General features: G+C 72.5%; 106 protein-coding genes, 2 tRNA genes, 2 pseudogenes and 1 riboswitch (2 of these 111 running past the window's edge). Of the genes and pseudogenes, 72 read left to right on the forward strand and 38 right to left on the reverse strand.

What is annotated here, in order from left to right; all coding sequences use genetic code 11:
• Both AB0I60_RS27835 and AB0I60_RS27840 read left to right on the forward strand, forming a co-directional pair.
• Positions 1-617, forward strand: the 3' portion of a protein-coding gene (locus AB0I60_RS27835; RefSeq protein ID WP_360734695.1) for a methionine synthase. It extends 394 nt beyond the left edge of the window; only the last 617 of its 1011 coding nucleotides appear in the window; its start codon lies beyond the left edge, outside the window; its stop codon occupies positions 615-617.
• A 276-nt stretch (positions 618-893) separates the two neighbouring features.
• Positions 894-2753: a glycoside hydrolase family 9 protein gene (locus AB0I60_RS27840; RefSeq protein WP_360734697.1), complete on the forward strand. Its 1860-nt coding sequence runs from the start codon at positions 894-896 to the stop codon at positions 2751-2753.
• A gap of 92 nt (positions 2754-2845) precedes the next feature.
• Here AB0I60_RS27840 and AB0I60_RS27845 read toward each other — a convergent pair whose 3' ends face one another.
• Positions 2846-3352 (reverse strand): N-acetyltransferase, encoded by a 507-nt coding sequence (locus AB0I60_RS27845; protein WP_360734699.1) that lies wholly within the window; start codon positions 3350-3352, stop codon positions 2846-2848.
• 9 nt (positions 3353-3361) lie between these two features.
• Positions 3362-4267, reverse strand: a complete 906-nt coding sequence (locus AB0I60_RS27850) for a LysR substrate-binding domain-containing protein (RefSeq protein ID WP_360734701.1) — start codon at positions 4265-4267, stop codon at positions 3362-3364.
• 72 nt (positions 4268-4339) lie between these two features.
• On the opposite strand from AB0I60_RS27850, the gene AB0I60_RS27855 reads away from it, so the two are divergent.
• From AB0I60_RS27855 to AB0I60_RS27865, 3 genes are read left to right on the forward strand one after another with little or no spacing between them, the layout of a single operon-like run.
• Positions 4340-4969, forward strand: coding sequence for a succinate dehydrogenase cytochrome b subunit (locus AB0I60_RS27855; RefSeq protein WP_360734704.1), 630 nt, complete (start codon positions 4340-4342; stop codon positions 4967-4969).
• A gap of 1 nt (position 4970) precedes the next feature.
• Entirely contained in the window at positions 4971-6881 is a 1911-nt protein-coding gene (locus AB0I60_RS27860) for a fumarate reductase/succinate dehydrogenase flavoprotein subunit (protein ID WP_360734707.1), read from the forward strand.
• Positions 6878-7624 carry a succinate dehydrogenase/fumarate reductase iron-sulfur subunit gene (locus AB0I60_RS27865; protein ID WP_360734709.1) on the forward strand — a complete coding sequence of 249 codons (747 nt, stop codon included), beginning with the start codon at positions 6878-6880 and terminating at the stop codon, positions 7622-7624. The genes AB0I60_RS27860 and AB0I60_RS27865 overlap by 4 nt, the downstream gene beginning before the upstream one ends.
• On the opposite strand, the gene AB0I60_RS27870 is transcribed toward AB0I60_RS27865, so the two are convergent.
• Complete coding sequence (locus AB0I60_RS27870; RefSeq protein ID WP_360734712.1) at positions 7600-8388, reverse strand: putative sulfate exporter family transporter; 789 nt, start codon at positions 8386-8388, stop codon at positions 7600-7602. The two genes, AB0I60_RS27865 and AB0I60_RS27870, sit on opposite strands and share 25 nt — an antisense overlap.
• A gap of 70 nt (positions 8389-8458) precedes the next feature.
• On the opposite strand from AB0I60_RS27870, the gene AB0I60_RS27875 reads away from it, so the two are divergent.
• Positions 8459-9352 carry a LysR family transcriptional regulator gene (locus AB0I60_RS27875; protein ID WP_360734715.1) on the forward strand — a complete coding sequence of 298 codons (894 nt, stop codon included), beginning with the start codon at positions 8459-8461 and terminating at the stop codon, positions 9350-9352.
• Complete coding sequence (locus AB0I60_RS27880) at positions 9349-9990, forward strand: hypothetical protein (RefSeq protein ID WP_360734718.1); 642 nt, start codon at positions 9349-9351, stop codon at positions 9988-9990. The genes AB0I60_RS27875 and AB0I60_RS27880 overlap by 4 nt, the downstream gene beginning before the upstream one ends.
• 12 nt (positions 9991-10002) lie before the next feature.
• On the opposite strand, the gene AB0I60_RS27885 is transcribed toward AB0I60_RS27880, so the two are convergent.
• Positions 10003-10941, reverse strand: coding sequence for an AraC family transcriptional regulator (locus AB0I60_RS27885; RefSeq protein ID WP_360734721.1), 939 nt, complete (start codon positions 10939-10941; stop codon positions 10003-10005).
• Positions 10942-11055: 114 nt separating this feature from the next.
• On the opposite strand from AB0I60_RS27885, the gene AB0I60_RS27890 reads away from it, so the two are divergent.
• A complete protein-coding gene (locus AB0I60_RS27890; RefSeq protein WP_360734724.1) occupies positions 11056-11478 on the forward strand; it encodes a DUF4345 domain-containing protein in 423 nt (140 codons plus the stop codon).
• On the opposite strand, the pseudogene AB0I60_RS27895 reads toward AB0I60_RS27890, so the two are convergent.
• Positions 11438-11560 (reverse strand): annotated as a pseudogene (locus AB0I60_RS27895) (alpha/beta hydrolase); the annotation flags it as partial. The gene AB0I60_RS27890 and the pseudogene AB0I60_RS27895 overlap by 41 nt on opposite strands.
• 6 nt (positions 11561-11566) lie before the next feature.
• Between AB0I60_RS27895 and AB0I60_RS27900 the strand changes: the two are divergent.
• Positions 11567-11872 (forward strand): annotated as a pseudogene (locus AB0I60_RS27900) (GNAT family N-acetyltransferase); the annotation flags it as partial.
• Between the two features lie 182 nt (positions 11873-12054).
• The gene (locus tag AB0I60_RS27905) at positions 12055-12780 is read left to right on the forward strand and encodes a 3-keto-5-aminohexanoate cleavage protein (RefSeq protein ID WP_360734727.1); all 726 of its coding nucleotides are present in this window, start codon (positions 12055-12057) and stop codon (positions 12778-12780) included.
• A 49-nt stretch (positions 12781-12829) separates the two neighbouring features.
• Here AB0I60_RS27905 and AB0I60_RS27910 read toward each other — a convergent pair whose 3' ends face one another.
• A complete protein-coding gene (locus AB0I60_RS27910) occupies positions 12830-13483 on the reverse strand; it encodes an amino acid-binding protein (RefSeq protein WP_360734730.1) in 654 nt (217 codons plus the stop codon).
• 207 nt (positions 13484-13690) lie between these two features.
• Here AB0I60_RS27910 and gatC point away from each other — a divergent pair, with 207 nt between their 5' ends.
• The 6 genes from gatC (at position 13691) to AB0I60_RS27940 (ending at position 20888) form a co-directional block, all read left to right on the forward strand.
• Entirely contained in the window at positions 13691-13990 is a 300-nt protein-coding gene (gene gatC, locus AB0I60_RS27915) for an Asp-tRNA(Asn)/Glu-tRNA(Gln) amidotransferase subunit GatC (RefSeq protein WP_015104569.1), read from the forward strand.
• 112 nt (positions 13991-14102) lie between these two features.
• Positions 14103-15602 carry an Asp-tRNA(Asn)/Glu-tRNA(Gln) amidotransferase subunit GatA gene (gatA, locus tag AB0I60_RS27920; RefSeq protein ID WP_360734734.1) on the forward strand — a complete coding sequence of 500 codons (1500 nt, stop codon included), beginning with the start codon at positions 14103-14105 and terminating at the stop codon, positions 15600-15602.
• A complete protein-coding gene (locus AB0I60_RS27925) occupies positions 15599-15790 on the forward strand; it encodes a hypothetical protein (RefSeq protein WP_360734738.1) in 192 nt (63 codons plus the stop codon). The genes gatA and AB0I60_RS27925 overlap by 4 nt, the downstream gene beginning before the upstream one ends.
• Positions 15787-17289: an Asp-tRNA(Asn)/Glu-tRNA(Gln) amidotransferase subunit GatB gene (gene gatB, locus AB0I60_RS27930; RefSeq protein WP_360734741.1), complete on the forward strand. Its 1503-nt coding sequence runs from the start codon at positions 15787-15789 to the stop codon at positions 17287-17289. Before AB0I60_RS27925 ends, gatB begins: the two co-directional genes overlap by 4 nt.
• A 606-nt stretch (positions 17290-17895) precedes the next feature.
• A complete protein-coding gene (locus AB0I60_RS27935; RefSeq protein WP_360734744.1) occupies positions 17896-18207 on the forward strand; it encodes a hypothetical protein in 312 nt (103 codons plus the stop codon).
• Positions 18208-18269: 62 nt separating this feature from the next.
• On the forward strand, positions 18270-20888 hold the full coding sequence (locus AB0I60_RS27940; protein WP_360734746.1) for a CHAT domain-containing tetratricopeptide repeat protein: 2619 nt from the start codon (positions 18270-18272) through the stop codon (positions 20886-20888).
• Between the two features lie 910 nt (positions 20889-21798).
• On the opposite strand, the gene AB0I60_RS27945 is transcribed toward AB0I60_RS27940, so the two are convergent.
• Both AB0I60_RS27945 and AB0I60_RS27950 read right to left on the reverse strand, forming a co-directional pair.
• Positions 21799-22983: a PQQ-dependent sugar dehydrogenase gene (locus AB0I60_RS27945; protein WP_360734749.1), complete on the reverse strand. Its 1185-nt coding sequence runs from the start codon at positions 22981-22983 to the stop codon at positions 21799-21801.
• A 10-nt stretch (positions 22984-22993) separates the two neighbouring features.
• A complete protein-coding gene (locus tag AB0I60_RS27950; RefSeq protein ID WP_360734752.1) occupies positions 22994-23851 on the reverse strand; it encodes an alpha/beta hydrolase in 858 nt (285 codons plus the stop codon).
• Between the two features lie 29 nt (positions 23852-23880).
• Between AB0I60_RS27950 and AB0I60_RS27955 the strand changes: the two genes are divergently transcribed.
• Positions 23881-24795: a 2-hydroxyacid dehydrogenase gene (locus tag AB0I60_RS27955; protein WP_360734755.1), complete on the forward strand. Its 915-nt coding sequence runs from the start codon at positions 23881-23883 to the stop codon at positions 24793-24795.
• 305 nt (positions 24796-25100) lie between these two features.
• Positions 25101-25868, forward strand: coding sequence for a DoxX family protein (locus tag AB0I60_RS27960; RefSeq protein ID WP_360734758.1), 768 nt, complete (start codon positions 25101-25103; stop codon positions 25866-25868).
• Between the two features lie 641 nt (positions 25869-26509).
• Here the strand turns inward: AB0I60_RS27960 and ilvD are convergent.
• From ilvD to AB0I60_RS27975, 3 genes are all read right to left on the reverse strand, one after another.
• Positions 26510-28354: a dihydroxy-acid dehydratase gene (gene ilvD, locus AB0I60_RS27965; RefSeq protein WP_360734761.1), complete on the reverse strand. Its 1845-nt coding sequence runs from the start codon at positions 28352-28354 to the stop codon at positions 26510-26512.
• Between the two features lie 75 nt (positions 28355-28429).
• The gene (locus AB0I60_RS27970; protein ID WP_360734764.1) at positions 28430-28870 is read right to left on the reverse strand and encodes a vitamin K epoxide reductase family protein; all 441 of its coding nucleotides are present in this window, start codon (positions 28868-28870) and stop codon (positions 28430-28432) included.
• The gene (locus AB0I60_RS27975) at positions 28867-29262 is read right to left on the reverse strand and encodes a PH domain-containing protein (RefSeq protein ID WP_360734767.1); all 396 of its coding nucleotides are present in this window, start codon (positions 29260-29262) and stop codon (positions 28867-28869) included. The genes AB0I60_RS27970 and AB0I60_RS27975 overlap by 4 nt, the downstream gene beginning before the upstream one ends.
• A gap of 287 nt (positions 29263-29549) precedes the next feature.
• Between AB0I60_RS27975 and AB0I60_RS27980 the strand changes: the two genes are divergently transcribed.
• The 11 genes from AB0I60_RS27980 to cimA all read left to right on the forward strand — a co-directional run bounded on the left by AB0I60_RS27980 (position 29550) and on the right by cimA (position 45869).
• Positions 29550-31388, forward strand: coding sequence for an acetolactate synthase large subunit (locus AB0I60_RS27980; protein WP_360734770.1), 1839 nt, complete (start codon positions 29550-29552; stop codon positions 31386-31388).
• Between the two features lie 3 nt (positions 31389-31391).
• Entirely contained in the window at positions 31392-31898 is a 507-nt protein-coding gene (gene ilvN, locus AB0I60_RS27985; RefSeq protein ID WP_219438961.1) for an acetolactate synthase small subunit, read from the forward strand.
• 28 nt (positions 31899-31926) lie between these two features.
• Positions 31927-32940: a ketol-acid reductoisomerase gene (gene ilvC / locus AB0I60_RS27990; RefSeq protein ID WP_360734772.1), complete on the forward strand. Its 1014-nt coding sequence runs from the start codon at positions 31927-31929 to the stop codon at positions 32938-32940.
• 65 nt (positions 32941-33005) lie between these two features.
• Entirely contained in the window at positions 33006-33275 is a 270-nt protein-coding gene (locus tag AB0I60_RS27995) for a DUF397 domain-containing protein (RefSeq protein WP_015104552.1), read from the forward strand.
• Between the two features lie 634 nt (positions 33276-33909).
• On the forward strand, positions 33910-35499 hold the full coding sequence (serA, locus tag AB0I60_RS28000) for a phosphoglycerate dehydrogenase (protein ID WP_360734775.1): 1590 nt from the start codon (positions 33910-33912) through the stop codon (positions 35497-35499).
• Positions 35500-35920: 421 nt separating this feature from the next.
• Positions 35921-39253, forward strand: a complete 3333-nt coding sequence (locus AB0I60_RS28005; protein ID WP_360734777.1) for a S8 family serine peptidase — start codon at positions 35921-35923, stop codon at positions 39251-39253.
• A 228-nt stretch (positions 39254-39481) separates the two neighbouring features.
• Positions 39482-40522, forward strand: coding sequence for a 3-isopropylmalate dehydrogenase (locus tag AB0I60_RS28010; RefSeq protein WP_360734779.1), 1041 nt, complete (start codon positions 39482-39484; stop codon positions 40520-40522).
• A gap of 217 nt (positions 40523-40739) precedes the next feature.
• Positions 40740-40812, forward strand: a riboswitch (cobalamin riboswitch).
• A gap of 101 nt (positions 40813-40913) precedes the next feature.
• Positions 40914-41936 carry an iron ABC transporter permease gene (locus tag AB0I60_RS28015; protein WP_360734781.1) on the forward strand — a complete coding sequence of 341 codons (1023 nt, stop codon included), beginning with the start codon at positions 40914-40916 and terminating at the stop codon, positions 41934-41936.
• A gap of 15 nt (positions 41937-41951) precedes the next feature.
• Positions 41952-42713 (forward strand): ABC transporter ATP-binding protein, encoded by a 762-nt coding sequence (locus AB0I60_RS28020; protein WP_360734783.1) that lies wholly within the window; start codon positions 41952-41954, stop codon positions 42711-42713.
• A 55-nt stretch (positions 42714-42768) separates the two neighbouring features.
• Positions 42769-43752 (forward strand): ABC transporter substrate-binding protein, encoded by a 984-nt coding sequence (locus tag AB0I60_RS28025; RefSeq protein WP_360734785.1) that lies wholly within the window; start codon positions 42769-42771, stop codon positions 43750-43752.
• 530 nt (positions 43753-44282) lie between these two features.
• Entirely contained in the window at positions 44283-45869 is a 1587-nt protein-coding gene (cimA, locus tag AB0I60_RS28030; protein WP_360734787.1) for a citramalate synthase, read from the forward strand.
• A gap of 19 nt (positions 45870-45888) precedes the next feature.
• Here the strand turns inward: cimA and AB0I60_RS28035 are convergent, their stop codons facing one another.
• Positions 45889-46560 carry a S1 family peptidase gene (locus tag AB0I60_RS28035; protein ID WP_360734789.1) on the reverse strand — a complete coding sequence of 224 codons (672 nt, stop codon included), beginning with the start codon at positions 46558-46560 and terminating at the stop codon, positions 45889-45891.
• A gap of 56 nt (positions 46561-46616) precedes the next feature.
• On the opposite strand from AB0I60_RS28035, the gene AB0I60_RS28040 reads away from it, so the two are divergent.
• Positions 46617-47387 (forward strand): fumarylacetoacetate hydrolase family protein, encoded by a 771-nt coding sequence (locus tag AB0I60_RS28040; RefSeq protein ID WP_360734791.1) that lies wholly within the window; start codon positions 46617-46619, stop codon positions 47385-47387.
• Positions 47388-47438: 51 nt separating this feature from the next.
• On the opposite strand, the gene AB0I60_RS28045 is transcribed toward AB0I60_RS28040, so the two are convergent.
• The gene (locus tag AB0I60_RS28045) at positions 47439-48683 is read right to left on the reverse strand and encodes an FAD-dependent oxidoreductase (RefSeq protein ID WP_360734793.1); all 1245 of its coding nucleotides are present in this window, start codon (positions 48681-48683) and stop codon (positions 47439-47441) included.
• Between the two features lie 87 nt (positions 48684-48770).
• Here AB0I60_RS28045 and gltX point away from each other — a divergent pair, with 87 nt between their 5' ends.
• The 4 genes from gltX (at position 48771) to AB0I60_RS28065 (ending at position 51430) form a co-directional block, all read left to right on the forward strand.
• On the forward strand, positions 48771-50258 hold the full coding sequence (gltX, locus tag AB0I60_RS28050; RefSeq protein WP_360734795.1) for a glutamate--tRNA ligase: 1488 nt from the start codon (positions 48771-48773) through the stop codon (positions 50256-50258).
• Between the two features lie 104 nt (positions 50259-50362).
• On the forward strand, positions 50363-51100 hold the full coding sequence (locus AB0I60_RS28055) for an HAD family hydrolase (RefSeq protein ID WP_360734797.1): 738 nt from the start codon (positions 50363-50365) through the stop codon (positions 51098-51100).
• A gap of 102 nt (positions 51101-51202) precedes the next feature.
• A tRNA-Gln gene (locus AB0I60_RS28060) sits at positions 51203-51274 on the forward strand.
• A gap of 83 nt (positions 51275-51357) precedes the next feature.
• A tRNA-Glu gene (locus AB0I60_RS28065) sits at positions 51358-51430 on the forward strand.
• A 231-nt stretch (positions 51431-51661) separates the two neighbouring features.
• On the opposite strand, the gene AB0I60_RS28070 is transcribed toward AB0I60_RS28065, so the two are convergent.
• The gene (locus AB0I60_RS28070) at positions 51662-52363 is read right to left on the reverse strand and encodes an IclR family transcriptional regulator (RefSeq protein WP_360734799.1); all 702 of its coding nucleotides are present in this window, start codon (positions 52361-52363) and stop codon (positions 51662-51664) included.
• Between the two features lie 69 nt (positions 52364-52432).
• Here AB0I60_RS28070 and leuC point away from each other — a divergent pair, with 69 nt between their 5' ends.
• The 3 genes from leuC (at position 52433) to AB0I60_RS28085 (ending at position 55349) form a co-directional block, all read left to right on the forward strand.
• On the forward strand, positions 52433-53845 hold the full coding sequence (leuC, locus tag AB0I60_RS28075; RefSeq protein ID WP_360734801.1) for a 3-isopropylmalate dehydratase large subunit: 1413 nt from the start codon (positions 52433-52435) through the stop codon (positions 53843-53845).
• 4 nt (positions 53846-53849) lie between these two features.
• A complete protein-coding gene (leuD, locus tag AB0I60_RS28080) occupies positions 53850-54452 on the forward strand; it encodes a 3-isopropylmalate dehydratase small subunit (protein ID WP_360734803.1) in 603 nt (200 codons plus the stop codon).
• A 207-nt stretch (positions 54453-54659) separates the two neighbouring features.
• A complete protein-coding gene (locus tag AB0I60_RS28085) occupies positions 54660-55349 on the forward strand; it encodes an HU family DNA-binding protein (RefSeq protein ID WP_360734805.1) in 690 nt (229 codons plus the stop codon).
• A gap of 452 nt (positions 55350-55801) precedes the next feature.
• Here AB0I60_RS28085 and AB0I60_RS28090 read toward each other — a convergent pair whose 3' ends face one another.
• The 3 genes from AB0I60_RS28090 to AB0I60_RS28100 all read right to left on the reverse strand — a co-directional run bounded on the left by AB0I60_RS28090 (position 55802) and on the right by AB0I60_RS28100 (position 59326).
• A complete protein-coding gene (locus AB0I60_RS28090; RefSeq protein ID WP_360735029.1) occupies positions 55802-56716 on the reverse strand; it encodes an NUDIX hydrolase in 915 nt (304 codons plus the stop codon).
• Positions 56716-58995, reverse strand: a complete 2280-nt coding sequence (locus AB0I60_RS28095; RefSeq protein WP_360734807.1) for an RNA degradosome polyphosphate kinase — start codon at positions 58993-58995, stop codon at positions 56716-56718. The genes AB0I60_RS28090 and AB0I60_RS28095 overlap by 1 nt, the downstream gene beginning before the upstream one ends.
• 121 nt (positions 58996-59116) lie before the next feature.
• Positions 59117-59326, reverse strand: a complete 210-nt coding sequence (locus AB0I60_RS28100; protein ID WP_360734809.1) for a hypothetical protein — start codon at positions 59324-59326, stop codon at positions 59117-59119.
• A 92-nt stretch (positions 59327-59418) separates the two neighbouring features.
• Here AB0I60_RS28100 and AB0I60_RS28105 point away from each other — a divergent pair, with 92 nt between their 5' ends.
• A complete protein-coding gene (locus AB0I60_RS28105; protein WP_360734811.1) occupies positions 59419-60984 on the forward strand; it encodes a hypothetical protein in 1566 nt (521 codons plus the stop codon).
• Between the two features lie 21 nt (positions 60985-61005).
• Here AB0I60_RS28105 and cofC read toward each other — a convergent pair whose 3' ends face one another.
• Positions 61006-61611: a 2-phospho-L-lactate guanylyltransferase gene (cofC, locus tag AB0I60_RS28110; RefSeq protein WP_360734813.1), complete on the reverse strand. Its 606-nt coding sequence runs from the start codon at positions 61609-61611 to the stop codon at positions 61006-61008.
• 88 nt (positions 61612-61699) lie between these two features.
• On the opposite strand from cofC, the gene AB0I60_RS28115 reads away from it, so the two are divergent.
• From AB0I60_RS28115 to AB0I60_RS28130, 4 genes are all read left to right on the forward strand, one after another.
• Positions 61700-62404 carry a lysophospholipid acyltransferase family protein gene (locus AB0I60_RS28115; protein WP_360734816.1) on the forward strand — a complete coding sequence of 235 codons (705 nt, stop codon included), beginning with the start codon at positions 61700-61702 and terminating at the stop codon, positions 62402-62404.
• A 19-nt stretch (positions 62405-62423) separates the two neighbouring features.
• Positions 62424-63410: an NAD(P)H-dependent glycerol-3-phosphate dehydrogenase gene (locus AB0I60_RS28120; protein WP_360735031.1), complete on the forward strand. Its 987-nt coding sequence runs from the start codon at positions 62424-62426 to the stop codon at positions 63408-63410.
• Complete coding sequence (locus AB0I60_RS28125) at positions 63407-64483, forward strand: cystathionine gamma-lyase (RefSeq protein WP_360734818.1); 1077 nt, start codon at positions 63407-63409, stop codon at positions 64481-64483. The genes AB0I60_RS28120 and AB0I60_RS28125 overlap by 4 nt, the downstream gene beginning before the upstream one ends.
• Before the next feature lie 217 nt (positions 64484-64700).
• Positions 64701-65168 carry a cysteine dioxygenase family protein gene (locus tag AB0I60_RS28130; protein ID WP_360734820.1) on the forward strand — a complete coding sequence of 156 codons (468 nt, stop codon included), beginning with the start codon at positions 64701-64703 and terminating at the stop codon, positions 65166-65168.
• Here the strand turns inward: AB0I60_RS28130 and AB0I60_RS28135 are convergent.
• On the reverse strand, positions 65152-65799 hold the full coding sequence (locus AB0I60_RS28135) for a pyridoxamine 5'-phosphate oxidase family protein (protein ID WP_360734822.1): 648 nt from the start codon (positions 65797-65799) through the stop codon (positions 65152-65154). The two genes, AB0I60_RS28130 and AB0I60_RS28135, sit on opposite strands and share 17 nt — an antisense overlap.
• A gap of 67 nt (positions 65800-65866) precedes the next feature.
• Between AB0I60_RS28135 and AB0I60_RS28140 the strand changes: the two genes are divergently transcribed.
• Complete coding sequence (locus tag AB0I60_RS28140) at positions 65867-67264, forward strand: PLP-dependent aminotransferase family protein (protein ID WP_360734824.1); 1398 nt, start codon at positions 65867-65869, stop codon at positions 67262-67264.
• An 11-nt stretch (positions 67265-67275) separates the two neighbouring features.
• The gene (locus AB0I60_RS28145; RefSeq protein WP_360734827.1) at positions 67276-68346 is read left to right on the forward strand and encodes a D-alanine--D-alanine ligase family protein; all 1071 of its coding nucleotides are present in this window, start codon (positions 67276-67278) and stop codon (positions 68344-68346) included.
• Positions 68347-68400: 54 nt separating this feature from the next.
• On the opposite strand, the gene AB0I60_RS28150 is transcribed toward AB0I60_RS28145, so the two are convergent.
• From AB0I60_RS28150 to AB0I60_RS28165, 4 genes are read right to left on the reverse strand one after another with little or no spacing between them, the layout of a single operon-like run.
• Positions 68401-69051: a uracil-DNA glycosylase gene (locus AB0I60_RS28150; RefSeq protein WP_360735033.1), complete on the reverse strand. Its 651-nt coding sequence runs from the start codon at positions 69049-69051 to the stop codon at positions 68401-68403.
• A 40-nt stretch (positions 69052-69091) separates the two neighbouring features.
• A complete protein-coding gene (locus AB0I60_RS28155) occupies positions 69092-69613 on the reverse strand; it encodes a gamma carbonic anhydrase family protein (protein WP_360734829.1) in 522 nt (173 codons plus the stop codon).
• A 10-nt stretch (positions 69614-69623) separates the two neighbouring features.
• Complete coding sequence (locus AB0I60_RS28160) at positions 69624-70055, reverse strand: GNAT family N-acetyltransferase (RefSeq protein WP_360734831.1); 432 nt, start codon at positions 70053-70055, stop codon at positions 69624-69626.
• A gap of 53 nt (positions 70056-70108) precedes the next feature.
• On the reverse strand, positions 70109-71074 hold the full coding sequence (locus AB0I60_RS28165) for a thiamine-phosphate kinase (protein WP_360734833.1): 966 nt from the start codon (positions 71072-71074) through the stop codon (positions 70109-70111).
• A 97-nt stretch (positions 71075-71171) separates the two neighbouring features.
• Between AB0I60_RS28165 and AB0I60_RS28170 the strand changes: the two genes are divergently transcribed.
• Together AB0I60_RS28170 and AB0I60_RS28175 are read left to right on the forward strand one after the other, a co-directional pair.
• Positions 71172-71405 (forward strand): Lrp/AsnC ligand binding domain-containing protein, encoded by a 234-nt coding sequence (locus AB0I60_RS28170; RefSeq protein ID WP_360734835.1) that lies wholly within the window; start codon positions 71172-71174, stop codon positions 71403-71405.
• A gap of 20 nt (positions 71406-71425) precedes the next feature.
• A complete protein-coding gene (locus tag AB0I60_RS28175) occupies positions 71426-72004 on the forward strand; it encodes a DUF3515 domain-containing protein (protein WP_360734837.1) in 579 nt (192 codons plus the stop codon).
• A 152-nt stretch (positions 72005-72156) separates the two neighbouring features.
• Here the strand turns inward: AB0I60_RS28175 and rpmB are convergent, their stop codons facing one another.
• On the reverse strand, positions 72157-72348 hold the full coding sequence (gene rpmB / locus AB0I60_RS28180) for a 50S ribosomal protein L28 (protein WP_360734839.1): 192 nt from the start codon (positions 72346-72348) through the stop codon (positions 72157-72159).
• A gap of 146 nt (positions 72349-72494) precedes the next feature.
• Between rpmB and AB0I60_RS28185 the strand changes: the two genes are divergently transcribed.
• From AB0I60_RS28185 to AB0I60_RS28200, 4 genes are read left to right on the forward strand one after another with little or no spacing between them, the layout of a single operon-like run.
• Entirely contained in the window at positions 72495-74084 is a 1590-nt protein-coding gene (locus AB0I60_RS28185) for a DAK2 domain-containing protein (RefSeq protein WP_360734841.1), read from the forward strand.
• Positions 74085-74098: 14 nt separating this feature from the next.
• On the forward strand, positions 74099-76960 hold the full coding sequence (locus tag AB0I60_RS28190) for a helicase-related protein (RefSeq protein WP_360734843.1): 2862 nt from the start codon (positions 74099-74101) through the stop codon (positions 76958-76960).
• The gene (locus tag AB0I60_RS28195; protein ID WP_360734845.1) at positions 76961-77611 is read left to right on the forward strand and encodes a hypothetical protein; all 651 of its coding nucleotides are present in this window, start codon (positions 76961-76963) and stop codon (positions 77609-77611) included. It abuts the gene before it with no gap.
• Positions 77608-78555, forward strand: coding sequence for a hypothetical protein (locus tag AB0I60_RS28200; RefSeq protein WP_360734847.1), 948 nt, complete (start codon positions 77608-77610; stop codon positions 78553-78555). The genes AB0I60_RS28195 and AB0I60_RS28200 overlap by 4 nt, the downstream gene beginning before the upstream one ends.
• A gap of 163 nt (positions 78556-78718) precedes the next feature.
• Here AB0I60_RS28200 and AB0I60_RS28205 read toward each other — a convergent pair whose 3' ends face one another.
• Complete coding sequence (locus AB0I60_RS28205) at positions 78719-80080, reverse strand: hypothetical protein (RefSeq protein WP_360734849.1); 1362 nt, start codon at positions 80078-80080, stop codon at positions 78719-78721.
• Positions 80081-80880: 800 nt separating this feature from the next.
• Here AB0I60_RS28205 and AB0I60_RS28210 point away from each other — a divergent pair.
• The 13 genes from AB0I60_RS28210 (at position 80881) to mutM (ending at position 94808) form a co-directional block, all read left to right on the forward strand.
• Positions 80881-84258 (forward strand): pyruvate carboxylase, encoded by a 3378-nt coding sequence (locus AB0I60_RS28210; protein ID WP_360734851.1) that lies wholly within the window; start codon positions 80881-80883, stop codon positions 84256-84258.
• 277 nt (positions 84259-84535) lie between these two features.
• On the forward strand, positions 84536-85621 hold the full coding sequence (locus AB0I60_RS28215; protein ID WP_360734853.1) for an MBL fold metallo-hydrolase: 1086 nt from the start codon (positions 84536-84538) through the stop codon (positions 85619-85621).
• Entirely contained in the window at positions 85618-86310 is a 693-nt protein-coding gene (locus AB0I60_RS28220; protein ID WP_360734855.1) for an SDR family oxidoreductase, read from the forward strand. Before AB0I60_RS28215 ends, AB0I60_RS28220 begins: the two co-directional genes overlap by 4 nt.
• 241 nt (positions 86311-86551) lie before the next feature.
• A complete protein-coding gene (locus tag AB0I60_RS28225; RefSeq protein ID WP_360734857.1) occupies positions 86552-89461 on the forward strand; it encodes a hypothetical protein in 2910 nt (969 codons plus the stop codon).
• A 63-nt stretch (positions 89462-89524) separates the two neighbouring features.
• The gene (gene rsmD, locus AB0I60_RS28230; RefSeq protein ID WP_360734859.1) at positions 89525-90091 is read left to right on the forward strand and encodes a 16S rRNA (guanine(966)-N(2))-methyltransferase RsmD; all 567 of its coding nucleotides are present in this window, start codon (positions 89525-89527) and stop codon (positions 90089-90091) included.
• Positions 90092-90145: 54 nt separating this feature from the next.
• Entirely contained in the window at positions 90146-90628 is a 483-nt protein-coding gene (gene coaD / locus AB0I60_RS28235) for a pantetheine-phosphate adenylyltransferase (RefSeq protein WP_360734861.1), read from the forward strand.
• Positions 90629-90692: 64 nt separating this feature from the next.
• Positions 90693-91127: a ribonuclease domain-containing protein gene (locus AB0I60_RS28240; protein WP_360734863.1), complete on the forward strand. Its 435-nt coding sequence runs from the start codon at positions 90693-90695 to the stop codon at positions 91125-91127.
• 132 nt (positions 91128-91259) lie between these two features.
• Positions 91260-91988 carry a DivIVA domain-containing protein gene (locus tag AB0I60_RS28245; RefSeq protein ID WP_360734865.1) on the forward strand — a complete coding sequence of 243 codons (729 nt, stop codon included), beginning with the start codon at positions 91260-91262 and terminating at the stop codon, positions 91986-91988.
• Positions 91989-92107: 119 nt separating this feature from the next.
• On the forward strand, positions 92108-92695 hold the full coding sequence (locus AB0I60_RS28250) for a DUF177 domain-containing protein (RefSeq protein WP_360734867.1): 588 nt from the start codon (positions 92108-92110) through the stop codon (positions 92693-92695).
• 2 nt (positions 92696-92697) lie between these two features.
• Entirely contained in the window at positions 92698-92880 is a 183-nt protein-coding gene (gene rpmF / locus AB0I60_RS28255) for a 50S ribosomal protein L32 (protein WP_015104500.1), read from the forward strand.
• A 30-nt stretch (positions 92881-92910) separates the two neighbouring features.
• Positions 92911-93711 (forward strand): ribonuclease III, encoded by an 801-nt coding sequence (rnc, locus tag AB0I60_RS28260; RefSeq protein WP_360734870.1) that lies wholly within the window; start codon positions 92911-92913, stop codon positions 93709-93711.
• Positions 93712-93716: 5 nt separating this feature from the next.
• Positions 93717-93938, forward strand: coding sequence for a hypothetical protein (locus AB0I60_RS28265; RefSeq protein ID WP_360734872.1), 222 nt, complete (start codon positions 93717-93719; stop codon positions 93936-93938).
• Between the two features lie 9 nt (positions 93939-93947).
• Complete coding sequence (mutM, locus tag AB0I60_RS28270) at positions 93948-94808, forward strand: bifunctional DNA-formamidopyrimidine glycosylase/DNA-(apurinic or apyrimidinic site) lyase (protein WP_360734874.1); 861 nt, start codon at positions 93948-93950, stop codon at positions 94806-94808.
• 33 nt (positions 94809-94841) lie between these two features.
• Here the strand turns inward: mutM and AB0I60_RS28275 are convergent, their stop codons facing one another.
• Positions 94842-95279 carry a MarR family transcriptional regulator gene (locus AB0I60_RS28275; RefSeq protein ID WP_360734876.1) on the reverse strand — a complete coding sequence of 146 codons (438 nt, stop codon included), beginning with the start codon at positions 95277-95279 and terminating at the stop codon, positions 94842-94844.
• Positions 95280-95536: 257 nt separating this feature from the next.
• Here AB0I60_RS28275 and AB0I60_RS28280 point away from each other — a divergent pair, with 257 nt between their 5' ends.
• Positions 95537-96214, forward strand: coding sequence for a response regulator (locus tag AB0I60_RS28280; protein ID WP_360734878.1), 678 nt, complete (start codon positions 95537-95539; stop codon positions 96212-96214).
• Between the two features lie 11 nt (positions 96215-96225).
• Here AB0I60_RS28280 and AB0I60_RS28285 read toward each other — a convergent pair whose 3' ends face one another.
• Positions 96226-97329 carry an FAD-dependent oxidoreductase gene (locus AB0I60_RS28285; protein WP_360734881.1) on the reverse strand — a complete coding sequence of 368 codons (1104 nt, stop codon included), beginning with the start codon at positions 97327-97329 and terminating at the stop codon, positions 96226-96228.
• Positions 97330-97493: 164 nt separating this feature from the next.
• On the opposite strand from AB0I60_RS28285, the gene AB0I60_RS28290 reads away from it, so the two are divergent.
• Positions 97494-98027, forward strand: a complete 534-nt coding sequence (locus AB0I60_RS28290) for a GNAT family N-acetyltransferase (RefSeq protein WP_360734883.1) — start codon at positions 97494-97496, stop codon at positions 98025-98027.
• 5 nt (positions 98028-98032) lie between these two features.
• On the opposite strand, the gene AB0I60_RS28295 is transcribed toward AB0I60_RS28290, so the two are convergent.
• The 4 genes from AB0I60_RS28295 to AB0I60_RS28310 form a co-directional block, all read right to left on the reverse strand.
• Complete coding sequence (locus AB0I60_RS28295; protein ID WP_360734886.1) at positions 98033-98884, reverse strand: methyltransferase domain-containing protein; 852 nt, start codon at positions 98882-98884, stop codon at positions 98033-98035.
• 51 nt (positions 98885-98935) lie between these two features.
• Positions 98936-99403, reverse strand: a complete 468-nt coding sequence (locus tag AB0I60_RS28300) for a hypothetical protein (RefSeq protein WP_360734888.1) — start codon at positions 99401-99403, stop codon at positions 98936-98938.
• 158 nt (positions 99404-99561) lie between these two features.
• On the reverse strand, positions 99562-100047 hold the full coding sequence (locus AB0I60_RS28305; RefSeq protein ID WP_360734890.1) for a hypothetical protein: 486 nt from the start codon (positions 100045-100047) through the stop codon (positions 99562-99564).
• Positions 100048-100059: 12 nt separating this feature from the next.
• Positions 100060-100779 carry a CAP domain-containing protein gene (locus tag AB0I60_RS28310; protein ID WP_360734892.1) on the reverse strand — a complete coding sequence of 240 codons (720 nt, stop codon included), beginning with the start codon at positions 100777-100779 and terminating at the stop codon, positions 100060-100062.
• Between the two features lie 37 nt (positions 100780-100816).
• Here AB0I60_RS28310 and AB0I60_RS28315 point away from each other — a divergent pair, with 37 nt between their 5' ends.
• The 4 genes from AB0I60_RS28315 to smc all read left to right on the forward strand — a co-directional run bounded on the left by AB0I60_RS28315 (position 100817) and on the right by smc (position 106021).
• Complete coding sequence (locus AB0I60_RS28315) at positions 100817-101113, forward strand: acylphosphatase (RefSeq protein WP_360734894.1); 297 nt, start codon at positions 100817-100819, stop codon at positions 101111-101113.
• 33 nt (positions 101114-101146) lie between these two features.
• Entirely contained in the window at positions 101147-101641 is a 495-nt protein-coding gene (locus AB0I60_RS28320) for a sigma-70 family RNA polymerase sigma factor (protein WP_360734896.1), read from the forward strand.
• Positions 101638-102249 carry a zf-HC2 domain-containing protein gene (locus AB0I60_RS28325; protein ID WP_360734898.1) on the forward strand — a complete coding sequence of 204 codons (612 nt, stop codon included), beginning with the start codon at positions 101638-101640 and terminating at the stop codon, positions 102247-102249. The genes AB0I60_RS28320 and AB0I60_RS28325 overlap by 4 nt, the downstream gene beginning before the upstream one ends.
• An 88-nt stretch (positions 102250-102337) precedes the next feature.
• Positions 102338-106021 (forward strand): chromosome segregation protein SMC, encoded by a 3684-nt coding sequence (smc, locus tag AB0I60_RS28330; RefSeq protein ID WP_360734900.1) that lies wholly within the window; start codon positions 102338-102340, stop codon positions 106019-106021.
• Positions 106022-106028: 7 nt separating this feature from the next.
• On the opposite strand, the gene AB0I60_RS28335 is transcribed toward smc, so the two are convergent.
• The gene (locus AB0I60_RS28335; RefSeq protein ID WP_360734902.1) at positions 106029-106673 is read right to left on the reverse strand and encodes a response regulator transcription factor; all 645 of its coding nucleotides are present in this window, start codon (positions 106671-106673) and stop codon (positions 106029-106031) included.
• On the reverse strand, positions 106670-107725 hold the full coding sequence (locus AB0I60_RS28340) for a histidine kinase (RefSeq protein ID WP_360734904.1): 1056 nt from the start codon (positions 107723-107725) through the stop codon (positions 106670-106672). Before AB0I60_RS28340 ends, AB0I60_RS28335 begins: the two co-directional genes overlap by 4 nt.
• A gap of 179 nt (positions 107726-107904) precedes the next feature.
• Here AB0I60_RS28340 and AB0I60_RS28345 point away from each other — a divergent pair, with 179 nt between their 5' ends.
• Positions 107905-108591 carry a DUF2306 domain-containing protein gene (locus AB0I60_RS28345; protein WP_360734906.1) on the forward strand — a complete coding sequence of 229 codons (687 nt, stop codon included), beginning with the start codon at positions 107905-107907 and terminating at the stop codon, positions 108589-108591.
• A gap of 10 nt (positions 108592-108601) precedes the next feature.
• Here AB0I60_RS28345 and AB0I60_RS28350 read toward each other — a convergent pair whose 3' ends face one another.
• Genes AB0I60_RS28350 through AB0I60_RS28360 form a run of 3 tightly spaced genes read right to left on the reverse strand, consistent with a single transcriptional unit; the run spans position 108602 to position 110177 of the window.
• Positions 108602-109327: a lysophospholipid acyltransferase family protein gene (locus tag AB0I60_RS28350; protein ID WP_360734908.1), complete on the reverse strand. Its 726-nt coding sequence runs from the start codon at positions 109325-109327 to the stop codon at positions 108602-108604.
• A 15-nt stretch (positions 109328-109342) separates the two neighbouring features.
• Positions 109343-109678, reverse strand: a complete 336-nt coding sequence (locus tag AB0I60_RS28355; protein ID WP_360734910.1) for a hypothetical protein — start codon at positions 109676-109678, stop codon at positions 109343-109345.
• Between the two features lie 52 nt (positions 109679-109730).
• Positions 109731-110177, reverse strand: coding sequence for a helix-turn-helix domain-containing protein (locus AB0I60_RS28360; protein WP_360734912.1), 447 nt, complete (start codon positions 110175-110177; stop codon positions 109731-109733).
• Between the two features lie 78 nt (positions 110178-110255).
• Here AB0I60_RS28360 and AB0I60_RS28365 point away from each other — a divergent pair, with 78 nt between their 5' ends.
• Together AB0I60_RS28365 and AB0I60_RS28370 are read left to right on the forward strand one after the other, a co-directional pair.
• A complete protein-coding gene (locus tag AB0I60_RS28365; protein ID WP_360734914.1) occupies positions 110256-111437 on the forward strand; it encodes an MFS transporter in 1182 nt (393 codons plus the stop codon).
• Between the two features lie 11 nt (positions 111438-111448).
• Entirely contained in the window at positions 111449-112384 is a 936-nt protein-coding gene (locus AB0I60_RS28370; RefSeq protein WP_360734916.1) for a GNAT family N-acetyltransferase, read from the forward strand.
• 33 nt (positions 112385-112417) lie between these two features.
• Here AB0I60_RS28370 and AB0I60_RS28375 read toward each other — a convergent pair whose 3' ends face one another.
• Complete coding sequence (locus AB0I60_RS28375) at positions 112418-113956, reverse strand: sodium:solute symporter (protein WP_360734918.1); 1539 nt, start codon at positions 113954-113956, stop codon at positions 112418-112420.
• Positions 113943-114365: the end of an anhydro-N-acetylmuramic acid kinase gene (locus AB0I60_RS28380; RefSeq protein ID WP_360734920.1), read on the reverse strand. It continues 696 nt past the right edge of the window; only the last 423 of its 1119 coding nucleotides appear in the window; its start codon lies beyond the right edge, outside the window — the gene reads right to left on this strand; its stop codon occupies positions 113943-113945. The genes AB0I60_RS28375 and AB0I60_RS28380 overlap by 14 nt, the downstream gene beginning before the upstream one ends.

Below are 114365 nucleotides of genomic sequence, written 5' to 3' on the forward strand. Positions count from 1 at the left end.
ACAAGGGCGCGCTGCGCGAGTTCGCCGCGTCGCTGACCGAGGGCCTGTCCCGGCACGTGGCCGAGGTCGCCAAGCGGACCGGTGCGCGGGTGGTCGTGCAGCTCGACGAGCCGACGCTGCCGGCCGTGCTGCGCGGCCTGCTGCCCACGCCGTCGAAGCTGGGCACGGTGGCCGCCGTCCCCGAGCCGGAGGCGCGGGAGCTGCTGCACTCGGTGATCGAGGGCGTCGGCGTGGACGTCGTCGTGCACTGCTGCGCGGGCCGGCCGCCGATCTCGCTGCTGCGCGACGCGGGCGCGAAGGCGGTCGCGTTCGACCTGTCGGTGCTGGAGGCCGGGATGTGGGACGAGGTGGGTGAGGCGTGGGAGGACCGCGCGACCCTGCTGCTCGGCCTCATCCCGAGCCTGGACCCGGACCGCGCGCCGACCCTGCGCGAGGTGGCGAAGCCGGCGCTGGACCTGGTGGACCGGCTCGGGTTCCCCCGGTCGATCCTGGCCACGCACGCGCTGCCCACCCCGGCCTGCGGGCTGGCGGGCGCGGACGCCGGCTGGGTGCGCCGCGCGCTGGCGCTGACCCGCGACACCGGCAAGGCGTTCCTGGAGCCGCCCGAGGACTGGTGACGCGGCGGCCCGGCCCGGCCGTGCGATCCGGTCCTGCCGAGCGAGCCGGCCCGGCCGTGCGATCCGGCCTCGCCGGGCGATCCGGCCCTGTCGAGCGGCCGGACTTCGGCCGGGCGCGGCGGTGACGTGCCGCCCAAGCGCTGGTGAACGGTGTGGTCGACGGTGGGTAACGAACGGTCGCAGGGCTGGTGGGAGGCGCGGTCGGGGGCTACCCTTCCCTCCAATTAGGGAAGTCTCTTTACTAAGGCCACCGCCGCCGGCCGGAGCGGAGGTTCCATGAGGTTGCCACGTCGGGTGCTGGCGCTCGCCCTGATCGGCTCGGCGGTGGTGGTGACGCCCGCCCAGGCGGCCCCCGCCGCACAGGCGTCGGCGCCGCAGGTGCGGGTGGACCAGGTCGGGTACGGCACGGCCGAGGCCAAGCAGGCGTACCTGATGGTGCCCAAGGCGGTGTCCGGCAAGTTCACCGTGGTGGACGCGGGCGGCAAGACCGTGCTGTCCGGCACCGTCGGCAGGACGCTGGGCAAGTGGAGCTCGAAGTTCGGCGCGGTGCAGCCGATCGACTTCTCCGGCCTGACCAAGGCCGGCACCTACCGGGTCAAGGCGGGCGGCGCGACCTCGCCGTCGTTCAAGGTCGCCGACGGCCTGTTCGACCCGGTGGCCGACAACACCGTCGAGTTCTTCCAGGCGCAGCGCGACGGCGCGGACGTGATCCCGGGCCGGCTCGACCGCAAGGCCGCCCACCTGACCGACCGCAAGGCGACCGTCTACGAGACGCCGGTCTTCCGGGGCGACGGCGGCGACGAGCTGGCCTCGCCGCTGAAGGCCACCAACCAGACCGTGGACGTCGAGGGCGGCTGGTTCGACGCGGGCGACTTCGTCAAGTTCACCCACGCCTCCGCCTACGCGACCGCGTCGCTGCTGTTCGCCCAGCGCGACCGGGAGACCCCGGCGCTGGCCGCCGAGTCGAAGTTCGGCCTGCGCTGGCTGGACAAGGTGTGGGACGCCGACGCCAAGGTGCTCTACGCCCAGGTCGGCATCGGCACCGGCAGCGAGGAGCACGGCTTCGTCGGCGACCACGACGTGTGGCGGCTGCCCGAGGCGGACGACAAGCTCGACGTGCGCGTGGGCGATGAGAAGTACTTCATCAAGAACCGCCCGGTGTTCCGCGCCAACAAGCCGGGCGAGAAGATCAGCCCGAACCTGGTCGGCCGGGTGACCGCGTCGTTCGCGCTGGCCGCGCAGCTCGAAGCGCGCCGCGACCCGAGCCTGGCCCGCTCCTACCTGGAGCAGGCGGCGTCGCTGTTCGCGCTGGCCAAGACGACCGACGTGGGCGAGCTGGTCTCGGCGTTCCCGCACGCCTACTACCCGGAGAGCTCGTGGTCCGACGACCTGGAGTTCGGCGCGACGCAGCTCGCGCTGGCCGGCAAGGCGCTGGCCGACCCGCGCGCGCCCGGCTGGGCCAAGGCCGCCACGCACTGGGCCAAGGTGTACCTGACCAGCGGTGACACCGACACGCTCAACGTCTACAACACCAGCGCGCTCGGCCACTACGACCTGGTCGAGCTGCTGCGCGCGGGCATCCCGGGCGCCGAGGTGACCGAGGCCCAGGTGATCGGCGACCTGCGCCGCCAGCTCCAGTCCGGGGTGGACAGCGCGGCGCGGAGCCCGTTCCGCACGGCCGCCGACGTCGCCGCGTTCGACGCCGCCACCCGCAGCTTCGGGTTCGCCGCCACCGCGCGGCTGTTCCGCGACCTGACCGGCGACAAGTCGTTCGACGCGTTCGGCGCGCGGCAGCGCAACTTCACGCTGGGCGCGAACGCGTGGGGCACCACCCTGGTGGTCGGGGTCGGCAGCAGGTTCCCGCAGTGCCCGCACCACCAGGCCGCGAACCTGTCCGGCGACCCGAACGGCGGCAGCCGGGTGCTGGTCGGCGCGGTGATCAACGGGCCGAACGCGGCGGACCTGTTCGCCGACCTCGGCGAGATGCCCGCCGGCGCGATCGCGTGCGCCAAGCCGTACACGAAGGAGTTCGACTCGACGAAGTCGCGGTTCGTGGACGAGTTGACGTCGTGGCCCAGCTCGGAGCCGGCGATCGACTTCACCGCCACGGCGGCGATCGCCTTCACCCTGTCCTGACCGCCCGCAGGTCCGCTCGCAAGGGCTCCCGCCGCACCGGCCGGGAGCCCTTCGCGCGCCACCGGACCCGGGTGATCACCGCACCCGGGTGATCACAGCCGTTCGAACGGTTCCGCGTACCGGAACGCGCCGCGCTGGTTGGGCCGGTAGGCGTGCAGGGTCCGCACCTGGAAGTACGCGCCCCACTCGGCCACGGGCGGTTCGACGCCGAGGTCGGCGGCGGGCCGGAAGCCGAAGCGGGAGTAGTAGGCGGGGTCGCCGAGCAGCGCGACCAGGGGTGCGCCGAGCGCGTCCGCCGCGCCCAGCACGGCGTGCACGAGCGCCTTGCCGACGCCGCGCCGCTGGTGGTCCGGGTGCACGCTCAACGGTCCGAGCCCGAGCGCCGGCGCGTCGTTGAGGGTGGCCCGCGTGCACACCACGTGCCCGATCACCGCACCCTCCGGCGATTCGGCGACCAGGGACAGCTCCGGCACCCAGCCGGCGTCGGCGCGCAGTTCGCCGAGCAGCCACGCCTCGCCGCCGGGGCGGGCCGCGAAGGCCGCGTCGGTGACGTCCGTGATCGCCTGGACGTCGTCGGGGGTCTCGCGTCGGATGAGCATCCGCCGAGCCTACGGCCCCGCCAGGTGCACGCCCGCCGGCATTTTCGCCCCGCGCAGGAACCCGAGCAGCACGGTGCGGAACGCGCGCGCGGCCGTGGTCGGCGCGACGTCCGTGCGGTGCGCGAGGGCCACGGTCCGGGTGGTGCTGGGCGCGAGCGGCGTCCCGTGCAGCGACCGGGCGGCCAGCACGGTGCTGGGCACGATCGCCACCCCCAACCCGACCTCCACGAACCGCAGCACGGCGTCCATCTCGCCGCCCTCCACCGCGAACTGGGGCTCGAACCCGGCCTGCCGGCACGCGGCGAGCGTGGTCTCCCGCAGGTCGTAGCCGGGCCGGAACATCACCAGCGGGTGGTCGGCGAGGTCGCGCAGGCGCAGCCGGGGCACGCCGAGCGGTTCGGCGGACGCGACCACGAGCTCCTCGCGCAGCACGGGCCGCACGGTCAGCGCCCGGTGCGCGTCCGCCGGGGACTCGATGACCAGCGCCAGGTCCAGGTCGCCCGCCTCCAGCGCGGCCACCAGGTCCCGCGACCCGCCCTCGGTGACCGACACCCGGATGCCGGGGTAGGCGTCGTGGTAGCGCTTGATCACGTCGGCGAACAGGCTGCCGCACAGGCTGGGCGTCGCGCCGACCCGCACCCGGCCCCGGCGCAGCCCGACCAGTTCGGCGACCTCCAGCCGCGCGGTGTCCACGTCGGACACGATCCGGTTGGCGACCGGGAGCAGCGCCTCGCCGGCGGGGGTGAGCGCGACGTTGCCGCGCGCCCGGCTGAACAGCTCGGCGCCCAGCTCCTTCTCCAGCGCCCGGATCTGCTTGGACAGTGAGGGCTGCGCCACACGCACCTCCTCGGCGGCCTTGGTGAAGTGCCGCGTCCGGGCCACTGCCAGGAAGTACGCCAACTGCTGGAGCGTCATAGCCTCAGGCTATCGTCAAGCAGCTCACCATGTATTGGACGACTCGTCGCGCGGGTTCCTAGCGTCGGTTGCGTGGACACGATCCGGCTTTACCGCAGCACGATCGGCAAGAAGGCCGTCATGGCGGTCACCGGGGCCGCGTTGTTCCTCTACGTCGTCGCGCACATGGTCGGCAACCTGTCGATCTTCGCCGGGCCGGGCGCGCTCGACTCGTACGGCCGGTTCCTGCGCGACATCGGGGTGGTCTGGCCGGTGCGGGTCGGGCTGCTCGCCTGCGTCGCGCTGCACTTCATCGCCGCCTACCAGTTGACCGCGCGCGCCCGCAGAGCCCGTGGCCGCTACGAGCACCGCCGGGTCGTGCAGGGCTCCTACGCCGCGCGCACCATGCGGTGGGGCGGCGTGATCATCGCCCTGTTCGTGGTCTACCACCTGCTCGACCTCACGGTCGGGTGGCTCAACCCGAACGGCGTTCCCGGCGCCATCCACGCCAACGTCGTCGCCGACTTCCAGCACTGGTACGTGGTGCTGGCCTACGCGGTCGCCGTGCTCGCGCTCGGCTTCCACATCCGGCACGGGGTGTGGAGCGCGACCCGGACGCTGGGCGTCACCACCTCGCGGGTGGCGGGCCTGGTCGCGGCGGTCGTGATCTGCGCCGGGTTCCTGTCCGTCCCCTTCGCCGTCTTCACCGGATTGGTGAGCTGACATGCCCCTCTACACCGAAGGCCACCCGATCTCCGACCAGCGGGTGCCGGCCGGGCCGATCGAGACCCGCTGGGACCGCCGCCGGTTCTCCGCCCGCCTGGTCAACCCGGCCAACCGCCGCAACCGCAGCGTCATCGTCGTCGGCACCGGCCTGGCGGGTGGGTCCGCCGCCGCCACGCTCGGCGAACTCGGCTACCGGGTCACCTCGTTCTGCTACCAGGACAGCCCGCGCCGCGCGCACAGCATCGCCGCGCAGGGCGGCATCAACGCCGCCAAGAACTACCGCAACGACGGCGACAGCGTGCACCGCCTGTTCTACGACACGGTCAAGGGCGGCGACTTCCGCGCCCGCGAGTCGAACGTGCACCGGCTGGCGCAGGTCAGCGTCGAGATCATCGACCAGTGCGTTGCGCAGGGCGTGCCGTTCGCCCGCGAGTACGGCGGCCTGCTCGACACCAGGTCGTTCGGCGGGGCCCAGGTGTCGCGCACCTTCTACGCCCGGGGCCAGACCGGGCAGCAGCTCCTGCTCGGCGCGTACCAGGCGCTGGAGCGCCAGATCAACGCCGGCCGGGTCGAGGTGCACCCGCGCACCGAGATGCTCGACCTGCTCGTGGTCGACGGCCGGGCCCGGGGCGTCGTGGTGCGCGATTTGGTCACCGGCCGGGTGTCGACGCACTTCGCCGACGCCGTCGTGCTCGCCACCGGCGGCTACGGCAACGTCTTCCACCTGTCCACCAACGCCAAGGGCTGCAACACCACCGCGATCTGGCGGGCACACCGCCGGGGCGCGCTGTTCGCCAACCCCTGCTACACCCAGATCCACCCGACGTGCATCCCGATCAGCGGCGACCACCAGTCCAAGCTGACCCTGATGAGCGAGTCGCTGCGCAACGACGTCCGCGTCTGGGTGCCGAAGAACGCGCAGGACACGCGCCCGCCCAACGACATCCCCGACAGCGAACGCGACTACTTCCTCGAACGCATGTACCCGGCGTTCGGCAACCTCGTCCCGCGCGACATCGCCTCGCGCGCGGCCAAGAACATCTCCGACGAGAAGCGCGGCGTCTACCTCGACTTCGCCGACGCCATCGCCCGCCTGGGCGCGCACGCCGTCGAAGAGCGCTACGGCAACCTGTTCGAGATGTACCAGCGCATCACCGGCGACGACCCGTACCGGCAGCCGATGCGCATCTACCCGGCCGTGCACTACACGATGGGCGGCCTGTGGGTCGACTACGACCTGCGCTCGACCATCCCCGGCCTGTACGTCATCGGCGAAGCGAACTTCTCCGACCACGGCGCGAACCGGCTGGGCGCGAGCGCGCTCATGCAAGGGCTCGCCGACGGCTACTTCGTGCTCCCCGGTGTGATCGGCGACTACCTCGCCGACGCGCCCTTCGCCCCGCTCACCCCCGACCACCCGGCCGTCGCGGACACCCTGTCCGAGGTGCGCGGCCGGGTGAAGACCCTGCTCGCGGTCGACGGCGACCGCACGGTCGAGTCGTTCCACCGCGAGCTGGGGCGGCTGATGTGGGACGAGTGCGGCATGGAGCGCAACGAAGCCGGGCTGCGCAAGGCGCTCGACCGCATCCCGGAGCTGCGCGAGGAGTTCTGGCAGCGGGTCAAGGTCCCCGGCACCGGCGAGCACCTCAACCAGGAGCTGGAGAAGGCCGGGCGGGTCGCGGACTTCTTCGAGCTGGCCGAGCTGATGTGCGTGGACGCCCTGCACCGCGAGGAGTCCTGCGGCGGCCACTTCCGCACCGAGTCCCAGACCTCTGACGGCGAGGCCCGGCGCGACGACGCCCGGTTCTCCTACGTCGCCGCCTGGGAGTGGACCGGGGCCGAACCCGTGCTGCACAAGGAAGACCTCACGTTCGAGCACGTCCAGCCGAGCACCCGGAGCTACGCGTGAAACTCACCCTGCGGATCTGGCGGCAGAGCGGCGCGACCGGGCGGCTCGTCGAGTACCCGCTCGACGACCTCTCGCCCGACATGTCGTTCCTCGAAGCGCTCGACGTCCTCAACGAGCGCCTGGTGCTCGCCGGTGAAGACCCCGTCGCGTTCGACCACGACTGCCGCGAGGGCATCTGCGGCATGTGCGGCGTCATGATCAACGGCGTCGCGCACGGCCCGCAGAAGGCCACCACCGCGTGCCAACTGCACCTGCGCAGCTTCCAGGACGGCGACGTGCTGACCGTCGAACCGTGGCGGGCCGACCCGTTCCCGGTCGTGCGCGACCTGGTCGTGGACCGCAGCGCGTTCGACCGGATCGTCGCCGCCGGCGGGTACGTCAGCGTGCCCACCGGCAGCGCGCCCGACGCCCACGCCACACCCGTGCCCAAACCCGACGCCGACACCGCGTTCGAAGCGGCGGCGTGCATCGGGTGCGGCGCGTGCGTCGCCGCCTGCCCCAACGGGTCGGCGATGCTGTTCACCGCCGCCAAGGCCACCCACCTCGGCGTCCTGCCGCAAGGGCAGCCCGAGCGCTACTCGCGGGCCCGCGACATGGTCGCCGAGCACGACGCGCTCGGCTTCGGCGGCTGCACCAACGCCGGCGAGTGCACCCCGGCCTGCCCCAAGGGCATCCCGCTGACCACCATCGCCCGCCTGAACGGCGACCTGCTGCGCGCTCACACCACCCGCAGCGACAGGTAGGCCACCGAGCACACCAGCAGCGTCGCCAGCAACCCCAGCAGCAGCGCGCGCGGTCCGGTCGCCAGCAGGCCCCTCGGCCGGACCGCCGTGCCCAACCCGAACATCGCCACCGCGAACAACCCGGTCGTCGCCGCCTTCGCCACGTCCAGCACCCCGACCGGCAGCACGTCCACCGACCGCACCGCCACCATCGCCAGGAACCCCAGCAGGAACAGCGGCACCAGCGGACCCCGCCGCCGGTTCACCCCCGCCGCGACCGGCGCGAGCAGCGCCACCCGGCTCAGCTTCACCGCCATCGCCGTCGCCACCCCCGACGCCGGTGCCGCCGCCGCCACCTGCGCCACCTCGTGCACGCTCAGCCCGATCCACTCCGGCGACGCGCCCAGCAACGGCAACACCACCATCGTCACCGTCCCGAACAACGTCACCAGCGCCACCGCGGTCGCCACGTGCTCCTCGTCGCGCTCGGTCGACACCGCCGCGATCGCCGACGCCCCGCAGATCGAGAACCCGCTCGCCACCAGCACCACCAGGGCGCGCGGCAGGCCCAAGCGCCCGCCCAGCCACAGCGTGCCGAAGAACGTGACCCCGACCGTGACCACCGCCGCCACCAGGACACCCGGCCCCAGCCCCACCAGTTGCGGCAACGACAACTGCAACCCCAGCAGCACCACGCCCGCGCGCAGCAGCTTCCGGGTGAGCGGCGCCAGGTCCGGCAACCGGCCACCCACCAGGACACCCAGCACGAGCGCGGCGATCAGCACACCGCCACGTTCGGCGGAAAGGCCGCCCGCCGGTAGCCGGCAACCGGCCATGAACTCATACCCTGGGGCTATGACCGAGCCGCCCGACCTGGAATCGCTGCGCCTGCTCGTGCTGGTCGGGGAACTCGGCAGCCTCGGCCGCGCCGCCCACGAACTCGGCGTCGCCCAACCCTCCGCCAGCAAGCGGCTGTCCACCCTGGAACGCCGGCTCGGCCTCGCCCTGGTCGACCGGGGCCGGCGCGGCTCCACCCTCACCCCCGCCGGGGTCGTCGTCACCGAACGCGCCCGACGCGTCCTGGACGAGGTCACCGGCCTGCTCGCCGGAGCGGACGCGCTGCGCGCCCAGCGCGACGCCGGGCTCCGCGTCGCCGCCAGCATGACCGTCGCCGAGCACCTCGCGCCCGGCTGGCTCGGCGAACTCCGCCGCACCCACCCCGACCTGCACGTCGGCCTGCGCGTCACCAACTCCGAAACCGTCCTGCGGCTGCTGCGCGACGGTGCCGCCGACCTCGGCTTCGTCGAAGCGCCCGGCACCCTCACCGGCCTGTCCACCCGCAAGGTCGCCGTCGACCGGCTCGCCGTCGTCGTCCCTCCCGGCCACCGCTGGTCCCGCCGCCCCGTCACCGCCACCGAACTCGCCGGCACCCCGCTCGTGGTCCGCGAACGCGGTTCCGGCACCCGCGACACGTTCGACCGGGCCCTCCCCGACGCCGTCCCGCCCGCCCTCGAACTCGGCTCCACCACCGCCGTGCGCGGCGCGGTCGTCGCCGGCGTCGCCCCCGCCGTGCTGTCCGTGCTCGCCGTCGCCCACGACCTCGCCGACGGCCGGCTGGTCGAAGTCCCCGTCCCGGGCCTCGACCTGCACCGCGTGCTGCGCGCCGTGTGGCCGGGCGGCCGGCGGCTCGTGGGACCCGCCGCGGAACTGCTCGCCGTCGCCGCCCGGCGTAGTTCAATGAGGGCATGAGCTGGTTCCGCCGCCGCACCGAACCCGACACCCCGCCCGTCCACCTGCCCAACCCGGCCGAAGCGGCGGAAGCGTTCTGGCACCGCTGGCTGGGCCTGCTGCCCGAGATCAGCGCGGCCCTCGGCGACGGCGAACCCCACCGGGTCGAGCACCAGTTGTGCGACCTGGTCGCCGCCCTGCACCCCGACCTGCACTTCTCGCTGGAACGCGGGCACCGCGCCATCTACGCCCTGGTGATCAGCGGCCAGGAAGACCCGAGACTGCGCCCCCGCACCGACGCGTGGGCCGCCGCCGCCCCGCCCGAGGACATGATCTGGGAGTACCACGACTCGGTGCCCCCGGTCCCCGACCCGACCCTGGTGACGGTCAACCTGGGCCCGAAAGCCGTGCGCCTGGCCGACGTGCGGGTGGCCGTCCAGCACTCGGAGGGTCTGGTGGACGTGGCGGTCTACCACCCGCTGTTCGCCGACCTGGACGACGCCCAACGCCGCACCCTGACGTTCCTGCCGCTGGACGCCACCCTCGGCGAGCGCCTGGCCGCCGAACGCCTGGGCCGCGTGGAGACCGCGCTCACCGAACCCGAAGGCGCACTCACCCTCCTGGAACTCCGCACCCTCATCGATCCGCCCACCCCCTGACCTGGACTCCCCTCACCCCCTCCCGGCCCCCGGCGAGACCCCGAACGCCCGCTTGTAAGCCCGGCTGAACGCGGCCTCCGACCGGTACCCGAACCGGTGCGCGACCGCGCCCACCGTCTCCGCCGTGTGCCGGAGCCGGTCCTGCGCCTGCTGCATCCGCCACCGGGTCAGGTAGCGCATCACCGGCTCGCCCACCAGCTCCGTGAACCGCCCCGCGAACACCGACCGCGACAACCCCGCCTCCCGGGCCAGCGCCACCACCGTCCAGTCCCGCTCGGGGAACCGGTGCAGCGCCGTCAACGCCCGACCCACGTGCGGGTCGCGCAAGGCCGCCAACCACCCGACCCGGGCCTCGGGAGCGGTGTCCAGCCAGGCCCGGATCGCCTGCACGACGAGCACGTCGGCGAGCCGCGTGATCACCGTCTCGCCACCCGCCCGGGGCGCGGCGGCCTCCCGCGCGATCAGCCGCAGCGTGCTGTGCAGCCAGTCGTCGTCCCACGCGTCCACCCGGAGCACCAGGGGCAACTGCGCGACCAGCCGCTGGGCGGCGACGTGGTCGAACCGCACCACCCCGTAGGTGATCTGGGTGACCGCACCGCTCCCGCCGTGCCGCAACACCTCGTAGCGGTCCCCGATCTGCTCGACCGGCAACCCGAACAGGTCCCGCACCGCGACCCCGGCGGCGCTGCGGACGAGGTGGGGCGTGCCGTGCGGGACGAGCACGAGGGTGCCGGGCCCGAGCGTGAGCGGAGCGGCCCCGTCGACCTCCCAGAGGCAGGAGCCGGCGGTGACGATCCCGAACGTCATGAACCCGTCGAGGGGTGGGACGGAGATCCCCCAGGGAGCCCCCAACTCGGCCCGGCAGTACAGGGTCCCGGTGAGCCGCAACAGGTGCAGCGCCTCCCCGAGCTGGTCCGCCGAGTCGGGAAAGGGACGGCTCAACCCACTCATGCCGCCGATGCTCGCACCAGCCCGGACACGGGGTCCACGGTGGAGGACGATCGGCACAGAACCCAGGAGCCCCGGTCATGGCGGGGAGGGGGTCACGCGGCCGAAACTCACGTCATGCACAAGGCGATACTGCTCGTGGCAGGCGGAATCCTGGCGTTGATCGGCGCAGCGACCCTCCTTTTTCCCACGGCCTTCCACGGCTTGACGGGAACCGACGTGGAGGGCTCGGCGGCCCTGCTCAGCGAACTCCGAGCCCCCGGCGGCGCTCTGGTGGCCATCGGGGTCTTGGTGGTGGCAGGAGCGTTCCAGCCCCCATTGGCAGCGGCATCATCCCTGGTAGGAGCGCTGACCTACCTGTCGTACGCCGCATCCAGAGTCCTGAGCTCCGCCCTGGACGGCCTACCCCCGACGAAGCTGCTGATCGCAACAGCAGCAGAACTCGCCCTCGGCCTGGCCTGCCTCCACCAGCTCCGCCGCCCACTGGTGCCCGTGCGGCCTACAGGGTGCGACCGAGGAAGCCCCGCACGTAGCCGGTGATGGTGTCGAGCTGGTCCTCCAGCGCGAAGTGGCCGGCGTCGAGCAGGTGGATCTCCGCGTCGGGCAGGTCCCGGCGGAACGCGAGCCCGTCACCATCGCCCTGCCCGGCTCCCCGTACGCGGAGGTGAGCCGGTCGGGGGAGGTGGAGTTCCAGATGCTCGCGGTCAGCCCCGACGCTCGCGGCCGGGGCGTCGGCGAGGCGCTGGTCCGCGTGGTGATCACGCGGGCCCGCGAGGTCGGCGCGCGGCGCGTGGTGATGAGCAGCGCGGAAACCACGACCACCGCCCACCGGCTGTACGAGCGGCTCGGCTTCCGCCGGTTCCCGGAGCGCGACTGGAGTCCGGTGCCCGAGGTCCGGTTGATCGCCTTCGCGTTCCTCCTCGAACTGGCCTGACCCCGTTGCGGGCGTTCGACGGGGTCGGGCAATCGTGTGCCGGCACGCCGCGCCACCACGGTGACCACGCCCGACTTGCGCCCGGCTGACCGGCGCACATCCGGCGTTCGCCCGCCTGAACGGCACGCGCCTGAACGGGTCGGCGAGTCGCGGCCACCCTTGGCCCGTGCGAGGCTGGCCGCGTGCTCCAAGCCTGCTTGAACGGTGCCCGCGAGGCCGGCAGCCACCCGGCGCTGCCGGTCACGCCGCAGCAGTTGGCGGCCGACGTCGGCGCGCTCGCCGAACTCGGCATCTCACACTTCCACCTGCACCCGCGCGACGCGGTCGGACTTGAGGTGCTCGCCGGACCCGAGGTGGCGACCGCCGTCTCCGTGGCCCGGCTCGCCGCACCGCACGCCGAGATCGGGGTCACCACCGCCGCGTGGATCCAGCCGGACCCGGTGCGCCGCGCGGAACTCCTGCGCGGCTGGGCCGGGTTGGCCGCCGGCCGTCCGGACGTCGCGTCGGTGAACGTCCACGAGGACGGCTGGCTCGACGCCGCCCGCGCGCTGCTCGACGCCGGCGTCGGCATCGAGCTCGGCGTGTTCCACGAAGCCGCCGCCCACGCGCTGCGCCGCGCGGGCATCCCGGACGGCACGGTCCGCATCCTCGCCGAGGTGCAGCCCGACGGCACCACCGGCGACGCCGAAGCCCTGCTCCGCCTGCTCGAACCGCTCGGCCCGCCGATCCTGCTGCACGGCGAGGACGCGAGCGCGTGGCCCGTCCTCGACCGCGCCGCCCGCCTCGAACTCGACACCCGGGTCGGCCTGGAGGACACCCTCCTCAACCCGGACGGCACCCGCACCCGCGACAACGCCGAACTCGTCGGCTACGCGCAACGCACCATCCGGGCCAACGCCGTCCGCTAGCCGCCGACCGACCCGCCACCACCCACCGCGAGAGCCGGTCAGCCGGGCCCTAGTCCGGCAGCACGACGGACACGATGCCCGCCAGGTGCGCGAGTCGCGCCACCTCCGCCGCCCGGAACATCGGGCCACCCGGACGTCCCACCAGCAGCACCCGGTCGGGTTTGCCCAGCGGGGTCGCCGCGAGTTCGGTGCCCAGCTCGCGCCACGTCTCGGGCACCCAGTCCTCCTCGCCGTCCAGCACGGTCGCGCGCGCCAGCGGCATCCACGGCGGGTTCGTCATCCGGGTCTCCGGGGCCGCCGTCGACGCCGTCACCCGGTGCACGCCGGTGCTGTCCGACCGGACCACCACCGCCCACCCGGCGCGGATGATCTTCGGCACGCCCTCGGTGAACACCTCCAGGCCGCGTTTGGGCTCCTCCGCGACCTCTTCCACGAGTTCCAGCTCGCGGTGGGTGTCGAGCACGCCCGCGTACGGGCGCACCGCGTCCACCTCCACCCCGTCGACGGATTCCGCCGCCGTGATCAGCACGTCCGGCAGCCGGCCGGACGGCAGTTCCACCACCAGGTCGTCGATGGCGACGCCGGTGCTGCGCTCGACCACGTCCACGCTGAGGATGTCGGCCCCGATCTCACCCAGCGCGGAGGCGACCGCGCCCAGGGCTCCGGGGCGGTCCGGGAGCTGGACCCGGATCAGGAAGGACACGGTGCAACGCCTCCAAGGGGTTCGCCAGTTTCGGCCGATGATTCTCGCAGACGCAGCTTCGCTTTCCGACCCACCGGCCGCGTTGCGACGCGGTAAAATCCCGCACCCCCGCGCGCGGGCCGGACAACCCCGTCGGACTCGTCCCTGACCTGCCAATAGACTCGGCGGGTCCCAATCCGAGTAAACCGACCCACGGGGGTTGACGAGATGCCCAGCATCTCCCGCGACGAGGTCGCGCACCTGGCCCGCCTGGCGCGGCTCGCCGTCACCGACGACGAGCTCGACCTGTTCGCCGGCCAGTTGGACGTGATCCTGCAGTCGGTGGCCACGGTGGGCGACATCGCCACCGCGGACATCCCGCCCACCTCGCACGCCGTTCCGCTGACCAACGTGTTCCGCGAGGACGTGGTGCGTCCCAGCCTCGGTCAGCAGCAGGCGCTCGCGGGCGCCCCCGCCGCCGAGGACGGCCGCTTCCGCGTTCCGCGCATCCTGGGTGAGGAAGCATGACCGCCGACGTTCTCTTCTGCGCGGAGGCGGCGACGAGCGCTGCCGACGTTCTCTTCTGCGCGGAGGCGGCGACGAGCGCTGCCGACGTTCTCTTCTCTGCGGAGGCGGAATCATGAGCGACCTGATCCGCAACACCGCCGCCGAGCTGGCCGCGAAGGTGGCGAGCCGCGAGGTCTCCGCGACCGAGGTCGCCCAGGCCCACCTCGACCGGATCGGCGAGGTGGACGGCGCGGTGCACGCGTTCCTGCACGTCGACACCGAGGGCGCGCTCCAGGCCGCCAAGCGGGTGGACGACGACATCGCCGCCGGCAAGCCGGTCGGCCCGCTGGCCGGCGTCCCGCTGGCCCTCAAGGACGTGTTCACCACCGAGGGCGTGCCGACGACCTGCGGGTCGGCGATGCTGCGCGCGTGGAAGCCGCCTTACGACGCCACGGTCACCCGCCGCCTCAAGGAGGCCGGCATCGTGATCCTGGGCAAGACCAACATGGACGAGTTCGCCATGGGCTCCTCCACCGAGAACTCCGCGTTCGGCCCCACTCGCAACCCGTGGGACCTGGACCGGATCCCCGGCGGCTCGGGCGGCGGCTCGTCGGCGAGCCTCGCCGCGTTCGAGGCCCCGCTGGCGATCGGCACCGACACCGGCGGCTCGATCCGCCAGCCCGGCTCGGTCACCGGCACGGTCGGCGTGAAGCCCACCTACGGCGGCGTCTCCCGCTACGGCCTGGTGGCGTTCTCGTCGTCCCTGGACCAGGGCGGTCCGTGCGCGCGCACGGTGCTCGACGCGGCGCTGCTGCACGAGGTCATCGCCGGTCACGACCCGCTGGACTCGACGTCGATCGACGCCCCGGTCCCGCCGGTCGTCGCCGCCGCCCGCGAAGGCGCGCACGGCGACCTGACCGGCGTGCGGGTCGGCGTGGTCACCCAGTTCAGCGGCGAGGGCTACCAGCCGGGCGTGCTGCGCTCGTTCGAGGCGGCCGTCGCGCAGCTCAAGCAGCTCGGCGCGGAGGTGGTCGAGGTGTCGTGCCCGAGCTTCGACTACGCGCTGCCCGCGTACTACCTGATCGCGCCCAGCGAGGCGTCGTCCAACCTGGCCCGCTTCGACGCGATGCGCTACGGGGCCCGCTACGGCGACGACGACACGCGCAGCGCCGAGGAGGTCATGGCGATCACCCGCGACCAGTGCTTCGGCGCGGAGGTCAAGCGGCGCATCATGATCGGCACCTACGCGCTGTCGTCGGGCTACTACGACGCCTACTACGGCTCGGCGCAGAAGGTCCGCACGCTCATCACGCGCGACTTCGAGCAGGCGTTCGGGAAGGTCGACGTCCTGGTGTCGCCGACCACGCCGACCACGGCGTTCAAGATCGGCGAGCGGGCGGACGACCCGATCGCCATGTACAAGGCCGACCTCTGCACCATCCCGGCGAACCTGGCCGGCACGCCCGCGATGAGCGTCCCGAGCGGACTGTCCGATGAGGACGGCCTGCCGGTCGGCCTCCAGATCATGGCCCCGGCGCTGCAGGACCACCGGATGTACCGGGTGGCGGCAGCCTACGAGGCAGCCCGCGGCTCCGTGCTCGCGGACCTGCCGGAACTGGCGGTGGCGCGGTGAAGAAGGCACGAGGGATCTTCGCGCTGCTCGGCGCGGGCAGCGCGGCGGCGAGCGCGTTCTCCACCCTGAAGTCCGCGCGCGGCAAGAACGACAAGCTGGCTCTGGTCAACGCGGTCGCCAGCATCCTGGTGGCGATCACCGGCGCGGCCCTGGCCGTGCGGTCCCTGCGGAAGGACGGCAACGCATGACCGCGGTGCACGAGCTGATGGACTACGCCGAGGTCATCGAGCGGTTCGACCCCGTGCTGGGCCTCGAGGTGCACGTCGAGCTGCACACCCGCACCAAGATGTTCTGCGGCTGCGCCAACCTCTTCGGCGGCGAACCCAACACGCACACCTGCCCGACGTGCCTGGGAATGCCCGGCGCGCTGCCGGTCGTCAACGGCAAGGCCGTCGAGTCGGCGATCCGCATCGGCCTGGCGCTCAACTGCTCCATCGCCGAGTGGTGCCGATTCGCCCGGAAGAACTACTTCTACCCGGACATGCCGAAGAACTTCCAGACCTCCCAGTACGACGAGCCGATCGCGTTCGGCGGCTGGCTCGACGTCACCCTGGACGACGGCGAGGTGGTGCGCGTGGAGATCGAGCGCGCCCACATGGAAGAGGACACCGGCAAGTCCCTGCACGTCGGCGGCGCGACCGGCCGCATCCACGGCGCGGACCACTCGCTGCTGGACTACAACCGGGCGGGCGTCCCGCTGATCGAGATCGTCACCAAGCCGATCACCGGCACCGGTGAGCGCGCCCCCGAGGTCGCCCGCGCCTACGTGACCGCGTTGCGCGACCTGCTCAAGGCGCTCGACGTCTCCGACGTCCGGATGGACCAGGGCTCGCTGCGCTGCGACGCCAACGTGTCGCTGATGGCCAAGGACGCCACCGAGTTCGGCACCCGCACCGAGACCAAGAACGTCAACTCGCTGCGCAGCGTCGAACGCGCCGTGCGGTTCGAGATGACGCGGCAGGCGGCGGTGCTCGCGGCCGGCGGCACCATCCGCCAGGAGACCCGGCACTTCGACGAGTCGACCGGCGGCACCTCCTCCGGCCGCGCCAAGGAGACCGCCGAGGACTACCGGTACTTCCCGGAGCCCGACCTGGTGCCCGTCGCCCCGTCCCGCGAGTGGGTCGAGGAGCTGCGCGGCACCCTGCCGGAGCTGCCCTGGGAGCGCCGCAAGCGCGTCCAGCAGGAGTGGTCGCTCACCGACGCCGAGCTGCGCGACCTGGTCAACGCGGGCGCGGTCGACCTGGTCACCGCGACCGTCGAAGCGGGTGCGACGCCCGCCGAGGCCCGCTCGTGGTGGGTCGCCTACCTGACCAAGGAGGCCAACGCGCGCGGCGTCGAGCTCGGCGAGCTGGCCATCACACCCGCCCAGATCGCCCGGGTCGTCGCGCTGGTCAACGCCGGCGAGCTGACCAACAAGCTGGCCCGCGACGTGGTGACCGGCGTGCTGGAGGGCGAGGGCGAGCCGGAGGCCGTGATCGAGGCCCGGGGCCTCAAGGTCGTGTCCGACGACTCGGCGCTGGAGAAGGCCGTGGACGAGGCCCTGGCGGCCCAGCCCGACGTGGCCGCGAAGATCCGCGACGGCAAGGTCGCCGCCGCCGGGGCGATCGTCGGCGCGGTCATGAAGGCGACCAAGGGCCAGGCGGACGCGAAGAAGGTCCGCGACCTGATCATCGCCCGCTGCTCGTAGTCCCACCGCTCGCAGTCCCACCGCTCGCAGTCCCACCTCCCGCTGCGGGACAGGCTTCCGGCCTGTCCCGCAGCGGCGTTTCCGGGACCATTCGAAGGGTTGCCCCGACGCATTCTTCGCCGGCCCGCGCGGCAGTTCCACGACGACCCGCGCGGAAAAGCCGGTAAACACTTGGACATCTGTCGAAGTGATCATCCACACGGCACTGGACGTATCTGGTCCGCGCCCGCCCGCTCCTCCACCTCGAAGCACCTGGTTCCCCCGCCGGCGGCGGGGTGGCGAACAGTGACGGGAGGAGCGCCCACGGTGTCCATTCCACGCGACCGGGCGGTCGGATCGTCCCCTTATTGCGGACCCCGACACACCACCTCTGTGTTAACACGTTCGCCCAATCGAGTGGTACCGTCCGCCTCGAAAGGGCCTTCGCCCTGGTCAACGCAGCCCTCTGTGGGCCTGGCGATCGCTCTCGGTGAATTTCCCGCTCAAAGGTGCGTCCATCTGTGTCAGGCTTGAGCCGTTCGGCAGGGCCGGGGGGCCGCCGAATGATCAATCCCACCAGCCAAGCGTCCCGGCTGCGCCGGGATCCGTTGTAGGGGAGGACAACGCATGTCCGCTGAAACCGATCCGAAGCTCGTCGAGGAAATCGACGCGATCCCGACCGAAGCCGGCGTCGAGCACGAGGCCGAAGCCCTCGCGGCGCGCACGGGAATGATCAACGGCGGTGGGGGAACCGGCGGCGGAGCCGACCCCCAGGGCGGTCCGTACCAGACGCACTCCGAGCCCGGCGGCGGCGACTCGGACGACCCCAACGGGGGCCCGTACCAGCCGCACCAGCCCGACCCGCAGAAGACCGGCCCGGTCACCCCCACCGGGGGCCCGTACCAGACGCACTCCGAGCCGATCGCGGCGCAGAACTGACGAGCCGGACCGCACTGCCAGCCGGACGGGTGGCAGTGCGGTCCGCCGGCTTGTGCTCTCATATGAGAGTGCCTCTGGCGACCGCCGATCCCGTGGGGGATGCCCGTGAACTCCACCGCAAGGGCAAGGCATCCGCGTCCGCCAACCGCTACCTGACCGCCACCCGCATCCTCCGCCAGGGACTGGCCCTGCTCGACCAGGCCGACGCGGACCCGGTCGGCCGGCAGGAAGTCCGCATCCGGCTGCTCATGACGCTCTCCTTCTGCCTGGCCGAAACCCAAGGGCTCGAAGACGGGCTGCGCCAGCTCGCCGACGCCCGCGAGGAGACCGCCGGCCTGCCGGAAGGGGCGCTGCGCGACGAGCTGACCAGCCTCGTCAACGGCGTCCAAGGCGTCCTGCTGTTCCGCGTCGGGCGCATCGAGGACGGCATCGGCTACGTCGACCTCGACGTGGCCCACCACGAACGCCTCCTGCAGCGCACCAAGGACGAGGGCGGCGACCCCATCCCCGTCGTCCAGTCGCTGATCACCACGCTCACCAACCGGGGCAACGCCTACGGCGAGATCCACCGCATCGACAACGCCGTCCGCGACCTCAACCGCGCCGCCGAACTCGCCACCGAGCACGACATCCCGCTGCGCGCCGCCCTAGCCACCCACTCGCTCGGCAACGTGCTGCGCCTGGCCGGCGACATCCCCCAGGCCCTGCGCCGGTACCAGGAAGCCAACCGCGCCTTCCGCGAACTAGAACCGGGACTCCTGCTGCGCCTGGGCATCGACCAGGCCGAAGCCATGATCAGCGTCGGCCTCACCGACGAAGCCGGCCGCCTGCTCGACGAGGTCCTGCCCGAACTGCGCCGGCAGCGCATCGGCCAGGACGTCGCCGAAGCCGAGCTGTACCGGGGTGCCGCCGCACTAGCCGACGGCGACCTCGCCCTGGCCCGGCGCATGGCCCGCTCCGCCCAGCGCAGGCTCGTCCGCCGGGGCAGCCCCGCGTGGGCCGCCGTCGCCGGCCTCATCGAACTGCGCGTCGACGCGCTGCACGCCGTGGAATCCCGCCGCTCGTCCCCGTCCGTCCTGCGCCGCGCGCTCGAACTCGCCACGCGGCTGAGCGCGCTCAAGCTCCACGACCAGGCCAAGCTCGCCACCGTCCTGGCCGCGCGCATGGAAGCCCGGCACGGCAACGTCGACAGCGCCGCCGAACTCCTGCGCAGGGTGACCACCTCGCGGCGGTTCGCCCCCATCGACCACCGGATGCTGCTGCGCCTGTGCCGAGCCGAACTCGCGCTGGCCAGGGGCAACCGCCGAGCCGCCCTGGCCCAGGCCAAAGCGGGCCTCGCCGAACTGGGCCGGATGCGCGACCGGATGGGAGGCTTGGAACTGGTCTCCGGCACGGCGTTGCACGGCCGCGAACTCGGCGACCTGGCGGTGCGCCTGGTCCTGGAGAGCGGCGACTCGCCGACCGTCGCCAAGCGCCTGTTCACGTGGCTGGAGCGCACCAGGGCCCAGCTCTACCGCTACGACCCCGTCGAATCCACAGTGGACAGCGCGCTGAGCGAGCGGATCACCGAGGTGCGCCAACTCAGCCGAGCCCTGCTCAGGGCCAGGCTGGACGGCCTGCCCACCGCCGCGCTGGAAGAACGCCTCGCCGCCAGCCAACGGGACGCCATGCGCCTGGGCTGGAGCGAGAGCCCCTGGGGCAAACCCCGCCCCGTGGCGACGGCCGACGACATCATCCCGAGGCTCGGCAGCCGCGCCATGGTCAGCTTCGCCGTCTCCGGCGACACCCTGGTCGCAGTGGTGCTGGCCGGCGGCCGGGCCCGCATGAAGCGCCTGGGCTCCGCCGACGAAGCCACCGAACGCGCCCGCCGCCTGCACGCGGACCTCAACGCCCTGGCCCCCGACCACCTGCCGCCGCCCCTGATGCAGGTGATCTCCGCATCAGCCAGGCGCGAAGCAGAAAACCTCGACCGCCTCCTCCTTACCCCCCTGGCAGAAATGATCGGCGACCGGCCACTGGTGGTGGTCCCCACCGGAGCCCTGCACGTCGTCCCGTGGGGCGTGCTCCCCACCTGCGCAGGCCGCCCCACGGTAGCCGTCCCGTCCGCCACGTCGTGGCTGTTCACCACCCGCGCCGACCGAGCCGGAGCCGCCGGCGTCCTCCTCGTCCGAGGCCCCGGCCTCCAAGCAGCACAAGGCGAAATCGACCGCCTCGCCGGCTACCACCGAGACGCCAAACTCCTGGGCGTAGCCGACGCCCGGGTCAGCTCGGTCCTGGACGCACTGGACGGAGTGGAACTGGCCCACATAGCCGCCCACGGCGAACACGAACCAGAAAACGCCCTGTTCTCCCGCTTGGAGCTGGTGGACGGAGCACTCTTCGCCCACGAACTCGGCCGAGTCCGCCGCCCACCGCACCAGGTGGTGCTGGCAGCCTGCGAACTCGCCCTCAACCGAGTCCGCCCAGGCGACGAACCCCTGGGCTTCGCCGGAGCCCTGCTGGCCGGCGGCGCCCGCACCGTGATCGCCGCATCGAGCCGAGTGGGCGACGAGCAGTCAGCCGAAGCCATGGCCGACTTCCACCACAACCTCGCAGCAGGAGCTTCACCCGCCGTGGCCCTGGCAAACGCGATAGCCATAGACCCACTCCGCCGCCCCTTCGTCTGCCTGGGCTCTGGCTGACGACCGTTCGCCGACCGCTGCCGGGCTCCGCCTGACGATCGGTCGCCGACCGCTGCCCAGGCTCCGTCCGACGATCGGTCGCAGACTCCGGCGGCCGGGGCGGCGGGGTGTGACCGGCCTACTGGCGTCCGCTCGACATCCTCCCGGTGCCCAACCGACGCCCCGCTGGTTCCCGCCGCCGTCCTGCTGGGGTCCTGCTGTGCCGCCCTGTCGCCGTCCGCCGCTACCCGTCCGCCGTCCGCCGCTACCCGACCGCCGTCCCGCTGCCGCCGGCCGCTGTCCTGCTCCCGGCCGGCGGCCGCTCGGCCAACCACCTTTAGTATCCGGCCGCCGGCCGACATCCCTGCCGGCGCTCGACCGAAGCTCGCCGTGTGCCGCGCTCCATGATTACGGCAACGAAATCGGTATCTCAAAAGTGCCCAGATCCGCGCCGCATCTTCAAGGTTCGCTCGGAGGGGTGATCTCTGGTCGAAATCGGTTGCAGCAACGCCACTCCAATCTCAACGCGATCCCACTCTTTCGGTCCATCTGGCGAGACTTGTTCGCCGACTGAATGTTACATCGCCCCTGTGGCTATCGTGAGGTCACACGATAGGTGGAATGCGCGCGGCGGGCATGATCACCACTATGCCCCGAGGGTGCTGACTCGGCATACCAAGACCACAACCCGCGCCTTGAGGCGAAGTCGACACGCAGCCTGATAAGCCGGAAGTGGCAGAGGTCAGCATCTGCCCGGACGCGTGCGACAAACCTCGGCAGAGTCAAGAGGAGAGGTGTCGGTCGAGGCAGCGGCAGCGAGCCGGGTCCCGGCTCTTGCAGCAGTATGTGCCGCGGAGCGGCAAGGCGGTCAGGCCACGTAAGTCAGCCGAAGAGGAGCACCGCCGAACAGTTCCCGCAAACCGGCCGGCAATCAGTCCTTGCTGCCGCCGGCGCCGCCGTCCCTCACGACGATGACCACGCGGTCGTCGCTGGACACCGGTGTGCCGCCCGCGTTCTTGTTCACCGTGCCGATCAGCGCCGTGTTGTCGTCCACCGCCACCAGCGCGCCAACCCGGCCGAAACCGTTCTCCTTGTCCAGGAACGGTTCCGGTTTTCCGGTGAACGCGCCATCCGGCCCCATCGGCAGGATCAGCGTCCCCGGCGCACCCGCCGTGCCCACCCACACCGCGTTCGACAGCGACGCGCACCCGCTCACCCCGGGCCGGTCCGGCCACGTCCACGCCGGGTTGCCCAGCGCCTTGCCCGCCTCCACCCGGTACAGCAAATCGGCCGACGCGCCCGCGTCCGTCACCCAGGTCTTCGTGCCGTCCCCCGACACGCACACCCCGGAAGGCGACCGCAGCCCGGACGCCAGCACGCGCGACCCGGCCGTCGGGTTGCCGCGCGCCGGCTGGCCCGAGCCGTCGATCCGCAGCACCTTGCCCGCGAGCGACCCCGGGTCCGCCGCCGCCGTCGGGTTGCCGCCGTCGCCGGTCGCCACGAGCAGCGCGCCGGTCCGGTCGTAGCCGAGCGACCCGCGATTGCCCGAAGGGCCCTTCGGGATGCCGGTCAGCACCGGCTTGGGCACGTCGTTCGGCGCGAGGCGCAGCACCCGGTTGTCCGTCGCGGTCGTCACGTACACGTAGACCAGCTGGTCCTCCGCGTACGTCGGCGACAGCGTCACGCTCGTCAGGCCGCCGTCGCTCGACGCGTCCACGTCGAACGTTTGCAACACGACCGGGTCGACGTCCTTCGTCACCCGCACGAGCCGCCCGGTCGTCCGCTCGGTCGCCAACGCCGTCACGGCGCCGGTCGTCTGGTTCACGTCCGTCAGCGCCACACCCGACACCGGCGACAGGCACGTGCCCACGACAGCCGGGTTGAAGTCCTTGCAGCCCTGCGGCGGCGGCACCGGCGTCGCCTGCTGCCCCGGCTGCTGGCCCTGGCCGGGGCTGCTCGGCAGCTCGCCGGGCAGTTCGGGACGCGGCCCGGCCTGCGGGGTGAGCTGCGGCGCGGGGCTCCACCCGGCCGGTGCCGGCTGCTCCGGGAAGCTCGCGCAGCCGACGGCCAGCAGGCCGACAGCGGAGCCGATCAGCAACCCACGGAGTCGAGACACGCCGACCAGGCTAAGCGCGCGGCCGTGAACGTGAGGTGAGCAGGTCCTCCACCGCCTGCTCCACGGCGTGCGCGCGTCCGAGCAGCAAATCCAGCTCCTCGACGATGATCTGCGGGTTCTCCAGCGGCAGGTAGTGCGTGTTCGGCAGCACGCGGACCCGCGCCTGCGGCAGCCCCGCCACCGGGCCGACCATGCTGTCCGGCGACGTCAGCCAGTCGTACCGGCCGGCCAGCACCGTCGTGGGGCAGGTCAGGCCCGTCAGGTCCAGGCGCGGTGCCCGGCCCAGCGCCAGCGCCAACGTGAAGTACCAGCCCCAGTCGTGCTTCAGGAACCGCCGCAGCGACGCGACCGCCGGCGACGACACATCCGGCACCGGCACCCGGTGCAGCACCGAATCCAGCAGCGGGCCCGCGAGGCGCAGCACCGTCGCCGACGACACACCGATCAGCCGCCGCACGTCCTCGGGCAGGCCCGGCACGCCCAGCACACCGGCGAACGAATCACCCGGCGCACCCGCCACCAGCAACAAACCCGCCACCCGATCCGGGTGGCGCAGCGCCAACTCGGCCGCCACCGTCACACCCATCGACCAGCCCATCACCGCGCACCGCTCGACGCCGCCGTCGTCCAGCACCGCGAGCGCGTCCGCCACGTGATCACCCAGCGTGATGCGCGCCGGGTCGGACGGACGGTCCGAGCCCATCGTGCCCCGGTGGTACCAGCTGTGCACCCTGGCCGACGACAGCTCCGGCCACACCGACGGCGCCGCGCCCAGACCAGGGCACAGCAGCACGTCCGGGCCATCGGTGTCGGTGCGCCACAGCCTGATCCGCGTGCCGTCGGCGGAGACGACGTCATGCTCCCGCATGGTCCGACAGTGTGCCGTAGCGTGCGGGTGTGACGCTTACCGTGTTGGTTCCAGATGAACTGGGCATTCGCGCGCTGGCCGGCGTCGAGGGTGTTCGGCCGGTGCTCTACTCGGCGGGGGAGGACCTGCCGCCGGAGGCCGCCGACGCCGAGGTGCTGGTGCCGAAGTTCCTGCAGAGCACCGATCCGCGCGAGTTCTTCGAGCGGTTGCCGAGGCTGCGGCTCGTGCAGCTCTTGAGCGCGGGCGCGGAACGGTTCATCGGGACCGTGCCGGACGGGGTGATGCTGTCCACGTGCCGGGGCGCGCACGGCGGGAGCACCGCCGAGTGGGCGATCGGTGCGCTGCTGGCGATCTACCGCGACTTCCCGGCGTTCGAGCGGGCACGGGTGGAGCGGCGGTGGGACTACCACGCGACGGACACGTTGCAGGGCAAGGAAGTCCTCGTGGTCGGGGCGGGCGACCTGGGCGAGCAGTTCCGGCGGCGGCTGGAGCCGTTCGACGCCACCGCGACGCTCGTCGGGCGGACCGCGCGCGACGGCGTGCGCGGCATGGACGAACTGCCCGAGCTGCTCGGCTCCTACGACGTGGTGCTGGTCGTCGTGCCGTTGACGGCCGAGACGACCGGGATGGTCGACGCCAAGTTCCTGTCCCGGATGAAGGACGGGGCGATCCTGGTGAACGCGGCGCGCGGTGCCGTGGTGGACACCGACGCCCTGGTGGCGGAACTGGTCGACGGTCGGCTGCGCGCGGCCCTGGACGTGACCGAGCCCGAGCCGCTGCCCGAGGACCATCCACTGTGGAGCGCGCCGGGACTGTTCCTGACGCCGCACGTGGCGGGTTCGTGTCGGGGGCACGCGGAGCGGGCTTATGCCGTGGTGGCTTCGGAAGTGGCCCGGTTCGCGCGCGGTGGGGAACCGCAGAACCTGGTGCACGGGGACTACTGAGCGGGCCAGTCGATTTTCAGCCGGTGCGGACGCCCTCCATCCGCACGGCCGCCGGAGTCGCGCCGGACCACAACCACCAGGTGCCGGCGCGACCCACCCGCTCTCGCCCCTGGTTTCCGACCGTCCTGCCCACGCTCCGCTCCGGCCGACCCCCGGCGCTCCCCGCCTGTCCTGTGCCCGACCTGCTCTCAGCGCAGAACGCCAAATACCCCTCCGACAGGTGTCGAAATTAGACCATTTGGGTGAGGATTGGCTGCTTAACGGACGCTCGCGGAGGTCCTCCGAACCTCCTAACGTGCGGGTGCGTGGCTACTGACGATCGCTCGAAGAGCCCGAGCGGCTACTCCGACGACGGTTTCTACTCGACATCGACGAGCGGCGTGGGCGGAGGAGCACACCACTTCGACGACGGCACCCAGGCGTTCGGCAAGGACACCACCGCCTTCAACAAGGACACCAACAGCTTCGACACCTCCGGCTACACACCGGTGGACACCTTCGGGCAGAGCGCCGCCACCCACCTGGACGACGACGAGGACGAGCGCAGGCCGTTCGGCTGGACCGGTAGCGCCGACCTCGGCCTCCTGGTGCTGCGCGTCGCGCTCGGTGCGGTGTTCATCGGGCACGGGGCGCAGAAGGTGTTCGGCGCTTTCGGCGGCCCGGGAATCGACGGGTTCGCCCGCCAACTCGCAGACTTCGGCTACCGCGAGGAGAAGATCCTCGCGTGGGTCACCGGCATCACCGAACTGGCCGGCGGAGCTCTGCTCGTGCTGGGCCTGTTCACGCCCCTCGCTGCGGCGGGCATCCTGGGCGTGATGGCCAACGTCATCGCCCTCAAGTACGGCGGCAGCCTCTTCCCCTCGGACGGCTTCCGCCGCTTCCTCAACACGGATGGCGTCGAGCTGGAACTCGCGTACGCGGCCATGGCGTTCGCGCTCGTCTTCACGGGTCCGGGTCGGGCCGCGATCGACTACAACCGCAGCTGGTTCCGGCACCCGTTGCTGACGGGGTTCCTCTGCTTCCTCCTGGCAGCGGGTGCGACAGCCGCCACGCTCCTCGTCTTCCGCACCTGACCGCTCTCGACTCGACTCCCGGTGACCTGCCGTCCGGTGACCTATCAGTCAGTGATCTAGCGGTCAGTACCTCGGTGCGCAGGAGCAGCGCTCACTGCACCGCACACTCCGCTTCAGGTCTTGCCCTCCGCGCCGCTGCATACGATCGCTCGACCATCGGTCCACGCTCGCCCACCGCAACCGCCCACCGACTGCAACCACCCGCCGCCGCCTCCGCTCGCCCGCCGCGCCCAACCGCCCGCCGCAACCGCCGCCTGCGTCCGCTCGCCCGCCTGCCGCGTCCGCCCACCACACCGCCGCCTGCGCCCGCCCACCGCTCATCCGCATCACGCAGGCGCGTCATCCGCATCACGCAGGCGCGTCATCCGCATAACGCAGGCGCGTCATCCGCATCGCGCAGGCGCGCGAGTCGAACGCTGCGTCGGGCCGGGTCGGCGACGGGTCGCTGCCGTGTGCCGCGCTCCTTGTTTACGGCAACGAACAAAGCGGCGCGAAAGTGCCCGGAATCGGCCACTCCATTGAGTGGTTCCCGTTCCGCACGACAACCACCTTCCAGGGGACGTGTGACTTCACCCCCGGTAAGCGACTACCCGCCTGGGTGCCGTGTGGCGGATTCAGGCGGGTAGTCGGTTCACCTCAGCCTACCGGTTCACGTCTCGGACTGCTCCCTTTGACGCATCCGTCGTCAGGAGTGCGTACGCGCGCAGCGCCGCCGTCACCGGACGGATGCGGTCGGTGGGCTGCCACGGCCTCTCCGACGCTTCCATCTTCGCCCGGCGCTCGGCCAGGACCTCGTCGGGAACAAGCAGTTCCAGGCGGCGCTCGTGGATGTCGATGACGATCCGGTCGCCGTCTTCGACCAGGGCGATCGTGCCGCCGCCCGCGGCTTCGGGGGAGACGTGGCCGATGGACAGGCCCGACGTGCCGCCGGAGAAGCGGCCGTCGGTGATGAGGGCGCATTTCTTGCCCAGGCCCGCACCTTTCAGGAATGCCGTCGGGTGCAGCATTTCCTGCATTCCGGGGCCTCCGGCGGGGCCTTCGTAGCGCACCACCAACACATCACCGGCCTGGATTTCCTTGTTCAGGATCACCGACACCGCCTGTTCCTGGCTTTCGACGACCCGCGCCGGGCCTTCGAAGTGCCACAGGTCCTCGTCGATGCCGGCGGCCTTGATGACGGCTCCGTGCTCGGCCAGGTTCCCGTGCAGGACGGCCAGGCCGCCGTCCTTCGTGTACGCGTGCGGGACGTCGCGGATGCAGCCGCCCGCCGCGTCCGTGTCGAGCTTCGACCAGCGGTTCGCGGTGGAGAACGCCTGGGTGGTGCGGACGCCTCCGGGCGCGGCGTGGAAGAGTTCCACGGCCTTGGCCGACGGCGCCTCGGCGCGGACGTCCCAGGCCGACAGCCACGACGCCACGTCGGGCGAGTGGACGGTGCGGACGTCCTCGTTGAGCAGGCCCGCGCGCCACAGCTCGCCGAGCAGGGCGGGGATGCCGCCGGCCCGGTGGACGTCCTCCATGTGGTAGTCCGAGTTCGGCGACACCTTCGACAGGCACGGCACCCGCCGGCTGAGCGCGTCGATGTCGGCGAGGGTGAAGTCGATCTCGCCTTCCCGCGCGGCGGCGAGGATGTGCAGGACGGTGTTGGTGGAGCCGCCCATCGCCATGTCGAGCGCCATCGCGTTCTCGAACGCCGCGCGGGACGCGATGTTGCGCGGCAGCACCGAGTCGTCGTCCTCGCCGTACCACCGGCGGCACAGTTCGACGACCGTGCGGCCCGCTTCGGCGAACAGGTCGCGGCGGGCGGCGTGGGTGGCGAGGGTGGAGCCGTTGCCGGGCAGGGCCAGGCCGAGCGCCTCGGTCAGGCAGTTCATGGAGTTGGCGGTGAACATGCCGGAGCACGAGCCGCAGGTGGGGCACGCCGAGCGCTCGACGGCGGTGAGGCCCTCGTCGTCCACGTCGGGGGAGGCGGAGGCGGCGATGGCGGTGATGAGGTCGGTGGGTGCGACGGCGACGCCGTCGACCACGACGGCCTTGCCGGCTTCCATCGGCCCGCCGGAGACGAACACGACGGGGATGTTCAGGCGCATCGCGGCGTTGAGCATCCCGGGGGTGATCTTGTCGCAGTTGGAGATGCACACGATCGCGTCGGCCTGGTGCGCGTTGACCATGTACTCGACGGAGTCGGCGATGATCTCGCGCGAGGGCAGGGAGTAGAGCATCCCGCTGTGCCCCATGGCGATGCCGTCGTCGACGGCGATGGTGTGGAACTCGCGCGGCACGCCGCCCGCCTCGCGCACGGCCTCGGCCACGATGTCGCCGAGGTCCCGGAGGTGCACGTGACCGGGCACGAACTGCGTGTACGAGTTGGCGATGGCCACGATCGGCTTGCCGAAGTCGCTGTCGGTCATGCCGGTCGCGCGCCACAGCGCGCGGGCCCCGGCGGCGTTGCGGCCGTGGGTCGTGGTGCGGGAACGGAGCGGTGGCACGGCTCCTCCAGAATCTGCGTCTCAAGCGTGGTGCGAAGGGTGCCGGGTGGGCACCGTAAATCCGGGAGCGGTGCCTCAGAGGCTACTCCGTCGCAACGCCGCCGTGACCAGCACGGCGGCCAGCGCGAGTGTGATGACGTGCACGGCCGTGCACCACAGGCAGATCTTGCCGATGAGCACGAACTCGGCGGCGACGAGGTAGACGACGAACAGCACGCCGACGCCGACCGCGCCCAGGCGCACCCAGTGCAACCGTTCGTCGCGCCACGCGACGGGCAGGCTCAGCAGCGTGAGGAACGCGAAGAACGCGAGGCCGAGGACCGCGACCGGGATGCCCGCCAGTTCGGACTGCTCGCTGCTCGTGACGGTGCCGCAGTCGATGACCTCGCCCTCGGCGCACAGCAGCACGCCGGTCGAGTAGTGCGCGACGGTCAGGTAGATCGAGACCGCGAGTCCCGCGAGGGACAGCACGAGGCTGACCACGGGCACCCACCGGAGCTGAGTGTTCGACGTCACTCCGCCGACTCTACGGAGTCCGGTGTTGCGTTCGGGTCAGGCACGCGACCGCCGCTGACGTGCGCGAGGGCGGGCAGGTGGCCGGCGCGGACGGCGGGCAGCCGGACGAGCGAGCCGTCCTGGAGCACGGCGCTGAGCCACCCCTTGGGCACGACCTTGATGGCCTTCACGTCGTCCCAGGCCACGACCCGCTTGCCGAACGTCGAACGTGCGGTGAGCTGCGCGGGGTCGACCGTGGTCCGGTTGCGCAGCACCCACCAGGCGAAGCCGAGCGGCACCAGGTAGACGGCCTGGAGGCCGGGTGCCGCCCACGCGAACGGGGTCGCGCAGATGGTGATGGCGGCGGCGGCGATCAGGGCGGGCGCGGGGATCCGGAAGACGAGCTTGTCCACGTGCCGAGATGCTGCCAAACACCCGTCCGGGGGGTGACCCCGGCCCGGTTTCACCCGCTCGTGGTGTCCACCATGCGGGAGTGCCGTCCCGCACAGTTGACGCCCGTCGCGGTTGACGGTTAACGTCACCGCCATGCAGCGCACCCTCGTTCTCGTACTTCCCAGGCGCGTCGACGCCTAGGCAGGTACAGGCTGCGTCGACGCGCGACCCTCGTACGACCCGTTCGGGTTGGCGAGGGTTTTTTCGTGCCCGGACCGTGCATTCTCCACACCCACGAGGCAGACAGATGACCAGCGCAACTTCGCGTCCGGCTCCCGGTGAGTCGACGTCGCCCCGCCCCGGGCCGCGGCCGAAACCGGCCCCGCCGAGCGGCGCCCCCCTCCGCGTGACCGGCGCCCAGTCCCTCGTCCGCTCCCTCGAGTCGGTCGGCTGCGAAGTGGTGTTCGGGATTCCCGGCGGCACGATCCTGCCCGCGTACGACCCGCTGCTCGACTCCACGAAGGTGCGGCACGTGCTGGTGCGCCACGAGCAGGGCGCGGGTCACGCCGCGACCGGCTACGCGCAGGCCACCGGCCGGGTCGGGGTGTGCATGGCCACCTCCGGGCCGGGTGCGACGAACCTGGTCACGCCGCTGGCGGACGCGAACATGGACTCGGTCCCGGTGGTCGCCATCACCGGCCAGCAGTCCCGCCCGCTGATCGGCACGGACGCGTTCCAGGAAGCCGACATCTGCGGCATCACGATGCCGATCACCAAGCACAACTTCCTGGTCACGGACGCGGCGGACATCCCGCGCGCGATCGCCGAGGCGTTCCACCTGGCGTCCACGGGGCGTCCGGGCCCGGTCCTGGTGGACATCCCCAAGGACGTGCTCCAGGAGATGACCTCGTTCTCGTGGCCGCCGGAGCTGCGCCTGCCGGGCTACCGGCCGACGACGCGCCCGCACGGCAAGCAGGTGCGCGAGGCGGCGAAGCTGATCGCGGCGGCCCGGCGCCCGGTGCTGTACGTGGGCGGCGGCGTCATCAAGGCGGAGGCGTCGCCGGAGCTGCTGCGGCTGGCCGAGGAGACGAACATCCCGGTCGTCACGACGTTGATGGCGCGCGGCGCGTTCCCGGACTCGCACCGCCAGCACCTGGGGATGCCCGGGATGCACGGCACGGTGTCGGCGGTGGCCGCGATGCAGAAGGCGGACCTGCTGGTGGCGCTGGGCGCGCGGTTCGACGACCGGGTGACCGGCCAGCTGACGTCGTTCGCGCCGGACGCGCAGGTCGTGCACGCCGACATCGACCCGGCGGAGATCTCCAAGAACCGGCGCGCGGACGTGCCGATCGTGGGCGACTGCAAGGAGATCATCGCCGAGCTGATCGACGCGGTGCGCGCGGAGAAGGAGCACGCGAGCCGCGCGGTCGACCTGACGCCGTGGTGGGAGCAGCTGGACGCGCTGCGCTCCACGTTCCCGCTGGGCTACGACTGGCCCGAGGACGGCACGCTGTCGCCGCAGTACGTGATCGAGCGGATCGGCGCGCTGACCCCGCCGGACACCTTGTTCACGGCCGGTGTCGGGCAGCACCAGATGTGGGCGGCGCAGTTCGTGAAGTACGAGCGCCCGCGCACCTGGATCAACTCCGGCGGCCTGGGCACGATGGGGTTCGCGGTGCCGGCGGCGATGGGCGCGAAGGCGGGCGTGCCGGGCGTCCAGGTGTGGGCGATCGACGGCGACGGCTGCTTCCAGATGACCAACCAGGAGCTGGCGACCTGCGCGATCGAGGGCATCCCGATCAAGGTCGCGGTGATCAACAACGGCAACCTGGGCATGGTCCGCCAGTGGCAGACGCTGTTCTACGGCGAGCGCTACTCCAGCACCGACCTGGGCACGCACAAGCACCGCATCCCGGACTTCAAGCTGCTGGCCGAGGCGATGGGCTGCGCCGGGCTGCGCGCCGAGTCCCGCGCGGAGGTCGACACCGTCATCGAGCAGGCCATGGCGATCGACGACCGCCCGGTGGTCGTCGACTTCGTGGTCGGCAAGGACGCCCAGGTGTGGCCGATGGTCGCGGCGGGCACCGGCAACAGCGAGATCATGGCCGCGCGGGGCATCCGCCCGCTGTTCGACGAGGACGAGTGAGTGATGACTAGGCACACCCTGAGCGTTCTGGTCGAGGACAAGCCAGGTGTCCTCGCGCGGGTGGCGGGCCTGTTCTCCCGCCGGGGCTTCAACATCGAGTCGCTCGCCGTCGGCCGCACCGAACACCCCGACATCTCCCGGATGACGATCGTGGTCTCCGTGGAGGAACTGCCGCTGGAGCAGGTCACCAAGCAGCTCAACAAGCTGATCAACGTCATCAAGATCGTGGAGCTGGAGACGTCCGCGTCGGTGCAGCGCCAGCTGCTGCTGGTGAAGGTCCGCGCCGACGCGACCGTGCGCAGCCAGGTCCTCGAAACGGTGCAGCTGTTCCGCGCGAAGGTGGTCGACGTCTCCCCGGAGGCGGTGACCGTCGAGGCCACCGGGACCTCTGAGAAGCTCGACGCGCTGCTGCGGATGCTGGAGCCCTACGGGCTCCGCGAGATCGTCCAGTCCGGCATGGTCGCCATCGGCCGTGGCGCCCGCTCCATCACCGCGACCGCGGTGCGCTGAATCCGCACGGAGGAAGGAAGTACCACCAGTGAGCGTCGAGATCTTCTACGACGACGATGCCGACCTGAGCGTCATCCAGGGGCGCAAGGTCGCGGTCATCGGCTACGGCAGCCAGGGCCACGCCCACGCGCTGAGCCTGCGCGACTCCGGCGTCGACGTCCGGATCGGCCTCCCCGAGGGCTCGAAGTCCCGCGCCAAGGCGGAGGAGGAGGGCCTGCCGGTCGGCACGCCCGCCGAGGTCTCGGCCGAGGCCGACCTGATCATGATCCTGGCGCCGGACACCGCGCAGCGGCACATCTACGCGCAGGACATCGCGCCGAACCTGAAGGACGGCGACGCGGTCTTCTTCGGCCACGGCTTCAACATCCGCTACGGCCTGATCGAGGTGCCGTCCAACGTGGACGTCGCCATGGTCGCGCCGAAGGGGCCGGGCCACCTGGTGCGCCGCCAGTTCGTCGACGGCAAGGGCGTGCCGGCGCTGATCGCGGTCGAGCAGGACGCCACGGGCAACGCGCAGGCGCTGGCCCTGTCCTACGCCAAGGGCATCGGCGGCACCCGCGCGGGCGTCATCAAGACGACGTTCAAGGAGGAGACCGAGACCGACCTGTTCGGTGAGCAGGCGGTGCTCTGCGGCGGCGCGTCGGCGCTGGTGCAGGCCGGTTTCGAGGTGCTGACCGAGGCCGGCTACGCGCCCGAGGTGGCCTACTTCGAGTGCCTGCACGAGCTGAAGCTGATCGTCGACCTCATGTACGAGGGCGGCATCGCCCGGATGCGGTACTCCATCTCGGACACCGCCGAGTACGGCGACCTCACCCGGGGCCCGCGCGTGGTCACGCCCGCGGTCAAGGAGGAGATGCGCAAGATCCTCGGCGAGATCCAGGACGGCACGTTCGCCACCGAGTGGGTGAACGAGGACGACGCGGGCCGGGGCAACTACAAGAAGTTGCAGCAGGAAGGCGAGCAGCACCCGATCGAGGAGGTCGGCAAGAAGCTGCGCGGTCTCATGTCGTGGGTGGACCGACCCATCACCGAGACCGCCTGAGGCCCTTTCCCAGGACGGAGCCCGCGGTGTTCACCGACGCCGCGGGCTCCGGTATATCTAGGCCCATGAGCGACAGCGCGCCGATCTACGACGACAAGGCCCACGTGCGGGGCAACCTCGACCTCACCGGCGCAGCCTGGATCCGCAGCGACGAGGGCGCGGAGGAGGAAGAGGAGCACGTCGAGATCGCGTTCGTCGAGCACACCGACGGCGTGACCTACACGGCGATGCGGAACTCCGCGCACCCGGAAGGCCCCGTGCTGGTGTTCACGCCCGCCGAGTGGGAGGCGTTCATCCTCGGCGTCAAGGACGGGGAGTTCGACGAGCCCTGGTGACCGGTCAGCCCCGCCAGAACCGGCGGGCCTCGCCGACCGGGCAGTCGCACGACGACTCGGGGTGGCCGCACCACCAGCAGGTCTGCTCTGGGCGGGTCAGGGTGCGGGGCACCCCGGCTGGGCGGAACGGCGTGGCGGTCCCGCCGAATCGGTGCGGGCCGGTGGCCGGTGGCGTGGTCTCGGCGGGCGGTGCGCAATTCCGCCAGGTCACGGGTGCAGGCGCGCACCTCGGGCAGCGGCTGGGAGCGATCAGGGCGAGGCCCTCCCGGCGTTCCCGGTCGGTGGGGCGGAACGGGTTCTCGGTCACACCCCTCGGACGCCGGCCGGCCGCGCCCCGATACCCCGGACCGCGCACGGCCCGTCCCGCCGGGCGGCGCATCGCCGACTGCCCGCCGACGTCGTGACGGACCGGCGTCGGCCCGGTGCGCCGCCGTTCACCCGGACCGGGGATATAGGACACCCGTACGGGAAACCAGCAGGTGAGACAGGGCACCCGGGTGACCGGCGGGGGCCCGCCGCCGGCTATGCTCGTTCACAACCCGGACACATTGCCGTGGCCGGCCGCGCGGGTCTCGGCTCGCTGTGACGGCCCCGCGCTCCCCAACCCGCCTTGCACACCACCGGGAGCACGTCCGTGACCAAGCCCGTTGTCCTGATCGCCGAGAAGCTCGCCCCGTCCGTTCTCGACGTCTTCGGCGAGGGCATCGAGGTGCGCCACGTCGACGGCACCGACCGCCCCGCGCTCCTCGCCGCCGTGGCCGACGCGGACGCGCTGCTGGTCCGGTCCGCCACCAAGGTGGACCGGGAGGTCTTCCAGGCCACCACGAAGCTGAAGGTCGTGGCCCGCGCGGGCGTCGGCCTGGACAACGTGGAGGTGCCGGCGGCGACCGAGCGCGGCGTCATGGTGGTCAACGCGCCGACGTCGAACATCGTCAGCGCCGCCGAGCACGCCGTGGCGCTGCTGCTGGCCACCGCCCGGCAGATCCCCGCCGCGCACGCCACCCTCCAGAACAACGAGTGGAAGCGCAGCAAGTTCAACGGCGTCGAGATCAACGGCAAGACCGTCGGCGTGGTCGGCCTGGGCAAGATCGGCCAGCTGTTCGCGGCCCGGATCGCCGCGTTCGGCACCGAGGTGATCGCCTACGACCCGTACGTGAGCCAGCAGCGCGCGGCCCAGCTCGGCATCGAGCTGGTGAGCCTGGAGGAGCTGCTGGAGCGCGCGGACGCGATCTCCATCCACCTGCCCAAGACCCCCGAGACCAAGGGCCTGATCGGCGCGGAGCAGCTCGCCAAGGCCAAGCGCGGCGTGATCGTCGTCAACGCCGCGCGCGGCGGCCTGGTGGACGAGGAGGCGCTGGCCGAGGCGGTCAAGGAGGGCCAGGTCGGCGGCGCGGGCATCGACGTGTTCAGCACCGAGCCCACCACCGAGAGCCCGCTGTTCGGCGTGCCGAACGTGGTCGTCACGCCGCACCTGGGCGCGTCCACCACCGAGGCGCAGGACCGGGCGGGCACCGACGTGGCCAAGTCGGTGCTGCTCGCCCTGCAGGGCGACTTCGTGCCGGACGCGGTGAACGTGCAGGGCGGCGGCGTGGTCGGCGAGGAGGTCCGCCCCTACCTGCCGCTGGTGCAGAAGCTCGGCGCGGTCGTCGCGGCGCTGTCCGCGAAGGCCCCGACCAGCGTCACGGTCGAGGTGCGCGGCGAGCTGTCCACCGAGGACGTCGCGGTGCTGCCGCTGGCCGCGCTGCGCGGCGTGTTCTCCAGCGTGGTCGAGGAGCAGGTGACGTTCGTGAACGCGCCGAGCCTCGCCGCGTCGCTGGGCGTCTCGGTCGACGTGGTGAAGGAGCCGGAGAGCGCGAACCACCGCAGCCTGGTGACGGTGCGCGCGGTGCAGGCCGACGGCGCGGTGATCACCGTGTCGGGCACGCTCACCGGCCTCGACCAGGTGGAGAAGCTCGTGGGCGTGAACGGTCGCAGCTTCGACCTGCGCGCCGAGGGCAACGTGCTGCTGCTGGAGTACCCGGACCGGCCGGGCGTGATGGGCGCGGTCGGCACCCTGCTGGGCGAGGCGGGCGTGAACGTCGAGGCGGCGCAGATCAGCCAGACCAAGGACGGCGCGGACGCGTTCATGCTGCTGCGCGTGGACCGGCCGGTCGACACGGCGGTGCTGGACCCGATCGGTGCGGCCGTGGGCGCGCACACCGTGCGCGCGGTCGACTTCGGCTGAGGTCCGGATTCCCCGGGCGCTCCCGGGGTCGTTCCGGCGGTGGTTTTCGACCAGTGCCCTCCGGGGCGTGTGCCCTGGCCGGGCCGGGGGTCGCGTGCGGTGCGCCGGGTGGGGTCGTCCCACCCGGTTCCCGCAGGTCGGCGGCCTCCGGCCCGGTGCTGTGCGTGGCGAAGCGGCGAAAACGGTGTTCTGTGGATATCGCCGCAGGTCCCGGCCGTGTCACGAGTTGACTGTTGGTCCTCAAATCTGTGGTTGCCGTCACCCTTTCGGTCTAAATGATCGGCTCGGTGGAGCGATTAGGTTCCCCTCACGAGGTTGACCCGGTGCCGTAGAGGGCACGGCACCGCGCGGGCAGTTCCACCCCTACCGATTCGAGCGGTGCTGCCCGCCGGGTCGAATCAGACCTCGGTAGGGGCACGTTGTGAGCCGATCTCGCGTTGTCGCCAGATCAGCGGTACCGGTGTTGGCGGCGATCCTCGTCGCCGGTTCGACCGCCGGGACCGCGCTGGGCGCGGAGGATCAGCCGGCCGAGTCCGTCGCCGCGGCGCACGGACTCGACGCCGGCGCGTTGCAGTTGAAGGTGGGCAAGCGGCTGTCCGCCGCCCGGGGCCAGGTCACCGCGTTCGTGGAGTTGGAGGCCAAGCCGGCCGTCGACACCTACACCGAGAAGACCAGCCAGGGCGCGACCAAGCAGCAGGCCAAGGAGGCCGCGAAGGCCACGAGGAACGACACCGCCAAGGTGGTCGACTCCGTGGTGCGCGACCTCAAGGGCAAGGACGCCGCGACCAAGGAGGTCTACCGGACCGCCAACGGCGTGGTGGGCGTGGTCGTCACGGCCGACGCCGACAAGGTGCGGGAGATCGCGCAGCGCCCGGACGTGAAGTCCGTCCGCACCGTGGTCCCCAAGACCCCGCAGAACTCCTCGGCCGTCCAGCTCACCAACACCCTCAAGGTGTGGCAGCAGTACGGCAAGCTCGGTGACGACACCCGCATCGGCATCATCGACACCGGCATCGACTACACGCACGCCGACTTCGGCGGTCCGGGCACCATCCCGGCGTTCGAGGCGATCGACGAGACCAAGGTCGACCCGTCGTACTTCCCGACCGCCAAGGTCGTCGGCGGCTACGACTTCGTCGGCAACGGCTACGACGGCGCGAGCACCGACCCGGCCGTCAACACCCCGAAGCCGGACCCGAACCCGATCGACTGCAACGGCCACGGCTCGCACGTCGCCGGCACGTCGGCGGGCTTCGGCGTCAACGCGGACGGCTCGACGTTCAAGGGCGACTACACCAAGCTCGACGGCGAAGCGCTCAACGCGATGCGCATCGGCCCCGGCACCGCGCCCAAGGCCCAGCTGTTCGCGCTGAAGGTCTTCGGCTGCACCGGCTCGACCAACGTCACCGCGCAGGCCCTGGACTGGTCGCTCGACCCGGACGGCGACGGCGACTTCTCCGACCACCTCGACGTGGTCAACCTGTCCCTGGGCTCGGACTACGGCGCCCCGGACGACCCCGACTCGCTGTTCGTCCGCAAGCTCAACGCCTCCGGCGTCGTGACGGTGTTCTCGGCGGGCAACGGCGGCGACCTGTACGACATCGGCGGCTCGCCGGGCAGCACCCCCGAGTCGCTGACCGTGGCCAGCACCCGGGACGCCTACGTGCTGCGCGACGCCGCCGAGGCGACCGCGCCCGCCGGCTCGGCGGGCCTGAAGGCCGGCCAGTACAGCCAGAACTACAACTACGAGGGCAAGTCGGTCACCGCGCCCGTCCGCGCGCTGGGCGACGCCGGCAACAAGGACGGCTGCCTGCCGTTCTCGGCCGCCGACGCCGCCGCCGTCGCGGGCAAGATCGCGTGGCTGGAGTGGGACGACAACGACGCCAGCCGGCGCTGCGGCTCGGCGGTGCGGGCGAACAACGCGACCGCCGCCGGCGCGCTGGGTGCGATCTTCACCTCCACCCTGGAGAACTTCAGCGCGGGCATCGGCGGCAACGCGGCCATCCCGGTCATCCAGCTCACCGGCGGCGCGACCGCGTCGGTGCGGCCGGCGGTCGTCGCGGGCACGCTGACCGTCCGCCTCGCGGGCGACCTGCGCACCTCGCTGCCGACCTACGACCAGTCGATCACCGACACGCCCAGCTCGTTCACCTCGCGCGGCGTGCGCGGCCCGGTCGTGAAGCCGGACGTGGCCGCGCCCGGTGACACGATCTCCTCGGCGGCGGTCGGCTCCGGCAACAAGACCTCCGTGCTCAGCGGCACCTCCATGGCGGCCCCGCACACCACGGGCATCGCCGCGCTGGTCCGCCAGGCCCACCCGGACTGGACCCCGGAAGAGGTCAAGGCCGCGATCATGAACAGCGCGTCCGCCGACGTGAAGGCCGGTGGCAAGACCTACGCCCCCAACCGCGTGGGTGCCGGCCGGATCGACGGCAAGGCGGCGCTGGACAACCAGGTGCTCGCCTACGTGCAGGACGACCCGGGTGCGGTCAGCGCGTCCTTCGGCGTGGTCGAGGTGGCCAAGCCGGTCGCGCTGTCCAAGACCATCAAGGTGGTCAACAAGTCCACCAAGTGGGTCGACTACGCGGTGAACTACGAGGCGCTCACCACCATCCCGGGCGTCAAGTACGAGCTGTCGCAGAGCACCGTGCGGCTCAGCCCGCGCGGCATCGCCAAGGTCAAGGTCACGCTGAAGATCGACGACCCGAAGGCGCTGCGCAAGACCGTCGACCCGACCGTCGAGGCGAACCACCTCGACGTGCCGCGCCAGTTCCTGGCCGACGCGTCCGGCCGGGTCGTGCTCACGCCCAAGAGCGGCTCCACCGTCGCGCTGCGGGTGCCGGTGTACTCGGCCCCGAAGCCGGTGGCCGACATCTCCACCCCGGACAAGGTGACGTTCAAGGGCAACGCCAAGCAGTCGGTGCTCAACCTCGCCGGCCGGGGCGTCAACCAGGGCGCGTACAAGTCGCTGGTCAGCGTCCTGGAGTTGCAGCAGACCTCGCCGAAGCTGCGCGAGTGCCGCCGCAACGTGACGACGAACTGCACGCTCAACGACACCGCCAAGGGCGGTGACCTGCGGTACGTGGGTGCCGCGTCCACCGCGCCGCTGGCCAGGGCGCAGGGCGAGCCGGAGAACGCGCTGCTCGCGTTCGGCCTCGCGACCTGGGGCAACTGGTACAACCTGGGCAACAACACGGTGCCGTTCGTCGACATCGACACCACGGGTGACGGCGTCCCGGACTTCGAGGTCTACGCGAACAAGCTGACCGACACCGACCTGCTGGTGGCGGTCACGCAGGACCTGCGGACCGGCGCCACCGTCGACATCCAGGGCATCAACGGCCAGTTCGGCGACGTCGACACCAACGTGTTCGACACCAACGTCGTCGTCCTGCCGGTGCTGCTGTCGGCGCTGGGCATCGACGCCAACGCCGACACGTCGCGGATCTCCTACACCTCGGGCGTGGCCGGCTTCTACGTTGCGCCGGGCACGACGAACGGGCTGATCGACTCGATCGGCACGCCGTCGTCGTTCGACCCGCTCAAGCCGGGCCTGTGGGTGCAGGGCGGCGGCGACGCCGCGCTGTCCTACGTGGCCCGTCCGGGCACCGCGCTGGTGGTCAACCGCGACGCAGCCGCACTGGCCGCCGACGGGGCGGACAGCCTGCTCGTGCTCAACCACCACAACGCCACCGGTGACAAGGCCGACGTGGTGAAGGTGAAGGCCGCGAAGGGCAACCGCTCAGCGGACTGACCTGCGTGCGTCGCTCTGGCCGGTCGGGGGTTGCCCCGGCCGGCCAGAGCCGTTTAAGCACATCGGGTGACGGCCGAACGGGGGTACTGAACCGTTCGGGTGTCCCGCAGTACGGGAGACATGACCACTGAAGTGTGTTCCGAGTGCGGCGAACGGGTCTGCGACCGGTAGCCTTTCGCAAAGGAAACTAGTCCCGCGCAATGGGACTGATACCTGGGAGGTGTGTGGATGCGGCTCGCAGTGATCCCAGGAGACGGGATCGGGCCCGAGGTCGTCGCCGAGGCCCTGAAGGTGCTCGGTGAGGTCGTTCCAGCGGCTGAGATCACCCGCTACGACCTCGGCGCGGCGCGCTGGCACGCCACAGGTGAGCTCTTGCCGGAGTCGGTGCTGGGCGAACTGCGCCAGCACGACGCGATCCTGCTCGGCGCGGTCGGCGACCCGTCGGTGCCCAGCGGGATCCTGGAGCGCGGTCTGCTGCTCCGTCTCCGGTTCGAACTCGACCACCACGTGAACCTGCGCCCGGCCCGGCTGTACCCGGGGGTGCGCAGCCCGATCGCCGACCCGCCGGAGATCGACATGGTGGTCGTGCGGGAGGGCACCGAGGGCCTGTACGCGGGCAACGGCGGCCTGCTGCGCAAGGACACCCCGCACGAGATCGCCACCGAGGTGTCCATCAACACCTCGTTCGGCGTCGAGCGGGTCGTCCGCGACGCGTTCGCCCGCGCGGCGAACCGGCCCCGCAGGCACCTCACGCTGGTGCACAAGACCAACGTGCTCACGCACGCCGGGTCGCTGTGGTCGCGCGTGGTGGAGGAGGTGTCGTTGCAGCACCCCGACGTGACGGTGGCCTACCAGCACGTCGACGCGGCGACCATCCACCTGGTCACCGACCCGGCCCGGTACGACGTGATCGTCACGGACAACCTGTTCGGCGACATCCTCACCGACCTGGCGGCGGCGGTGACGGGCGGCATCGGACTGGCGGCCAGCGGCAACCTGGACGTGACGCGGCGCAACCCGAGCATGTTCGAGCCGGTGCACGGCAGCGCGCCGGACATCGCCGGGCAGGGCATCGCGGACCCGACGGCGGCGGTGCTGTCGGTGGCCCTGATGCTCGACCACCTCGGTGAGGGCGAGGCGGCGCGGCGGATCGAGGCGTCGGTGGCGTTCGACCTGGCCACCCGCGACCACGCCTCGCCGGGCGCGACCTACGCGGTGGGCGACCGGCTCGCCGCGCTGGTCAGCTCCAACGTCCGCACCGGGGCCTGACGGCCGCGAGTTGTTCCGGAGGCCGCTCCGACCCCGTGGGGTCGGAGCGGCCTCCGGCGTTTTCGCGGGGTTGGGTTCTGGGGTGGTGGTGGCGGCGGTGGCGTGTGGGTGGTGCTGACGGCGGCGGTGGCGTGTGGGTGGGGGTGGGGGCGTGAGCCAGGACACGGGAATCGCGGAGTGGCTGGTCCACGACGTAGGGTCGGCCCAGCCCCCGGCGGGGGAAGTCCGGTCGAAGTCCGGCGCTGACCCGCAGCGGTAGGCCCTCCGGTGGAGGGCGAGCCCGATCACCCGCAGGTGGCGGAAAGAGCTCCACCTCCTGCCGTGGTCTGCGGGACGGGTGCGACGGTCCTCGGGCTGCGTGCCGCACGGCCACCCGTCCGAAAGGCGACCGGTGACCAAACGGCTGTGCGCCGGGCTGATCGCGCTGCTGGCCCTGTCGATCGTGTGCGGCGTGGCGCTCGGACCGGTGAGCATCCCGTTCCCCGACGTGGTGCGGTTCCTCCGGGCGGCGTTCGCGGGCGGGGTGATCGACGCCTCGGAAGCCGGCGCGTACCGGATCGTCTGGGACATCCGGCTGCCCCGCGTGCTGCTCGCCGCCGTGGTCGGCGCGGGGTTGTCGGTGGTGGGCGTGGCGATTCAGGCGATGGTCCGCAACGCCCTGGCCGACCCGTACGTGCTGGGCATCTCGTCCGGCGCGAGCGTCGGCGCGACGGCCGTCGCCACGACCGGCCTGTTCGCCGCACTGGGGATCTACGCGCTGTCGACGGCGGCGTTCCTGTCGGCGCTGGCCGCGATGGCGCTGGTGTACCTCGCGGCCCGGCGCGGCGGCCTGACCCCGCTGCGGCTCGTGCTCACCGGGACGGCCATGGCCTACGGGTTCTCCGCGATCGCGATGCTGCTGGTGTTCCAGGCCCCGCGCGGGGAGGCGGCGCGGGCGGCGATGTTCTGGCTGCTGGGCAGCCTCGGCGGGGTGACCTGGATGTCGCTCCCGATCGCGGCCGTCGTGGTGCTGGGCGGCATCGCCTACCTGCGGTTGCAGGCCAAGAACCTGAACGCGATGTCGATGGGCGACGAGACCGCGACGACGCTCGGCGTGGACATCGCGCGCCTGCGCAAGGTGCTGTTCGTGGTGACGGCCGCCATGACCGGCGTGCTGGTGGCGGTCAGCGGGGCGATCGGGTTCGTCGGGCTGATGCTGCCGCACCTGGTGCGGCTGGTGGTGGGGGCGGACCACCGCAAGGTGCTGGCGATCGCACCGCTGGCGGGCGCGTGCTTCCTGATCTGGGTGGACGTGGCGGCCCGGCTGCTCGCCGCGCCGGAAGAGCTGCCGCTCGGGGTGATCACGGCGGCGCTGGGCGTGCCGTGCTTCGTGTTCCTGATGCGCAGCCGCGGCTACGTGTTCGGCGGCAAGTGATGCGGGAGGTGGCTGGTGGACGTTGAGGTCGACGCGGTCGCGGTGGCCGGGATCCTGCGCGGCGTCACGCTCGCGGTCGGTGCCGGCGAGGTGCACGGGATCGTCGGGCCCAACGGCAGCGGCAAGTCCACGACCCTGCGGTGCGTGTACCGGGTGCTGCACCCGAGCGCGGGGGTCGTCCGGCTGGGCGGGCGCGCGTTGGCGGAGTACACCTCGCGGGAGAGCGCGCGCGAGATGGCGGCGCTGACCCAGGACAGCCACGTGGAGTTCGACTTCACGGTGGCCGAGGTGGTCGCGATGGGACGGCTGCCGCACCAGTCCGGCTTCGACGGCGAGCGGGCGGGCGACCGGGAGGTCTGCGCCTCGGCGCTGTCCCGGGTGGACGCCGCGCACCTGCGCGACCGGAGCTTCCTGAGCCTGTCCGGCGGGGAGCGGCAGCGGGTGCTGATCGCGCGGGCGCTGGCGCAGGAGCCGAAGGTGCTCGTGCTGGACGAGCCCACCAACCACCTCGACATCAACCACCAGTTGGCGGTGCTCGGCCTGGTGCGCGGGCTCGGCATCACGGTGCTGACCGTGCTGCACGACCTGAACCTGGCGGCGGCGTACTGCGACCGCATCCACGTGATGGACGGCGGGCTGGTGGTGGCGTCCGGGAAACCCGCCGAGGTGCTGACGCCCGAGGTGCTGTCGGAGGTCTTCCGGGTGAAGGCCCACGTGGTGCCGCACCCGGTCAGCGGAGTCCCGCAGTTGTTGTTCGAACACCGGGTGGACGGGTGAGCCGGGTGAGCCGGGCGGACGAGTTGGTCGTGTGTCGGTCGTGAGAGGGAGTGCGGTGAAGAGGTTCGCTGTGGTGGCGGCTGTGCTGGGGTTGACGGCGGGGTGCGGGGCGACGGTTGCCGAGACGCCTTCCGACGGCGAGAAGGTGACGGTGCGGAACTGCGGGGTCGACGTCACGTATGACCGCGCGCCGAAGAAGGTGGTCACGAACGACACGGGCATCGCGGAGCTGATGTTCGCGCTCGACCTCGGCGACCGGATGGCGGGTTACGTGGTCGGTGAGAGCCAGAACGGCGACATCGACAGCTCGCCGTGGAAGGCCGACTTCGAGAAGGTCCCCAAGCTGGCGAGGGAGATCAACAAGGAGGTCGTGCAGGGCGCGGGGGCGGACCTGGTGTTCGCCGGGTGGAACTACGGCTTCTCGGAGAGCACCGGCTTCACGCCGGAAGCGCTGCGACAGTTGGGTGTGGCGACCTACCAACTGACGGAAGCGTGCCTGAACGGCGTCGGCAAGCAACGCGGCATCATGCCGCCGCTGGAGGCGCTGTACACGGACCTGCGCAACCTCGGCGCGATCTTCGGCGTGTCGGACCGGGCGGAGAAGCTGATCTCCGGCTACCAGAAGCAGGTGGCCGACGCGGAGAAGTTGTTGGCAGGACGGCCGAGGCCGAAGGTGTTCCTGTACGACAGCGGTCTGGACCAGCCTTTTACGGCCGGCAAGAACGCGGCCCCGCAGGACATCATCGGCAAGGCGGGCGGTGACAACATCTTCGGGGACCTGGACGACAGTTGGACCACGGTCGGGTGGGAGGCGGTGGTGTCCCGCGCGCCGGAAGTCATCCTGATCAACGACTACGCGGACGCGGACGCCAACACCCCGGAGAAGAAGCGGGCCTTCCTGGAGACGTACCCGGCGTTGCGGGAGGTGCCGGCGGTGCGGGACAAGCGGTTCTTCGTCCTGCCGTACGCGGCGTTGGTGGAGTCGCCTCGGAACCCTGCTGCGATCGAGTCCTTCGCGCGGTTCCTGGCGCAGGGCTGAGTCACTCGGGGATCGGGGTGCCTTGGCTGCGGTGGGGTGGTGGGGGTTCTAGGGAGTCCTCGCCGGACGGGCGAACCGCCGAGGATGACGGAAGTGCGGGTCGTCGTGTCATCCCCGTGTGGCCCGGTCGGGAGACAACCACCCTTGGCCAGGTCGTGCAAGCGAAGGGCGTGCTTGCATGACCTGGCCAAGCGCGGTTCGCTGGCGCGCGGGCCACACGGGGATGACACGACTCGGTGGGTGGAGTGTGCGCGAGACGCGAGACGGTGGGCGTGGGCGTGGGCGGTGGGGCGTGCGGGGTGGGGCGTGTGGGGTGGCGGGTGGGCGTTGAGGTGCTCACAGTGTGGGAACACCCGTCCGTGGCTTGGTAATCGTCGCTGGGCTGTGGCAGTATTCGGAACGTGGCTCTCTTCGCCGTGATCATTATTGCTGAGCGCGCCGGGTAAGTGCTTCCCAAGCACCCGGCGCGCTGACCTCTCGCATCCTGCGGGGGGTCTTTTTGTTTTCCGTGATCTTTCCAAGGAGACCCCGTGACCACGCTCGGCGATTCCTTCCACGTCTACGACACGACCTTGCGGGACGGTGCCCAGCGTGAGGGCATCTCCTACTCGGTCACCGACAAGCTCGCCGTCGCGCGGCTGTTGGACGGGCTGGGCGTCGGGTTCATCGAGGGTGGTTGGCCGGGGGCGCTGCCGAAGGACACGGAGTTCTTCGCACGGGCCGCCGGTGGCGATCTGACGCTGAAACACGCGCAGCTCGTCGCTTTCGGGGCCACGCGGAAAGCCGGTGTGAAGGTGCACGAGGACCAGCAGGTCCGCGCCCTGCTGGACTCGCAGGCGCCGGTGGTCACGCTGGTCGCCAAGTCCGATCGGCGGCACATCGAACGCGCGTTGCGGACCGACGTCGCGGAGAACTTCGCCATGGTGCGCGACACCGTCCGGTTCCTCGTGGACGAGGGGCGGCGGGTGTTCCTCGACGCGGAGCACTTCTTCGACGGCTTCGCGTTCGACCCCGACACGTCGCTGCGCACGCTGGAGTCCGCTGTGGAGGGTGGCGCCGACGTCGTCGTCCTCTGCGACACGAACGGCGGGCAGCTCCCGTTGGGGCTGGCCGAGACCGTGGCCGACGTGGTCGCCCGCACGGGCTTCCGGGTCGGCATCCACTGCCAGGACGACACGTCCTGCGCCGTGGCCAACACCATCGCGGCGGTGCAGGCGGGGGCGACCCACGTGCAGTGCACCGCCAACGGCTACGGCGAGCGAGCGGGCAACGCGGACCTGTTCGCCGTCGTCGGGAACCTCGTGACCAAACTCGGCCTGGACGTGCTACCGCGCGAGTCGCTGACCGAGCTCACCCGTGTCTCCCATGCCCTTGCCGAGATCGCCAACATCGCACCCGACTCCCACCAGGCTTACGTCGGGTCGTCGGCCTTCGCCCACAAGGCGGGTCTGCACGCGAGCGCGATCAAGGTCGACCCGGAGCTGTACAACCACATCGATCCGGGCACCGTCGGCAACGACATGCGGGTGCTGGTCACCGAGATGGCGGGTCGGGCCAGTCTCGAACTCAAGGGACGTGAGTTCGGGATCGACCTGACCCGCCGGCCTGACACGCTCACCACCGTGGTGCGCAAGGTCAAGGAGTTGGAGGCGGGCGGCTGGTCGTTCGAAGCGGCCGACGCCTCGCTGGAACTGCTGCTGAAGGACGAGCTGTCCGAACTGGACGCGCCGCCGTTCACGCTGGAGTCGTACCGCGTGGTGCTCGACCACACGCACGACGGGGCGATCGTGTCGGAGGCGACGGTGAAGGTGCACGTCGCGGGGGAGCGGGTGATCGCCACGGCCGAGGGCAACGGGCCGGTGCACGCGCTGGACGCTGCGTTGCGCAAGGCGTTGCTGCCGCACCTGTCCTGGTTGGACAGCGTGCAGTTGAACGACTACAAGGTGCGCATCCTCACCGATCAGCACGGCACCGACGCCGTCACCCGCGTGCTGGTGGAGTCGACGGACGGGGAACGCGAGTGGACCACGGTCGGTGTCCACGGGAACATCGTCGAGGCCAGTTGGTTGGCGTTGTGCGACGCATTGGTGCATAAAGCGACGCGGGTCGCGGTGTGAGAGTGGAGTCGTGAGTGGGTTATAGGGGGTGGGCGGTTGTGAGGGTGAACTGTTCCGCTTTCAGGATGCGGTTGATCGGGTAGAAGAAGGACGTGCAGTTGCCCGAGCCGCTGCCGCTGCCGCCCAGCAGGTGGCCTTGCGCCTGGTTGCCGCTGACCACGGGCACCCAGTCGTCGCCGGAATGGACGCACAGGTTCGTGCGGGTCAGGCCGGTGATCGCGCCGGTGCCGTGGTTGACGGTCTGGTTCTTCGCCTGAACGGTGCCGCAGCGCCAACCCGTCGACCTGGTTCCCGCGCAGACCGTCGCCCCGATCGCCGCCTCCGCGGAGCCGGTGATCGGGGTCGCGTAGCCGGCCAGTCGGGGGAGTTGGTCCCAGCTCGCCGGGTCGAGGACCTTCACCACGGCGTAGGTGTCGCGGATGCGCAGGACCGGGCCGATCCGGCCGCCGCCCGGACCGGTCACCGGGTTGGTGTGGGTGGCGCAGCGGACCGAGACGAGCAGGTGGCCCTGGACGTTGAAGCCGTTCACGCAGCGGGCGTTCGGGGGTGAGGTGAGTGGTGTGCCCGCTTCCAGGGGGATGGGAGCGGTGGTTGTGGTGGAAGTGGTGGGCGTGGCGGGGGTCGCTGTGGCGGGTGGGGTGGGGGTCAGGAGGGCCAGCAGGGTGAGTGAGGCCGGCAGCAGGGTTCTCATCCTTCGACGCTAGGCACGGCGGGTGGTGTGGCAAGCCGCCGGTTAGGGTGATTGCCGTGCGCATTGCCCGTATCGCCCAACCGGACGGCCTCGCCTTCGCCTCGATCGAGGGCGACGGTGACGACCTCACCGCCGTCGAGATCGCCGAGGACCCCTTCGCCAACCCGACGTTCACCGGCCGCAGGTGGCCGCTCGCGGACGTCCGCCTGCTGGCCCCCTTCCTGCCTCCCAAGATCGTGTGCGTCGGCCGCAACTACGCCGAGCACGCCGCCGAGTTCGGGCACGACGTGCCGGCCGAACCGCTGCTGTTCCTCAAGCCCAACACGGCCGTGATCGGTCCGAACGCGGACATCAAGCTGCCCGCCGTGTCCGAGCGGGTGGATTTCGAGGGTGAGCTGGCGGTCGTCGTCGGCGTGGGTGGGCGGGACATCCCGGCGTCCCGCGCCCGGCAGTCGGTCCTCGGCTACACGATCGCCAACGACGTCACCGCGCGGGACCTGCAGAAGAGCGACGGGCAGTGGACCCGCGCCAAGGGGTTCGACACGTTCTGCCCGCTGGGGCCCTGGGTGGAGACGGAGTTCGACCCGTCGGACGTGGCCATCCGCACCGAGGTGGACGGCGAGGTCCGGCAGGACTCGCGGACCTCGTTGCTGCTGCACGACATCCCGGAGCTGATCGAGTACATCTCGGCGGTGATGACGCTGCGCCCGCTGGACGTGATCCTCACCGGTACGCCCGCCGGGGTCGGGCCGTTGCGGGCGGGGCAGTCGGTGTCCGTGACGGTGGAGGGGCTGGGGACGTTGACGAACTCGGTGACCAACCGCTGACCCGGTGGGGGTGGCGGGCGGCTCCTGGCGGAGTCGCCCGGGGTGTGCTGGTCAGCTCCTGGTGATCTTCTCCGGGGCGCGGCGGGCGAAGTCCGGGGCGTGCTCGGGGCGCAGGCCGATCGCCACCAGGTAGGCGGGGATCGCCTGGAGCCACGGCAGCCGCCGCATCACGGTGATCGGCAGGGGCACCCGGCGGGTCGCCGGCCGGCGGTCGCCGTTCACCACGGGCTTGAGGAACGAGTCCTGGATGCGCCGCTGCACCGCCTGGGTCACCACCGTCGGGAGCCAGCGCCGCCTGCGGACCTTCGCCAGCACGGCCGAGGTGATCCGGCCGCGCCGGGCGGGTGCGGCCAGGATCCGCGCGGCGGCCACGGCGTCCTGGACGGCCAGGTTGATGCCGACCCCGCCGATGGGCGACATCGCGTGCGCGGCGTCGCCGATGCACAGCACGCCCTCGTCGTGCCAGCGGCGCAGCCGGTCCAGCTTCACGTCCAGCAGCTTCACGTCGTCCAGCGACTCGACGGTCGCCATCCGCTCCTCCAGCCACGGGACGAGCTCCGCCACCCGCGCGCGGAACGCCTCGACGCCCTCGGTGCGCAGTTGCCGGTCCATGCCCTTGCGGATCAGGAAGGCGCACTGGAAGTAGTCGCCGCGCGGGATCATCGCCAGCGCCGTGCCGCGCACGAAGCGGCCCGTGCCGCCGACCGGCTCGCCCTCGTAGCGCGGGATGCGGAACCACCACACGTCCATGGGCGCCCCGAACGCCCGCACCTCCAGGCCCGCTTCGGCGCGCACCGACGAGCTGCGGCCGTCCGCCGCGACCACCACGTCGGCGGCCAGCTCGGCTTCGCCGTCGGGGGTGTGGTAGCGGACCCCGGTGACCCGGCCGCCGGTCTTGACGACACCGGTGAACGCGGCGTTCATCCGCAGGTGGAACGTCGGTTCGCGCTTGCCCGCGTCGGCGAGCAGGTCGAGGAAGTCCCACTGGGGCACGAACGCGATGTGCTTGTGCGGGCCGGGCAGCCGCTTCAGGTCGGCCACGGTGGCGTACCCGTCCTCGGTGATCACCTGGGCCACCTCCACGAGCTGGTGCGGCACCTCGGCGAACGACGGGCCCAGCCCCAGCTCGTCGAGCAGCGTCAGCGTCGACGCGTGCACGGTGTCGCCCCGGAAGTCGCGCAGGAAGTCGCCGTGCTTCTCCAGCACCGTGACCTCGACGCCCGCCCGCGCCATGAGCAGCGCGAACACCATCCCCGCCGGGCCTCCGCCGACGACCGCGACCGTGGTCCTCTCCATGATCCCCACCTCTTTTCAACGGCAGTTGAATAAGTTCAGGATGCTCCTGTCGGCGACGCCGGTCAAGCCGGATACGCTGATCGGGTCATGAGCGCATCCGCAGTCACCCCAGAGGTCCGCGTCCGCTTCTGCCCGTCGCCGACCGGCACGCCGCACGTGGGCATGATCCGCACCGCCCTGTTCAACTGGGCGTACGCCCGCCACACCGGCGGCTCGATGGTCTTCCGCATCGAGGACACCGACGCCTCGCGGGACTCGCAGGAGTCCTACGAGATGCTGGTGGAAGCCATGCGGTGGCTCGGCCTGGACTGGGACGAGGGCCCCGAGGTCGGCGGCCCGGACGGCCCGTACCGGCAGAGCGAGCGCCGTGACGTCTACGCCGGCATCGCGCAGCGGCTGCTCGACGCGGGGGAGCTGTACGAGTCCTTCTCCACCGCCGAGGAGATCGAGGCCCGCCGCAAGGCCGCCGGCCAGGACCCGAAGCTCGGCTACGACGGCCACGACCGCGCCCTGACCGACGAGCAGAAGGCGGCGTTCCGCGCCGACGGCCGCGAACCGGTGCTGCGCCTGCGGATGCCGGACGAGGACTTCACCTGGGACGACCTGGTCCGGGGCGACATCACGTTCAAGGCCGGCGCGACGCCCGACCCGGTGCTGGTGCGCGCCAACGGGGACCCGCTCTACACGTTCACCAACCCGGTGGACGACGCGCTCATGCGCGTGACGCACGTGTTGCGCGGCGAAGACCTCCTGCCGTCCACCCCGCGCCAGTTGGCCCTTTATGCCGCACTGCGGCGAATCGGCGTGACTGATTTCACGCCGCGATTCGGGCACCTGCCCTACGTGATGGGCGAGGGCAACAAGAAGCTGTCCAAGCGGGACCCCCAGTCCAACCTTTTCCTCTACCGCGAGCGGGGATTCCTGCCCGAGGGGCTGTTGAACTACCTGGCGCTGCTCGGCTGGTCCATCGCCGACGACCGGGACATCTTCTCGGTGGCCGAACTCGTCGAGGCGTTCTCGCTGGAGAAGGTCAGCGCGAACCCGGCCCGGTTCGACCTGAAGAAGGCCGAGGCGATCAACGCCGCGCACCTGCGCGCGCTGCCCGTCGAGGAGTTCGTCTCCCGGGTGCTGCCCCACCTCGCGGCGGACGGCCTCCTGGTCGACCCGACCGAGGAGCAGTTGACCGCGTTGCGCGGAGTGGCCCCGCTCGTGCAGGAGCGTCTGGTCGTGCTGTCCGAGGCGTCCGGCATGGTGCGGTTCCTCTTCACGGACGAGGGGTCGTTCGTCCCGGAGGCGGAGTCCGCGGCCAAGGCGCTGGGCGAGGACGCCCGCCCCGTGCTGACCGCGAGTATCACCGCTCTGGAGTCGGTCCGGGAGTGGACGGCGGCCTCGATCGAGGAGGCGCTGAAGGTGTCCCTTGTGGACGGACTGGGCCTGAAGCCGCGCAAGGCGTACGCCCCGGTGCGGGTCGCCGTGACGGGCCGTACCGTCTCGCCACCGCTGTACGAATCCCTGGAGTTGGTCGGCCGGGATCGCTCGATCGGGCGCTTGCGCAGGGCGCTCGGATCAATCTGACTGGTGCGTTCGGACGGTTCAGCGGTGCTTGACCGTGCAAGAACCGCGAGATATCACCTCTCTGGTCGAGTCGGACGGGGGCTGCCCGCACCTAGCCTCACTGGGTGACAACCGCAGCCCCGACTTTCACCCCCCGGAGAACCGGCGAGATCCGCGCGGTGAGCCTCGACGTGGACGACACGCTCGTCGACTACAGCAGCTCGTCGCGGGCCGCGCTCGCCGCGATGGTCGGCAACGCCGACAACTGGTCGTTGTGGCAGCGCATCACCGATGAGCACTGCGCCCGGCTGCTCTCGGGTGAGCTGGCGTACGAGTCGATGCGCAACGTCCGCACCCGCGCGTTCTTCGCCGCGCTCGGCGAGGAGATCGACCTCGCCGAGGCGACCCGGCGCGAGCTGTTCCGCCAGGGGGTGCTGGCGTCGGGCTGGCGGCTGTTCCCGGACGTGGTGCCCTGCCTGGAGTGGCTGCGCGCCACCGGCCTGCCCCTCGCCGCCGTGAGCAACGCCTCGGGCAAGCACCAGCGCGTGAAGATCGCCGCGCTCGGCCTGGCCCAGTACTTCGACACCGTCCTGATCGCCGGCGAGGTGGGCGCCGCGAAACCGGACCGGGTGATCTTCGACACCGCGTGCGCGGACCTCGGGGTGCCGCTGCACGACACGGTGCACATCGGGGACCGCCTCCACGCCGACGCGATCGGGGCGCGCGACGCCGGCATGAAGGGCGTCTGGCTCAACCGGCAGGGGCCGCGCGAGGGCGCGCTGCCGTCCGGCATCTCGGCCATCAGCAGCCTGTCTGAGCTGCCCGAACTCCTCGTCTGCGAGCTGTCGGCGGCCTCTGCCTGACCCCCGATTTCCGTTCCGCCGGGCTCTTGGTCTACTATTCCTCCCGGCGGAACGGACAGCCCCTCGGACCGGTGGTCACGGGGAAGTTGATCGGAAAGCCAATGGGGTATGGTGTAATTGGCAGCACGACTGATTCTGGTTCAGTTAGTCTAGGTTCGAGTCCTGGTACCCCAGCTGCAAGCGGTAGAAAATAGATGTGCTAAGCTACCGCAGGCAGACAGAACGACAACTGAATGAAACAAAGGCAAGATCCCTAGGGCCCCGTCGTCTAGCGGCCTAGGACGCCGCCCTCTCAAGGCGGTAGCGTGGGTTCGAATCCCATCGGGGCTACAGATCTCGGAGATCCCTGTGACGGCGTTGCCGTCACGGGGATCTTTCGCATTGTCACCGGGGGCACGGCCCCCGGGCCCCGTCTCGGGGGGCTCTGCCCCCGAGGCCCCCTTGCACGTCGCGGCCTCCGAACCCTTCGGGGTCGGAGGCCGCTTGTGCTGGTGGTGGCGTTGAGGGGGAAAGGGTGCCGCCGGGGGAAGGGGGCGTCGGGGGGAAGGGGGTGTTTGGGTGTTAGAGGCGGGCTTGTAGGGCCTCTGCTGCGGCCAGCAGGTCGGCGGCCCAGCGGGCTCCTGGCCGCCTGCCCATGCGGTCGATGGGGCCCGAGACGGACACCGCGGCCACCACGGCCCCGGTGCTGTCGCGGACGGGGGCCGAGACGCTCGCCACGCCCGGCTCGCGCTCCGCGACGCTCTGCGCCCAGCCCCTGCGGCGGACCTCCAGCAGGGTGCGCTCGCCGTAGACCGCGTCCGCCAGGACCGAGCGCTGGGTGCCGGGGTCGGACCACGCCGCCAGGACCTTCGCGCCCGAGCCCGCCGTCATCGGCAGCCGCGCCCCCACCGGGACGGTGTCGCGCAGGCCGCTGGGCGGCTCGGCGGACGACACGCAGATCCGCTGCATCCCGTCGCGCCGGTACAGCTGCACGCTCTCCCCGGTGATGTCCCGGAGCCTCGGCAGCACCGAGGACGCCGCGTCCAGCAACGGGTCCGTGGCCCCGCCCGCCAATTCCGCCAAAGCCGCGCCCGGACGCCAGCGGCCGTCCGAACCCCGTCGCAGCAACCGGTGCACTTCGAGCCCCACGGCCAACCGGTGCGCGGTCGCGCGGGGCAAGCCCGTCCGGTTGCACAACTCGGCGAGCCCACACGGATCCTTTGCGACGGCGTTCAAGACAGCCACTGCCTTGTCCAGCACGCCGATCCCGCTATGCTGTCCCACAAGCCGATACTAACTTCCCACTGTCTGGGAAGTCCAGATCTATCGACTGTCCAGATCCTGGGAGAAGCGATGAGCCGCACGCTCGCGGAGAAGGTGTGGGAAGCGCACGTGGTGCGCCACGGCAGTGGCGCGGAGCCCGACCTGCTCTACATCGACCTGCACCTGCTGCACGAAGTGACGAGCCCGCAGGCGTTCGACGGCCTGCGCCTGGCGGGTCGGCCGATCCGCCGCCCCGACCTGACCATCGCCACCGAGGACCACAACGTCCCCACGGTCGACATCGAGCTGCCGATCGCCGACCCGGTGTCGCGCACGCAGGTCGAGACGCTCCGCAAGAACTGCGCCGAGTTCGGCGTCCGGCTGCACCCCATGGGCGACGCGGAGCAGGGCATCGTGCACGTGGTCGGGCCGCAGCTCGGCCTCACCCAGCCCGGCATGACCGTCGTCTGCGGTGACAGCCACACCTCCACGCACGGCGCGTTCGGCGCGCTGGCGTTCGGCATCGGCACGTCCGAGGTCGAGCACGTGATGGCCACCCAGACGCTGCCCTTGAAACCGTTCAAGACCATGGCGATCACCGTCGAGGGCGCGCTGCGGCCCGGCGTGACGGCCAAGGACATCATCCTCGCGGTCATCGCGAAGATCGGCACCGGCGGCGGCCAGGGCTACGTCCTGGAGTACCGGGGCAGCGCGATCGAGGCGCTGTCCATGGAAGCCCGGATGACCGTGTGCAACATGTCGATCGAGGCCGGCGCGCGCGCCGGGATGATCGCGCCCGACCAGACGACGTTCGACTACCTGGCGGGCCGCCCGCACGCGGCGACCGGAGCCGAGTGGGACGCCGCCGTGGAGTACTGGAAGTCGCTGCGCACCGACGAGGGCGCGCGGTTCGACGCCGAGGTGGTGCTCGACGCCGACGAGCTGACGCCGTTCGTCACCTGGGGCACCAACCCGGGCCAAGGGCTGCCGCTGGGGGACCGGGTGCCGCACCCGGAGGCGATCCCCGACGAGAACGAGCGCGTGGCCGCCGAGAAGGCGCTCGCGTACATGGGGCTGGAGCCCGGCACCCCGCTGCGCGACATCCACGTCGACACCGTCTTCCTCGGCTCGTGCACGAACGGCCGCATCGAGGACCTGAGGGCCGCCGCCGACGTCCTGCGCGGCCACCGGGTGGCCGACGGCGTCCGGATGCTCGTGGTCCCCGGCTCCATGCGGGTGCGCGCCCAGGCCGAGTCGGAGGGGCTGCACGAGGTGTTCCTGGCGGCCGGGGCCGAGTGGCGGCAGGCCGGCTGCTCGATGTGCCTGGGCATGAACCCCGACCAGCTCAAGCCCGGCGAGCGCAGCGCGTCGACCTCCAACCGGAACTTCGAGGGCAGGCAGGGCAAGGGTGGCCGCACCCACCTGGTCTCGCCACTCGTGGCCGCCGCGACCGCCGTGCGCGGCACCCTGTCGTCCCCCGCCGACCTGGCCTCTAGGAGCTAGCGAGATGGAAGCGTTCACCACCCACACCGGGGTCGGCGTGCCGCTGCGGCGGTCCAACGTGGACACCGACCAGATCATCCCGGCCGTCTACCTCAAGCGCGTGACCCGCTCGGGTTTCGAGGACGGCCTGTTCGCCGCCTGGCGAGGTGACGAGCAGTTCGTGCTCAACCAGGAGGCGTTCAAGGCGGGCAGCGTGCTGGTCGCCGGGCCCGACTTCGGCACCGGCTCGTCCCGCGAGCACGCCGTCTGGGCGTTGATGGACTACGGCTTCCGGGTGGTCGTCTCCTCCCGGTTCGCCGACATCTTCCGGGGCAACGCCGGCAAGCAGGGGCTCGTGGCCGCCCAGTGCGAGCAGTCCGATGTCGAATTGCTCTGGAAGGTGCTGGAGAACGACCCGGGCACCGAGGTGACCGTGGACCTGTCCGCGAACACCGTTGTGGCGAAGGACTTCACCGCCCCCTTCTTCGTGGACGAGTACACCCGCTGGCGGCTGCTGGAGGGTTTGGACGACATCGCGCTGACCCTGCGGCACGCCGATGACATCACCACGTTCGAGCGGAACCGGCCGGGTTGGTTGCCCACCACCGAACAGGTGCCCGCCGGCTAGTCCGCAGGGGCCGGATTCCCCCTCTGCCAGCGGGAATCCGGTCCCGAGCGGGGCCCGAAGGGGCCTTCCGGTGTCCCTCGACAGGTCGTAATTGCCCACGCCACAACGAAAAATCTGGCGTGGCGATTGGTATTTCCTTGCATATGGGCTTACCGTGGCCTTCAGTCGGCCCGACTAGGGCCGTGAGCGTCCTGGGAGGGACTGAAGGTGAACAAGGCCCAGCTCATCGAGGCGCTCGCCGAGCGCCTTGGCGACAAGAAGAACGCAGCCGCCGCCGTCGACGGGCTCGTCGACGTCATCGTCCGCAGCGTCCACAAGGGCGAGAAGGTCAACATCACCGGTTTCGGCGTGTTCGAGAAGCGTGCCCGCGCGGCCCGCACCGCTCGCAACCCGCGCACCGGTGAGACCGTGAAGGTCAAGAAGACCAACGTTCCCGCGTTCCGCGCGGGTTCGACGTTCAAGGACGTCATCAGCGGCACGAAGAAGCTGCCGAAGGCCACCGCCGCCAAGCCCGCCGCTGCCGCCGCCAAGCCGGCCGCCGCTGCGAAGCCCGCCGCGTCCACCAAGGCCCCGGCGAGCCGCAGCACCACCGCGCGCACCACCACCACGCGCACGGCGCGCAGCACCACCGCGCGCACGGCCGCTGCGGCGACCAAGGCCCCGGCGACCCGGCGGACCACCGCTGCCGCGAAGCCGGCCGCCACCAAGGCCCCGGCCGCCAAGGCGACCGCGGCCAAGGCGTCGACGGCGAAGGCCGCCGCGCCGAAGGCGGCTGCCGCCAAGAAGCCGGCCGCCGCCAAGGCGACCACGGCGAAGGCCACCACGGCCAAGGCGACCACGGCGAAGGCCCCCGCGGCCAAGAAGCCGGCCGCGAAGAAGCCGGCCGCCAAGAAGTGAACCCACGCCGGGTGGACGCCCGGCGCGGACAGCGGTGAATGCGCTCAGGGCCCGGTGCGGACGCGTACCGGGCCCTTGGCGTGACCTGGACCCGGCACGGTCGCGTGCCGGGTCGTCGCACGTTCCGGGCTCTGGCAGCACCACCGCGCAGGGGTGGTCCCGCGCCTGTGGGCGCTTCTGACGGCGGGGCCGGCCACCGGTGGACCCGGAAGCCCGCCCGGCGCTTCCGCGCCTCCTGGCGGGCTGTCGGCGGGGCGTTGTCGGATATCGCGGTGCGGTGTTCCGAACGCTTCCCGCAGTGCGCGGGACCGCGAATGCGCGGTCCCGCCCGGACAAGTCCCGGAGGACTTGTCCGGGCACGCACAGAAAGGGCGCGCGGACGGCCGTCCACTCGTTCGGCCCAGCGATTCCCCGAACGCACCCGCCCGGTCGGCGGGTGGCGGCGCGGACCGCTACGGGACGGGAGCGGGCAGGGGGCTGGGCAGGTAGTGCGCGCCGACCAGCCGCAGCCGGCCCGCGCCGCCGTCCGAAGTGGATCCGCCGGGGCCGGGCCGCCGGAACGCCAGCAGCCACGTGCCGGCCTTCTTGCACGGCACCTCGGCGAGCGGCACGCCCCCCAGGCACGCCAGCGCGGTCACCAGGTCCGGGATCACGCCGCCCTGGCTGGACACCACGGGCACGCCCGGACCGCCCGCGATCTCCAGCAGCCGGACCAGGGCCGCCTCCTTGTCGGGCCAGTAGCCCTCCTCGGACAGCAGCGGCTCAGCCAGCACGTCGACGCCCAGGTCGTCGGCCACGCCCCGGACCGTGTCCACGCAGCGCACCCTGGGCGCCGAGTGCACCCGGGAAGGGCCCCACAGCGGCAGCAGCCGCCGCAGCCCCTCGGCCTGCCTGCGGCCCGCCGCGCTCAACGGGCGCAGGTCGTCGTCGCCGGGCCAGTTGTCCCGCTTGCCCGCTTTCGCGTGCCGCACCAGCAGCACCACCGCCAGGTCGGTCGGCTCGGCCGCGTAGGCGGCCAGTACGTCCCGGTCGGTGTCCCGGGTGACCAGCGCCGCCGCCTCGGCCACCGCGACCCAGCGCAGCTCGTCCACCTCGTCGTTGGGGGCGAAGGAACCCCCGGTGGCGCGGGCGGCGAAGAAGTCGACGGTCTTCGGCCGGCCGAACGCGGTGTACCGGGTGGTGGCCAGGTGCCGGCCGAGGACGGCGTCGAAACCGGTCTCCTCGCGCACCTCGCGCACCGCCGCCGCCGGCACCGTCTCGCCGGGGTCGAGCTTGCCCTTGGGCAGCGACCAGTCGTCGTACCGGGGGCGGTGCACGACGGCCACCAGGCCGTCCTCGCGCGACAGGACCGCGCCGGCGGCCCGGATCACCCGAGGGCCCGGTGGGCGCGCAGCAGCTCGGTCTGGTGGTCGCGCACCCGGCTGCCGTCGGCCGGGGACGCCTCCCACTCGCCGTCCGGTTGCAGCACCCAGCACCGGGTGGTGGGCTCCAGCGCGGAGTCGAGGATGTCGCCGAGCTGCGCGGTGAGCTTCGGGTCGGTCACCCGGACCTGCACCTCGACCCGGCGGTCCAGGTTGCGGTGCATCATGTCGGCGCTGCCGATCCAGTACTCGCCGCAGCCGACGAAGTGCACCACCCGGGAGTGCTCCAGGAACCGGCCGAGGATGGACCGGACGTGGACGTTCTCCGACAGGCCCGTGATGCCGGGCTTGAGCGTGCACACCCCGCGCACCACGATCTCGACCTTCACGCCCGCCTGGGACGCCCGGTAGAGCGAGTCGATGACCTGTTCGTCCACCAGGGAGTTCACCTTGATGCGGACGCCCGCGGGCTCGCCGGCGCGGGCCAGCTCGATCTCCCGCTCGATCCGCTCCACGATCCCGCGCCGCACGCCGTAGGGCGCCACCAGCAGGCTGCGGTAGTGGTCCTGCCGGGCGTAGCCGGTGAGCACGTTGAACAGGTCGGTGAGGTCGGCTCCTATGGTCGGCTCGGCGGTCAGGATGCCGATGTCCTCGTACAGGCGGGCGGTCTTCGGGTTGTAGTTGCCGGTGCCGATGTGGCAGTAGCGCTGGATGCGCGAGCCCTCCTGGCGCACCACGAGCGAGGTCTTGCAGTGCGTCTTGAGGCCCATCAGGCCGTAGACCACGTGCACGCCCGCCTTCTCCAGCGCCCGCGCCCACTTGATGTTGGCCTGCTCGTCGAACCGGGCCTTGATCTCCACCAGCGCCACGACCTGCTTGCCCGCCTCGGCGGCGTCGATCAGCGCGTCCACGATCGGGGAGTCGCCCGACGTGCGGTAGAGCGTCTGCTTGATGGCCAGCACGCGGGGGTCGGCGGCGGCCTGCTCGATGAACCGCTGCACGGACGTGGAGAACGAGTCGTACGGGTGATGCACCAGCACGTCACCCTCGCGGAGCGTGGCGAAGATGCTCTTGGGGGTCTCCCGCTCGCCGAACGCCGGGTGCGTGGCCGGCACGAACGGCGCGTCCTTGAGCTGCTTGCGGTCCACGCTGTAGAGCTGCCACAGGCACGACAGGTCCAGCAGGCCGGGCACCTGGACGACGTCGTGCGGGTCGACCTCCAGCTCGCGCAGCAGCCGCTCCAGCATGTGCTCGGTCATGTCGTCGGCGATCTCCAGCCGGACCGGCGGGCCGAACCGCCGCCGCACCAGCTCCCGCTCCAGCGACTTGAGCAGGTCCTCGTCCTGATCCTCCTCGACCTCCAGGTCGGCGTTGCGGGTCACCCGGAAGGCGTGGCACTCGATGACGTCCATGCCCGCGAACAGCTCGCCCAGGTGCGCGGCGATCAGCTCCTCCAACGGCAGGAACGTCGCGCTGGGAGTGGTCCGGTCGTGCTCCACCCGCACCAGCCTCGGCACGTTGTCCGGCACCTTGACGCGGGCGAACCGCTCCGCGCCGCCCTCGGGGTCGCGCACCGTCACGGCCAGGTTGAGGCCCAGGCCGGAGATGTAGGGGAACGGGTGCGCGGCGTCCACGGCGAGCGGCGTGAGCACCGGGAACACCTGGTCGCTGAAGTAGTTGGACAGCCGCAGCTTCTCGAAGTCGGTGAGCTGTGCCCAGTGCACGATGCTGATCGCGTGCTTCTCCAGCTCCGGCTGGACGTGGTCGATGAACGCGCGGGCGTGCTGCTCGACCAGTTCCTGGGTGCGCTTGGAGATGGCGGCGAGCTGCTCGCGCGGCGTGAGCCCGTCCGCGCTGCGCACCGACAGCCCGGTGTCGTCGCGGCGCTTCAGGCCGGCGACCCGCACCATGTAGAACTCGTCCAGGTTCGAGGCGAAGATCGCCAGGAACTTCGCGCGCTCCAGCAGCGGCTGGGAGGAGTCCTCGGCCAGCGCGAGCACCCGGGCGTTGAAGTCCAGCCACGACAGCTCGCGGTTGAAGTACCGGTCGTCGGGCAGGTCGGCCTGCTCCTCGGCGGCGGCGGTGACGGCGGGCGGCGCGCCGGGGAAGGCGCGTGCCGGCGTGCCGGCGGCCGGTTCGGCGGCCTCGGTGGCTTCGGCGCTGGGGGTGTCGCGGCGCACGGCCGGACGTGGGCGACGGCGTGGCGCGCTCGCGGTCGGCTGGGTCCGAGGCGTCCGGGTGCGGCGCTTCGGCTCGGGCTGCTCGGGAGTGTTGTCCGTGCTCACGAAGGCATTGTTCCTCACATCCGGCCGCACCGCGCCGATCGCGGTCGACGATGAGATGAACTCCGCGTCACACGTCGGCGCGTAACGGCGAGCCCTCCGTCACACCCCCTCGGGCGGCGTGTCACACGGGGCGGCGCGCGGCGGTGACGGTGCCGTCCGGGGCGCGGTCGAGCGTCACCCGCTGGCCGGGCCGCAGGACCCGCCAGCCGCCCGCCGCCACGGCCGGCGCGGGCACGTCGACGAGCACCCCGTCGTCGCGCAGCACGGTCGCCGAGCCGTCGTCGTGGTGGGCGCTGACCGTCGCCTGTTCGGCCGCCTGCTCTTCGGGCACGGCGGGCAACGCTAGCCGATCGGGGGTGGTGGCCCGCGACGCGCACCTGCGACGCTCCGCGACAGCCTCATTACCGAAAGGAGTGGCGGGCCATGAGGGTTCTGGCAGGGGTGGTCGCGGGCGTGGTGCTGGCCTTCACGGGCCTGGGCACCGCGACGGCGGCACCGGTCCCCGACGCACCCGTCCGGCAGGAAGCGGCGCAGGGCGGGGGGCTCGCGGCGGCGGCGCGCAACGTCGAGCTGCGCAAGACGATCCCGGAGACGGCGGGCGCGATCTCGATCAACTTCGTGCAGTACCGGCACCGCGACGTGATGTTCGTCAGCGGCACGTTCGGGCTCAAGAGCTACGACGTCACCCGGCAGGACGAGCCGAAGCTGCTCGACCACCTCACCAAGCCGGAGCTGGCGCTGCCCGGCGACGACCCGGAGCAGCGGTTCTGGGAGAACGAGGACGTCACCGTCGACCCGAAGCGCAAGCTGGTCTTCCTGGCCCGCGAGCGCAACGCGTTCGGCCGCCAGCCCGGCAACGAGCGCCCGACCGGCGTCTACATCATCTCCGCCGCCGACCCCGGCAAGCTGGAGCTGCTGAACTTCGCCTCGATGGGCACCGGCCACATCACCACGTGCATCAACGACTGCCAGTACCTGTGGACGACCGGCTACGACGGCACACCGCCGACCGACCCGGACTCCTACCGGCGCTCCGGCAAGGTGTTCGTGACCGACCTGCGCGACCCGCGCAACCCCAAGACGCTCACCACGTACGTGGACCTCAACCGCAACCAGGGCGAGACCCACATGACCCACGACGTCCAGGTCGACGCCGAGGGTGTCGCGTGGGTGGCGGGCACGGGCGGCACGCGCGGCTATTACACGCGCGGGTGGCACCGCGACCCGCTGACCGGCCGCGTGCGTGAGGCGACGGCGTACGACCCGGTGCCTTACGCGGGTGGCGCGGCTCCGAAGCTGGACATGCCGACGTCGTTCTCGCACAACTCGTTCCGGCCGGTCGGCGACACGGTCAAGGACGGTCCCCGGCCCACCCGGGAGAACCCGGCGGGCAGCCTGCTGCTGCACACCGAGGAGGCGTTCGACTCGCCCACGTGCAAGGACCAGGGCCGGTTCGTCATCTCCTCGCTCCAGGGCTCGACGCACGGCGAGTCGTGGCGGGCCACGCCGGACAAGCCGTTCACGCTCAAGACGGTCGGCGTGTGGAGCCCGGACGACCAGGAGGGCACCATCCCCGGTCCGGACGTCTTCTGCTCGGCGCACTACTTCGACGTCCAGAAGCGGATCGTGGCCTACTCCTGGTACGAGCAGGGCACCCGGTTCCTGGACATCACCGACCCGGCCAAGCCGATCCAGGTGGCGTACTGGCGGCCCGAGGGTGCCGTGTCGTGGGCCCCGTACTTCCACCGCGACCGGGTCTACGTGGCCGACTTCGGCCGTGGTGTCGAGGTGTTGAAGCTCACCAAGGGCGCGTACGACGCGCAGGACACGCACACCAACGTGACGTTGAAGACCGCGCCCGTGAAGGAGTCCGCGCGCAGCGCGGACAGCCCGCGCAAGCGCTTGCCGCTCGCGCCGGACCCCGACTACGGGTACGCGTGCCCGATGCTGCGCGGTGGTGGCTGCGGGGAAGGCTCAGCCTGCTGCTGAGGTGACGTCCGGTGGGCGGTGTCAGCCGCCCACCGGGCACAGCGCCGCCGCCGAGCGCGGCCCCAGCCCCAGCCCGGTGGCCAGTTCCAGGTCCTCCGCCGTGTCCACGTCGCAGCGCAGCGACGGCCACGGCCCCAGCAGCACCTGCGCGTCCGCCGCGTGCGCCCGCGCGGAGCCCGCGCCGAACCTCGGGTCGAGGTCGCCGCCGGGCGCGGACAGCAGCAGCGTGGTCCCGGTGCCCTGCCGGTCCGGGCAGGACGCCCGGCCCCGCGCGGCACCCAGCGCCGCCGCCAGCTCGTCGGTCCTCAGCGCCGGCAGGTCCGCCTGCAACGCGCCCACCACCGACCCCCGGTCCCGTGCGCGCAGCACCGCCGCGCCGAACCGCAGGGCCTCGTTGAGCCCCTCCGGCCCCGCGACCGACGCCACGCCCATCGCCCGCAGCTCCGCCGCCACCGCCGCGTCCTCGGTGACGGCCAGCACACCGCGCACCACCGGCAGCGCGGCGGCGATGGTGTCCAGCGCGAACGCGAGCGCCAGCGCCGGCCGGTCGTCGGTCACCCCGACCAGCCGCGTCTTCGCCCGGTGCAGGGTCTTGACCGGCACCACCAAGTCCACTTCGGCACGCACACGGCCATACTCCCCGATGTCGACTGGACCCCGCCGCCCGACGCGGGGAAGACTCCAGGCGAGCCGAAGGTGACGAGAGGGAGAACACGTGGGCAGGGAGAAGGGCGGATTCTGGGTGGGTCTCGCCGCGACGGTGTTCTACCCGTCGACCGCGCTGATGGCGCGGCGGCGCGACGAGGGCGCGGAGCACATCCCGAAGACGGGCGGCGCGCTGGTCGTGATGAACCACGTGTCCCACCTCGACCCGGTCTACGACGCCGTGTTCACCCACCGGCAGGGCCGGGTGCCGCACTTCCTGGCCAAGCACAGCCTGTGGAAGGTCCCCGTGCTCGGCACCGTCATCGAGGGCGCGAAGCAGATCCCCGTCTACCGGGGCACCGCCGACGCCCGGCAGAGCCTGCGCGCCGCCCACGACGCCCTGGACCGGGGGCTGGTGGTGGTCATCTACCCGGAGGGCACCATCACCCGCGACCCGGACGGCTGGCCGATGGCCTCGCGCACCGGCGTGGCCCGGCTCGCGCTGGAGCACGACGTGCCGGTCGTCCCGGCCGCCCGCTGGGGCACCCGCGACCTCTACGACCACTACCGCAAGAGGTTCCGGCCGTTCCCGCGCAAGACCGTGGTGACCAAGGTCGGCCCGCCGGTCGACCTGTCCGCCTACCGCGCCGTGCCGCAGAGCATCTCGGTGCTGCGCGAGGTGACCGACGTGCTCATGGGCGAGGTGAAGGGCCTGCTGGCCGACATCCGGCAGGAGACCGCGCCCGAGGGCTTCTACCAGGCGAAGAAGGGCTGACGTGGGACGCGTCGCGGTGATGGGTGCGGGGTCGTGGGGCACGGCCTTCGCCAAGGTGCTGGCCGACTCGGGCACCGACGTCGTGCTGTGGGCGCGGCGGGCGGAGGTCGCCGACGAGATCACCCGGTCCCGCACCAACTCCGGCTACCTGCCCGGCACGGTGCTGCCCGCGAACCTGGCCGCCACGCACGACCCGGCGAAGGCGCTGGCCGGCGCGCAGGCCGTGGTGCTGGGCGTGCCGAGCCAGACGCTGCGGGACAACCTGGCGCAGTGGCGCGACGCGCTGCCCGCCGGTGCCACCCTGGTCAGCCTCGCCAAGGGCGTGGAACTGGGCACGCTCAAGCGGATGAGCGAGGTGGTCCGCGAGGTCGCCGGCGTGCCGGAGGACCAGGTCGCCGTGGTGTCCGGACCCAACCTGGCCAAGGAGATCGCCGCCGAGCAGCCCACCGCGACGGTCATCGCGTGCACCGACCACGACCGGGCGGTGGACCTCCAGCACGCGTGCTCGAACTCCTACTTCCGGCCCTACACCAACACCGACGTGGTCGGCTGCGAGCTGGGCGGCGCGTGCAAGAACGTGATCGCGCTGGCCTGCGGGATGGCCGCCGGGCTGGGCTTCGGCGACAACACCATGGCCTCGATCATCACCCGGGGCCTGGCCGAGACCGCCCGGCTGGGCGCGGCGCTGGGCGCGGACCCGCTGACCTTCGCCGGGCTGGCCGGGCTGGGCGACCTCGTGGCGACGTGCGCGTCGCCGCTGTCGCGCAACCGGTCGTTCGGCGAGCGGCTGGGGCGCGGCGACACCGTGGCGCAGGCGCAGGAGGCGGCGCACGGGCAGGTCGCCGAGGGCGTGAAGTCGTGCTCGTCGATCCGGGAGCTGGCCGCGCGGATCGGCGTGGACATGCCGATCACCGACGGCGTGCACGGCGTGTGCCACGACGGGCTGGACCCGCGCGCGCTCACGGCGGCGCTGCTGGGCCGCGAGCGCAAGGCGGAGCGGCAGTGAGCCCGGCCGCCGGTCCGGAGTACGGCGACGGCACCCGGGTCGTCCACACGGTGTCGGCGCGGGCGGGGGAGCCGTTCCTGGCGGGGCCGGTGTTCGCGTCGGCGTACCACCTGGGCGGCGAGGACACCTACGGGCGCTCGCACAACCCGACGTGGCGCGCGCTGGAAGGCGCGCTGGGGTCGTTGGACGGCGGCGAGGCGGTGCTGTTCCCGTCCGGGATGGCGGCGATCTCGACGTTCCTGCGGGTGGTGCTGCGGCCCGGTGACACCGTGGTGCTGCCCTCGGACGGCTACTACCTGACCCGGGGCCTGGTCGCCGAGATGCCGGTGACGGTGCTCGAAGCGCCCACGGCCGGGCCGTACCCGTCGTTCGCGGGTGTCCGGCTGGTGCTGGTCGAGTCGCCGTCGAACCCGGGCCTGGACGTGTGCGACATCACCGCGCTGGCCGCCGCCGCGCACGCCGGGGGGGCGTTGGTCGCGGTGGACAACACGACCGCGACCCCGCTGGGGCAGCGACCGCTGGAGCTCGGCGCGGACGTGGTGCTCAGCAGCGACACCAAGGCCGTGGCCGGGCACAGCGACGTGCTGCTCGGGCACGTGTCCGCCGCGGACCCGGCGCTCGCGGAGCGGGTGCGGGCCGCGCGCACGGTCGGCGGCGCGATCCCCGGCCCGTTCGAGGCGTGGCTCGCGCACCGGGGCCTGGGCACGCTGGACCTGCGGCTGACCCGGCAGGCGGAGAACGCGGCGGCGTTGCACGCGGCGCTGGCAGGCCGCCCGGAGGTGACCGGGCTGCGCTGGCCGGGTGCGGCGAACGACCCGGCGCACGCGGTGGCGGCGCGGCAGATGCGGCGGTTCGGCGGGGTGCTCACGTTCGTGCTGCGCGACGCCGACGCGGTCGAGGCGTTCCTCGGGCGTTCCCGGCTGGTGTCGGCGTCGACCAGCTTCGGCGGCCTGCACACCACCCTGGACCGGCGGGCGCGGTGGGGCGACCCGGTGCCCGAGGGGCTGGTGCGGATGTCCGCCGGCTGCGAGGACACCGCCGATCTCGTGGCCGACGTGATGAACTCACTCTGACGTGTGCGAATCGTTCCAATTCCTGGAACGCGGTTGCCCGTCCGGGGCCGGCCCTGCCAGTCTTTCCGGCATGTCCTACCGCGCCATCACCGCCGGTCGGGGTCACATCGACCTCGGCCTGGTGGCCAGCGCGCTCTGTCCTTCCCGGTGATCGACCTGCGCCCCGCGAGCCGCTAGAGGCCCGCACCACACCGCACCCACCCACCGAGAAGGAACCATGTTCGCCGTTCCGGAGAACACGATCGCCCTGCCCCAGTCGCGCGCCGCGCTGCACCCCGTGCGGATCGCGCTCGACGTGGCGGCGCGGCGCGAGCGCTGGGCCCACCTGCTGCGCTACGACCCCGAGAGCCGCTTCTCCGCGCTGGTCGAGAAGACCGACGAGCAGGAGGTGTGGCTGATGAGCTGGCTGCCCGGCCAGCACACCGACCTCCACGACCACGGCACCAGCACCGGGGCGTTCACGCTGGTCAGCGGCACGCTGACGGAGATCGTGACGTCCGGCCGGACCCAGGTGCTGCACCACCTGGGCGTCGGCCAGTCGCGGGTGTTCGGCCCCGACTACGTGCACCAGGTGCGCAACGACGGGCCGGACCCCGCCATCACGGTGCACGTCTACCGCGACGGCGGGCGCACCATGCGGCCCTTCCGGTTCGACCCGGTCGAGGGGACTACCCGCGCGCGGTGACGTGCGCCGGCACGTCCCACTCGCCGACCAGCAGCGGGTCCGGCTCCGGCTCGCCCCACGACGTGCGCAGCGGCAGCACGCCCGCCCACTTCTCGTTGGCGGCGACGTCGTCGTCCTCGTCACCGGGCGGGCCGGTGCGGATCTTCACCGACGCCTCGGCGAGGTCGAGCGCGAGCACCGACGTGGCGGCGAGCTCCTTGGGCGTGGGCTGCCGGGCGTAGTCCCAGGAGCCGGGCGCGAGGTGCTCGGTGAGCACCCGCAGCGCGTGGGTCTTCGCGTCCGGGTCGGTCACCGGCACGGCGGTGCCGTGGATGACGGCGGCGCGGTAGTTCATCGAGTGGTCGAACACCGAGCGGGCGTAGACGACGCCGTCGAGCAGGGTCACCGCCACGCACACCGGCACGCCCAGGGCGGCCTCGCGCAGGCTGCGCGCGCCGGTCGAGCCGTGCAGGTAGAGGGTGTCGCCGTCGCGGCCGTACCCGGTCGGCAGGACCAGCGGCGCGTCGTCCACCACCACGGCGAGGTGGCAGACCAGGGCGGCGTCGAGCACGGCGTGCAGGGCGTCCCGTTCGGTCACGGCGCGCTTGCGCCCGCGCTTGATCGTGCTCCGGGGCGTCGGTGACAACGTCATGCGGTCAGCTTCACGGGTAAAGTGGCATTCCTCAAGTGCCAATTTGGGGCTATCCGAGGAGGCCACTTTGTCGGAGACCGCGCTGCCCGTCACGCTGGACCGCGAGTCGGCCGAACCGCTGGCCGTGCAGCTCGCCGAGGCGCTGCGGGCCGCCGCCGCCGACGGCCGGCTGCGCAGCGGCGACCGGCTGCCGTCCACCCGGGCGCTCGCCGAGCGGCTCGGCGTCAGCCGGACCGTGACGGCAGCAGCATACGAGCAGTTGCACGCCGAGGGCTGGATCGCCGGCCGGCACGGCTCGGGCACCTACGTGACCACCACCCCGCCCGGCTCGCTCAAGGGCCGCCCGCGCCGGGCCGCCGCGCCCGCGCCCGCCGCGGACGTGGTCGACCTCGCACCCGGCGCCCCGTGGGCCGAGGGGCTCGACCGGGCCGCGTGGCGCCGGGCGTGGCGGGCCGCCGCCGACGCCCTGCCGCTGTTCCGGCCCCAGCGCGGCGGGCTGCCCGAGTACCGGGCCGTGGTCGCCGAGCACCTGCTGCGCCACCGGGGCCTGGCCGTGCGCGGCGGGCTGCGCGAGGAACTGGTGCTGGCCACCGGCGGCACCACCGCCGCCCTGGTCGAGCTGGCCGCCGCCGTGCTGGGCCCCGGCGACGTCGTGGCCGTGGAGGAACCCGGCTACCAGCGGGCCGTGAGCGCGCTGCGGTCCGCGCGGATCAAGGTCGTGCAGGCCCCGGTGGACGAGGAGGGGCTGCTGGTCGACGGCGTGCCCGACGGCGTGCGCGGCGTCTACTGCTCGCCCGCGCACCAGTACCCGATGGGCGGCCGGATGTCCGCCGCGCGCCGGGTCGCGCTGGTCGAACGGGCCCGGCGGGAGGGCTGGCTCGTCATCGAGGACGACTACGACGGCGAGCTGCGCTACGACGTCGCGCCGCTGCCGCTGCTCGCCGCGCTCGCCCCGGACGTCGTCGTGCACCTGGGCACCACCAGCAAGATCCTCACCCCGACCCTCGGCGCGGGCTGGATGGTCGCGCCCGAGCCGATCGCCGCCGAGGTGCTGGCCCACCGCGAGCGCACCGGCACCGCGCCGTCCGCCGCCGGCCAGCGCGTCCTGGTCGAGCTGGCGCGCACCGGCGACCTGGGCCGCCACCTGCGCAGGCTGCGGCGCGAGCTGTCCGAGCGGCGGGCGCTGGTGGTGTCCGCGCTCGCGTCGGCCGGGGTGCCCGTGCTGGGCGACGACGCGGGCGCGCACGTCGTCGTGCTGCTCGCCGACGCCCCGGCGGAGCAGGCGCTGCTGGCCGCCGCCGAGGCCCGGGGGTACCGGGTGGACGGACTGGGCCGGCACCACGCGGGACGCCCCAAGGTGTTCGGCGTCGCCATCGGGTACGGGGCGTGCTCGCGCGAGCAGCTCACCGCCGCCCTGCCGGTGCTGGCGGAACTGCTGAGTTCCTCCGTTGCGCCATCCGGGTAGGGTCGCGGACCATGACACGACGCAAGACCAGGGTCGCCGTGGTGTTCGGCGGGCGCAGCAGCGAGCACACCGTCTCCTGCCTGTCCGCCGGCAGCATCCTCCCGCACCTGGACCGGGACCGGTTCGAGGTGGTGCCCGTGGGGATCACGCACGACGAGGGCCGGTGGGTGATCGGCGCCGACGACACCAGGGCGCTGGAGGTCCGCGACCGGCAGCTGCCGACGGTCGGCTCGCTGGTGCCGGTGTCCGGCGGTGAGCTGGTCCCGGTGACGCCCGACGAGGCGCTGGGCGGCGTGGACGTCGTGTTCCCGGTGCTGCACGGCGCGTGGGGCGAGGACGGCACCGTCCAGGGCCTGCTCGAGCTGGCGTCGATCCCGTACGTGGGGCCGGGCGTGCTCGCATCGGCCGTCGCCATGGACAAGGAGTTCACCAAGCGGCTGCTGGGCGGCGCGGGCCTCCCGGTCGGCGACTACGCGGTGCTGCGCCGCGACCAGGAGACCCTGTCCGACGCCGACCGCGAGCGCCTGGGCCTGCCGGTGTTCGTGAAGCCCGCGCGCGCGGGGTCCTCGGTCGGCATCTCGAAGGTGGTCGACTGGTCCCACCTGGACAGCGCGGTCGCGTTGGCGCGCAAGACGGACCCGAAGGTCATCGTCGAGGCGGCGGTGTCCGGCCGCGAGGTCGAGTGCGGCGTGCTGGAGTTCCCCGACGGCCGGGTCGAGGCGTCGCTGCCGGCCGAGCTGCGCGTGGTCGGCGGCGCGGTCGACTGGTACGACTTCGACGCCAAGTACCTGGACGACGTGTGCGAGTTCGACATCCCGGCCCGGCTGGACGACCGGGTGACCGCCGGCCTGCGCGAGATGGCCGTGACGGCGTTCAAGGCGCTGGACTGCCAGGGCCTGGCCCGGGTCGACTTCTTCGTCACCGACTACGACGAGCTGATCGTCAACGAGGTCAACACCATGCCGGGCTTCACCCCGATCTCGATGTACCCGCGCATGTGGGCCGAGACCGGTCTCGACTACCCGACGCTGCTGACCACCCTGGTGGACACCGCGTTGGCGCGGGGCACCGGCCTGCGCTGAGCACACCGAGCCGGAGGTGCGGCGCGTGCCACGACGGCACGCGCCGCGATCGTCCTACGGCAGCTTCCAGTCGACGGGCTCGGCGCCCTGCTCGACCAGCAGCGCGTTGGCCCGGCTGAACGGCTTGGAGCCGAAGAAGCCCGCCGCCGCCGACAGCGGGGACGGGTGGGCCGACTCCACGCACGGGTACGGCGCCAGCACCGGCTTCAGGTTGCGCGCGTTGCGGCCCCACAGGATGGCGACGAGCGGTTCCTCGCGCGCCGCCAGGGCCTTGATTGCCTGCTCCGTGACGGCCTCCCAGCCCTTGCCCTGGTGGGAGTTCGACTTCCCCGGCTGCACGGTGAGCGCCCTGTTGAGCAGCAGCACCCCCTGCCGCGTCCACGGGGTGAGGTCGCCGTTGGAGGGCTTGGGGTGACCCAGGTCCTCGACGTACTCGCGGTAGATGTTGCCCAGGCTCTTCGGGATCGGCCGGGTCTCCGGCGACACCGAGAAGCTCAGCCCCACCGCGTGCCCCGGTGTCGGGTACGGGTCCTGGCCCACGATCAGCACGCGCACACCGTGGAACGGCTGCTGGAACGCGCGCAGGACGTTCTCCCCGGCCGGCAGGTAGGTGCGACCGGCGGCGACCTCCTCTCGGAGGAACTCGCCCATCTTCGCGATCTGATCGGCGACCGGCGCGAGTGCCCGCGCCCAGCCGGCTTCCATGACTTCCTCAAGCGGACGTGCCACGAGCGAGGACCCTATCTCAGTCCAGGCGGCGGAGATCCTTGCGGTAGGCGGAGATGTTGTCGACGTACTTGTCGACGGCGAACTGCCACGCCCCCTCGGGCACCACGTACCCCTCGCGGACCCTCGCCGGCACGCCCAGCGCCATCGACCGGCTCGGCACGTGGCCGTTGAACGACACCACCGCGCCCGCGCCCACGATCGCGCCGGTCTCCACCACGGAACCGTTGAGCACCACCGATCCCGACGCGATCAGGCACCGGTCGGCGATGGTCGCGCCCTCGATGTGCACGTTGTGCCCGATGACGCACTCCTCGCCGATCACCACCGGGTGCACCTCGGTGCAGTGCACGACGGTGCCGTCCTGGACGGAAGTGCGCGCGCCGACCTCGATGCGCCCGTAGTCGCCGCGCAGCACCGCCTGCGGCCACACGGACGCGTGCGCGTGGATCCGCACGTCGCCGATCACGGTGGCGTCGGGGTGCACGTACGCGTCCGGGTGGATCACCGGCTCGTGCTCGCCCAACGCGTAGATCGCCACCGACGTCCTCCTAGAGTTCCTTGGCGAAGCACAGGCTGTCGGGATTTTCCCGGTAGTAGCCGAAGTTGTCGATCCTGCGGTACCCGCTGGACTGGTACAGCCCGATCGCCTCGGGCTGCGGCAGGCCGGTCTCCAGGACCACCCGGGTGCGGCCGGCGGCGCGCGCCGACGACTCCAACCCGGCCAGCACCGCCCGCGACAGACCCCTGCCGCGCACCGACCCGGTGGTGAACATCCGCTTGATCTCGGCGTCGCCGGGGCGCAGCGGGTCGTCCGCCCCGTCCCGCGCGCGCCAGCCGCCGCACGCGACCGGCACGCCGTCCAGGTAGCCGACGACGAAGTGGCCCAGCGGCGCGGCGAACTGCGCCGGGTCGACGGGCGTGTCGTCCTCGCCGCCGTAGCGCACCACGAAGACCTGCTGGAGCTCGGCGATCAACTTCACCGAGTCCGGATGGTCATACGCTCGCGTGAATAGTTCCACGCCGGGGAGACTACCTAGCGCCAGTGCTCCCAACCAGGGGGTTTCTCGTAGCGGCGGCCGTCCACGGTCACCCCGCCGCCGTGCCGCACGGTGCCGATCGTGCGCCACCCGTCGGGCACCGCCGCCGGCTCCGGGAACGTCGCGGCCAGCGCGTGGTCCTCGCCGCCGGTCAGTACCCAGTGCCGCGCGTCGGCGCCCAGCGCGGACGCCACGTCCAGCAGGCGCGGGTGGACCTCCAGCAGTTCGGTGCGGATGTCGATGCCGATGCCCGACTCCTCCGCGATGTGCGCCAGGTCGGCCAGCAGCCCGTCGGACACGTCGATCATCGCCGTCGCGCCGGCGGCGGCGGCCTGCGGCCCCGCGCCGTAAGGGGGTTCGGGATTCCGCTGCGCCCCTACGACGGCCACCGGGGACCGGAACCCGCGCCCCAGCACGGCCAGCCCGCCCGCCGCCCAGCCCAACCTCCCGCACACCGCCACGACATCACCCACCTGGGCCCCCGACCGGGTGACCGGCTCGAAACCGCCCATGTCGCCCAGCGCCGTAACGGAGATCACCAGTGTCGCGGAGGACACCATGTCCCCGCCCACCACGCCGGCGCCCGCGACGGCCGCCTCCTGCCACAGGCCGGCCGTGATGCCCTCCACCACCGAGGACGGCGTGTCCGGCGGGCAGGCCAGGCCGATCAGCAGGGCCGTGGGCAGGGCGCCCATCGCCGCCACGTCGGCCAGGTTCACGGCCGCCGCCTTGCGGCCCACCTGCTCGGGGGACGACCAGTCCAGTCTGAAGTGGACACCCTCCACGAGCACGTCGGTGGACACCACCACGCGCCCGTCCGGCGCGGCCACCACGGCCGCGTCGTCACCGGGCCCGAGCAGGGTGGTGGGCGGCTGCGTCCGACCGGCCGTCACCCGGCGGATGAGACCGAACTCACCCACCTCAGCGACCGTGTCCGCGTTCCGCGGCGGCTCCGGACGCAAGATTGCCTCCCGTTCTGAGCATTCGGAACCCCGACTGGGGTACGTTGCTGACCACGTTCCTACCCCGATCCGACCTGTTGCGACGAAGGGGCACGCCGTGGTGCACGCTTACATCCTCATCCAGACCGAGGTCGGAAAGGCAGCCGCCGTCGCGGCCGAGATCTCCGGCATCGCCGGGGTGGCCACGGCCGAGGACGTCACCGGCCCGTACGACGTGATCGTCCGCGCCGAGGCCGACACCGTCGACCAGTTGGGCCAGCTCGTGGTCGCCCGCATCCAGAACGTCGAGGGCATCACCCGAACACTGACCTGCCCGGTGGTCCACCTGTAGGCGCGTGCTGTCATAGCCGGGTGGCACAGGAACCCGAACCCACCTCGCTCCTGCCCCGACCGCTGCTCGCCGTGGCCATCGGCCTGCCTGCGCTGCTCGCGGCGGGCGTGGCGGCGGCCGGGCTGCTGCTGGGTGCGGGCGGCCAGGACGAGGCCGGGGACCCGGCGTCGGACCGCTCCGGACCCCTCGCGCTCGTCCCGGTGCCCGCGCCGGCCGCCGAGTCCGAGCAGTGCCGGGCGCTGCTGAGCAAGCTGCCGATGCAGCTGGTGTCGAACGGGGCCGCGCTGTCCCGGCGCGACCTCGCGGCACCCGCCCCGGCCGGCGCGGTGGCGTGGGGCGACGCCAAGCACGAGCCGGTCGTGCTGCGGTGCGGCCTCGACCGGCCCGCCGACCTCAAGCCGACCTCGGAGCTGCGCGGCATCTCCGACGTCCAGTGGCTGGTGCTCAGCGAGGGCGGCAACTCCACCTGGTACGTGGTGGACCGCCCGGCGTACGTGGCGCTCACCGTGCCGTCCGACGCGGGCACCGGCCCGTTGCAGGACATCTCCACCACCATCCGCGACACGCTGCCCGCCGTTCCCGTGAACACCCGGGGCTGACCGCGCCCGTCGCCCGTGAGCCGTCGGTGCAGCCCTTGAGCCACCCGGTGGGGCGGCGGCTCCTCCCGGAAGCCTGCCGGCGTCGGCGCAACGGCGAAAGGCCCCTGGAACGGGTTCCAGGGGCCTTTCGCAACGCTCAACCGAACGCGGTCTCAGCCGCGAACCACCTTGCCCGCCTTCAGGCACGAGGTGCAGACGTTCAGCCGCTGCCGCTGCGAAGGGGAGACCTTCGCGCGCACGGTCTGGATGTTCGGGTTCCACCGGCGGTTGGTCTTCCGGTGGGAGTGCGAGACCGACTTGCCGAAGCCCGGCCCCTTGCCACAGACGTCGCACACGGCAGCCACGTCAGCCACTCCTTAAGGTTTGTCCTTCGGTACTCACGCCCCGGCGGGCGCGCAAGCGTGCACAAGCCTCAGCCGGGCATGGCAACCACGACAGGGTAGCCGGTGGGCCGCGACGCCACCAAACCGGGTCGAATACCCTCCCCGCCATGCAGGTACTCGATGCGGTCGCGGTGCGCCGGTGGGCGGACGCCTGCGTCCGTTCCCTGGACGCCAACCGCGACGACATCGACCGCATCAACGTCTTCCCGGTCCCCGACGGCGACACCGGCACGAACCTCTCGCACACCATGCGGTCCGCGCAGGACTCCCTCCTGCGGACCCCGGCGGACTCCGTCGGGCAGGCGCTCGCCGCGCTCGCCCGGGGCGCGCTGGCCGGTGCCCGGGGCAACTCCGGCGTCATCCTGTCCCAGGTGCTCCGGGGCCTCGCCGAAGCCGCGCAGGGCGCGTCCACCGCCGGCGGCCAGGCGATGCGCACCGCCCTGCGCCGCGCCGACGAACTGGCCACCGCCGCCGTCTCCCGGCCCGTGCCCGGCACGGTGCTCACCGTCCTGCACGCCGCCGCCGAAGCGGCCCGCGACTGCCGCTCGGACGCCCTGGACGACGTGGTCACCGCCGCCGCCCGCGCGAGCGCCGAAGCCCTCGCCGACACCCCGCGCCAACTGGCCGTGCTGGCCCGCGCGGGCGTCGTGGACGCGGGCGGGCGCGGCCTGGTCCTGCTGCTGGACACCCTCGCCGCCGTGATCACCGGCCGGCCGCTGGAACCGGCCGCCCGACCGAGCCCGGCGCGCACCGCCGAAGCCCTCACCACGGCCCGCGAAGCCGGGTCGGCCGAGTACGAGTACGAGGTCATGTACCTGCTCGACGGGTCGCCCGACCCCGACGCGCTCAAGCAGCGGCTCACCGCGCTGGGCGACTGCGTCTCGGTGGTCGGCGACGGCTTCGGGCTGTGGACCGTCCACGTGCACTGCAACGACGTCGGCGCGGCCGTCGAGGCGGGCGTCGAGGCGGGCCGGCCGCACCGCATCACGGTCGCCCGGTTCGCCGACCAGATCGCCGCCCAGGCACCCCGGTTCGTCCGCGACCGGGCGGTCGTCGTGCTGGTCGAGGGCGACGGAGCGAAGGAGCTGTTCCGGTCCGAGGGCGCGGTCGTCGCCGAACCCACCGCCGACCCGGCCGACCTGCTCGCCGTCGTGGTCAGCACCCGCGCCCGGCACGTCACCGTGCTGCCCGGCGACCCGGACCTGCGCGGCCCGCTGGACGCGGTCGTCGCCCAGGCCGCCGAGGCCGGCCAGGACGTGGTCGTGGTGCCCACCTCGTCCCCGGTGCAGGCGCTGTCCGCGCTCGCCGTGCACGACGCGTCCCGCCGCCCCGGCGACGACGTGGTGGCCATGGCCGAGGCCGCCGCCGCGACCCGGCGCGGCGAGGTCAAGGTCTCCGAGCGCGAGGCGATCACCTGGGTCGGCCGCTGCCGCCCCGGCGACCTGCTCGGGATGCTCGACGGCGAGGTCGTCGCGGTCGAGCCCGGCCCGGCGGACGTGGGCCCGCTGGCCCGGCGGCTGGTCGACCGGATGCTGGGCGGCGGCGGCGAGCTGGTCACCGCGCTGCTCGGCGAGGACGCCCCGGACGGCCTCGCCGACCTCCTGGAGGAGCACCTGCGTGTCGCCCATCCGGAGGTTGATCTGGCGGCATATCACGGCGGACAGCCCGGTGCCGTGCTCATCGTCGGTGTCGAGTAGTTGAATAGGCCGGGATGACGACCTTCGACGAAAAGCTGGTGTCGGTGCTCGGCAAGAAGAGCGCCGACGCGCTGGAGAGCGGTCTCGGCCTGACCACGGTCGGCGACCTCCTGCGGCACTACCCGCGCCGCTACGACGAACGCGGCAAGCTCACCGAGATCAAGGGGCTGGAGCTGGGCGAGCACGCCACCGTGCAGGCCAGGGTGAAGAGCGCCCGCCAGCGCCGGATGAAGAGCCGCAGCGGCGAGCTGCTGGAGGCGGTGATCACCGACGGCTCGTCCGACCTGCACCTGGTGTTCTTCGGGCGCGGGTCGCGCACCGTCGAGCGGGAGCTGCTGCCCGGCCGCGAGGCGATGTTCGCGGGCAAGGTCGGCATGTTCAACGGCAAGCTCCAGCTCGCCCACCCCGACTACCAGGTGCTCGACGCGCAGGACGACGCGACCGCCGCCAGGTTCGCGGGCGCGTTCATCCCGGTCTACCCGGCGGCCCAGGGCATCCAGTCGTGGAACGTGTCCAACTGCGTCGAGCAGGTGCTCGCGCTGTGGGACGGCGTGACCGAGGACCCGCTGCCCGCCGAGCTGCGCGAGGAGCGCGGCCTGGTGCCGCTGGAGAAGGCCCTGCGCGACATCCACCGGCCCGACGGCTGGGCGGCGATCGCGGTGGCGCAGCAGCGGCTCAAGTGGGACGAGGCGATGGCCGTGCAGCTCGCCCTCGCCCAGCGCCGCCGGTCGGCCACGGCCCGCCCCGCCCCCGCGTGCCCGCCCCGGCCCGGCCTGGTCGCCGACGCGTTCGACGCCCGGCTGCCGTTCGAGCTGACCGCCGGCCAGCGCGAGGTGGGCGAGCGCATCGCCGCCGACCTGTCCGCCGACCAGCCGATGAACCGCCTGCTCCAGGGCGAGGTCGGCTCCGGCAAGGCGCAGCCGCTGGACGCCCTGGTGCTCACACCCGAGGGGTTCGTGCCGATGGGCGACCTCCGGGTCGGCGACCAGGTGATCACCCAGGACGGCACCGCCACCGAGGTCACCGGGGTGTTCCCGCAGGGCGAGCGCGAGGTCTTCCGGGTGGTGCTCTCGGACGGCAAGTCCGTCGAGTGCGACCTGGAGCACCTGTGGGCCACCCACGACGGAGAGGTCCGCACCCTGCGCGAGATCCGGGACGACCTGCTGCGCCACGACGGGACGACCCGGTGGCGGCTGCCGATGGTCGTCGCGCCGGACGTCGACTGCGTCGAGCTCGCCCCGGTCAAGGAGCGGCACGAGCTGTTGCAGGGCCTGCTCAGCACCGGCGGCGCGTGCGACGGCGTGGACGTCGTCTTCCGCACCGAGTCGGAGAACCTCGCCGAGTACGTCAGCGAGCTGGCCGAGTCGCTGGGCGGCACGGGAGTGGTGGGCTACGGCTACGAGCAGCACGAGGTCGTTGTCCGGCTGCCCGAGGAGTTCCCGCCGTTCCGGGACGCGCTGGACCGCACCGCGCCGCCCGCCCGCTACATCGAGCGGGTCGAGTTCGTCGGCCCCAAGCCGGTCCGGTGCATCTCCGTCGACCACCCGTCCCGGCTGTACGTGACCGACCACTTCATCGTCACCCACAACACGATGGTCGCCCTCCGCGCGATGCTCCAGGTGGTCGACGCCGGGCGGCAGGCCGCCATGCTCGCACCCACCGAGGTGCTCGCCGCCCAGCACGCCCGGTCGCTGCGCGACCTGCTCGGCGACCTCGGCCAGGCGGGCGAGCTGGGCGGCGCGGAGCACGCCACCCGCGTCACCCTGCTCACCGGTTCGATGCCCACCGCCCAGCGCAAGCGGGCCCTGCTGGAGATCGTCACCGGCGAGGCGGGCGTGGTCGTCGGGACGCACGCCCTGATCCAGGACAAGGTCGAGTTCCACGACCTGGGCCTGGTCGTGGTGGACGAGCAGCACCGCTTCGGCGTGGAGCAGCGGGCGGCCCTCAGCGGCCGGGCCGGCGGGTCCACCCCGCACGTGCTGGTGATGACCGCGACCCCGATCCCGCGCACGGTGGCGATGACCGTCTACGGCGACCTGGAGGTGTCCGCGCTGCGCGAACTGCCCCAGGGCCGCTCACCGATCAGCACGTCCGTCGTCCCGATGGCGGAGAAGCCCGCCTGGCTCGACCGGGCCTGGCAGCGCATCCGCGAGGAGGTCGGCAAGGGCCACCAGGTCTACGTCGTCTGCCCGCGCATCGGCGACGGCGAGTCCGAGGACCCGTCCGGCGACGAGCCGCCCAAGGACGACGCGTCCGACCGCCGTCCGCCGCTGGCCGTGGTCGACGTGGCCCAGCGCCTGGCCGAAGGCCCGCTGAAGGGCCTGCGCGTCGACATCCTGCACGGCCGGATGCCCCCGGACGAGAAGGACGCCGTGATGCGCGCGTTCGCGGCCAACGAGGTCCAGGTCCTGGTCGCCACCACGGTGGTCGAGGTCGGCGTGAACGTGCCGAACGCCACCGTCATGGTGATCATGGACGCGGACCGCTTCGGCGTCAGCCAGCTCCACCAGCTGCGCGGCCGGGTGGGCCGGGGCAGCGCGCCGGGCCTGTGCCTGCTGGTCACCGAGATGCCCGACGGCACCGCCACGATGGCCCGGCTGCGCGCCGTGGAATCCACCCTGGACGGGTTCGAACTGGCCCAGCTCGACCTGGAGCTGCGCCGCGAGGGCGACATCCTCGGGGCCGCCCAGTCCGGCACCAGGTCGGGCCTGAAGATGTTGTCGCTGCTGCGCGACGAGGACGTGATCGCCGAAGCCCGGGTGGTCGCCACCCAGGTCGTGGACGCCGACCCGGAGCTGGCCGCGCACCCGGGCCTGGCGACGCTGGTGGCCGGCCTGCTGGACGAGGAACGGGCGGAATACCTGGAGAAGGCGTAGATGCGAGCGCTGTCCCCGACCCGCAACCGAGCCCCGGAACTGCTCAGGGCCCGGGAAGAGGCCCGCGCCCTGCGCGCCGCCCGCCCCGACGTCCGCGACAAGGTCGTCCGGTCCCTGCTGCCGACCTGGCTGGCCAAGCAGTACCTGTGGTCGCTGAAACGAGCCGGTGCGGTCATGCTGGCCGGCGCACTGGCGTCCTACGCCGCGAACCTGACGGCCCCGTGGTACTACCACGTGGTGGACCTGCTCCTGCTGGTCCTCGGCCTGGCCACCCTGTGGGGCGTGCTGACCGAGATCCGCACCCGCCGGGTCGAGGCGACCCGGCTGCGCGAACACGGCCCGGACGAGTGCGACACGCTGGAGGACGCGGGCGTGCGCCTCACCACGAGACCGTGGTGGCGCAACCTCCTGGGCAGGCTGTTCGACCTGGCGGTGCTGGTACTGCCGGTCCTGGTGGCAGTGCGGGCGTGGACGGCCGGCGACTGGCTGGGTGGCCTGGCCGCAATCGCCGCCGTGGCCTGCGTGGTGACGGGGACGGTGTACTACCTGCACGCAGCGCGCGAACGCGGGACGTGGCGGCAGGACTTCCTCATCCAGGAACGCCTCACCCTCCCACCCGTGCGCGAGGAGTGGCAGATACTCCTGCCGTGACCCGGCAGCCGCACGAGCGGGCCGACCGGCTCGGGTATCGTCGCCGTACTGTGCGCCGCCTGCTGCTCGCCCTGACCTCGACCGCGCTGGTCCTGTCCGCGCTGGTCGCGTGCACGTCCGGAGAGGGCGCGACACCGCCGCCGAGTTCACCGCCGAAGGGCGACCTGGCAGTCCTGGCCGAACGCCTCGACCAACGCAGGGCCGAGCTCAAGACCGCGCGCTTCCACACCGAGGGCTTCGCCTCGGACGGCAGCGCCACCGAGGTCCGCAACACCGTGGACGGCATCCTCCGCCAAGACCCGGAGGGCGTCACCGGCTCGATGTCGATGACGATGTCCACCGGGCAGGCACCCGCCGCCCACCCCTCCACCGGTCGGCCGCCGTCCGATCAGCCGCCGTCCGGTCAGCCCGCGACCGGGACCCAGACCCGCAAGATGGACATGGTCATGACCCGCGACGGCGTCTACGTGCACGTCGACGGCGCACCCATGCCCGAGGGCAAGAAGTGGGGCTTCTACACCCGGCAGAACAGCGGCGAGATCGACGCCCTGCTCCGGGGGTTCGGTCCGGGCGCGACGGTCGGCGCGGAACTCGACTACGTCCAGCCCCGCGCGGCCCTCATCGTCAACCGGGCCACCGAACAGCTCGACGGCACCCCGACCACCCGCTACGACCTCGTGGTCGACCCGATGAAGATGGCGAAGGTCATCGACAACCCGGACATCCAGCTCCAGCACACCCAGTTGGCCGAGTTCGGCATCACCATCCGGGCTGCCGTGTGGGTGGACGACACCGGCGCACCGCAGAAGGCGGAGTACCGCTTCGAACTGGACGGCAAGGTCGTCAAGCAGTCCTCGACCCGCTTCACCGAGTGGGGCGCGCAGCTCGACTTCCCCACGCCCTCACCGGCCGAGGTCGTCCCCGCCGACCAGCTCCCGAAGTAACCCGACCGTCCCGAAGTGACCCCGAACCGGCGGCCTGCGCGGTGGTCGGGACGGTGGCCGCCGGAGCGAGCGGCGGTCTGGCCCAAGTCGGTCGAGCCGTAGTCGGTCGGGTCGGGCTCAGTTGGTTCGGGCTCAGTTGGTTCGGGCTCGGCCAGTGCGGGGCTCAGGTGGTGCGGGGGATGGGCAGCTGCGCGGTCGGCTCTTCGCCGTCCCGGTCGGAACGGGCGTCCGCCTTCGCCTCCGCCTGAGGCTTCCCCTTCGGCTGCTCGGCGGAGCCACTCGCGGAATCACCCGTGGAGCCACTCGCGGCGTCCCGCCCGAACTCGTTGTCCGAGTCGCTCTCGCCGTCCAGCGGCACCAGGGTCGCCACGGCCCGGGTCACCGCCTCCTGCGCTGCGGCGAACTGCTCGGACAGCGCCTTGTGCACGGTGTGCAGCTCGGTCAGCTTCTGGTCGGCGGCCGTGATGCGGCGGTCGGCGTGCGTGTCGGCGTCGGTGATCGTCTTCTCCGCCTTGGCCGCCGCGTCCGCGAGGGTCTTCTCGGCGTGGGCGTTGGCCTCGGTGACCGTCTTGTCCGCCTTGGCCGTGGCGTCCGCGAGGGTCTTCTCGGCCTTGGCGTCGGCCTCGGACGTGGTCTTCTCCGCGTAGCTGTTCGCGTCGGCGACGGCCTTCTCCGACTTGGCCAGCGCCTCCGACTCCAGCTCGGCGATCTGCTTGTCGGACTCGGCGCGCAGCGTGCCGACCTCGGCCCGTGCGACCTCCAGCAGTCGGGCGGCCTCGGCCTTGGCTTCCACGACGTGCCCCTCGTGCTCCTTGCGGAGCGTGGTGCGCAGCTCGTCGTACTCCTTGTCCAGGTCGTCGTGGTAGCCCTTGTACTTGGCGTCCAGCTCGATCCGGCGTTCGTCCAGCGCCGTGCTCTTGGCCTCGAACTCGGCCGCCACCCGGTCGCGGTCCGCCCGCGTCTCGGCCAGCAGGGCCTCGTGCTCGGCGGCCAGCTTGACCCGGAGTTCCTCGTGGGACCGCTCCAGCTCGGCCCGGCGGTCCTGGTACTGCTGCTCCAGGTCGCTCCCCCGCTTCTGGAAGGCCGCCTCCAACTGCTTGTGACGCTCTTCGAGGTCGCCCATCGCCCGCTGGTGCACCGCCCGACCCTCGGCGGCGAAGCGCTCGGCCTCCGCCCGGGTCGCGTTGGCCTGGTCGACCGCGTCCTTGCGGATGTCGGCGATCTCCTCCTCGGCCAGCGTCATCATCACGCGCACGCGTTCGGTGACGTTGGACGCGCTGACCGGGCTGGCCGCGAGGTTGCCGAGCTGCGCCTTGACCTTGTCCAGTTCGGCGCGGGTGGTGCCGAGGAGCTTGGTGAGCTCGGCGACCTGGGCCGCCGCCGCGTCGCGCGCCCTGGTCGAGTTCTTGAGGTCGAACTCCAGACGTGTCACCCGTTCGTTGACCTGCCGCTGGTTGTACCCGCGCAGAACAACGTCGAAGTGGGTGCGGGCAGCAGGCTGCCCAGTCCCTTCAGCCCCGGCCATATGACCAACCCTACCGAGAAGTCGACACGGTCTGTCACCCGATACAGCGAACGCACTGTAACGGCTCAGTGATTGTGCGCTGATGGCGACGACACGGCCACTTGATCGTGAGGAGTCCTCGGACCTGGGATCTTCCGGTCACCACAGCGGTTCGGCCGCCTGCCGGAACCCGCCATGCCACCCCGCGCCCGACCACGTCCGGTGCACCGCCGCCACTCAGTCGATCACTCTCGCAGTGGCCGATCTAACGGTTCCCGGAGACGCTTGACCGGGAACCACCCTTCAGTGAGGAAGTGGTCGTGTCGCGCCTCCGGTCGGTACGCCCTGACCGGTCGGAGGCGCGACCGCGCGCCCACGTGCCGTGGTGTGGGTCGGGCGCTTGGCCCGATGGTCGGCTCAAGCGGTCGGGGGTGGGCCTCGGGGCGTTCGAGGGCGACTCCGTCACGCCGGCGCTTGCTGTCATGCACTGCTCCTCTCGGTCGGTCCGGGTGATTCGCGGCAGTGGGTCGTGCCCGTCAAGTATCGAACAGGCGTTCGACCGCCGGCAAGATCACTTCCGGGTGAACGGGGCGAGGGTCCCGGCCGGCGTGAACGGTAAATGTGAGCCCGCCGTCAGGGGGCTGCGCCGAGTCGGCCCGCAAGGGACAATCCTCGGGTCGCGCCCCAGGTAGGACCGCCCTTGACCGGGTGAGTGAACGATCACGATGACGTCCGTCACGTGGGATGGAACTCCCGAGGGGCGGGACGCGCACGGTAACGTGCCTTGATTGACCGCCGAGTGACCTGGGAGGGAACGCCGAATGTTCCGCAAGGTTCTTGTCGCCAACCGCGGCGAGATCGCGATCCGGGCTTTTCGCGCTGCCTACGAGCTGGGCGCCGGCACGGTTGCCGTCTTCCCCCACGAGGACCGCAACTCACTGCACCGGCTGAAGGCCGACGAGTCCTACGAGATCGGCGAGGCCGGCCACCCCGTGCGCGCCTACCTGTCCGTGGACGAGATCATCAAGGCGGCGCGCAAAGCGGGTGCCGACGCGGTCTACCCCGGCTACGGCTTCCTGTCGGAGAACCCCGAGCTGGCCAAAGCCTGTGCCGAGGCCGGGATCACGTTCGTCGGCCCGCCGTCGGACGTGCTCGAGCTGACCGGGAACAAGGCGCGCGCCATCGCCGCCGCCCGGGAAGCGGGCCTGCCGGTGCTGCGCTCCAGCGCGCCCTCCAGCGACATCGAAGCCCTGCTCGAAGCTTCCAAGGAGATCGACTTCCCGGTCTTCGTGAAGGCCGTGGCGGGTGGTGGCGGTCGCGGGATGCGCAAGGTCGACGAGCCCGACGCCCTGCGCGAGGCGTTGGAAGCGGCCTCCCGCGAGGCGGAGTCGGCGTTCGGCGACCCCACGGTGTTCCTCGAACAGGCCGTGGTCGAGCCCCGCCACATCGAGGTGCAGATCCTCGCTGACGGCGAGGGCAACGTCATGCACCTGTTCGAGCGCGACTGCTCGGTCCAGCGCCGGCACCAGAAGGTCATCGAGATCGCGCCCGCGCCGAACCTCTCCCCGGAGCTGCGCGACCGGATCTGCGCCGACGCGGTCAAGTTCGCCCGGCACATCGGCTACCGCAACGCGGGCACCGTCGAGTTCCTGCTCGACCCGCGCGGCAAGTACGTCTTCATCGAGATGAACCCCCGCATCCAGGTCGAGCACACGGTCACCGAAGAGGTCACCGACGTCGACCTGGTGCAGTCGCAGATGCGCATCGCGTCCGGCGAGTCCCTGGACGACCTCGGCCTCAGCCAGGACACGGTGCACCTGCGCGGCGCGGCCCTCCAGTGCCGCATCACCACCGAGGACCCGGCCAACGGCTTCCGCCCGGACACCGGCATGATCAGCGCCTACCGGTCGCCGGGTGGCTCGGGCATCCGGCTGGACGGCGGCACGACCGGCGCGGGCACCGCGATCGGCGCGCACTTCGACTCCATGCTGGTCAAGCTGACCTGTCGCGGCCGGACGTTCTCCGCCGCCGTGGCGCGCGCCCGCCGCGCGGTCGCCGAGTTCCGCATCCGGGGCGTGTCCACGAACATCCCGTTCCTCCAGGCGGTCCTGGACGACGAGGACTTCTACGAGGGCCGCGTCACCACGTCGTTCATCGAGAAGCGCCCGGAGCTGCTGACCGCCCGGCACTCCGCCGACCGGGGCACGCGGCTGCTGACCTACCTCGCCGACGTGACGGTGAACCTGCCCAACGGCGCGCGCCCGGCCGCCGTGGACCCGAAGGACAAGCTGCCGCACACCGACCTGGCGGTCGAGCCGCCGGCGGGGTCGAAGCAGAAGCTGACCGAGCTGGGCCCTGAGGGGTTCGCGCGCTGGCTCCGGGAGTCCAAGCGGCTCGGGGTCACCGACACGACGTTCCGCGACGCGCACCAGTCGCTGTTGGCGACCCGGGTGCGGACCAAGGATCTGCTCGCCGTAGCGCCGCACGTGGCGCGTCTTACGCCGCAGCTGCTGTCCCTTGAGGCGTGGGGCGGGGCCACCTACGACGTGGCGCTGCGGTTCCTGGCCGAGGACCCGTGGGAGCGGCTTGCCGCGCTGCGGGAAGCCGTCCCGAACATCACGCTCCAGATGCTGCTGCGCGGTCGGAACACGGTGGGCTACACGCCGTACCCGGAGGCCGTGACGAACGCGTTCGTCGAAGAGGCGACCAAGACCGGCATCGATATCTTCCGCATCTTCGACGCCCTCAACGACGTCGAGCAGATGCGTCCGGCGATCGAGGCGGTGAGGGAGACCGGGACCGCCGTCGCCGAGGTGGCGCTGTGCTACACGGCGGACCTGTCCAACCCGGACGAGCGCCTGTACACGCTGGACTACTACCTGAAGCTGGCGGAGCAGATCGTCGGCGCGGGCGCGCACGTGCTGGCCGTGAAGGACATGGCGGGCCTGCTGCGCCCACCTGCCGCCGCGCGGCTGGTCACGGCGTTGCGCAAGGAGTTCGACCTCCCGGTGCACCTGCACACGCACGACACGGCAGGCGGTCAGCTGGCGACGTACCTGGCGGCCATCCAGGCGGGCGTGGACGCGGTGGACGGCGCTGCGGCGTCGATGGCGGGCACCACGTCGCAGCCGCCGCTGTCGGCGATCGTGGCGGCCACGGACTACACGGAGCACGAGACCGGCCTGGACCTCCAGGCGGTGTGCGACATCGAGCCGTACTGGGAGGCCGTGCGCAAGGTGTACGCGCCCTTCGAGTCCGGCATCCCCGCTCCGACGGGTCGCGTGTACAACCACGAGATCCCCGGCGGGCAGCTCTCGAACCTGCGCACCCAGGCGGTGGCGCTCGGCCTCGGCCAGAAGTTCGAGGAGATCGAGGCGATGTACGCCGCCGCCGACCGGATGCTGGGCCGGCTGGTGAAGGTGACGCCGTCGTCCAAGGTCGTCGGCGACCTGGCGCTGCACCTGGTGGGCGCGGGCGTGTCGCCGAAGGACTTCGAGGCGGAGCCGAACAAGTTCGACATCCCGGCGTCGGTGGTCGGGTTCCTGTCCGGTGAGCTGGGCGACCCGCCCGGTGGCTGGCCGGAGCCGTTCCGCAGCAAGGCGTTGCAGGGGCGGGCCGCGCCGAAGGGCGTGGCGGAGCTGACCGACGAGGACCGCGAGGGCCTGGAGAAGTCCCGCCGCGCGACCCTGAACCGCCTGCTGTTCCCCGCGCCGACGAAGGAGTTCCTGGCGCACCGGGACGCGTACGGCGACACCAGCGTGCTGCGCAGCAAGGACTTCTTCTACGGCCTGCGGGCCGGCGAGGAGTACTCGGTCGACCTGGAGCCGGGCGTGCGGCTGCTGATCGGTCTGGAGGCCATCGGCGAGGCCGACGAGCGCGGTATGCGCACCGTCATGGCGACGCTCAACGGCCAGCTCCGCCCGATCCAGGTGCGCGACCGCTCGATCGCGGCCGAGGTCCCGGTGGCGGAGAAGGCGGACCGGACGAACCCGGCGCACGTGGCCGCGCCGTTCGCGGGTGTCGTCACGCCGAACGTCGAGGAGGACGAGCAGGTCGAGGCCGGTCAGACGGTGGCGACCATCGAGGCGATGAAGATGGAGGCGGCGATCACCGCGCCGAAGGCGGGCCGGGTCAAGCGCCTCGCCGTGCGCGGCGTGCAGCAGGTGGAAGGCGGCGACCTGCTGATCGTGCTCGACTAGCGTTCGACGCGCGCACGGGCCGGGCACCCTCAGGGTGTCCGGCCCGTGGTGCGTCGTGGGGCTGTTCGCCCGGGTGGCTGCCTCGGCCCAGCCTGTGACCCGGCACCCCTGAGTGGTCGGTCCGGGTGGCCGGCTCGGGCGGCTCCGGCGACGATTGCCGGGACGGTCCGGGGTGCCGGTCCGGGCACCGCGCCCGCCGTTTCCGGCACACGTCACTCGACCGGTTGATCTCTCCCGCCACGGGAACCCCCAGGTCGGGACGGCCGTTGGAGGAGCCATGAAGAAGGTCACCGCAGCGCTGCTCGGCGTCGCGGCGGGAGCGGTCGCGTGGGCGTTGCGCGACGTGCCTGTCGCGCTGGGCGGCACACCGCGCGGGGAACGCGTCCGGCGCTCCCCGCAGTTCCGCGACGGCAGGTTCCACAACGCCGTGCGGACCCGCACCGCCCCGCCGGGCGGCACCGGGGACATGGCGCGGGAGCTGCTGTTCGGTGGCCAGCAGCGGCACCCGGCCGGGGAGGTGCCGCTGGTGCCGGCCGCACCGGTCCGGTCGGCGGACGGCCTGCACATCACCTGGTACGGGCACGCGTCGACGCTCGTGGAGGTCGACGGCGCGCGCATCCTGCTCGACCCGGTGTGGAGCGAGCGCTGCTCGCCGTCCGGCGTGGTCGGGCCGAAGCGGCTGCACCCGGTGCCGCACCGGCTGGCCGAGGTCGGCCGGGTGGACGCGGTGGTGATCTCGCACGACCACTACGACCACCTCGACCTGCCGACCGTGCGGGAGCTGACCCGCATCGGCGACGCGGTCTTCGTGGTGCCGCTGGGGATCGGCGCGCACCTGCGCCGCTGGCACGTGCCCGAGGAGCGCATCGTCGAGCTGGACTGGGACGAGTCGCACGAGGTGGCCGGCACCCGGCTGGTCGCCCTGCCGGCACAGCACTTCTCCGGGCGCGGGCTGCGGCGCGACACCACGCTGTGGGCGTCGTGGGCGATCCTCGGCCCCCGGCACCGCGTCTACTACAGCGGGGACACCGGCTACTTCGACGGCTACCGCAGGATCGGCGAGCAGCACGGGCCGTTCGACGCCTCGCTGATCCAGGTCGGCGCGTACGGCGAGGGCTGGCCGGACATCCACATGACCCCGGAGGAGGGCGTGGCGGCGCACCGCGACCTCCGGGGCGGGCTGCTGATCCCGGTGCACTGGGCGACGTTCAACCTGGCGTTCCACGACTGGGCGGAACCGGTCGACCGGGTGTGGCGGGAGGCGAAGGCGTGGGAGGTCCCGCTGTGCGTGCCGCGTCCGGGCGAACGGGTCGACGTGGCGGACCCGCCGGCGGTCGACGGCTGGTGGCAGGCGCTCGCATGAGGACTGCGGTGGTGACGGGCGGCGGTACCGGGATCGGCAGGGCGATCGCGGCCGAGCTGGTGGCGCGCGGCCTGGAGGTCGTGATCACCGGGCGGCGCGCCGACGTGCTGGCGGCGGCGGCCGAGGAGGTCGGCGCGCGGGCGGTGGCGTTCGACGCGGCCGATCCCCGGGCGGTGGAGGCGGCGCTGGCCGAGCTGCCGTCCACAGTGGACGTGCTGGTGAACAACGCCGGTGGCGCGGTCGACGGGGCCGACCTGCGCTCCCGGTGGCTGGCGAACTACGAGGCGAACGTGGTGACCGCCGTCCTCGTGACGACGGCGCTGGAGCCGAGGTTGGCCGACCAGGCGCGGGTGGTGACGATCGGCTCGATCGCAGGGCGGCGCGGCGGCGATGCCTACGGCGCGGCGAAGGCGGCCGTGGAGGCGTGGACGGCCGAGTTGGCGTTCACGTTGGGCGGGCGGGGGATCACGGCGAACGTGGTGTCGCCGGGGTACGTCGAGGACACCGAGTTCTTCGGTGACCGGATGACGCCGCAGCGCCGCGAGACCTTGGTGTCGCAGACGGCGAACGGCCGGCCGGGCACGCCGGCGGACGTGGCGGCGGCGGTGGCGTTCCTGGTGTCGCCGGAGGCGGGGCACATCACCGGCCAGGTGATCGCTGTGAACGGGGGTGCCGCTCTGGGTCGCTGACACTGCCGCCGATCTCGGGATGGTGCGGGAGTCGGTGCCTGGGTTTGCCGGTGCACGCCTGTGACCTGTGAGGACGGTCGTGGGCGAGTATGTGGTGCGCTCGGTCAGCCGGTGATCCCACGGGTCGATGCGGCCCGAGGGTGTTCACTGGTCCGAACGAGTTATCCGGGCGGCGTCCCGGCCAACGGGTGCCGTCGTCGGAGCACAATCCGGGCACCACAACCGGAGGGGGCCGACGGCTGTGCCACGAGGAGAGAGCCCGCTGGAGCCCGACGGGTCGGCGTTGACCGACTTCGCGCTGGGCCTGCGGCGGCTGCGCGCGCAGGCGGGCACGCCCAGCTACCGGCAGCTCGCCCGGTGGGCGCTCTACTCGCCGACCACGCTGTCCGACGCCGCCGGCGGCAAGAAGATGCCGAGCCTCTCGGTCACGACCGCGTTCGTGCGGGCGTGCGGTGGCGACGAGGCCGAGTGGGAACGGCGCTGGCGTGCGCTGAGCACGGAGCTGGCGGAGCCGCCCACGGCGGAGGACGGTGCCGCCGCGCCCTACCTCGGCCTGGCCCCGTACCAGGCCGACGACGCGGAGTGGTTCCACGGCCGGGAGGCGCTGGTCGAGGAGCTGGTCGCCCAGGTCGCCGAACGGCGGTTCACCGCCGTGTTCGGCGCGTCCGGTGCGGGCAAGTCGTCACTGCTGCGCGCCGGGCTGGTGCCCGCGCTGGCGGCGGACGGGACGTGGATCGCGCTGTGCACGCCCGGCGCGGACCCGCTCGGGGAGTGCGCGGCGCACCTGGCGCGGTGGCTGGGCACGACGGCCGGGGTGGTGCGCGCGGAGCTGGCGGCCGACCCGGGCAACCTGCACCGGCTCGTCCGGCAGGCGCTGGTGGACGAGCCGCCGGACCGGCAGGTCGTGTTCGTCGTCGACCAGTTCGAGGAGCTGTTCACGCTGTGCGGGGACGAGTCGGTGCGGGCGGCGTTCCTCGCCGCGCTGGTCCGGGCCGCCCGTGCGGACCACGGCCGCTGCCGGGTGGTGCTCGGTGTCCGGGCCGACTTCCGGGCCCGCTGCCTGCGCGACGGCGAGCTGGCCGCCGTGCTCGACCACGGCGGGCTCGACATCCGGCCGATGACGGTCGAGCAGTTGCGGTGCGCGATCGTGGAGCCGGCCAAGCGCGCCGACTGCGTGGTGGAGGGCGCGCTGGTCGCCGCCCTGGTCGCCGAGGTGCACGGGCGGATCGGCGTCCTGCCGCTGTTATCGCACGCGCTGCGGGAGACGTGGCTGCGGCGCAAGGGCAACACGCTGACGCTCGCGGGATTCCAGCGCACCGGCGGCATCGACGGCGCACTGGCCAACTCCGCCGAGGCGGTCTACTCCGCGCTCGACGAACACCGGCGCGCGGTCGCCAAGGACCTGCTGCTGCGCATGGTCGCGTCCGGGGACGACGGCGAGGACACCCGGCGCCGGGTGGACCGCGCCGAGCTGGACGACAACCCGGACGTGGACGCGGTGCTGGGCGAGCTGGCGGCGGCACGGCTCGTGGTGCTGTCCGGCGACCGGGCCGAGATCACCCACGAAGCGCTGATCGACGCGTGGCCCCGGCTGCGCGGGTGGCTGGACGAGGACCGCGACGGGCGACGGGCCCACCGCCGGCTCACCGACGCCGCGACCCTGTGGCGCGACCACCGGCGCGACCCCGACCTGCTGCTGCGCGGCGCCCTGCTGACGCAGACGTCGGAGTGGGCGCGGACCGGCGGCCCGCTCAACCGGGTGGAGCGCGAGTTCCTCGACGCGGGCGTCTCCGCCGACCGGAGCGAGCGCACGCAACGCCGCCGGCACGTCCGGCTCGTGCGGGCGCTGGCCGCCCTCGTCGTCGTGTTCGCGGTGTTCGCCACGCTGACGGCGGTCTACGCCACGAACACCCAGCGCGCCGCCACCCGCCAGCAGACCGTCGCGCTCGCCGACGACGCGGTGGAGACGGCGGCGCGGCTGTCCGACACCGATCCGGTGCTCGCGTCCAGCCTGCTGCTGGCCGCCTACCGGCTGAACCCCTCGGACAAGACGGCGACCGCGCTGGTGAGCGCTTCGGGCCTGGTCAGCACGGTCGGGATGGCCGACGAGTCGAACTCGGCGGTGACCACCGCGCCGCACGGGCGGCTGGCCGCCGTGTCGCGGCGGGCGACGGACGTCACCAGCCTCGTGGTCCCGAACGGCGACAGCGCCACGCCGGTCTCGTCGCTGCCCGGTGGGCAGGGCGAGGCCGTCTTCAGCGCGGACTCGCGGGTGGTCGCGGTGCACGACCGCGACGGGATCCACCTGTGGAACGTCGCCGACCCGGCCCGCCCGGTGGAGCTCGGCGCGATCCCCGGCAGGCACCGCGTCGTCCGGTTCAGCCCGGTCGGCGACCTGCTGGTCACCGTCGACGTGGTGCCGGTGATCAAGGGCCGGGACACGGACTGGGTGCCGGGCCGGTCGGGCCGGCTGTGGGACGTGCGCGACCCGCGCGTGCCGCGCCCGCTCGGCGCGCTGCCCGGCGCCAACACCCTGTTCGAGTTCAGCGGTGACGGTCGGCTGCTCGTCACGCTCGACCTGGACCGCGCCGCCGGCACGCCCTACGACCAGGACTTGGAGGTCTGGGACCTCGCCGCGCCCGGGTCGCCGCACGTCGTGGGCCGCGTGGACAACGACATGGTCGGCTCGATCAGCGCGGTGGCGTTCGCGGGCTACCGGGGGCTGGTCGTGGGCGACGTCGACGGCGGCGTCGGGTTCTGGAACCTGGCCGACCCGGCGGACCCGCGCATGGTGGTGCTGGACTCCGCCCACCGGGGCGCGGTGAACGCGGCGGCGGTGAGCCCGGACCAGCGCTCGGTGGTGACCGTGGGCTCGACCGGCGACCTGGTGCTGTGGAGCTTCCCGAGCCCGCAGGCGCTGCGCCGCAAGTCCGACCCGGTGCGGGTGGGCTCCGGCTTCACCGGGCTGCGCTTCGCCCCGGACGGGCAGAGCGTGCACGCGCTCAAGCACACGCTGACCGTCAGCACCGTCCGCTGGAGCCTGGACCCGGAGGACGCGGTCGCGGCGGTGTGCGCGACCCCGTCCGCGAACCTGACACCGGCCCAGTGGAGCACCTACTTCCCCGACCTCGCCCACCGCGAGCTGTGCTGAGCCGCGCCGGCGGGTTCGGTGGTCGGCGGTGGTCGGCGTGCGGGGGCCTGGGACGATGGGCGGGTGACCAGGATCGTCGCGGGCGTCGCCGGCGGGCGTCGGCTGCAAGTGCCGCCGAGGGGCACCCGGCCCACCTCGGACCGGGTGCGGGAGGCGTTGTTCAGCTCGCTGGAGGCCCTCGTCGACCTCGACGGGGCGCGGGTGCTCGACCTGTACGCCGGGTCCGGGGCGCTCGGCTTCGAGGCGCTGTCCCGGGGCGCGGCCTCCGCCGTGTTCGTGGAGTCCGACAAGCGGGCCGCCGACGTGCTCAAGGCCAACGCGAAGTCGCTCGGCCTGCCCGGTGCGACGGTGGTCGCCCGGACCGCCGAGGCGGCCGTCGCCGACCCGGCCGACGAGCCGTGCGACGTGGTGTTCGCCGACCCCCCGTACGCGGTGACGGACGAGCAGCTCGGCCGGGTGCTCGACGGGCTTGTCCGGCACGGCTGGTTCTCGACCGGGTCGGTGATCGTGGTGGAGCGCGCCGCGCGCAGCGCTGAACCGATCTGGCCCCGTGCACTGGAATCGTTGCGCAGCAAGCGTTATGGGGACACGGCGCTGTACTGGGCGGAGTACGTTGGCACCCATGGGTGATGCCGACCACGCACCGGAGTGGACGCGTCCGATCGGGTGCTACCGTCCGAAACCATGACGCGTGCCGTGTGCCCCGGCTCCTACGACCCGGCCACCAACGGACACCTGGACATCATCGGCAGAGCGGCGAAGCTCTTCGACGAGGTCGTCGTCGCCGTGCTCATCAACAAGAACAAAAAGACCCTGTTCTCCGTCGAGGAGCGCACCGAGATGCTCCGCGAGGTCACGGCGCAGTGGCCGAACGTGCGGGTCGACTCGTGGCACGGCCTGCTGGTCGACTACTGCCGGGAGAACGACATCCAGGCGATCGTGAAGGGCCTGCGCGCGGTCAGCGACTACGACTACGAGCTGCAGATGGCCCAGATGAACCACCAGCTCACCGGGGTCGAGACGCTGTTCATGCCGACCAACCCGGTCTACAGCTTCCTGGCCAGCTCGCTGGTCAAGGACGTGGCGACCTACGGCGGCGACGTGTCGACGCTGCTGCCGCCGTCGATCCTGGCCCGGCTCACGCAGCGGCTCGCCGAACGCCGCTGACCGGTCACGGTGGGTTCACCCCACCGTGGTCGTCTCCTCACTCGACGTGACTAGCGTCGAGCGCATGAGCGAGATCACAAAGCGCGGTGCCCGGGCACTGCTCTCCCTGCTGCTGGTCCTCCTCGGCACCGCCACCTCCGTCACCCCGGCGGTCGCCGGGGCAATGAACACGACGTCCGCGCGCCAGGCGGCGTGCGGCGACACCTCCGGGTTCCGCCGGGTCGCCCTCTCCGGGCTGCCCGCCCAGGCCACCGACACCGTCCGGCTGATCCAGCGCGGCGGGCCCTACCCGTACCCGCAGGACGACCAGACCTTCCAGAACCGCGAGCGGGTCCTCCCGGCGTGCTCCACCGGCTACTACCGCGAGTACACCGTCAAGACGCCGGGCAGCTCCACGCGCGGCGCGCGGCGGATCGTGACCGGGAACGCCTCGCCGAAGCTGTACTTCTACACCGCCGACCACTACGCGAGCTTCGTGCTGGTCGACACCTCCCGCTGAACCGGCCGGCACCCCGCCCGCCGGGCTTGTCACCCGGCGGGGCGGGGACACGCCCTGCCGATCTACCCGCGGCCGGGTGATCGGCAGGGCACACTGGGACGGGTACCGCTGTGTGGGCGTGGGGAGTGTGCCGTGTACCGGGTGTTCGAGGCCCTCGACGAGCTGGTCACGATCGTCGAGGAAGCGCGTGGCGTGCCGATGACCTCCGGGTGCGTCGTGCCGCGCGGTGACGTGCTCGAACTCCTCGACGACGTCCGCGACGCGATCCCGGCGGAGCTGGACGACGCCCAGGACGTGCTCGACCACCGCGACGAGCTGGTCGGCAAGGCCCAGCACGAGCTGGAGGCGAGCGCCAGCAAGGCCCGCTCCGACGCCGAGCGGATGGTCTCCGAGGCGCAGCACGAGGCCGAGCGGATGCTGTCCGAGGCGCGCTCGCGGGCCGAGCGGATGGTGGCCGAGGCGCAGGACCAGGCGGAGCGGACGATCTCCGCCGGCCGCCAGGAGTACGAGGACCTGGTGGGTCGCGCGCACTCCGAGGCCGACCGGATGGTGCAGGCCGGCCGCGCCAACTACGAGCGGGCGATCGAGGAGGGGCGTGCCGAGCAGACCCGGCTGGTCGACCAGACCGAGGTCGTGCAGGCCGCGCACGCCGAGGCCGCCCGCCTGCTGGACGCCGCGCAGTCCGAGTCGATCCGGCTGCGCAGCGAGTGCGACGCCTACGTGGACGGCAAGCTGGCCGACTTCGAGGACCTGCTCGCCCACACGCTGCGCTCGGTCGGCAAGGGGCGCTCGCACCTGCGGGGCCCGGGGGTGGCGGGTGCCGCCGCCCCGTTCGACTACCACGAGACCGCTCGGTCCTGAAGCGACCGCGACACCCGACCGGACCAGGCCGGACCTGCCGATTTCACGTCAGCGCCGGTTGTCCCGTACCCTTGACCGGCTGGCCGTGGTAAGTCACCCGTCGGCAAACACCAAACATCATGTCTGAGCACCGTCACGCGTCCACGCGTTCCACAGCCACCGGGCCCTGGGTCATCGACACCAGGGACCTCGGTCGTCGCGCGGGTTCCAGCCGCGCCTACCGGCGCTCGGTTCCCGCGGAGGGCCTCGGCCTGCTCGGTGTGATCGCGGTGCCCCCGGGTGGCGTCGTCGAACTCGACCTCCTGCTGGAGTCCGTGGTCGAGGGCGTGCTGGTGACCGGCACGGCCGCGACGGTGGTCGAAGGGGAGTGCTCGCGCTGCCTGGAACCGCTGTCGGCCGAGGTCGAGGTGGAGCTGACCGAGCTGTACGCGTACCCGGACAGCGCCACCGACGAGACCACCGAGGAGGACGAGGTCAGCCGCTTGCGGGACGACCTGGTCGACCTCGAACCGGTGGTGCGGGACGCCCTCGTCCTCGCGCTGCCGCAGGTGCCGCTGTGCTCGCCGGACTGCCTCGGGCTGTGCGTCGACTGCGGCGGCAGGCTGGCCGATCTCGGCCCCGATCACGGGCATGAGACGATTGACCCCCGGTGGGCCGCCCTTCAGGAGCGGTTCGACGGGAATCGTGACAATCCAGAGGAGAACTAGTCGTGGCCGTCCCGAAGCGGAAGATGTCGCGCTCGAACACGCGCTCGCGCCGCGCTCAGTGGAAGACCGCTGCCGTGCACCTGGTGGCCTGCTCGAACCGCGCCTGCCGCCAGCCGAAGCCGCAGCACGTCGCCTGCCCGGCTTGTGGCCAGTACGACGGCCGCCAGGTCGTCCAGCCGGCCTGATCCTCATCAAGGCGAAGGTAGCGTCGCACTGTGGGGGGTAGGTCGTCGCGCGGTCGGTCCGCCGACCGCGCCCCGTTGCTCCAAGCGCTCGGCGTCCCCGTGGACGCCGAGCTGCTGACGCTGTCCCTGACCCACCGCTCGTACGCGTACGAGAACGGTGGGCTCCCGCCGAACGAGCGGCTGGAGTTCCTCGGAGACGCCGTGCTCGGCATGGTGGTCACCGACCACCTCTACCGCACCCACCCGGACCTGCCCGAGGGGCAGCTGGCGAAGCTCCGTGCCAGCGTGGTGAACATGCACGCGCTGGCGGGCGTGGCCAGGGGTCTGGGCGAGGACGGTCTGGGCGGGCACCTGCTGCTCGGTCGCGGCGAGGAGCTGACCGGGGGCAGGGACAAGGCGAGCATCCTCGCGGACGGCCTCGAAGCCGTCATCGGCGCGGTGTACCTGCAGTTCGGCATCGACACCGCGCGTCAACTCGTCCACCGCCTCTTCGACCCGCTGCTGGCGGAGGCGCCGTTGCGCGGCGCGGGGCTGGACTGGAAGACCAGTTTGCAGGAGTTGACCGCATCGGCGGGGCTGGGCGTGCCCGAGTACCGGGTGGACGACCAGGGGCCCGACCACCGCAAGGAGTTCACCGCAACGGTGCTCGTCGGTGGGCAGCCCCACGGCGCCGGCGATGGCCGCACGAAGAAGGAAGCCGAGCAGAAGGCGGCTGCCGCCGCCTACCGGGTGCTGTCGGAGCGGGCCCGCGCGGAGCAGGAAGCCGCGTCCGGGAACGGCCGCGCCCCGGAGCCGGCACCACCGCAGACCTCACCCACCGAGGAAGACTGACGCCGATGTATGCCACGAACGTCCGGACCAACCGGCGCGTGCGCGACCACCACCGCCGCTCCCGTCCGTTGAACGCCTCCCGCAGCGGTGGTATCCAGGGTCTCGTCCTGGTCCGCGACACCGCCCAGGCGGGTGGCTGGATGCTGAAGCCGACCAAGCCGCAGGCCGCCGCGTACGAGCTCTTGGAGGAGCTGGAGTCCGCTGCCGGGGCCGAGACCGAGGACTGATCCCGCCACGTGCCCGAGCTGCCTGAGGTAGAGGTCGTCCGCCGAGGTCTGCACGAGCACGTCGCCGGCCGGACCGTCACCGAGGTCGAGGTCTTCCACGACCGCGCGATCCGCCGCCACCTGCCGGGTGCGGCGGATTTCGCGTCCCGGTTGGCCGGTCGGACCATGGTCGGGGCGCGGCGGCGCGGCAAGTACCTCTGGGTGGACCTGTCCGACGGGGACGCCCTGCTCGCCCACCTCGGGATGAGCGGGCAGATGCTGGTGCAGCCGGCCGACGCCCCGGACGAGAAGCACCTGCGGGTCCGCGTGCGGTTCGCCGACGGCGGCCCGGAGCTGCGGTTCGTGGACCAGCGCACGTTCGGCGGGCTGGCGCTGGCCGAGATCGTCGTGGTCGACGGCACGCCGCTGCCGGAGCCCGTCGCGCACATCGCGCGCGACCCCATGGACCCCGCGTTCGACCCCGCTGCCGCCGTCGCCGCGCTGCGCAGGCGGCGCACGGACGTGAAGCGCGCGCTGCTGGACCAGACGCTGGTGTCCGGCGTGGGCAACATCTACGCCGACGAGGCGTTGTGGCGCAGCCGCCTGCACGGCCTGCGCCCCACCGAGAAGCTGACGTCCGGGAAAACGGCGGAACTGCTCGCGCACGCCACCGACGTGATGCGCGAGGCGTTGGGCGAGGGCGGCACGTCGTTCGACGCGCTCTACGTCAACGTGAACGGCCAATCCGGCTACTTCGACCGCGCGCTGAACGTTTACGGGCAGGAGAACCGGCCGTGTGCGCGGTGCGGAACGGCGATTGTGCGAGAGCCCTTCATGAACCGCTCGTCGTACTCGTGCCCGCGATGCCAACCGAGGCCGCGCGGGGCATGACGGCCTCGGTTCGTACGCCCGAGAGGTAAGCGGTCAGCGCGATTTCGGTTCGGCGAGCCGGCGCAGCAGCGGCGTGACCGACCGGAGGTGGCCGCGCTCCTCCTCCGACAGCCGGGAGATCCGCTCGGAGAGCAGTTCCGCTTCGCCGTGCGCCAGGGACAGGATGGTTTCGCGGCCCGCGCCGGTCAGTTCCACGATCGTGGCGCGGCCGTCCGCCGGGTCCGCCTCGCGGCGCACGAGGCCGCTGGATTCCAGGCCCGTCACCACGGTGGTCGCCGTCGGCTGGGAGCACAGCGCGCGCACGGCGATCTCGCCGATGCGCATGGGGCCCTGCGCGGCCAGCTCGGCGAGCACGAGCAGCTGGGTGGGCTGCAACCGCCGGACGGGCGCCGACTGGCGCAGGCTCCGGATCAGCCGGTGCACGGCGACCACGAGCTGTAACGCATCCTGGTTGGTCACACTGGTGGTCATCGAGGACCTCCTCGTGGCTCACCGACCGTGAGCAAGTGTCCGAATTCGGACAGGACATTCGCACTATTGGTGTACCGGTGTCCAGCGAACCGATTCATTCGCACCCGGATGTACTCACAGTATCCGCACCGGTGCGGTCCCCCTATCCGTTAGAAAGGCATAAAAGCCGTGGTCGGGGGCATCAAGACGCCATCAGAAAGGCGTCGGAGCCGAGTCGGGGACAACACGCCGGAGCGTGCAGGACGTAGTGTCGGACCGTGACGAAGGTGCTCGTGGTCGACGACGAACCGCAGATCGTGCGCGCGCTGCGGATCAACCTGTCCGCGCGCGGCTACTCGGTGCTCACCGCCCACGACGGCACCGCCGCGCTCAAGGCCGCCGCCGAGGGCAAGCCGGACGTCGTCGTGCTCGACCTGGGCTTGCCCGACGTCGACGGCACGGAGGTCATCGCCGGGCTGCGCGGCTGGACGTCCGTGCCGATCATCGTGCTCTCCGCGCGCACCGACTCGGCGGACAAGGTGGAGGCGCTGGACGCCGGCGCGGACGACTACGTGACCAAGCCGTTCGGCATGGACGAGCTGCTGGCCCGGCTGCGCGCCGCCGTGCGCCGCTCCTCGGTGGTCGACGGGGAGGACGCCGTGGTGGAGACGTCGTCGTTCACGGTCGACCTGGCCGCCAAGAAGGTGGTCCGGGAGGGCGCGGAGGTGCACCTCACGCCGACCGAGTGGGGCCTGCTGGAGATCCTGGCCCGCAACCGGGGCCGGCTGGTCGCGCAGAAGCAGCTCCTCCAGGAGGTGTGGGGGCCGCAGTACGCGAAGGAGACCCACTACCTGCGGGTGTACCTGGCGCAGTTGCGGCGCAAGCTGGAGCCCGAGCCGTCGCACCCCCGGCACCTGGTGACGGAGCCGGGGATGGGGTACCGCTTCGAGCTGTGACCCGGTCGTGCTCAGCCGACCGGCAGCCGGGGGTGGCGCTCGAACAGGACCGTGGCGCGCACGACCGCCTCCTTGTAGCGGGCGGCGAGGCGGCCGGTGAGCACGGCGTCGCGCGGGCTGTCGTCGCCGCGCACGAACTGGATCAGGCCGTGCCGGCGGCCGAGGCTCACGCACTGGTTGACGTAGGAGAACCGGAACGGCTCGGGCTCCTGGCCCCGCAGCCGGTCGGCCAGCGCCCGCACGGCCCGCTGGGTGGTGGGCAGGCCGGTCGCGCACGCCATGCGCAGCTCCAGCCCGTCCGGGCGGCGGATGGCGGCGGCGTCCCCGATGCCCAGCACCTCCGGGTGCGAGACCGACGTGAGGGTCTGGTCCACGACCATCCGGCCGGTGCCGTCCACCGCGAACCCCGCGTCGCGGGCCAGCTCCGGAACCCGGAAGCCGGCCGTCCACACCACCGTGTCGGCGGCCACGCGGGTGCCGTCGGCCAGCGCCAGGCCCTCGGCGTCGACCGAGGTGACGCGGGCGTGCTCGCGGACCCCGACGCCCAGCCGGTCGAACGTCGCGCGCAGGTAGCGCCGTGCCTTGGGCGAAAGCGCTTCGCCGAGTCCGCCCCCGGTCACCAGCGCGACCCGCAGGTGCGGCAGGCTCTCGGCGAGTTCGGCGGCGGCCTCGATGCCGGTCAGGCCACCGCCCGCCACCGCCACCACCTCGGCGCCGGCCAGGTCGGCGCGCAGCCGTTCGGCCTCGTCCGCCGTGGCCACGGTGTGCGCGTGCGCGCGGACGCCGGGCACCGAGTCCAGGTCGGCGTGGCTGCCCAGCGCGTAGACCAGCCGGTCGTAGGTCAGCGCGCGGTCGGCCAGCCGGACCTCGCGGGCCTGCGGGTCGACGGCGGTGACCCGGCCGACCACGAGCCGCACCCGCGTGCCCGCCAGCAGGTCCGCCAGCGGCAGGTGGCGCAGCGCCTGCCCGGCGGCCAGTTGGTGCAGCCGGACCCGCTCGACGAACCGGTCGCGCTCGTTGACCAGGGTGACGTCGGCGTCGGTCCACCTCGCCGCCAGCTTGGCGGCGGCCAACCCCGCGTAGCCCGCGCCGATCACCACGATGTGCTCTGCCATGTCCCCGTCCTCTCCTCGCTAGGGGAGCGGGGCGGGGCTCCCGTGCGTGACAGCGGCCCGTTGTGTTCCGTGTCACGAGGGGCGTCGCGCCGGCGGGCACTTCGCGGGTGGACGGGCCGTTGTCACCACGTGCGGTGTGCTCGTGAACGACGATTGGCGGCTCGATGACCGAGATGACCACGGCCCACACGTCCGAAGTGGACCCGGTGGTGCTCCAAGCGGCGCGCGCGTTGTGCAACGACGCGTTCGACGGCGAGTTCAGCGACGACGACTGGGAGCACGCGCTGGGCGGTGTGCACGCGCTCGTGTGGGAAAGCGGCGTGCTGGTCGGCCACGGGGCCGTGGTGCAGCGCCGGCTGGTGCACGGCGGCCGGGCGTGGCGGGCCGGGTACGTCGAGGCCGTCGCGGTCCGGGAGGACCGGCGGCAGCGCGGGTACGGCGCAGCCGTGATGGGCGCGCTGGAGGACGTGGTGCGGCGGGCCTACCAGGTCGGCGCGCTCGCGTCGGCGGACACCGCGCTGGACTTCTACGCCGGTCGCGGCTGGCAGCTCTGGCGCGGGCCGACCTCGGTGTTGACCCCGACCGGGCCGGAGCGCACCGAGGACGACGACGGCGGCATCTTCGTGCTGCCCGTGGAGGTCGTGCCGGACCTGGACGGCCCGCTGGCCTGCGACTGGCGCGAGGGCGACGTCTGGTAGGCGGGTCAGGGCCTGCGGGCCTCGACCAGCCAGGCGGCCGAGCCGTACTCGACGCCCTCGGGCGTCACGTGCTCCGCCAGGTTCGCCCGCACCGCGTCCAGCGCGCCCGGCAGCTCCTCCGGCCCGAGGGCGCGGATCAGGCTCTCGTGCCGCGCGGAGACGTAGCCGAACGCGTCCTCCACGTCCCGGCCGAGGTACATCAGCTCGTCGAACGGGGTCAGCGACACGTCGGTCAGCCCCGCCCCGGTCAGCACCCGGCGCACCCGGTCCGGGTCGCTGAGCGCGAACGGGCTCGGCGTGTCGGTCGGCGGGTCCGGCAGCTCCCGGCCCGCCGCCAGCAGCGTGCGGAACGTGGTGAAGAAGTCGTTGCGCAGGAAGGGCTGCCAGGTCAGCAGCACCACCCGGCCACCCGGCCGCAGCGCGCGGGCCAGGTTGGTGAACGCGGCCACCGGGTCGCCGAAGAACATCGAGCCGAACCGGCTGACCACCACGTCGAACGCGGCATCCGGGAACGGGTGGACCTGCGCGTCGGCCTGCTCGAACGCGGCGTTGGCCACGCCCTCGCGCGCGGCCCGTGCGCGGGCCAGGTCGAGCATCCGCGACGACAGGTCGACGCCGAGGGCCGACCGCGCCCGGCGGGCCGCGTCGAGCGTGGTCCGGCCGCTGCCGCACCCGACGTCCAGCACGTCCGTCGTCGGCGTGAGCGCCGAGGCGGCCAAGAACGCCGGGTGGTAGCGGACGAGCCCCCGTTCCAGGCGGTCGCCCTCGGCGATCCAGAAATCGCCCTGCTCACCGTCCCAGGCTTCGAGCTGCGCGCTGTTCGACGGGTCGACCGGAAGTGCGGTGAAGTCGCTCACCCGACCGGACCTTAGCGACCGCGCGGGCCTGCCGCCCCCGGTTTCCGGTGATCACGGCCCGGAGGTGGGCGTGGGGTCGGCCGTCGTGGTCGCGCTGGACGACGACGCCGACGTGGGGCTGAACGAGGTCGGCGGGTTGCTCTGCGGCTGCGTCGTCGGGGCGACCGACGACGGGGTCGTGGTCGGCTCCACCTCCGGCTCGTCCGGGCGCGGACCGGCGGGACCCGGCTCCTTCGCCGCCGTCGTGGTCGTCGCCGTGGTGGACGGCTTCGTCGCGCGCGCCGGGACGGTGACCACGACGGTGGACGTGCTGCCGTCGGCGGCGACCTGCACGGACGTCTCGACCGTCGCCTGCACGTCGGCGCGGGGCTCCGGCGGCACCGGCTCCGGGTCGTCGTCCATCGCCAGCACGGACGCCAGCGCGGCGATCACCGTGGCGACGACCGCGCCGCCGCCGGCCAGCAGGGCCACCGAGGACGCCTTCCTCCTCGGCGACGCCTGATGCTCTTGCTCGAACACGCCATCTCCCTGTGGGGAACCCGGTCGGACGGTCAGGTGTCCGGGTTATCGGCGGGAGGCGGCGGCAGGCGAATCGTTCGGGCGTTCCTCCACACCTTCGTGTAGCGGTCCGTCACCGCAGAACGGCGCTCTCGTTTGGCCGCGCGTCGACCGGCAGGTCAGCTCGTGCTGGTGGTCGTGGCGACAGTCGTCGTGGGCGGCACTGTGGTCGTGTCAGGCGGCGGCGTCGTCGTCACCGGAGGTGGCGTCGTCGTGGTGGTGGGGTTCGGGGTGCCCGGCGGGATGTCTTCGACCGTGGTGGTGGTCGTGGTGCCGTCCGGGTTGGTCACGGTCGTCACGCGGGTGCGCCTGGACGTCGTGGTGGTGGTCGTCGTCGTGGTCTCGGCGGTGGTGGTCGTCGCCTCGGGCGTCGTGGTGGGCGCGGGTGCCGACGTCGTCGTCGCGGTCACCAGGGTGCTGCGGGACACGACGTCCTCGCGCGGTGTCGGCTTGGCGGGGCCGGCCTCCTGCGACGCGCCGGCGATCGTGGCCACGGAGGCGAAGATCGTCGCCACCAGCACGCCGGACGCGGCCAGCAGCACGTTGGGCGACACGCGCGGCCGGCGGCGGTCGGGTTCCGGGGTCTCGTACAGCCCGTCGGTCACTCGCACTCCTCGTTACCAGCCGAAGTTCTGGGTCCAGTACCAGCCGTCGACGGCGAGGCCCACCCCGATCGCGGTGAACCCGCAGTTCAGGATGTTGCGACGGTGCCCGTCGGAGTTCATCCACGCCTTCATCACCGACTCCGGCGTGCGCTGGCCCTTGGCGATGTTCTCGCCGCCGGGGCTCGGGTGGCCCGCCGCGCGCATCCGCTGCGCGAAGTCGACGCCCTCCGGCGTGTCGTGCGAGAAGTAGTCGCGCGCCGACATGTCGTCGCTGTGGCCCTGGGCGGCCTTCGTCGCGCGGGCGTCGACCTGCACCGGGCCGCACCCGGCGGCGCCGCGTGCTTCGTTGACCAGGTCCACGACCCGCTGGGTCTCCGACACCGGCGGTGCGACCGTGGTGGTCGGCGGCGTGGTGGTGGGTGCGGCGGTCGTGGTGGTGGTCGTCGTCTCGGTGGTGGTGGTCGTGGTGGGTGCGGCGGTGGTCGTGGTCGTGGTCTCGGTGGTGGTCGGCGCGGGCGCGGTGGGCTGGGTGGTGCGCGCGGGCAGGCCGACGCCTCCCACACCCCCGACGCCCGTGTTGTCGCCACTGCCGTCCTGTGCTGTGGTGGGCGCGGCGACGAACGGGGCGAGCTGTTCCGGGCCGGCGAAGGCGACACCGGTCGCGCCGGCGGCTCCGAGCATCAGCCCGACCAGCACGCCCATCACGGATCGGTTACCGCGCCGTGCAGTCACGGTCGCGCACCGTACCACTAACGGGTGAAATGTCAGGATGGAAGTTGTGGCAGGAGCAGAGCAGGCCGTCCGCCTGACCGCGTGGGTGCGCGGCCACGTGCAGGGCGTCGGCTTCCGGTGGTGGACCCGCGCCAGGGCGCTTGAGCTGGGCCTGGTCGGCAGCGCGTCGAACCTGAGGGACGGTCGGGTCGAGGTGAACGCCGAGGGAACCGAGGCCGCGTGCCGCTCCCTGGTGGATGCGCTGCGCTCCGGCCGTACCCCCGGTCGGGTGGACTCGGTCGTGGAGCGCTGGTCGGAGCCGCGCGGTGGCCTGACCGGATTCGCCGAGCGTTGAACGGGTAAGGGTCCGGTGGCGTAGTCAACCGGTGTGGACCCGGGCGAAGAGGTGGTCAGGCGGTTGTACGACCGCTGGCGCGGCCCGTTGCACGGCTACGTGCTGCGCCTGATCGGGGGCGACCACGAGCACGCGGAGGAGGTCGTCCGGGAGGCGCTGCTGCGAGCGTCGCAGCACGCCGACGAGGTGACGCCCGAGGACGCGGGCCCGTGGCTGCACGCGGTGGCGCGCGACCTGGTCGTGTCGGGTCTCCGGCGGCGCGGCGGGCGAGACTCCCGGATCCCGGTCGGACCGCCACCACCCACCGACGAGGCGGAGCGCGCCTTGCAGGGCTGGCAGGTGGTCGAGGCGTTGCGCGCGCTCAGCCCGGCCCACCGGGCCGTGGTGGTGGAGCTGTACTACCGCCGCCGCACCGTCACCGAGGCTTCGGCAACCCTCGTCGTCCCGACCGGCACGGTCACGTCGCGCTGCTTCTACGCGTTGCGCGCGCTGCGCGACGCGTTGGACGAGCGCGGGGTGACGTCGTGAGCTGCGTGCACACCGTTGCCTTGGGCGCGTACCTGCTCGGTTCGCTGGAACCGGCGGAGCGCTCGGCGTTCGAGCGCCACCTGCGCGGCTGCGCCACGTGCCGCCGCGAGGTGCTCCGGCTGGCCCCGCTGCCGGGCCTGCTCGGCCAGGTCCGGTTGGAGGACCTGGAACTCCCGTTCGAGGACCCGGCACCCGACCCGGACCTCCGCCCGCTGACCGGGCCCGCGCCCGGGACGGCCGCGCCGCCCCGCCGCCGGTGGCCGGTGCCGGCCGGGGTCGGGGTGCTGGTGGCCGGGCTGGTCGTGGTCGCCGGGCTGGTCGCGGCGGGCGTGCTGGTGCTCCGGCCGGCGGGGATCGCGCCGGTGACCTGGGCGGCGGTCGGCGGCGGCACCGGCGTGTCCGCGCGGGCGGACCTGGTCGGCAGGACGTGGGGCACCGAGCTGTGGCTGACCACGGCGGCGCCCCGGGCGGAGGTGGCCGGCTGGTGGGGCGGCGACCGGGGCGAGGACGAGCGCGTCCCCGGCTCCACGTCGTTCCGGCTGGACCAGATCGAGCGGCTGGACCTCGTGGCGGACAGGGAGGTGCTGGTCTCGGTCCGGCCGCCGTGACGACCTCCGACCGTGCTGCGCACTGGGCCTGAGCTGCGGCGCGGCGTGCCGGCGACTCGGTCGGACCGACCTTGGGTAGGCTGCCCCGGTGCACCTCAAGAGCCTGACGCTGAAGGGGTTCAAGTCCTTCGCCTCGGCTACCACGCTCCGCTTCGAGCCGGGCATCACGTGCGTCGTCGGCCCCAACGGGTCCGGCAAGTCCAACGTGCTCGACGCGCTCCGCTGGGTGATGGGCACGCAAGGCGCGAAGGACCTGCGCGGCGGCAAGATGGAGGACGTCATCTTCGCCGGCACGTCCGGCCGCGCGCCCCTGGGCCGCGCCGAGGTGACGCTGACCATCGACAACTCCGACGGCGTGCTGCCGATCGACTACACCGAGGTGTCGATCACCCGCCGGATGTTCCGCGAGGGCGCGACCGAGTACGAGATCAACGGCAGCTCGTGCCGGCTGATGGACATCCAGGAGCTGCTGTCGGACTCCGGCATCGGCCGCGAGATGCACGTGATCGTCGGCCAGGGCCAGCTCGCCGCGATCCTGGAGTCCAAGCCGGAGGAGCGCCGGGCGTTCGTCGAGGAGGCCGCCGGCGTCCTCAAGCACCGCAAGCGCAAGGAGAAGGCGCTGCGGAAGCTGGAGGCGATGCAGGCGAACCTGACCCGCCTCACCGACCTGACCGCCGAGCTGCGCCGCCAGCTCAAGCCGCTGGGCAAGCAGGCCGAGATCGCCCGCCGCGCCCAGGTCGTCCAGTCCGAGCTGCGCGACGCCCGGATGCGCCTGCTGGCCGACGACCTGGTGACGCAGCGCGCCGCGCTGGCCCGCGAGGAGCAGGACGAGGCCACCGCACGCGCCCGGCGGGCCGAGGTCGAGCAGTCCCTCCAGCAGGCGCAGCTCCAGCAGAACGAGCTGGAGGACCAGGTCGCCTCCGACGCGCCGAAGCTCCAGCAGGCGCAGGACACCTGGTACCGGCTCTCGGCGCTGGAGGAGCGGCTGCGCGGCACGGTCCGGCTGGCCGTGGAGCGGGAGCGGCACCTGACGGCGTCGGTCGAGGCGCCGCGCGGCGGGCGCGACCCGGACGAGCTGGAAGCCGAGGCCGAGCAGACCGCGCTGCTGGAGCAGGAGTTGCAGGACGGCGTCACGGAGGCCCGGGTCGGCCTGGCCGAGGCCGTCGAGACGCGCGCCGAGCTGGAACGCCTGGTGCAGGCCGCCGAGAAGGCGCACCTGGCGGCGGTGCGGGCGATCGCCGACCGGCGCGAGGGCCTGGCCCGGCTGTCCGGCCAGGTGGAGGCGCTGCGGTCGAAGACGTCCGCTACCGCCGAGGAGATCGAGCGGATGTCGGTCGCGCTCGCCGAGGCCGTCGAACGCCGCGAGGTGGTCGAGCAGGAGCTCGCCGAGGCCCGCGAGGTCACCGGCACCGAGGACGAGGACGACGTCGGCCTGGACGAGCGGCACCGGCACGCGGTCGAGGCGGACGCCGCCGCGCGCGGCCGGGTCGAGGAGCTGGTCAAGGCCGAGCGCGGCGCCGAGCGCGACATCGCCTCGTGGCAGGCCAGGGTGGACGCCCTGTCGCTCGGGCTGACCCGCAAGGACGGCGCGGGCGCGCTGCTGGCGTCCCGGCTGCCGGGCCTGCTCGGGTCGGTCGCCGCGCTGCTCACCGTCGAACCCGGGTTCGAGGTGGCGCTCGCCGCCGCGCTCGGACCGGTCGCGGACGCCGTCGCGGTGCAGTCCGGCGCCGACGCGCTGGCCGCGCTGGAGCTGCTCAAGGAGCAGGACGCGGGCCGGGCCGGGGTGCTGGTCGGCGGGTCGGTGCCCGAGGACCGGCCGTCGTGGCCCGCCCTGCCGCCCGCCGCGCGGTGGGCGGTGGAGCTGGTGCAGTCGCCCGAGGCGCTGCGGCCCGCGCTGCACCGGGCGCTGGACCGGCTGGCCGTGGTGGACGACCTGGCCGGCGCGCGGGACCTGGTGGCGGCCCACCCCGAGGTGCGCGCGGTGACCCGCGAGGGTGACGTGTTCGGCGCGGACTGGGCGGTAGGCGGGTCGGGGCGCAGCCAGAGCGTGATCGAGGTCCAGGCCGCCGTGGACGAGGCGTCGGAGAAGCTGGCGCTGGCCGAACGCGCGCTGGAGCAGTCGGCGGCGGCGCTGGAGGGCGCGCGGGCCGAGCAGCAGGCCCGCCGGGCCGAGGTGCACGGCCTCAAGGAGCAGCTCAACGAGGCCAAGGTGCGCCGCGCCCGCTCCTCCGAGCGGCTCAACCGGCTGGCCGCCGCCGTGCGCTCGGCGGAGGCCGAGGTCGAGCGGGTGCGCGTGCAGCGGGGGAGAGTCGAGGCGAACCGCGAGGAGAACCTGCTCCGGCTCGGCGAGCTGGAGGAGCGCCTGCTGGTCGCCGAGGAGCAGCCGCTGGACGACGAGCCGGACACCGCCCAGCGCGACGAGGCCGCCGCCGAGCTGGCGTCGGCCCGGCAGGGCGAGGTGGACGCCCGGCTGCACCTGCGCACCGCCGAGGAGCGGGCGCGCGCCCTCCAGGGCAGGGCCGAGGGGCTGCGCCGGGCCGCGCGCGCCGAGCGGGAGGCCCGCGAACGGGCGCAGCGCGCGCACGCCGCACGGGCCCGGGGCGCGGTGGTCGCCAAGGCCGTGGTGCGCGGCGGTGAGGTGGCGCTGACCCGGATCGGGGAGTCGCTGGCCCGCGCCGCGCGCGACCGGGACGTCGCGCAGGAGCGCAAGGCGCAGCGCGAGACGTTCCTCGCCCAGGTGCGCGGCCTGGTCCGGGAGATGTCGGTGGAGCTGGAGAAGCTGACCGACGCCGTGCACCGCGACGAGGTGCTGCGGGCCGAGCAGCGGATGCGCATCGAGCAGCTGGAGACCAAGGTCGCCGAGGACTTCGGCATCGGCCTGGACGACCTGGTCGCCGAGTACGGCCCGGACGTGTTCATCCCGCCGTCGCCGCAGGAGCTGGCCGAGTACGAGGCGGCCAAGGAGCGCGGCGAGGCGGTGACCGCGCCGCAGCCGATCCCGTTCGAGCGCGACACCCAGGCGCGGCGGGCCAAGCGCGCGGAGCGCGACCTGTCGCTGCTGGGCAAGGTCAACCCGCTGGCGCTGGAGGAGTTCGCGGCGCTGGAGGAGCGCTACAAGTTCCTGTCCAACCAGCTCGAGGACATCAAGGCGACCCGCCGCGACCTGCTGACCGTCGTGAAGGAGGTCGACGACAAGATCCTGGAGGTCTTCACGTCGGCCTACGAGGACGTCGCGCGCGAGTTCGAGGTCGTGTTCAAGGTGCTGTTCCCGGGCGGTGAGGGCCGCCTGGTGCTGACCGAGCCCGACGACATGCTGACCACCGGCATCGAGCTGGAGGCCCGCCCGCCGGGCAAGAAGGTCAAGCGGCTGTCCCTGCTGTCCGGTGGCGAGAAGTCGCTGGCGGCGGTGGCCATGCTGGTGGCGATCTTCCGCGCGCGGCCGTCGCCGTTCTACGTGATGGACGAGGTCGAGGCCGCCCTCGACGACACCAACCTGCACCGGCTGATCGGGCTGTTCGAGCAGTTGCGCGAGCGGTCACAGCTGCTGATCATCACCCACCAGAAGCCGACGATGGAGATCGCGGACGCGCTCTACGGCGTGTCGATGCGCGGTGACGGCATCAGCCAGGTGATCTCGCAGCGGCTGCGCGGGCGGGACGAGGCTCGGCCCGGTCGCAAGGCCGCCGCGCCGGCACCGGCCGAGGCCACGCCGGCGGTGGACGGGGGCGGCCCGGTCGAGGCCACACCGGACGGGGGCGGGCCGCAGGCGTAGGGCGGCGTCACTTCCGGTAGGCGAAGCCCGTCCGGTACGCCCACACCACGGCCTGCGTGCGGTCCCGCACCTCCAGCTTGGTCAGCACGTGCTTCACGTGCGTCTTCACCGTCTCCACGGACAGGTGCAGCGCCCGCGCGATCTCCGTGTTGGACAGGCCGCCGGCCATCGCCCGCAGCACGTCGGCCTCGCGGTCGGTCAGCCGCACGGTCCGCCCCCGGTCGGCCGGGGTGCGGGCGGCGTGCGCCTCGAACAGCCGGCGGGTCACCGAGGACGCGATCACCGCGTCGCCGGCGGCGACCGTGCGGATGCCGGCGACCAGCTCCTCCGGTGACGCGCGCTTGAGCAGGAACCCGTCCGCGCCGGCCGCGATGGCGTCGTCCACCACCTCGTCCAGGTCGAACGTGGTCAGCACCAGCACGCGCGGCCGGGGCGCGGCGGACATCAGCTCGCGGGTGGCGGACACGCCGTCGCGCACCGGCATCCGGATGTCCATCACCACCACGTCGGGCCGCAGCGCGTGCGCGCTCGCCACGGCGTCGCGCCCGTTGGAGACCTCGCCGACCACGGTGATGTCCGGCTCGCCGCGCAGCAGCGCCTTGAGCCCGCCGCGCACCAGCGAGTCGTCGTCGGCCAGCAGCACCGTGATCACGGCTTCCCCCGCGCCGGCAGGGTCGCCCGGACCAGGAACCCGCCGTCCACCGGTCCGGCCTCGAACGCGCCGCCCTCCAGGCGGGCCCGTTCGCGCATGTTCACCAGGCCGCGTCCCGGCGTCGGCACCGGCAGGTGCCCGCCCTCGTTGGCGACCTCGAGCACCACCGAGTCGCCGACCTGCGCCAGGTCCACGTCGATGCGCCCGCTCTCGGTGTGCCGCAACGCGTTGGTCACCGCCTCCTGGATGATCCGGTGCACCGCCCTGGCCGCGCCGGGCGCGAGGTCCACCTCGGCGGTGGTCAGCCGCAGGTCCCGGCCCGCCGCGCGGACCCGCGCGGCCAGCTCGCCGAGGTCCGGCGGGGTGTCGTCGTCGTCGCTGTGCAGCACGCGCAGCAGCCGGTCCAGCTCGCCCAGCGCGTCGCGGCCCACCGTCTCGATGTGCCCCAGCGCCTCCCGCGCGAACCCCGGGTCGTCGGCGAACACCCGCCGGCCGACGCCCGCCTGCATGACCATCACGTTCACCGCGTGCCCGAGGGCGTCGTGCAGCTCGCGGGCGAGCCGGGTCCGCTCCTCGGCCAGCAGCCGCGCCTGGGACGCCTCCGCCCAGAACCGGCGGGCCCGGGTCGCCTCGCCGGCCACCGTGGAGATCAGGAAGCACATGCTGACGCTGAACAGCTCGGCGGACCCGATCGCGTCCCGGTCGAACAGCACGTACCCGACCACGGACAGCAGCGTGATCGCGGCGCCCGCGAGCCGCATCCGCCAGCCGTAGTTGGCGAACACGGTGAACACCGCGATCCACGCGGGCCACTGCACGACGGTGGGCGGGTAGCCGGCCGCCGCGTTGACCACGACGGCGGTCCCGGTCACGGCGGTCACGGACACCGGCGCGGTGCTGCGCCACAGCAGGCTGAACGCGGACAGCACGGCCAGGCCGAGGCCCAGGGCGTCCGTCGGCCGGTGCGGCGGCCCGGACCCGGCCAGCAGCGCCGCCACGAACGACGCGACGACCAGCCCGGCGGCGAGCCAGGCGTCCGAGCGGGTGGGCATGGCCCATCGTCTCCCGGCGCACCGCGCGTGGCCAACGCTCTTAAGAGGACAACGCATCCCTCTGGAGAGGGAGATGCGTCGGCTGTCTTCGAGGGGCGACGGCGCGCGGGCTCGTCCTTAACGTTCCCGGCGGACGCCTGTCGGCGTTGTGCGATCCCTTGACGAGAGAGGACGTTCCGGTGGCAACCGTGCTCACGGCCCGGCGCAGGATCGGGTTCGGGTGGCTGGCCCTGACGGCGGTCGCCATCGCGGTGTACGCGCCGCTGCCCTACCTGGGGTCACCGCTGTCGGAGATGGGGGACAGCGGACTGGCGAGCCACTACGCGGCCAAACCGCCGTGGGTGCACGCCGTGCTCTACACGCACATGGTCGGCAGCGGCCTGGCGCTGCTGCTCAGCCCGGCTCAGCTGTCGGCGGGGGTGCGGCGGCGGTGGCCGGTGGTGCACCGGGTGCTCGGCCGGGTGACCGCGGTGGCGATGCTGGTCGGCGGCGCGGCCGGTGCGGTGCTCGCGCCGATGAGCATCGCCGGGCTCAACGGGGCGGCCGGGTTCGGGCTGCTGGCCGTGCTGTCGGTGGCGTTCCCGGTGCTCGGGTTCCTGGCGGTCCGGCGCGGTGACGTCACCGCCCACCGGCGCTGGATGGTGCGGGCGTTCGCGTTGATCTACGCGGGGGTGATGCTGCGGGTCGGGGTGCTGGTGCTGCTCCCGGTCGTGGGGGAGTTCGAGACCGCGTACGCGTTCATGCCGTTCGGCTCGTGGGTGCCGAACCTGCTCGTGGCGGAGTGGGTGCTGCGGCGCGAACGGCGTGCGGGACCGCCCGTGCCCGCCGGGGCCGGTGTGGCCGCCGGCGGGGTGCGGTCGGGGTGAGCTCCGGGGGTCAGCGGGCGTCCGGCTCGGCCTTGCGCGGCCGGGCGTCCAGGGCGGCGGCCTCCTCGGGGGTGGGGGCGGTGCCGCCGAGGTGGGCGGGCTGCCACCACCGGCCCGCACCGGGCTCGGGGTAGTGGGCCTGCGCCCGGTCCAGGAGTTCCTGCATCCGGGCGCGCAGGTCCTCGTCGGTGGTGGGCTCGACCGGGTCGCCGACGATGATGGTGATCGGCACGTGCCGCTGGGTCAGGTTCTTCGGGCGGCCCTTGGTCCACAGGCGCTGGGTGCCCCACACGGCGGTCGGCAGCAGCGGCACGCCGGCCTCGGCCGCGAGCCGGACCGCGCCGCTCTTGACGTCCTTGACGGTGAACGACCGGCTGATCGTGGCTTCGGGGAAGATCCCGACGACCTCGCCGGCGCGCAGCGCGGTCAGCGCCCGCTGGTAGGACTCCGCGCCGGCCGCGCGGTTCACCGGGATGTGGTGCATCCCGCGCATCAGCGGGCCGGAGACGCGGTTGGTGAACACCTCGTCCTTGGCCATGAACCGCACCAGGCGACGGGACGGCTGCGCCCCGTAGCCGGCGAAGACGAAGTCGAGGTAGCTGACGTGGTTGCTCGCCAGCACGGCCCCGCCGGTGATCGGCACGTGGTGCGCGCCTTCCACGTCGATGCGGAGGTCGAGCACGCGGAACAGGACTTTGGCCGCGGCGATCACCGGCGGGTACACGCGATCTGGCATGACCTGAACGGTACGCTACTGGCGGGTAACCGTGTTTTGCTCCCGAACCACGCGAGGCACCCCGGCGAGGTCCTCCTCGTTGCACAACAGCTTCAGGTTGTAGTACGGCGAACCCTTGGTGTCGTCGTAGTCGAGGTGGACGGCGATCACGTCCACCGGCTCGCCCAGCCAGTCCTGGGTCTGCCGCAACCACGACGAGGCGCGTTCGAGGGCGCTGGGCAGGTCGTCGTCCCGGAACTCGACCGGGCGGTAGGGCACTTCCTGCACCTGGTCCCGCTGGTTCGCAGGCATCGGCAGGTCTACCGCCACCCCGCTGTCGTTGAGTTCGAGTTGGATCGTTTCCTCACTCACACCTTGAGGGTCCACCACCCCAGGTCGTGCGGCAAGAGATGGGCGTGTGCGTTCAGCCCGTCTTGACCACGACCGTGTCCTCCGGCGCGAGCGCCGCGCCGGTCGCGGAGCGGATCTCCAGGCGCGCCAGGGGGCGGCCGTCGGCCCGGTCGACGAGTTCCGAGCGGGGTTCGCCGGGCGCGAACGAGTGCGATTCACCCCACTGGCGCAACGCGACGATCACCGGGAAGAGGTCGCGGCCCTTGTCGGTCAGCGCGTACTCCCGGTAGGGGCTGCCGTCGGACGCCGGTGCGGACTCCAGCACCCCGTCCGCGACGAGCGCGCGCAGCCGGGCGCTGAGCATGTTCTTCGCCACGCCGAGGCTGCGCTGGAACTCGTTGAACCGCCGGACGCCGTCGAACGCGTCCCGCACGATCAGCAGCGACCACCAGTCGCCGATCACGTCCAGCGAGCGCGCGACGGGGCACTCCGCCCGGTCGAGACTCGTCCTCCGCACCACGGTTGCATCTTACAACCACCTCCGGTTAGCGTGCCGTGGCATGACTGGTAGCAAGGTGAAACCACTTGGGCGGGTCGGATGAGCGCGGGCCGACGGGAGCTGCTGTTCGCCGCGACGGCGGGGCTCGCGGTCGCGGACATGTACTTCGCCCAGCCGCTGCTGGTGACCCTGGCGGCCGAGTTCGGGCTGACCCCGTCGGTCACCGGGCTCGTCGTCGCGGTCACGCAGGTCGGCTGCGCGGTCGGGCTGCTCTTCGTCGCGCCGCTGGGCGACCTGGTGGACCGGAGGCGGCTGGTGCTGGTGATGACGTTGGCCACGGCGCTCGCCCTGGTCGTCGTCGGCACCGCCGGCCACCCGCTCGTGCTGCTGGCGGGCCTGGCCGCGATCGGCCTGCTGTCCGTGGTGGCGCAGGTGCTGGTGGCGTTCGGGGCGGCCCTGGCCGGCCCGGACCGGCGCGGCCGGGCGGTGGGGATCGTCACCAGCGGCGTCGTGGTCGGCATCCTGCTGGCCCGCGCGGTGTCCGGGGTGGTCGCCGACCTCGCCGGGTGGCGCGCGGTCTACCTGGCGGCGGCCGGCGCGACCGTGCTGCTGGCGGTGGCGCTGCGCCGGTCCCCGGCCGACCCGCCGTCGCCGGGCGGGCCGGGCTACCCCGGGCTGCTGCGCTCGACGGCGGCGCTGTTCGCCACCGAGCCCGTGTTCCGGAACCGGGCGCTGCTCACGATGCTGCTGTTCGCGTCGTTCAGCCTGCTGTGGAGCGGGGTGGCGCTGCCGCTGAGCGCGCCGCCGTGGTCGTTGTCGCACACCGCCATCGGCGCGTTCGGGCTGGTCGCCGCTGCGGGCGCGGTGGCGGCGGCGGGTGCCGGGCGGCTCGCCGACCGGGGGCTCGGGCAGTGGACCACGGGGGTGGCGCTGGTGCTGCTCACCGCGTCCTGGCTGCCGCTGGGGTTCGCGGTGGAGTCGCTGTGGGCGCTCGCGCTGGGCGCGCTGGTGCTCGACTTCGCGGTGCAGGCCGTGCACGTCACCAGCCAGAGCACGGTCCTGGCGGTGCGGCCCACCGCCGGCACCAGCCTGATCGGCGCGTACATGGCGTGCTACTCGGTCGGCAGCGGCCTGGGCGCGCTCGGGGCCTCGGCCGTCCACGCCGTGGCCGGCTGGACCGGGGTGTCCGCGACCGGCGCGGCGGTGAGCGGCGCGGCCCTGCTGTTCTGGGCGGTCACCACGGCTCGAAAACCCCTCGCTTTCGCCCGGCTCCGCGAGTGACCATCTGCGGCATGTATGCCACCCGTTTCGCCGGCCAGGACGACCTAGACGGCGTGCTGGCGCTGCTCGTCCGGCTCCAAGCCGACACCGCGCACCACATCGGCTACCTCGGTGAGACGCTCGGCGAGCTCACCGAGGAGCTCGCCGAATTCGAGCCCGACTGGCCCTCGTGCACGGTCGTCGCCACCGACGACTCCGGCCGCCTGTGCGGCGTGCTCAGCGTGGAGGTGGACACCGAGCTGAACCGGGTGTTCCTGCACGGCCCGTTCGTCGACGTACCGGTCAACCACCCGGCGGGCAGCCGGATCTGGGACCAGACCTCGGACGCCCTCTACGCCGCCGCCGCGCCGCTGCTGCGCGGTGTCGAGGACCGCGAGGTGTACGGCCACACCGAGCACCGCCGGCTCGCGGCCTTCGCCGAGCGGCACGGCTTCACCGCCGGCCGCGCCAGCGGCATCTACGTGCTGGCCGACGACGAGCTGCGCGGCCTGCTGCTCCGGGACGCCGGCTGCCCCCGCACCGGTCCGGCCCGGGAGATGCGGGTGCTGCCGACCGACGCCGCCGTGCACGAGGCCGTCGCCGTGCTGCACGAGCGCTGCTTCCCCAAGACCTACCTGTCCGGCCGGAAGCTGGTCGACGGCGACGGCCGGCACACCGTCGTGGTGGCCATGGACGGCGAGCGGGTGCTCGGGTACGCGGCCGGCAAAGCCGAACCCGGCGAGTACTACGTCGACTTCGTGGCGGTGGAGCCCGACGCGCGCGGCTCCGGCGTGGGTGCCGCGCTGGTCACCGAGCTGGTCTGGAAGCTCGCCGAGCGGCACGGGGCGCGTCCGCAGGCCGCCGCGTCGATCCTGGCCGGCAACTCGTCCTCGCGCCGCATGTTCGAGCGCCTCGGCTTCGACCTCTACCTGGAACTGGTCGCCTACCGCGCCAACCGGGCCGCCTGACCCGCGCCTCCGCGCGCCGTCGGGTCCTCCGCGTCAGGCCGCCCGGGAGACCACCTCGGGCGGCAGCTCTTCCCGGTGCCGCAGCGACATCAGCCCACCGACCAGGAGCGTCGCCAGCACGCCCAGCGGCGTGTACCACGGGTACGCCAGGGGCTTGGAAGTCGCCGTGGCGGCGGAGAAGTCGATCGCCGGTGTCGCGTCCGGGCCGACGAACTTCACGCCCAGGATCACGAACGCCATCACCGCGACCGTCGTCACGAACGCCACGACCGCGTCGGACTGCCGGGCCCGTTCGAACAGCAGCCCCAGCAGGAACGCGCCCAGCAGCGCGCCGTAGGTGAACCCGGCGATGGACAGCCCCTGCTCGACGATCGGGTTGCCGCGCCCGGTGAACGAGGCGAACAGGCCCGCGCACACGATCAGCAGCGCGGCCCAGACCACCGTCCACAGCCGCCCCTGCCGGAACAGCTCCGCCTCGCTCAGCGGCCGGCGCACCACCCGCTGCACGACGTCGGTCACCGTGGACGAGGCGAGCGCGCCCAGCGACGAGCTGAGCGCGGCGGCGAGGATGCCCGCGATCACGAACCCGGACAGCCCGGACGGCATGTCCCGCACGATGAAGTTGGCGAACAGCTCGTCGTTGTTGTTGAGCTTCAGGTCCTTCACCGGGTTCGCGCCCCGGTAGAAGGCCCACAGCATCACGCCGATGAACAGGAACAGCGCGAACTGGAGGAACACCACGACACCGCTGGCGATCAACGCCTTCTGCGACGCCCGCACGTCCTGCGTGGCCATCAGCCGCTGCACGATCAGCTGGTCCGCGCCGTGCGACGCCATGGACAGCACGGCACCGCCGACGAACGCGGTCAGGACCGCGTACGGCGAGGTGAACGGGCTCGCGTCGAAGTCGAGCACCTGGAACTTCCCGGCGTCCACCGCCGAGTCGAACCACCCGGCGGGCAGCTTGCCGGACAGCACGACGATGACCGCGACCGCGCCCAGCACGTACCAGAGCATCTGGATGGCGTCGACCCAGACGACCGCGCGCACGCCGCCGAGGAAGCTGTAGACCACCATCGCCAGCCCGAGCACGACGACGATCGCCCAGTAGGACGCGGTCACGCCGTAGGCCGCGAGCACCACCTTGACCGGGATGGCGGTGGCGAACAGCCGCAGTCCGTCGGCGAGCAGCCGGGTCACCAGGAAGGTGACGGACGCGGTGCCCCGGAGCCCGCCGCCGAAGCGCTCGCCGAGGTAGCCGTACGCGGTGACCAGGTTGCCCGCGATGTAGCGGGGCAGCAGCACGAACGACACGACGATCCGGCCCAGCAGGTAGCCGATCGCCAGGGACAGGAAGGTCATCGTGCCGCCGTAGGCGACGGTCGGCACGGACAGCACGGTCAGCGTCGAGGTCTCGGCGGACACGACCGACACGCACACGACCCACCACGAGATGCGCCGCTCGCTGACGAAGTAGTCCGCCGCCGACCGCTGCCGCCCGCCGATCCACACCCCCAGCAGCGGCATTCCCACCAGGAACAGCACGATGACGGCGACATCAAGGGCGCGCACGGGTACCTCCGATTCTGAGCCCGGTCACGGGGGTGGCGGCGGGGCGGGGCAGTCGCGGGGCGGTCCGGCCGGGGGTGATCGACCCGAGCAGGCGCGGGCCGGACGCGCCGGTGGCGGCGGGCACGTTCGCGGGCAGCCCGTGCCAGGTGAGGAAGCCCAGCAGGGCCGCGAGGTACGCCTCCTTGCCGTCGGCGGGCAGGCCGAACTCGTCGCTGGTGCGCAGGTCCACCTTCTCCCGCAACGAGCGGACGAGCGCCGGGTTGCGCATCCCGCCGCCCGAGCCGATCACGGTGGTGCCCGCGCACTCGGCGGCGATCGTGCGGGCGGTCAGCTCGGTGAGCGTGGCCAGGAGGTCTTCGGCGGGCATGGTCAGCCCTTCTGTCACCCGGTCGAGGTAGGCGCGGTCGAA

This window comes from Actinosynnema sp. NPDC050436 (assembly GCF_040655415.1).
Taxonomy (GTDB): domain Bacteria; phylum Actinomycetota; class Actinomycetes; order Mycobacteriales; family Pseudonocardiaceae; genus Actinosynnema.

Excerpts from the sequence above, each read along its gene's own strand:
- AB0I60_RS27840 (WP_360734697.1), top strand. The coding sequence starts at position 894 with ATGAGGTTGCCACGTCGGGTGCTGGCGCTCGCCCTGATCGGCTCGGCG.
- AB0I60_RS27845 (WP_360734699.1), bottom strand. The coding sequence starts at position 3,352 with ATGCTCATCCGACGCGAGACCCCCGACGACGTCCAGGCGATCACGGAC.
- AB0I60_RS27850 (WP_360734701.1), bottom strand. The coding sequence starts at position 4,267 with ATGACGCTCCAGCAGTTGGCGTACTTCCTGGCAGTGGCCCGGACGCGG.
- AB0I60_RS27860 (WP_360734707.1), top strand. The coding sequence starts at position 4,971 with ATGCCCCTCTACACCGAAGGCCACCCGATCTCCGACCAGCGGGTGCCG.
- AB0I60_RS27875 (WP_360734715.1), top strand. The coding sequence starts at position 8,459 with ATGACCGAGCCGCCCGACCTGGAATCGCTGCGCCTGCTCGTGCTGGTC.
- AB0I60_RS27880 (WP_360734718.1), top strand. The coding sequence starts at position 9,349 with ATGAGCTGGTTCCGCCGCCGCACCGAACCCGACACCCCGCCCGTCCAC.
- AB0I60_RS27885 (WP_360734721.1), bottom strand. The coding sequence starts at position 10,941 with ATGAGTGGGTTGAGCCGTCCCTTTCCCGACTCGGCGGACCAGCTCGGG.
- AB0I60_RS27890 (WP_360734724.1), top strand. The coding sequence starts at position 11,056 with ATGCACAAGGCGATACTGCTCGTGGCAGGCGGAATCCTGGCGTTGATC.
- gatC (WP_015104569.1), top strand. The coding sequence starts at position 13,691 with ATGCCCAGCATCTCCCGCGACGAGGTCGCGCACCTGGCCCGCCTGGCG.
- gatA (WP_360734734.1), top strand. The coding sequence starts at position 14,103 with ATGAGCGACCTGATCCGCAACACCGCCGCCGAGCTGGCCGCGAAGGTG.
- gatB (WP_360734741.1), top strand. The coding sequence starts at position 15,787 with ATGACCGCGGTGCACGAGCTGATGGACTACGCCGAGGTCATCGAGCGG.
- AB0I60_RS27935 (WP_360734744.1), top strand. The coding sequence starts at position 17,896 with ATGTCCGCTGAAACCGATCCGAAGCTCGTCGAGGAAATCGACGCGATC.
- AB0I60_RS27940 (WP_360734746.1), top strand. The coding sequence starts at position 18,270 with ATGAGAGTGCCTCTGGCGACCGCCGATCCCGTGGGGGATGCCCGTGAA.
- AB0I60_RS27950 (WP_360734752.1), bottom strand. The coding sequence starts at position 23,851 with ATGCGGGAGCATGACGTCGTCTCCGCCGACGGCACGCGGATCAGGCTG.
- AB0I60_RS27980 (WP_360734770.1), top strand. The coding sequence starts at position 29,550 with ATGACCAGCGCAACTTCGCGTCCGGCTCCCGGTGAGTCGACGTCGCCC.
- ilvN (WP_219438961.1), top strand. The coding sequence starts at position 31,392 with ATGACTAGGCACACCCTGAGCGTTCTGGTCGAGGACAAGCCAGGTGTC.
- AB0I60_RS27995 (WP_015104552.1), top strand. The coding sequence starts at position 33,006 with ATGAGCGACAGCGCGCCGATCTACGACGACAAGGCCCACGTGCGGGGC.
- AB0I60_RS28010 (WP_360734779.1), top strand. The coding sequence starts at position 39,482 with ATGCGGCTCGCAGTGATCCCAGGAGACGGGATCGGGCCCGAGGTCGTC.
- AB0I60_RS28035 (WP_360734789.1), bottom strand. The coding sequence starts at position 46,560 with ATGAGAACCCTGCTGCCGGCCTCACTCACCCTGCTGGCCCTCCTGACC.
- AB0I60_RS28045 (WP_360734793.1), bottom strand. The coding sequence starts at position 48,683 with ATGGAGAGGACCACGGTCGCGGTCGTCGGCGGAGGCCCGGCGGGGATG.
- gltX (WP_360734795.1), top strand. The coding sequence starts at position 48,771 with ATGAGCGCATCCGCAGTCACCCCAGAGGTCCGCGTCCGCTTCTGCCCG.
- leuC (WP_360734801.1), top strand. The coding sequence starts at position 52,433 with ATGAGCCGCACGCTCGCGGAGAAGGTGTGGGAAGCGCACGTGGTGCGC.
- leuD (WP_360734803.1), top strand. The coding sequence starts at position 53,850 with ATGGAAGCGTTCACCACCCACACCGGGGTCGGCGTGCCGCTGCGGCGG.
- AB0I60_RS28105 (WP_360734811.1), top strand. The coding sequence starts at position 59,419 with ATGAGGGTTCTGGCAGGGGTGGTCGCGGGCGTGGTGCTGGCCTTCACG.
- AB0I60_RS28120 (WP_360735031.1), top strand. The coding sequence starts at position 62,424 with ATGGGTGCGGGGTCGTGGGGCACGGCCTTCGCCAAGGTGCTGGCCGAC.
- AB0I60_RS28130 (WP_360734820.1), top strand. The coding sequence starts at position 64,701 with ATGTTCGCCGTTCCGGAGAACACGATCGCCCTGCCCCAGTCGCGCGCC.
- AB0I60_RS28135 (WP_360734822.1), bottom strand. The coding sequence starts at position 65,799 with ATGACGTTGTCACCGACGCCCCGGAGCACGATCAAGCGCGGGCGCAAG.
- AB0I60_RS28145 (WP_360734827.1), top strand. The coding sequence starts at position 67,276 with ATGACACGACGCAAGACCAGGGTCGCCGTGGTGTTCGGCGGGCGCAGC.
- AB0I60_RS28150 (WP_360735033.1), bottom strand. The coding sequence starts at position 69,051 with ATGGAAGCCGGCTGGGCGCGGGCACTCGCGCCGGTCGCCGATCAGATC.
- AB0I60_RS28185 (WP_360734841.1), top strand. The coding sequence starts at position 72,495 with ATGCAGGTACTCGATGCGGTCGCGGTGCGCCGGTGGGCGGACGCCTGC.
- AB0I60_RS28190 (WP_360734843.1), top strand. The coding sequence starts at position 74,099 with ATGACGACCTTCGACGAAAAGCTGGTGTCGGTGCTCGGCAAGAAGAGC.
- AB0I60_RS28195 (WP_360734845.1), top strand. The coding sequence starts at position 76,961 with ATGCGAGCGCTGTCCCCGACCCGCAACCGAGCCCCGGAACTGCTCAGG.
- AB0I60_RS28205 (WP_360734849.1), bottom strand. The coding sequence starts at position 80,080 with ATGGCCGGGGCTGAAGGGACTGGGCAGCCTGCTGCCCGCACCCACTTC.
- AB0I60_RS28210 (WP_360734851.1), top strand. The coding sequence starts at position 80,881 with ATGTTCCGCAAGGTTCTTGTCGCCAACCGCGGCGAGATCGCGATCCGG.
- AB0I60_RS28215 (WP_360734853.1), top strand. The coding sequence starts at position 84,536 with ATGAAGAAGGTCACCGCAGCGCTGCTCGGCGTCGCGGCGGGAGCGGTC.
- AB0I60_RS28220 (WP_360734855.1), top strand. The coding sequence starts at position 85,618 with ATGAGGACTGCGGTGGTGACGGGCGGCGGTACCGGGATCGGCAGGGCG.
- coaD (WP_360734861.1), top strand. The coding sequence starts at position 90,146 with ATGACGCGTGCCGTGTGCCCCGGCTCCTACGACCCGGCCACCAACGGA.
- AB0I60_RS28240 (WP_360734863.1), top strand. The coding sequence starts at position 90,693 with ATGAGCGAGATCACAAAGCGCGGTGCCCGGGCACTGCTCTCCCTGCTG.
- AB0I60_RS28250 (WP_360734867.1), top strand. The coding sequence starts at position 92,108 with ATGTCTGAGCACCGTCACGCGTCCACGCGTTCCACAGCCACCGGGCCC.
- AB0I60_RS28265 (WP_360734872.1), top strand. The coding sequence starts at position 93,717 with ATGTATGCCACGAACGTCCGGACCAACCGGCGCGTGCGCGACCACCAC.
- AB0I60_RS28275 (WP_360734876.1), bottom strand. The coding sequence starts at position 95,279 with ATGACCACCAGTGTGACCAACCAGGATGCGTTACAGCTCGTGGTCGCC.
- AB0I60_RS28285 (WP_360734881.1), bottom strand. The coding sequence starts at position 97,329 with ATGGCAGAGCACATCGTGGTGATCGGCGCGGGCTACGCGGGGTTGGCC.
- AB0I60_RS28290 (WP_360734883.1), top strand. The coding sequence starts at position 97,494 with ATGACCGAGATGACCACGGCCCACACGTCCGAAGTGGACCCGGTGGTG.
- AB0I60_RS28315 (WP_360734894.1), top strand. The coding sequence starts at position 100,817 with ATGGAAGTTGTGGCAGGAGCAGAGCAGGCCGTCCGCCTGACCGCGTGG.
- AB0I60_RS28340 (WP_360734904.1), bottom strand. The coding sequence starts at position 107,725 with ATGCCCACCCGCTCGGACGCCTGGCTCGCCGCCGGGCTGGTCGTCGCG.
- AB0I60_RS28350 (WP_360734908.1), bottom strand. The coding sequence starts at position 109,327 with ATGCCAGATCGCGTGTACCCGCCGGTGATCGCCGCGGCCAAAGTCCTG.
- AB0I60_RS28365 (WP_360734914.1), top strand. The coding sequence starts at position 110,256 with ATGAGCGCGGGCCGACGGGAGCTGCTGTTCGCCGCGACGGCGGGGCTC.
- AB0I60_RS28370 (WP_360734916.1), top strand. The coding sequence starts at position 111,449 with ATGTATGCCACCCGTTTCGCCGGCCAGGACGACCTAGACGGCGTGCTG.